This is a genomic window from Bacteriovorax sp. PP10 (genome assembly GCF_035013165.1).
In the GTDB taxonomy this organism is placed as follows: domain Bacteria; phylum Bdellovibrionota; class Bacteriovoracia; order Bacteriovoracales; family Bacteriovoracaceae; genus Bacteriovorax; species Bacteriovorax antarcticus.
On sequence record NZ_JAYGJQ010000002.1, the window covers coordinates 402,966 to 518,308 of the forward strand.

The following is a 115,343-nucleotide window of genomic DNA, read 5'->3' on the forward strand; positions in this document are numbered from 1 at the left end:
GTCAGTATGTTGACCAGATCCAATTCCGATTGTTGGAATCTTTAGAGCTTTGGTAATTTCTTTTGATAAGTTTTCTTCAACAAATTCTAAGACGATTGAAAAGCATCCTGCAGCTTCAAGGGCCAGAGCTTCCTTCATCAATTTATTTTTTGAAGCTTCATCTTTTCCGTGAGTGTAGTATCCACCTTGCTCATGAACTGATTGTGGAGTTAATCCAATGTGACCCATAACCGGAATTCCGATTTGAGTTAGTCTTTCAATAAGCTTGCATTCGTGTGGATAAGCACCTTCAAGCTTTAAAGCTTCAACACCTGATTGTTGGAAAAGTTTAATTCCGTTTTCTAATCCTGATTCAACTGTCGCGTATGTTCCAAATGGAAGATCAGCAATGACGAATTTATCAGGGGCACCTTTTTTTACGGCCTTTGAAAAGATTGTCATCATTTCAAGACTCACTTTTATCGTGTGATCCATTCCTAAAACAACGTTACCAACACTATCACCGATAAGAACTAAATCCAGTTCAGTCTCGTTATATAATTGTGCCATTTGGAAATCGTAGCAAGTTAACATCTGAAGAGTTCTTCCAGCTGTTTCTTTTTTGAAGGCGCGAATTTTTCTTGTATCTAATTTCATATTGGTCTCACTAATTAATTAAATCTGCTTTTAATCTTTTGAAAACTTCAGACAGTTCTTCTTTACTCCATTCAAGGGAGATTTGTTTTCTTAAGGCATCAGCATCCATTTCAACTTCTTTATAAAAAGTTTTATCGTTGATATCTTTCATTAAAGTTTCTAGAGAAGCATCGAACTCTTTTCCTAAAAGCAGGTCGCGACCTTTGATGGCCCCGATTAAAGCGTTAGGAGAAATCAGGTTAAAAAAAGCTTCAGGGCCTAAAGTCACAATGGCCTGAGAGATGGATTTCAATTCAAGAAAGCATTCCATGAAGGCCACTTCCTGAGAGATTCCATTTTTTCTTAACATATTAAAAGATTTCAAAGCAACGTAGGGAAGGATTGAACATAAAAAAGACTGCTCAGAAAAAAGGTCAGCTTTGGTTTCTTCATCAAAATGGCTTTTGTATAAAGCAGTGAAGCCAGCGTTCTTTGAGATCGCTCTCAATTCTTTTTCAGCTTTTTCAGTTGGAGCATAATAAGCAGCTCCGATTTTTCCATGAATTTCGTATTGGTATCGTACTTCACTGGCGATTGCTTTTGGAGCAAGTAGTGAGTGAACAAGTCCCGGATAAGTTTTTGTCAGATCGAATTTAGATAAACTAAATCCGTGAGCATAAACTAAATGCGCGCCAGGTTTAATGAATGAAATATTTTTTTCTAAGAAAGTTGAATGCTGATCGTCTGGGATAAGCATGACAAGAGTGTCAGATTGTTTCAAGGCATCAGTCTCTAAATCGATAACAGTAAAGCCCATCTTGTCTGCAAGTGCGCGTGATTTGCTTTCTTTTTTTAAAGCAATTTTAATGTCTTGCTTTGAGTCTTTAAGATTTAGTGCCCAGGCCTTTGCCTGAGAGCCAAAACCGATAATTGTTAGGGGAGAATTCACTGACTCCATTAACTATTCCTTTGTCATTTCTTTGCTGTTAAAGCTACACTCTTAGAAAGAAAGAGGCTAGCATTTCATTGAAAATAATATCGCTTGATTCCACTGACATTTACCAGTCAAATTCGTTGAACAAAGGTGTGCAAACTTTTACATCATTGATGTCAGATAAAGCGCAATTTGTTTTTTTGAAAGAGCACCTTGAGCGCTTGCTCAAAGGGGCCGATTATCTGTTTCCTAAGTCAAAATGGTTAGATAAGACTCTGGAAATCACTGAGTTCTTAAAGCAGGAATTTGTCCCGTCACATTATTTTCGATTGGCGATAACTGAAGAAACTCTTTTATTCTCTAAAAAACCGCATGCGCCAAAAGAACCCTTTGTTGCTCTGGGAAATGCCCAATCGCCAAAAGTTACTTCGATTATCCCAAGCTTTATCAAGTCTCCCAATTATCTTTTGGCGGAACTTGAATTGATTGAGGCAAAAAAACGTAAGTGCGATGATGTGATTTTCTTTGATCAATTAGGGAATGCCACAGAGGCCAGCACGTCAAATATCTTTGCAGTGGTTGATCATAAAACAATCCTTACTCCCAAACTTTCTTCGATGGTGCTTGATGGAGTGACCAGAAGAAAATTGATCGAATATTTAAAAGCAGCTCAGTTTACTTTAATTGAGTCGGATATTTCAAAAAGTGAACTTGAAAGCTCTCAGGAAATTTGGTTAACTAATGCAATACAAGGCATTCGTTTAGTCGATCGTTATGAGAAGCTGAACATGTTTAAGGAAAAAACTATTTACCAATCGGTATGTTTGGAGTTCGGCCGATACGGGGAGAAATTTTAATTATGAATAAAAAATTAACAGTTAAGTGTCCTCAGTGTGCTACGGAATTTAGTTATTACGAATCAGAGTTCAGACCATTTTGTACTGAGCGCTGTCAGCAGATTGATCTTGGTCATTGGTTTCAGGAATCGTACACAGTTCCGGATAAGGGGCATAATCCTCAGGAAGAAGTAGAAAACGAAAGTAAACAAACGGAAATGGATGACGAAGAACATAATGAAAGCGACTACCACTAAAAAAGTTAAAGTTAAAAACGAAGAGGCCTTGAAGCTATCAATCGATTTAGCTGTTAAAGCGGCACGCTTTCTTTTGATCAAACAAAAAAAGATTTCGAGTTTAAAGATCACTACCAAAAAAGCGCAGGGGATGGTGAGCAACGCTGACGTTGAGTCGGAAGCGATGATCGTGGCCGGAATCAAGAAAATGTATCCTGACCATTTCATTTTAGCAGAAGAAACTGCCTACAAAGAATACATGGGCCAGATGGACCGCTATAAATTTTTAAGAGAAAAAGAATGGGTCTGGATCATCGATCCACTGGATGGAACGAATAATTTTTTAAATGGACTTGATTACTACGGAGTCTGTATTTCTCTGGTTCATTTCGGAGAGCCCGTAGTTGGAGTTGTTCTAAGGCCAACTAACGGTGAGTGTTTTTGTGCGACTAAAGGTAAGGGAACTAAATTGATCAAGTTCTCAAACGACTTTAAGAAGAAATCAAAACCTGTGAGTCTAAAAAAATCTGTTAATAAAAAACTCCTTGCTGATTCATTACTTGTGACTGGTTTTGCCACTGAAAAAGGCCCTGTCTTTGATGAAGAGTTTGATCTTTTTAAGCATATGATGGGCAAGAGTCGCGGGATCCGCCGAATGGGAAGTGCCGCTCTTGATTTATGTTATGTGGCCAGCGGAGTCTTCGACTGCTTCTGGGAAAGAGGGCTTGCTGCATGGGACGTTTCAGCTGCGGGATTAATCTGTCAGGAAGCAGGAGTGATAGTATCTGATTATGAAGGTCAGAAATTCCACCCTTTCCAAGCGACAATCGTCGCTGCAAGAACGCCTTTGCATAAGGAAATCTTGTCTTTATTCAGGAGTAGATTATAATTTCGTAATAGATAAGTATGCATACAATCCTAGGAAGGGACCGTGACTGAAACAATACGTTTGATTCTAACAAAATTCACTGATGAAACCATCACTGTGTTTAGTTTGTTATTACTGGTAACTATGGTGGGAATCATCATTTACTGGTTTTATAACCGTAAAAAATTTCACCAACTCTCGCATGAAATTCCAGCTAGTGTCGTAAAAAACTATCTTGATTCAATCATTCAAAATTCAAATTCATTAAAGTCATCACTATTTCGTGGCGGTGGTTTAGATATCGGTAATGGTGTCCCATCAGTTGTTCCAGTAGGAGATCTTCCAAGTTCATCAAGTATTCATATTGGATCAGGAAGCGAAGAAATCAGTCAGAAGAATGCTGAAGTCGCAGCACTTCACCAAAAATTATCTGATCGCCAAAGACAAATTCAAGATTTAGAAAAAACAATTCAGGATCTTTCAGCAGGTAAAGGGCTGGGAGCTGAATCTGAAATGCTTAAAAAAGATTTATCTCAAGCTCAACAAAGAGTACGTGATCTTGAAGCTCAATTAGCAGAAGCAATGACTCGTTCTGGTGGCGATCCTAATATCCAAAAAGAACTTGCCTCAATTACTAGTGAGCGAAATGAAATTCGTGAACGTTTAAAAGAATACGCAATTATCGAAGAAGATCTTGCTAACTTAAAACGCCTTCAACAAGAAAATGATCAATTAAAAGCGGAACTCGCTAATCTTAAAAAAGGTGCACCTCCAGTTGTAGCGGCGGCGGCACCAGTAGCTCCACCTCCAGTTGAAGAAGAGGAAGACTTAGAAGCAATGATGGCCCAGGCAATTGCTGATAGTAAGCCAGCGGCCCCAGCTCCAGCAGCTAAAGCTCCACAAGTTTTAGATGTCGCAGGTGATGATGCTCCAGCTGAAGAAGTTGAACAAAAATCTGCAGAAGAACTTCTGTCTGAATTTGAAAAGATGTTAGGTTAAAAATTAGGAGATCTATAATGAAACACGCAACTCGTTTTCTACTTCTCTTAGCTTTTACAATTTCTGCTCATGCTCAGGCGGCCATCAACAACTCTGAAGTGAAGTCGGCACTACTTAATAAGTATATGGTCAACTACACAGATAAAGCTCAGATCGCGATGCTTAAAACTGAAACTCTTAAGCAGGGCGGACAATCGGTTGAAGCGCTTATCGAAGTTATGAAGAATGGAAAATACCCTGATAAAAACCGTTGGATGGCGACATTCCTTCTAGGTCAGATTATGGGGGAGAAATCAGCACCATTCCTTTCAAAGTTCCTTCATCACCCTCACTGGGTTATGAGAATGGCGAGTCTTAAGACGATGCTGGCCTTGAAACAAAAAAATTACGGACATCAGTATGCGACTCTATTAAAAGATGATTCGTTTATTGTCCGCTCTCAAGCACTAGATAACATCAGAACATTAAAGACAGCTGAAGCCGCTCCACAAGTCTGGGCAATGCTTTACGATAAAAAGAATTACTACCAGCCGACAATGAATGGAAAACCGCTAAAGGCAAAACGTTCAAACATTATTAAGAACGTGATCCTGACAATTGGTGACCTGAAGTTTGAAAAGGCGAGACTACCGTTAATTAAAATGATCCAAAAAGACCGCTACAACGATATCTTCGCTGAAATGGATACGAGCTTATCAAAGATTACTGGTTTAACTTCTCCAAAAGGTGAGCAAGGTAAAAAGAGAATCTTCTGGCAACGTATGGCACTGAATACAACGATTCAGTAATTTAAACTTCAGACTATAAAGATTTAAAATAGAAATAAAAAAAGCCCCACTTGAAGTGGGGCTTTTTTATTTAGAAATTCTTTTCTGCTTCTTTTGTTTTCTTGTCTTCGATTTCCTGAAGTCTTGCCTCAATCGTCAGGGCCCGCTCTAAGCGGTAGAGGATAGATTTTTCCAAGATACCGTCAGTCTTGATCACTTTCCAGCCTTGCAGGAAGTCCTGCTCAACTCTTTGGCGTTTAAACACAGTCACTTTACTAACTTCTTTAGTGCCGCGGTAACCTTTTACAACGTTGATGATGAGTTTAAATTCCGCTGATTTTACAGAGTCATTAGACCCAAAAGAGTCCGCGAAGTTTAGCTCCAGAGTGTTATCAATCCAGCGAGTTTTAATAACTCCAGCGTCCTGGTTGTAAACTTCTCTTGGGTATTTGTTAGTGATCTTCATCACTTCTTGCCAGACTTTATTGTAGTCGGCACGATAGACTTGAGTTGGGATTTCCAGGTCTTCAGTAATGAACTTAAAATTTTCATATGAAGAGCAGCCGTACAGAGTGAAGGCGCAGAAGCCCACTACACTGATCTGTGCCATGATCTTTGGAAATCTTTGCATTAAACTAACCGTAAAATTTTTTATCATCTTGGTTTATTGTAACCTCGAATAAAAAGAAGACCAAATACCATAAAAGGGAAACTATGACCCACTCAAAGACCATGGCAGATGTACTGAAACTTGAAGCTGAATCTCTGATTAGATCAGCGGAACTTTTAGAAAAACACCACAACAAAGATGTGGAAAAGCTTACGGTGCTTTTTGACCAATTAAGAGCAACTGGTTCAACACTGATCTTTTGTGGAGTAGGAAAGTCCGGCATTATCGCTCAGAAGTGTGCAGCGACTTTTACTTCTCTTGGTTTGCCCTCTTTTTTCCTTCACCCAACTGAAGCACTTCACGGAGATTTAGGGAGAGTCGGGAAAAACGACGCCATCGTTTTATTGAGTAAGTCAGGAACGACTGAAGAAATTTTAAAGTTAATGCCTTTTTTACAAACTCCAAAATCTCACCGCATAGCTTTAGTGGGGAACACTAAATCTCCTGTGTCTGAATTTTGCGATATCGTTTTTGACTGTTCGGTTGAAAGAGAAGCTTGCATCAACAATCAAGCTCCAACAAACAGTTCAACTCTGGCGATGGCAATGGCAGACGCCATGGCCGTATTATTTGAAAAATACATCGGCCTATCAAAAGAAGGATTTGCCGTTAACCACCCAGGTGGCATTTTAGGTAAGTCACTTCGTATGAAAGTGCGCGACTTAACAATCTTTGCAGAAAACTGCCCGATCTTAACTTCAACACAAAATCTTCAGGACGCCATCTTAGCTATGACGAAATTCCCGGTTGGTGGATGTGCTGTGGTTGATAAAGGTGAGTTTAAAGGAATTTTAGTGGAAGGTGATATAAGACGCACTTTCACGAGAGAGAATCAGGGATTACAAACATCAGTAGATGCAATAATGAATAGAACGCCAACAAGTGTACACCCAGACCAACTTGCTTTTGAAGCACTGGAGTTAATGGAGTCAAAGACGAGATCATTCCAACTGCTTCCAGTTGTGGAAGGGACAAAGTTTTTAGGCTTTATCCGTCTTCATGATCTCTTGAAAGAAGGCTTTTCTCTTAAAGGCTAATTCGATCAGCAGAAGTACTAAAGCAATCGATAAGAAGCTCCAGATACCAAAAATTTGAAAGAGAGTTTTAGTTCTCGGAGCAATTTCTAAATCCACATCTAAATAAGTCTTTTCACCAACTGATAATCTTTTTGATTCGCTTCCATCAGGGAAAATTACCGTTGTGATTCCTGTGTTAGTTGATCTGATTAAAGGAAGATTGAATTCAAGAGCTCGCCACTTACTTAAAAATAAATGCTGGTGAGGCTCAGCTGTATCGCCATACCATGAGTCGTTTGTAAGATTGATCATGAACTGAGCTTCTTCTTTCTGGTTATTAAGCATATCTGCTACAAAACTAGGGAAGAGGACTTCATAACAAATGACTGATACAAACTTTAAATTCGAATCAGTTTTAAATCCAGTATATGTATCACCTTCCGCAAAATAAGAAATATTCGTAATGATGCCGCTTAGAAATTTATTGAACGGTCCAAAAGGAAGTCCTTCTCCAAACGGAATCAGATGCATCTTATGGTAAACGTCCTTCATGTAGTTTTGGTTGGAAAAGTGAAAAGCAGAGTTGAAGTCACTTTGATAACTCTGATCATTAGTTGCGGCCACAGTCGCATCATATCCACCCATAAATAATTCAGCACCCGTTTTTGTAATGATGTCGCGGATGACTGGTGGAAGAAGCAATTTATGATCGGCCTTAAAAGTTTCACTGAAAAATAAATTAGGGAAAGCTGTTTCCGGCCAGATGATAAGATCGCGCTTTGTCACAATTCCATCAGTACTTAAAAAGTAATAACTATCTAAAACCGATTTAATCGAATTGACTTCACCACGTTCAGAATCAATCTTTAAAAAGTTTCCGATGTTGGGTTGAACCAATCTGATTTTTAATGGAGTCAGGTTCTCAGCAGACTTTGTCGGGTATAAAAATGGCAAATGCAAAAAAAGCACAACTGCAATGAAGCCATAATACAGTTTTGGTTTTTGCTTGGTCATTTTATGCTGAACTAATGTCAATGCGATGAAGGCCGTTAAGAAAGAATAAAAAGGAGCACCTGCCCATGGAGCAAACACTAATTTAATTGTTGGTGCCAGTGAAAGAAAAGGATGACCTAGGTGTGCCGGGAATTGTTGAGGGACAAATCTTTCAAGCAACACATAACCCACGGCCAGAAAAACTGGATGTTTGATATATTTCTTTAAAACAACATAGCAGTAAACTTGCGGGATAATGACGAAAGAAAATAGCAAACCTAGTAACTGGTTTACGGGAAAAAAGAGTCCGCCGAACTCCTGAAGAGTGTGGGGGATCCAGTAAAAACCAAAAAGGTAAAATCCCAGTGAGTACATTAAACTCAAACCGAATTGTTTTTTTAAACTTGTTTCCTGATCAAGGGCCCAGTTAAAGAGAGCGAACCCAATTATGGGAGCAAGAAAAACAGACGCTCCAAAAAATGTAGGAAACCCTAAAGCATAGAGCATTCCGGCCAATAAGCAGACAGTAGGACTAAGGTATTTGCGATTAAAATTCATAAAGAGAGTTTAGTTTCAATCAAGTTAATTGCCAACGAGAGACTATCACTTTAGAATTTTATTATGATTGATACTTTTGAAATGTTCGACCTGGAGGTTGATAGCAATGCAGTTTCGCGTCCAGCGATTCCGCAAAGTGCATATAAACCTATCAAGCGTTGTCCAAACTGCCAGTCGGTTTATCTGACTGACACCAACTGCGAGGCCTGTGGCCGCTCGCTTTTGTATCATCCAATCGGTGAGCCATTCAGCGCTAAGAGTTTATATGGATTCAAAGAGCGCTATTATGCCAGCTTTCCCGTCATCACGAGATACTTCCCATTCTTTGAAAATAAAGTCGGGCCTGAGGCCAAGGCCTACAGCAGGCAACTTCTAAAACGCTTTGATGATTTACTCGAAGCTTTTGGAACACCTGGTGCGATTACGAATGAGAAACGCAGGTTTTTTTATGTAGAAATGTTAGAGCTCATGGATGAGCTTTTGCGATACGGAATAGGCCCAGTCATGCTTCAACAGAAGGTTGAAGGACGCATCATGGAAACAGGGCCTCTTTTATCACAGAAAATTCTCGAGTATTTAACTGAAACTCAAAAAGAAAATAAACTCACAAAACCGTGGTCGGAATTATTTTTGAATCATCGTTTTATGGGGATAAGAATAGAGTATTGGCTGAAGACTTTAGTGATCACGACCACAGTTGTTACTCTGGCCGTGACTTATTATGAATTAATTAGTTCGCAAGTCGGTAAATGATTTTTCCTTCTTCTTTCTTCGTCGCTAGCTGACGGTTTGGCATTTCTGATTCACCAGCATATTGAGAAGCTAGTGCTAAAGCAGAAGCTGCATCTAAGCGCCCACCAGTTGCACATTTTCCTTCCATCGTAATTTCTTTCTTAGCAGAAGCTTTAATGATCTCTTTAATTTTCTCAGTTGATAAACCTGGGAATTGAGACTTAATAAGTGCTGCAACACCAGTAACGAAAGCAGTTGCCTGGCTCGTTCCAGTTAAGTATCCAGCACGACCATTTTGAAGACTTGATTTAATACGGTATCCAGGAGCAAAGATATCAACGCTAGCTCGTCCGTAGTTTGATGAACTTAAAATCTTAAGGTCTTCATCGTGGGCCGTTACAGTGATGATGTTTTTTAATCCATAGCTCGCAGGGAAATAAGCTTTTTTCTTATCATCGATATTTGATTCTTCGTTACCAGCCGCTGCTACAACAAGAATCCCTTTTCTTTCTGCTTCTTTTAAAATTCTTAACTCTTCTACAGCGGCTTCAGGTCCACCACCAGAGTAGTTAATTACGTCAACGTTGTTGTCTACTGCATATCTTAGAGCTTCAACCGTTGAGTTCAAGTTATCAATTCCCGATGCTGTCGGGTTGTAATATTTAAGTGCAAGGATTTTTACTTCAGGATAAATACTCTTAATGATCCCTGAAACGTGAGTTCCGTGACCGTGTTGATCAAGTGGTGCACCTCTGCCTTTTTTGTCTTTAGAGAAGTCGACACCAAAGTTCGTTTCATCAACGCGACCTTGCTCAACAAAGATATTCTTTTCCAGGAAAGGATGAACTGGGTCAATACCAGTATCTACTACTGCTACGACGATATCTCTTTTCTTTTTATAATGTTTCCAAGCTTCCAATAAATTAATTGAAGATGGATTTTCCGGGTTGATACCCCAGCTAACATAATTAGATGTTAAATCTTTCGGATCAAAATACGATTTCTCTTCTACCTTTTGAGTTTGAACAACTCGTGGAAGAGTTCCTTGAATGTTGGACTGAGCAAAAGATGCAAAAGAAATTGTCGCGAGTACATTAAGTACAACGAGTCTTCTAATCATCATCTTCATGGTGTTCGTCTTCATAATCATCCCTTAATTTGATCCAGCAGAAATACTATCTGCTTAATTGGTTCTCCCCATACAATTGCACGCTTCGGGCCAAGGTCTTCTTTAAGCGTTCCGATGGGTTAAGGTCGGTTCTGTAAAAACAATTGATAAAACTTTAGTGGGGTGTAAAAAGTTTAAACACATTTTGAAAACTTTCCACCTAAATCAAATCTAGCCCAATCGGGCACTAGGATGAGAAGCAGTGAAAAAATGACACTAAATAAATGGCCTCGGGCTTGCTTTATAGAATGTACCAGGCCCATTATGGGCACCCCTCAAGGATTAGAGGTTTATATGAAGAATGGACTACTTAGATTTTACTTATTGTTTATGGTGATGTCTCTGGCACTGTTTTCGTGTGAAAATCACGAGATAACAAACCACTGGGGAACAACCGACACTAATATCCCTACAAGCATTCAAAGAAGGCCAGAAGGGCGCCATCCTGTAGAGCCAAATGATGCTCCAGCAGAGTCACAAAAGAGCTCAAAGAAGCCAAGAAGACAATATAATGCGAGATCTAGCAACTGGTGTTGATTCCCCCCTCAACATCAGTCGCTTGATGAAATAGCAAAAAAAAGGCTTCCATTACGGAAGCCTTTTTTTATATCTAAAATTTGTTGTGAGAGATTGAGTCTAGATTGCTTTAATGAATTTTTGGTTTTCTCTTTCTTGTTCTTCAGCATGAGTAATACATAGAGTAGTCCACGGCTGGTTTTCCAGGCGTTTCTCACCGATAGATTCATCACACTCATCACAGTGCCCGTAGTTGCCTTGTTCGCATCTATAAAGCGCTTCATCGATGGCCTTAAGCTTTACTAGCTCACGTTGGCGCATGTTGAATGTTACTTGTTGATTGATAACTGAAGTTGCTAGGTCCGCTTCGTCTGAGAGATCGTCAGATGAAACAGTAAGATCTTCAGTACTGCGTAGAATTCCGCCGTTCATGATCTTTACCTTCGCCTGAAGAAGTAGTGCTTTAAATTTTTCCATTTTAGCCTTATCCATACATTCCTCTTTAAAAAACTAATAACCCTGAAATCGTTCCAGTCGTAGGACCAGAAGAACTTTATCCAACTAGTGTACATTGGTTTACGAATTTGACACAAGGGAAAAAACTACCATTACCTATCATCTGAGGGGAGGCGGAGGTGCCAGAATGACTGAATAATGGACAAGTTTAGGGGGCCTTTTCGTCAAAAAAGTTTACAAGTTTTTTGAGTGCCCTTATGATGGGGGAAAAAGAAAATAGGGGATACATATGTTCGCTGAAGAATATTTAGCAGTCGTTCGCGAGTGCAGAGATGAAGAAAAACAATTTCAATTTTTAAAAGAAGACAAGCCAGGCGTTGCTATCGAATTAGCAAAATCAAAAAATGTGGCCCCGCGTATTTTAGATATTCTTACTCGTCACGTTTCAATTACTGTTCGTCATGAAGTGGCAAAGAATCGAATCACTCCACTTGAAACATTGAAAAGATTGTCAGAAGACAAAGACATGTTGGTAAGAGATTACGCACGTCGCACTCTTCATGCGACTTACCCAGACCTTTAATTATTTTTTAATTACTGCTGGCACATCATTATTGTTTTCTTCAGTTTTGTTGCGCCAGCTTTTTCCTTCGCGGTTTTTCGCCGTCTTTTGCCACTTCACAACCGCTTCTTGGTGTTGACCATAGTTTTCAGAGAAAAAGTGACGACCTTCGTTTTGGCTGACAAAGTATAAATACTTGTGCGTGGCCGGATTTAAAACAGCATTGATCGAAGCAATCCCCGGATTCGCGATTGGCCCGATTGGAAGAGCTTTTACAGTATAAGTATTGTAGTCCGATGGAGTCAGAAGATCTTTTCTGCTGATGTTTCCATCATAGGTTTCATACATTCCATAAATTGTTGTCGGATCTGATTGCAGTCTCATTTTAATTTTCAAACGGTTTAAGAAGACACCCGCAATAATAGGTCTCTCACTTTTATCTCCAGTTTCTTTTTCTACCATTGAAGCGAGTGTAACGATTTCTTCAAGGCTCATCTTTGACTTAGAGATATCGATGACCATCATCTTCTTTCTAAATTCTCTCACCATTGTCTTGATGACTTGATCAGCGGGAAGATTGGGAGCGAAGTCATATGTTTCAGGGTAAAGGTATCCTTCAACTGATAATCCTTTAATGCCCAAGCTTTTAACGAACTCACGGTCTTTACAAAGAGTAATGAAGTCTTCGTAGGAAGTGATCTGGCGCTCTTCCAGCATTTTTCCAATTTCATACATGTTTTTACCTTCGGGTACCGTGAAGTACAACGCCAGGCTCTTCTCATTAATAAAAGTGTTGTAAACATCCATTAAATTAGAATGAGTCTTGATCTGATATTGTCCCGATTTAAATTTTGTCATCACACCATTCCACTGAGAAAGGCGGTGAAAAAGTCTTGGAGAAGAAATAAGTTTTTCTTTTGCCAGACGAGAATTGATTGAAGCAAAACTCTCACTCGGTTTGATGTAGAAGAAAACATCAGGGCCTTGGTAGCGCCAGACATAAGCAGAGTAATAAACCTTAATAGCTACTAATAAAATAGCCAATAGAGGAGCACCAACAAGAAACAGGATGTGATTTTTTTTCATAATATCTATAGGTTAATAGACGTGTTTAGTCCTTACAATCACGGCCATAAATTCCCATTAATACCAGAGACTTTTAATCGGAAATCTAGGCGCGGATGAAGTCTTCAAGAATAATGGTAGCAGAGACGCAATCGATTTTAGTAGGGTCAATTTTGAAATTAAATTCGGGAGAGTTTAACATGCGCTCTTCTGCAGCTTTTGTTGTCAGGGTTTCATCCTGCTCAAAAAACTCCTGATCTTTAAGAGCACTTTTTAATTGTTGACCAAAAGCGCGGACGTTCACTGTGTTAGTGCTTTCTTTGCCATCAAGAAAATAGGGAATTCCAATAACGACGACTTCAATGTCTTCATTAGAGATCAGGTTCATGAGAGATTTGATGGATTCTGCATGGGATTTATAAATGATTTTCTCAGCGGCAAAAGGAAAAGGATCGCGTCCCGGGCAAAACATGGCCGTTCCGATCACTTTCGTTCCAAAATCGATAGATAAAATTCTTTTACCAAGAAATTGCTGGAAGCGTGGATAGTTTGAGAAATCATTCATTAGACGAGTATATATCTGAGAATTCAAATTCACAATTATCGAAGAGTTGATTACAATAAATGCTACTTATTAAAGTTAGAAAAGGTTTTATAATGAATCGTATCAAGACTGTCGGGACTGTATTTGGTTTCGCCTTAATCGTCCTAGTTACTGTCCAGTATGGATTGATCTCCAGCAACCTTAATTATACAAAAACGATGCAGGAAGTTCATAGGAACTCACAAAAAGTGAACCAGCTTTATGTGGTTTTTGGACTTTTACTTGATATTGAAACCAGTTCACGCGGGTTTCTTTTAACAGGAGAAGACATCTTTCTTAATGTACAGAGTGAAGCTCAAAGGAAGCTGCCTCGTGAGTTGGAGCGACTGGATAATTACTTATTACCAGAAGAGTACAATCAGCTTACAGAACTTATTAGTAAGCGTATTGCTTATGCAGACTCTTTAAACCTTAAAAGAATGAACAAACAGGTAATTACCTTTTACGATATCACAGTTGGTAATGGGATGATGGACAACATCAGAATGGAAGTGGCGAGGCTCACTGCCCGTGGTGAAAATTCGATTAATGAACAAAATGGTCTCGTGAAAAGTTCATCACGAGGTATGATGGCCTTAATGATGGCCGGAGCATTGTTCTCATTGGTCGTGGTTGTTGGAAGTGCGTACTTTGTTTACAACGAATTAAAAGAAAGATTAAAAGCACAAAAAGAATTAAACGTGGCCCTGGCAACCAGTGAAGCTGTTACTGAAAATGTTGGTCAAGGTGTTGTGGTCGGAGATGTTAACGGAAAAGTTATTTTCGCTAACCAGATTGCATTAGCTGTTCGTAAAATGACTATTGATGAGATGAAAAGCAAATCACTGGAAGAGCTTTTTGAATCAGCTGAAATTGACCCGACTTATTTAAAGCAATTACTTCGCACTGATAAAACGGTTGTTGAAACAATCGTGACGACTTCAACAGGTACTAAGCGCACAGTTAAGGTTAACTTTTCTCCCCTTATTGTTAATGGTGTCCTTGGAGGAGTTGTTGTCGCTTACGTCGATATTACAGCAGAGGCCGAAAGTATTTCCGAACTGAAAACTGGAAAAGAAGTCGCACTAAGTGCAACTAAAGCAAAATCAGATTTCCTGGCCAAAATGAGTCACGAAATCAGAACTCCACTTAATGCCATTTTGGGTGTTGGTGAGATCATGGCCCTTACAAAATTGAGTGATGAACAGAAAAAATGTATGGAAATTTATCAACGTTCATCATTAACACTGATTAACCTGGTTAACGATATTTTAGATCTTTCTAAAATTGAGGCCGGAAAAATTGAGCTTAATAATATTCCTTTTTCGTTAAAAAACCTGGTTGATACATGTACATCAATTATGGACTTCAGGGCCTCACAAAAGGGTCTGCTTTTTAAATCAAGATTGATGTCAAATTACGATCACATGATTGGAGATGAAGGAAGAATCAGACAGATCGTGATCAACCTTTTAGGAAACGCCATCAAGTTCACTGAGCAAGGAAGTATCATTTTATCTGTGACATGTATCGACCGTGGGACTTCACAAAAAGAGCTTTTAATCAGTGTTAAAGATACAGGTCGTGGGATTGCCCAAGAAAATCAAAATAAACTTTTTTCTAACTACTCTCAGGAAAATAATAAAATTGCTTCTGAATTTGGCGGAACAGGTCTGGGGCTTTCTCTTTCAAAAGAGCTTGCCAATTTAATGGGTGGAGACATCATTGTAAAATCGGAACTAGGTAAGGGAAGTGAATTCATCCTTAACTGTTTCGTCGACAGTGCAATGGGAGAGTTTGAAAACGAGGCCACTCCAAAAGGTTCAGTGAATAAAAATTTAAAAATCCTTCTGGTAGACGACAATCCGGAAAACCGCTTTATCGTAAAGAAATTCCTGGATGAGAGTGAAGTCATCGTTTCCGAGGCCAATGATGGTGTTGAGGCCGTAGAAGCTTATACAAAAAATAAATACGACATTATCTTTATGGACATCAACATGCCTAATAAAGATGGAATTGAAGCGACCAAAGATATTCGTGCAATGGAGAAAGAAAAAAATCTTCCTCATACGATTATCATCGCATTAAGTGCGAATGCTCTTTCAAAAGAATATGACCGCGCGATGGAAGTCGGTTGTGATGACTACTTAACAAAACCAATTGCCCGCGGAAGATTGCTGGCAGCCGTTGAAAAGTGGCAAGGTGTAGAAGTCCGCAGAGACGATACTGTTGATGAGGCCATCAAAGCAGCGATTCCTGGTTATTTGGAAAACAGAAGAAAAGATATTGAGAAACTAAAAAATGCTTTCGATATTAAAGAGCTTAAAGCGATTGGAAAAATCGCTCACAATATCGCTGGAACGGCCGAAAGTTACGGCCAAAATGAATTAGGACGAGTGGCCTTTTTATTAGACCAGGCCGTTGCAGAACTTAACTGGCAGGATATAGAAAAACATATTGTCGAAATGGAAAAATTAGCAAAAGGATGAAAGTAGCTGTTTTTTAAGGCCTGTATGTAGACTCTACAGGCTAAAAAAACTGTCATTTAAGTCAATTATCTTGACAGGTTTTCCGCCTTGGATAATATTAGATTTATAAGACATAAGCGCCTGCCTAAATAAAACAATCACCGACATTTACTAAGAGGTTTCTACAAATTCGGTTTTCTATTTCAATTCATTTAATAATCAAAATATTTATATTCAATTTTCACCGCAAACAGGAGTTACTTTCAAATGCATCTTAACGATCTCAGAGAAAAAGACATTGCCGAACTTACAACCATGGCAGAAGAAATTCAAATCGAGAACCCAAGTAACTTAAAGAAGCACGAACTTATTTTCGCTATTCTAAAAGCTACAGCTAAAGACGATAAAGCAATCTTTGGTAACGGTGTTCTAGAAATTCTACCAGACGGATTCGGATTCTTAAGATCGCCACTTTATAACTACCTTCCTGGTGCCGATGATATTTACGTATCTCCATCACAAATTAGAAAATTCGGTCTTCGTAAAGGGGATTCAGTTGAAGGCGAAATCAGACCACCAAAAGAAGGTGAGAGATACTTCGCACTAGTTAAAGTAAATGAGATCAACTCTCAGTCACCAGAAAAACATAAAAAGACAGTTCTCTTCGATAACTTAACTCCGTTATACCCAGAGAAAAAAATCAACCTTGAATACCACCCAACTAACTACTCAACTCGTCTAATCGACTTGTTCGTACCACAAGGGTTTGGTCAACGTTGCCTTATCGTCGCTCCACCAAAAGCTGGTAAGACTGTTCTTCTTCAAGATATCGCAAATGCAATCACAACTAATCACCCTGAAGCAGTTCTGATCGTTCTTCTAATCGATGAACGCCCGGAAGAAGTTACAGATATGAGAAGAAACGTTAACGCTGAAGTTGTCTCTTCAACTTTCGATGAACCTGCTACTCGCCACGTACAAGTTGCTGAGATGGTAATCGAAAAAGCAAAACGTTTAACTGAAGCTGGAAAAGATGTAATCATCCTTCTAGACTCAATCACTCGTCTTGCTCGTGCTTACAACACAGTTGTTCCACCATCAGGAAAAATCCTTTCGGGTGGGGTTGATTCAAACGCTCTACATAAACCAAAAAGATTCTTCGGATCTGCACGTAATATTGAAGGTGGGGGATCTCTTACGATCATCGCTACTGCTCTTATCGATACAGGTTCAAGAATGGATGAAGTTATCTTTGAAGAATTCAAAGGTACAGGTAACTCGGAAATCCAACTTGATAGAAAACTTCTTGAAAAGAGAATTTTCCCGGCACTTGATATCAACAAGTCTTCAACTCGTAAGGAAGATCTTCTTATGGCGCCAGCTGATCTACAAAGATCATACTTGCTTCGTAAAGTTCTTCACTCTATGGCGCCAATCGACGCTATGGAATTTATCCTAAGCCGTGTAACAAAAACTAAAACAAACTCGGACTTCCTGGATTCAATGAACTCTTAAGAGTAAAAATATGAAAAAAGCATTAATGAAAAGACTTATTCTTCTGGTATCTAAACAATACGCTTCGATCGGCGGCCAGGCCGTGATCGAAGGTGTAATGATGAGATCACCTAACGCTTTCGTTGTAGCGGTAAGAAAGCCTGATGGCTCAATCCGTTTACGTCGCGACCAGTGGTACGGACTTTCAAACAAACTTTCATTTCTTAAGAAACCATTCTTAAGAGGTGTATTGATTCTGATTGAAACAATGGCCAACGGGATTGTTTCGCTGAACTATTCAGCAAACATCGCAATGGATGAAGAAAACAAAAAAGAAGCTTTGAAAAAAGGACAATCGGAAGCAGAATACGAAAAAACAAAGAAATCAAAAGAGAAGGTAAGTCTTGAGACTTTTCTTTCGATCGGTGTTTCTTTTCTTTTCGGTATTGGTCTCTTCGTTTTCGTTCCCCATGCACTAACTGCTGTGATTGAAAAATACAGTGGGGCCGCTTGGGATCTTCAAAGCTGGCAGTTCCACGCAGTCGATGGAACGATTAAAGCTTGTATCTTCTTAACGTACATTTATCTGATCAGCTTCATTCCTGATATTAGGAAAGTTTTCCAGTATCACGGAGCTGAACATAAATCGATTTCGACATTTGAAGCTGGTGAAGCTCTAACTGTTGAAAACGCTAGAAAGTTCCCAACTTTCCACCCTCGTTGTGGAACGACTTTCATTTTCTTCCTGATGTTCGTATCGATCATCCTTTTTGCCATTATCTTCGCGCTTATCCCGGTTGGAACTAATTCTCCGGTGATCTTAAAGCACTTGTACGCAATTCTTTTCAAAGTTGTTTTAACTTTCCCAATTGCTGGTATCTCTTATGAGCTAATTAAGTTCTTAGGAAAAAATCCAGATTCAACTTTTGGAAAAGTTCTAAGTTACCCGGGAAAGATGCTGCAAAAGCTTACGACAAAAGAGCCGGATGATACCCAACTTGAAATCGCTCTGGCATCGATCAAAGCTGTTCTTTTCCTTGAAGAAAAGTACAACCTGAAAGACGCTAACAGCAAAAAAATCACGGTTGATGAAATCGATCTTCGTGATTTAAACGAAATTGAAAACAGTAATTTTAATCTTAAAGACTTTTTAGAAGGCTAATATCCATGTCAATGTTCGATAAATTAGAAGCAGTTGTCGCTCGTTATGAGCAGCTTACAGAAAAGCTAGCAGACCCATCGATCTACGATCGTCAGAAAGAATTCAAACAAATCTCTTCTGAGCGCTCAAATATTGAAGACGTTGTTATCGGCTATAGAGAATACAAAAAAATTAAAGACGACCTTGAAGGTTCAAAAGAAATGCTTCGTAATGAAAAAGACGAAGACCTTCGTGAAATGGCAAAAATGGAAGCTGCTGAACTTGAAGCACTTCTTCCACCATTGGAAGAAAGACTTAAACTTCTTCTTCTTCCAAAAGATCCACTAGATGATAGAAATGTTATCATGGAATTACGTGCTGGTGCCGGTGGAGATGAAGCTTCGATTTTCGTTGCCGACATGTTCCGTATGTACCAAAACTATTTCCGTCACCTGGGCTACAAGATTGAACTTGATTCAATGTCTGAGTCTGACCAGGGGATTAAAGAAATTATCTACACTGTTACAGGTGATAAAGTTTACTCAAAACTAAAATGGGAAGCTGGTGTTCACAGAGTTCAACGTGTTCCTAAAACGGAAACGATGGGACGAGTGCACACATCAACAATCACAATTGCGGTTATGCCGGAAGTTGATGAAGTTGAATTCGAACTTAATCCCAATGAACTTCGTATCGACGTTTATAGATCTGGTGGATCAGGTGGTCAGTCGGTTAACACGACCGATTCAGCTGTTCGTATTACCCACTTACCAACTGGTATGTCGGTAGCTAACCAGGATCAAAAGTCACAGTTAAAGAACAAAGAAAAGGCCATGAAGATTCTTCGTTCAAGAATTTACGACAATATGGTTAAAGCGCAGAAAGATGAAATCGATTCTGAAAGACGCGGCCAGATTGGAGACGGGGATCGTTCAGAAAAAATCAGAACGTATAACTATCCACAAAACAGAATCAGTGACCACAGAATCGGACTTACTGTTCACAACCTTGATGGTGTAATGAACGGTGACCTTGGTGGAATTACTGATGCATTGATTGCTCATCACCAGGCAGAACTAATGAAAGGCCAGGAAGACTAATCAACACTAGTAAGGGTAACTGTCGTGAGCATTCTGAGTCTTGATCAACACTTAAAAGGCTTTTATGAAGCAGAGAAAAAATCTCTGCTGGCATTTTACCCAGGTCTTACGATTCATCGTTTAAGACAGGATATTAAACTTCACGCGTTTTTAAATGGCGTGGATTCAGAAGAGCTTTTTGAATTTCCTTACCTTCCTCATAGAACACATCCTCTCACAATCTTTTTTGAGAAACTAAAAGTCGGCACACCGCTGGAGTACATCACAGGTTATGCTTATTTTTACCGCTCACTTTTTAAAGTGACGTCGGATGTTTTAATTCCAAGAAGTGAAACAGAAATTCTGGTGGAGCTCGCTTCACAGGAAATCAAACGCAGTTATAAAAACAAGCAGTGTAGAGTGGCCGATATTGGGACCGGATCCGGTGCGATCGGGATTTCTCTTCTTATGGAAGAAACCGCTCAACTTGATATGGTCATGACTGACATTAGTGAGGCGGCCCTAAAGCTTGCTCAGGAAAACTTCTTCAGTCACAAATTCGCCATTTCCAGCATCCATAAAACGACATTTATTAAAAGTGACCGCTTAAAAGATGTTCCGGGTGAGTTCAACCTAATCCTGACAAACCCTCCTTATATTAAAAAGTCTGCCGATATGGCGGGCGTTCACTCTCAGGTCGCAGCTTTCGAGCCGCATCTTGCCCTTTTCCTTGATGACGACATTTATGACCAGTGGTTTAACGAGTTCTTTACAAGTATTCACGAAAAACTTGTAACTGGCGGCGTGTCTCTGGTAGAAAGCCATGAAAACCACCTTGAGGCCCAGGCAGAAATGGCCCGTAAGATTGGTTTTTCTGAAGTCGTTTTAGTTCGCGATTACACTAATAGAAATAGATTTTTAAAGTTAAAAAAATAAAAGGAAGTCATTATGGACAAGTTAATTATCACAGGGCCTTCAAAGTTATCTGGAAGTGTGAAAATCGCTCGCGCGAAAAATGCTTACCTTCCGATTCTCGCTGCAGTTTTATTATCTGATAAACCAGTGCACTTAAAAAATATTCCTGATCTTCAAGACATCAAGACAATGATTAAACTTCTTTCAAACCTTGGTGTAACAATCAAGAAAGAAGGAAACATCACAACTTTTGATGCTTCAACATTAAACTCTCACGAAGCGACTTACGAAATTGTAAAAACAATGCGTGCTTCAATCTTCGTTCTAGGGCCTCTTCTTGCTCGTAGAAAAGCTGCAAAAGTTTCTCTTCCTGGAGGATGTGCAATTGGAACTCGTCCTATCGATCTTCACTTAACAAATCTTGCAAAACTTGGATGTGAAATTGAAGTTCACTCTGGTTACGTAGACGCGAAAGTTGATAAAATGAAAGCGGGTCACGTGACTCTTGCTTTCCCTTCAGTTGGTGCAACTGAAAACCTAATGATGGCCGCAGTTTTTTCTGATGGTGTAACAACGATTGAAAACTCAGCTCTAGAGCCAGAGATTGACGATCTAGCTCACTTCTTAAATGCAATGGGAGCTAACGTTACAGGAATCGGAAGCAGAACAATTGTCGTTACTGGTGTAAAAGAATTAAAAGAAGCAACATACGAAGCTATCGGTGACCGTATTGAAGCTGCTACATACTTAATGGCCGCTCTAGCAACAGGATCAGATATCGAAATCACGGGAGTTAATCCTCGTCACTTAGATTTCGTTATCGAAACTCTTCAAGGAATGGGAGCAAAAATCACAACTGGTGAAGGCTCAATTAAAGTTTTTAAATCGGAATTGAAAGGATGCTTAATTGATACAGCTCCATTCCCAGGTTTCCCGACAGATGCTCAAGCTCAAATGATCGCCCTTTGTACGCAAGTAAAAGGCGCTTCAGTAATTACAGAACATATTTTCGAAAACCGCTTCATGCACGTTCCGGAACTTGTTCGTCTTGGAGCTGACATTACTCTAAAAGGTAAATCAGCATTCATCCAAGGTGGAGAAAAACTAACAGCTGCACCAATTATGTGTACTGACCTTAGAGCTTCTGCTGCACTAATTATCGCAGCTCTTGCAACTGAAGGTGAGACTGAAATTCAACGTGTTTATCACCTTGACCGTGGATACGAAAATCTTGTAGCTAAATTCTCTGAGCTAGGCGCGAATATTAAGCGTGTTGCTGGGAGCGCGACTTAGTTATGAGTGCTGATTGTTTATTCTGTAAAATCGTTGAAGGGAAAATTCCCGCATCGAAAACTTTTGAAAACGATAACGTGATTGGTTTTGTGGATATCCATCCACAAGCTAAGATTCACTTGTTGTTTGTTCATAAAACTCATACGGCAGATATTAACGAACTATCTGGAGATCCTAAGAGTTTAGGTGAAATTTTCCAGGCCATCACTGAGTACACAAAAGCTCAGGGATTGGATAAAAACGGTTTTAGAGTCGTAACAAACCTTGGTAAACACGCCGGACAAACCGTTTTTCACACGCATTTTCACGTCTTATCGGGTGAGCACCTAGGGCGCTTCGGTAGCTAATTTCATTTTTGAAAAATGCCCGTCTGACCCGTCAGTTTTTTTCCACTAAAATACCTAACTAAGTTAAATCTCCTGTGTCCACAAACACACAGGAGATTTTTATGCGTACCTCTTTAATTATCCTTTCTTTAGCATTACTTGTTTCATGCGGAAAAAAATCAAATAATATTAGTAACTCAGCTGATAAGGAAGCTTTCGAGCAAAAGAACTTTTTAACAATTCCTCACGAAGAAAATAAATCTCTTATTCGTGGAAAGATTTTAAACTCACTTGTTGAGCAGACTTTTCCGGCCTTAGTAAATACCCCAGAAAATGAAATACAAAAGAATGATGAATTAAATAATTTTGAAATATCTGATAGAGATTTAAAAAATTATCAGGAAAAAGAAAAAGTTTACTCTAAGGTCATTGTGTCTTTTTCAGATAGAGAAGAAATTTATTTTGTGCCTGAGCGTGTCCTGGTAGCAGATCTAATCAGTGACCTGGAACTTTCCCCAGAGGTGGCACGTGTATTAAAAATGCTTCCGGTTAATAATGAGAAAACCTATAAAGGGGGAGTGATTTATATTGTTAGTGTGAACCACGAAGACCTGATGAAAAATGATCAGAAATTTTATAAGACTCAGACGAGTGCAATGAAAGGAATTAATGGGCAGTCACTTTTGATTGATAGTCATAAGTCCGTTTTTTTATCTGTTGATTATGATTTTTATTTGCAAAAAGTTGCACCTCAAACTTTTGGTGGAAAAATGATTCGTTGTACACCTGATTTGAGAGAATCAGGGATGTGTGGATTGCAATGTGCCTATAAAAGAAATATGCCTTCTGGTGAATTTGAAAAAGTGACTGAGAAGACCTTAGGGAATTTAGGATTTGTAGTGAAGTATGCTAATAAGACAGCTTCAACAAGTGATTTAGTTATTATGAATCAAACTGATAGTCACTTTGATGTGAAAATTGAATCGCAGGAAGTAGTAGGTGATGATTACGCTCTTGAGATTGTTCAACTGGCATCCAGTACTTATTCAAGAAGTGCTTCTGGGTATGATTATACAGGTGCTTGCTCTGGTTCTGAGAGAAATGTTTATGGAGATGTAGCACTTCAAAGTAAGGTGAATTTTTCGGTAACGATGACTATTTTGGGAAGAGGAACAGAGTTGAAGAGAGTTAGGTTATAAGATTGGACAAAAAAAATGCAGCTATTAAAGCTGCATTTTTTTATTATTTAATGAAAGTTTAAAATTATCCGTTCAGGCCTTCGAATAGAGAAGTCAAAATAGCTTTCTGTAATCTAGTTAACTGATAAATATTCGTCATAATAAGCACCGGCGATTTTTTAATCGTCGCACAGATCACCAACTGGCCTTTTTCTTTATTGTAATCAGTGATGTTAAATACTCCACCGAATTCTTTTTCGTAGCTTTTTAAAACAGCTTCATCCATTTCATCAACGTTTCTCATTTCCGGGAAACGCTCACCAACAATTTTAACTTTCACAAGTTTGTTTTTTTCGTTTTCAGTTTTAGCTTTGATCATGTCGTTGTAGATCAGCTTTAAATTTGTTGCACCTAGGTTTGTTTTTAAAATAAACCATAGCTCTTCGAAAAATCCTGAACGATCATTTGGAAATAATCCAAGCAGGTGATTTCTCACTTTGAACATTTCTTCGATTAGTGAAATATTGTTTTGAAGAATCCAGTTCTCGCGCATTTTATCAAACACGACTTTACCTTCATCATAGCTAAGCTTTTCAAATTTTTCCGGAGTTAATCCAAATTCTGAATTTGAACGAATAGGGTAGAACTTTAGTTCGCTCTCAAGGCCCGACAGGAAGTCATCGTTTTTCAGGTCTTCAGAGAAGATAAATCCTTGAAGAGGAAGTGACTTCGCTTCGTTGATATCGATGATTTTTGAACTAGGAGTTTCGTTGTGCTTAAAAGTGCGAACGATGCCTTGTTGTAAATTTTTAGTGAAAAGGAGATTAAAATCCATTTTTATACCTATGAAACCATTAGAATTGCAGTATTTTACTAAGGAAATCGAAAGCTTGGCTAGGAAAAATGTGCGAAATTGCTCCTCTTTTAAAGGTCGTATAGACTTGAATATATGAATAAATTGCTGCTATCGCTGGCCTTGGTTATTATGTCGTGGAGGGCCACGGCACAAGATGAGCGTTATTTCAGGCAACTCTTCTCTGGAGAGATAAATAAGGGCAAAGCGGAGGCAGATGAAAAGAAGTACTCTTACTTCGTTCATACGCCTTATTACGCCCTGGATTTGAACCGCGACGGTGTTCCTGAGCAAATTGTCTTCGTGAAAAAAGACAACGAAGACTGGATTGAAATCTTAAATTCCGAGAAAAAGAAAATCTTTGGTTACCTGTTTGAGAACAAGGGCTACGATTCTGAGTTATTCAGAGTTGAGTTGAAGACATTGAGTCCAACTTCTTCAATTCTGCTGCTTTATTATTATGAAGGAATCAGCAAGTATATTAACTTTCAGGGGACTTCGAGAGTGTACGCTATCACGATCGACAATAATGACTTAAGTACGATGAAAGCTTTTAAAGGGCCTAGCTTTTTCGATGAACAAAAAACGTTCAAAGGTCATTATCACAAACGCAATTATGAAGTTATTCTAGAAGACCTGAATCGCGATGGGGTCAAAGAACTCATTGTGAAACACAGAAATACCAGCACAGTTTTCATGTACAAAGGCCATGGTCTTTGGCAGACGTTTAATCAAAATTAATTAAGAAGCTTTTGGAAAATCCATATCATCATCGTCGTCTGACGATTTTTGATAATCTGTTTTATATGGATCGAATTGGTGAGTTTTCGGGAAGTATCCCACGGCCTTATCTTCAGCAGATTTCTTGCTGAACTTTTTAGAAACCATAATCCATAAACCAAATGGAAGTGCGATTAAGAAAATGATCGGACCTAAGTATGAAGTCGCAGAGCTTGCACCTGCTTTAGAAACAATGTTTGCGGGAGTACGAGATTTTTCTGTCGCTGGTAATCTTTCTGCTGCTGGAGCAAAGTTAAACCCAGCATCTTTTGTTATTTCAACTTTGTTTGCAGTTTCAATATCTACTTCAACAATTGGCTCAACTGAAGGGCCACGTTGAACGTTTTGAGGGTTACTGTGAACAACGCCAGATAGAGTGACGAATGCAACAGTGAAGATGAATGCGCAAATCTTTTTATCCATAACGACTCCAGAGAAAAAGTTCTCTATAAGGCTTATCGTTATGGATTGGTAAAAAAATTAATTAGTCAGGTATTGTTTTTTAAGACTACTTTTCCAGTGCTTCAAGTTCTTGATAAAGTGTATGGATACGCCCTTCAAGAGTAGATTGTGCCTCTGTTAAGATCTTCACTTCAGCGTTTTTTGGATCGGCAAGCTTGGTATAATCAAGACCCGCGATCTTTTCCTGAATGATTTTTAACTTCGTCTCTGTTGCTTCAATATCAGCGTAAGCAGCATCAATCTTCTGCTTATTTTTATTGTTAACAGGTTTTGCAGCAACAACTGGTTTTGCAACTGGAGCAGCAACCGGTGCGGCCACAGGAGCAGGAGGAGTTTCTTTTTCTTTATATTCGCGCTCTAGTTCAAGAGCATCCAGATAAGGAGAAACTTGCTCGTATCCACCTTCGAAGTTTTGAAGTTGTTGATCAGCTAGTAACCAGATCTTTGTCGTAACAGTGCTTAGGAAAGCTCTATCATGGGAAATTAAAATAACGGCACCAGGGAACTCAGCAAGTTTTTCTTCTAAGATTTGAATCGTTTCCAGATCCAGATCGTTGGTAGGCTCATCGAAGATTAAAATATCGCCAGCTTTAGTTAAGTTATAAGCAAGTTGAAGTCTGCTCTTTTCTCCACCTGAAAACGTCTTTAATGGACGGTGAATATCATCACGGCCAAAAAGGAAACTTTCAAAGTATGAGTGAACGTGTTTCTTCGATCCATCTGGAAGAGGAACGAAGTCGTTACCATCTCCAAGAAGTTGGTAAGGAGTCATCTCAATATTTAATTCATCACGCTTTTGTGAGAAGTATTGAATTTGAAGAGCGTCTGCAGTCTTCATCATTCCAGAAGTTGGAACAACGTCGCCTTTAATAAGTTTTAATAGAGTTGTTTTACCAACACCGTTAGCACCTAGAAGACCGATCTTATTTCCTTTGTGGATTTCCCCTGTGATTTTATCAAAGAGAACTTTTCCATCAGCAGAGTATTGGAAAACTAAATCAGCAAAAGACACAAGAACCTTTGTCTGACGACCTGACTTTTGTAAGCTTAGGTCCAGAGTTTTCTTAGCCTCACTTCTGATTTGAGTGACTTTATCTTTTAGTTCGTTGAAATCTTCAACGCGCTTTTTACTTCTTGTTCTACGGGCCTTTACCCCTTGTCTCATCCAAGCTTGTTCACGATCAAGATTGTTTTTCAATTTGGTAAGGAGACTCTGCTTAGCGTGTTCTGATTGCTCAAGATACACAAGGTAGTCAGTGTATGAACCATCGAAGTTTTCAATGCGGCCTTGAGAGATCGCAAGAATTCTCTTCGTTAATTTTGAAAGTAGGTATCTATCATGGGTAATAAGCATGAAAGCTTTATTAGTTGAGTTCAACTCATCTTCGAAAAGTTTAATCGTTTCGATGTCCAAATGGTTGGTAGGCTCATCCCATAAAATAAGATTGGCGTTGCTTGCAAGTCCTAAGCTCAGAAGAATCTTCTTTTGCTCTCCACCTGAGAGTTCGCTGATCGTTTTATCAAGATCATCATGATTAAAATATTTTAAATACGATTCGTAATCTTGAAGAAGATCCCATCCGTGAAGACGTTCGAATTCATCAAGCGAGTTTTCGTAATGATCTTTTAATTCAGGGTGAAAAATAAAGAAGTAATCTCTGATCGTAACGTTTTCGTTTCCTTCAACAGGAAGTTCCTGAGGAATGTAGAACATCGTAAAGCGTTTACTGTCGTCTCCATCGCCGCGAGCTTTGTTAAACTCGAATGGAGGAGTACAATGATCGGGAACTACATCACCAGCTAGAATTTTAAAGAGAGTTGATTTCCCTTTTCCATTCAAACCTAGAAGCCCAATTCTATCTCCAGTGGAAATAGATAACTGTGCGTTTTTGAAAATAGTTTTAGTCCCAAACGTGAGATTAATGTTTTTGATACTGCATAATAAGGCCATGGACGGAGTATAGAGGTTTATACACACAACGGCAATTAATTCCCCGTATCCATAGGAGATTCCGCTAACATGTTACTATTTAATTAGGATTCCTGACAAGGGCGCCTCCTGCGAGGAGAATTATGAATGTCCCGGCCATAGCTAAAAGCACTTTTGAGCTTCTAAGGAATCAGCCAGAGTTTCTGAAAATCACAGAGACGATGATTACACATCTAAACAAAATAAAAAGTAGTTTAGAGCGTGCCCGTTTTGTTCACAACGTAGTTGATGAATACAATCAAAAAATATTTTCTCATCCCATCGTTAAAGAATTAATGCCATGTAAAGCAGGGTGTACTGGTTGTTGCCATACTCAAGTGAGTGTCACTGAGGATGAAGCCGAACTTCTCGCTCATAACATCAGCAATGGTGTGGAAATCAATTACAAATTATTAGAGCATCAATCTCTTGCAGGGAATGATACCGATGCATTTTTTGCGATCCCTTATAAAGAAAGACGCTGCGTTTTTCTCGATGATCAGGGTGCATGTAAAGTGTATAAGGATCGTCCGTCAGTTTGCAGAACAAATGCAGTTCTTGGCGACGCCGCTCAATGTGATACAAGTACAAATTCCGGAGACGGTGCCCTACGTTTAGTTAAGACTCAAGAAGCGGATATGGCCATTGTTGGGGCCTTTGCTCTGGCAAAAGAAAGCGGGACTTTACCGATGATGCTTTCTAAGGTGTTAAAAGCTAAGCACGCTAAAGAAAATGCGAGTATTTTGAAGAGTGTTTTTGGCCGAATTGCAGGCAAAAAACCGATTTCCAAAGATCACGAGATATAGTAAAAATTCCCAATGAATTGCCTATTGTGCCACACCGATTCAAATCCTTTTGAACTCGATACTTTTTTGTGTCCTGAGTGCAATCTTGTATTTAAGAATCCAGAAAACTTTTTTTCTCATGAACAAGATGTTCATCGATACACAACTCATAACAATGACAGCAATGATCAGGGTTATGTTGAGTTTTTAAGAAAGATCATTCCACCACTAAAACCATTTCTTCCGAAGAAATTCGATGCTCTTGATTTTGGATGTGGACCGGGACCGACATTATGCCTGCTGCTTGAAGAAGAAGGCGGTAATGTAGAAAATTATGATCCAATCTTTTTTCCTGACGGACATTTATTAATACCAGAATCGTACGATGTTGTGACGGCCACTGAAGTAGTTGAGCATTTCAAAAATCCCAGACAAGACTGGGAGACTCTAGTGAGTCTGGTAAAAGACAATGGCATTCTTGCTATCATGACTTTATTTTATTCACCGGAAATTGATTTCAAGAAATGGTGGTATAAAAACGATGCAACTCATATCGTTTTTTATCAGGCCAGCACGTTTGAATTCCTGATGAAGGAATTCAACTTAGAACTTTTATATACAGATAATAAATCAATCATCATTTTTAAAAAGGCAGAAGTTTAATGCTTACTATGTACGCTATCCCAAATTGTGACACTGTTAAAAAGGCCCGTGCCTTTTTGGACAAAAAGAAAATTGCTTATGAATTCGTCGATTTCAAGAAAACGCCACCGACAAAAGAATTAGTTAATAAGTGGATTGATTTTTTGGGTGAACTTCCTGTGAATAAAAAAGGAACAACATTTAGAAAGTTAAAAGATGAGTATGAAACTCTTTCCCCTTCAAAACAAATTGATTTCATGATTGCAAACTCATCAATGATTAAAAGACCTATTCTGGAAAACAAGAATAAGACGATTGCGGTTGGATTTGATGAAGAAGTTTATGCAGGATTAAAACTTGGATAAGGCAACTTACTTAAAGATGAAAGAAGAGAGAGCTCAAGCGATTGAGGCGACTAAACACGCCCGCGAGAGTTTTTGTTATGAATGTCATCGTTTGCAGAAAAACTGTTTATGCAGTTTTATTAAACCTTTTGATACAAAGTTCAAGTTCATTATTCTGATGCACCCAATGGAAGCAAAGAAAGAAAAAATGGGAACGGGTAGAATCTCACTCGCGATGCTCAAGAATTCTGGAATGATCATGGGAGTAGATTTCACTGAAGACAAGGAAGTAAATGACCTGATCAACGATCCCAATAACTATTGTATGACGATGTACCCTGGTGAGAAGTCGATCAATGTTTCTGAACATGATGTGACTCCCATTCAGAATTTATTTAATGATAAGAAAAATGTCATAGTGTTTCTAATTGATGGCACTTGGCCTTGTGCTAAGAAAATGATGAGACTTTCTAAGAACATTCGCGCACTTCCTAGAGTGTCTTTTACGGCCACTCACACTTCAATTTTTGAAATTAAGGAACAGCCTGCAGAGTATTGTTTATCAACACTCGAGTCGATTCACTTCTTTATCCAAGAGTGTAATAGAAGAGGAATTGAGCAAACGTTTAAGCAAGAAGATCAAATGATTATTGTTTTTCAGGAGATGATCAAGTTTCAAATGGAATGCGCACTCAATCCAAGTCTCTCATCTTATAAAAGAGGCAGTAAGCTGGGATATTCTAAGAAGGAAGACCGTAAGAAAGCGAAGAAGTGGTTAAATAAAACTCGTAGTGTGATACTTCCGGGGTAAAAATTTCTTCATATCCATGTTCTTAATATTTTTTGAACCCATGTTACTATCAAAAAATATGCGCACACTAAAGTTATATTTACTTATATTTTGTTTATCGCTCTGGTCTTGTAAGTCCAGCGTTGATGTTAAGATGCCATTGACTACCTCTGGTAAAGTTTCCGTATCTAATATTCAAATTATTGATCATCAAATTATTATCACTGGAGTGAACTTAAACTCAGTTGTAAATTTTCAAGTGAAAGATGGATCAACATTAACTTCAACTCAGATTGAATCAAAAACAAATACAAAACTTGTAGCGAACACTTTAAGCAATATAACTTTTGCTGCCGGAAAATTGTTAGACTTTGTTTTGTCAGACGCCAGTGCTGCTTCAACATTCGTTGTGAACTTTTCATTATGTGATGCCGTCTTTAACGGAAGAGGTTTTGATTGCTCAATAACAGCGCAGGAAGGAGATGTCCTGACTTTTAATAGTTCAAATCATAAGTGGGAACCTCGTGCGCTTAATTTAAGTGGCCTTCAGTATAGAGGAACGTGGGATGCAACTGACGTTGCCGGATTTCCATCGGGTGCTGTTGGTGGTGACTATTACATTGTTAATGTAGAAACTACTGGTGGTGGGACTCATTATAATATTGGAGACTGGATTGTTTACAGTACGGCGCTTGGAACATTCGAGCACGTAAGAAATTCAGTTTCAAAACAAGAAGGGGATTACAGTCTCACTCAATTATCAGACGTTGATTTATCAAGCCCAGCTCCGACAAATGGAATGGTTTTAAAATACAATAGCGCAACTTCAACATGGATACCAGGAACTGTCACAGCTGGTGGTAGTGGAACAGTCACAACTGTATCAGTTACACCGCCATTAATTGTTGCGACAGCAACGACTACGCCGGCACTTTCGATTTCTCAAGCAAGCACTTCGACTAATGGATATTTATCTTCTGCTGATTGGAATACTTTTAATACCAAAGAAGCTGCGCTACCTACTGGTGGAACAGCTGCACAATATTTACGTGGAGATAAAACTCTCGCAACATTAAATACATCTGTCGTTCCTGAAAGTGGAGCACTGTATTTTACAGAGGCGCGTGCACGTGCCACTTTGATTACTGGATTTGATAATACTCTTGTGGGTGCGATTGCTGCTGGTGATTCTATTGTGCAGGCATTTGGAAAAACCCAAAACCAGATCAACACTCTTTCTGGTGGTGGATCAAATTATTTAGTAAAAAATTCTACTGATACGCTTTCTGGTGCCGTGACATTAACTGGTACGGTCGATGCGACAAGCTTAGGTGATATTAAAGTTAATGGAACTCCGTTTGGATTAACATCTGCTGTAAGTCAGTCGTATGTGAATACAGCGGTGGCCACAAAACTTGATAAGACAGCAGGTGGAACAGTTGCCGGTTCTGTAAGTCTTGATACTGATTTAAAAATGAAAGGATCGACAAGTGCAAACTATATAACAGTAAGAGCACATGCAACGAGCGGAGCATATAATTTTGTATTGCCATCATCTGGTGGAACAAATGGATATGTTTTATCAACTGATGGTGCAGGAAATACATCGTGGATTGCAGCGGGTGGAGGCGGTGGTGCCGTATCGAGTGTTAACACTCAAACAGGTGCAGTTGTTTTAACAACTGATAATATCGCACAAGGCTCGACTAATTTATATTACACCAATGCCAATGCACTAGGGACGACGATTACTGCTCCGACATTAACGAACTCGACAATCGCAACGTCAGATACAATTCAAGTTGCGTTTGGAAAACTTCAAGCACAACTTAATAATGTGGTTTCACAAACACTTACTGGACTTGCGGCAGGATCAAATACTGTAATTGCAGCAGGGGATACACTACTAGTGGCCCTGGCAAATCTTCAGGCGCAAATTACAAATCAAGGAACAAGTAAGGCCGATAAAACTAACGGTGCACAGGCGATTACGGCCTCAAGCTTAACGGCAACAACTGTTACAGCGACAAACTTAAGCGTTGCGAATCCACCACTTGTTGGAGCAGATGCTGCTAACAAAACATATGTAGATAATTCGGTGACCGCTCTTGGTGTGTGGAATAAAGGAGCAAGTAGTTCACTGAACTACACTGCAGGATCTGTCGGCGTTGGTACGAGTACTCCTGGACAACAATTAAGTGTCGCAGATACCTTCTCAATTACGAATGCATCAGGAACGCAGTATTTATTGATGGGGAATCAAAACTCTACCGGAGCAAACCATCCTGCGATTATTCGTTCTTCTAATGGAACAGTTGAAATGGGATCTGGTACTTCATGGACTGGAACAGGTGGAACTTTTACTTCTAAATTTTACATGAAAGACAATGGTGATGTTGGACTTGGTTATACTCCGTGGAATGATTTTGGAGTTTATCGTGCGAACTCAGAAGCAGTGGCAGACATCATTAGTGATAACACGAGCACAAACACTGCAAGATATCCTGCTATCAGAGTTTTAAATTATGCTGGATCACCTTCAACTGGTAATGCTGGTAATCCTTCTTTTTCTTTGATTAACATGCGAGGTAACACTTCTGTAAGTGCTCCGCTTAGATCAGGAGAAACAATTGGTGCTTTCAGCTTTAATGGTAGTGCAGATACAGCTGGAAATTATAATGAAGGGGCCGCGATCTGGGCAAATGCTACAGAATTATTTTCATCTACAGCTGCTGGAACTAATCTAACTTTCTACACTGCCGGTAATGGTACTAAAATCGCAGTGCAAAGAATGATCGTTGATCAGAATGGAAATGTTGGTATCGGGTCAACGACAACTCCTGCTGCAAAACTTGATGTTGCCGGTGAAGTTAAATTCGGTAATACATCTTCAACTTGTAATGCAGCTAATGAAGGACAACAACGTTATAACTCAGGAACGAAAGTGATGGAGTTTTGTAATGCTACTGCGTGGACTGCATTTGGATCAGGTGGCGGTGGTGGATCGGGTGGACTGACTGGATGCCCAGCTAGTTATACATTAGTCGCTGCCAGCAACACTCATGGAACAAATTCATTTTGTATCAATACGACAATAAAAGCAGATGCTGTTTTACCTACACAAATGTCGGCATGTATGACTGAAGGTGCAGAGCTTTGTAAAAACCGTCAGCTTAGTGCTGCTATGGACTCTCTACCGGCCGCCACTCTTGCTGAGTGGACTAACGTATGGACAGGGGACATTGTCTTTGGAGCTGTTCACAATATAGTAGATGTTTCTACGGCCGCGATGATGGTTTATGAAGCAAAATCTGGCTGGAGACAAATCGGACAAAAAGGCCCTCCAATGATCTATGGAAACTTCACTCCTAACATCCCAGCGAGTAGCCCTTTTGGAGGATTCTGCTGTAAGCAGTAAGCCAACAAATATAGGCATTCTACAACCCCTCCCAAAGTCTTCTACCTGACTGAAATCCTAGAGTTTAGGTCAATATTACCTTCCATCTTTTAAGATCTTAACGGGTTATACTGTAAAATAGATTTATATAACCTTTATGGTGGGTACTGTTATGTTGAAACATCTTTATAAGACATTGTTGATATCAGTTATTTCAGGATCGTTGTTATCTTTTAGTCCGGCAATTGCTTTAGCTGGTGAAGCGCCGACACAGACAACGACGGATAATAATGGGGTTATCACTGCGAAGACAAGTCATAAGTTTGATGAAGTAAGTGATACCGACATGATCGCTTCTGTTGCGATGATCGCTGCTGGAATTATCACTGGAAGAATGATTATTTATTATAGACCTTTAACTATGGACGTTATCGTTGCAGCGGCCGCTGGAGCAGCTTATATTGCAGGTGAACTTTTAACGACTATTAAGTTCAATGGCACAATAAAAGCGATGACTGTTGAAGTTGAAAAGAAAAACAATGGTGAAGTAAACGAAGAACAAGTTAAGCGTTTAAAGGATTTAAAAGCTTCTTATGAAGAGGCTAAAAAAACGATAGGTATTAAAAAAATACTTCAGCTTGGTGCTGCTACTGGTTTCGCAGTTGCTGGAGGAATGGCCGCTTACATGCATATGTCAGAGGATGCTACAGTTGCAGCTTGTAAAGGTGCTATTGAAGCAGCAGATCTAAAACTTAGTAACTGTGTTGCAGCTGGAGCTAGTGGAGCAGCAGCATCTGAAGCTACTTCATGTGGTAAATGTTTGACAGATTTGAAAGCTTATAATGTGGAGTATTTGAAATATATTAATCAACGTGCTGTTCCGATGTTTAGTTTTTTTGCTGATGAAAAAATTGCTAGTAATGAAACATTTTTACAGGCACCTATTTGTGCAGTTGATCCTGGAGTTGCGAGTAAAGAAGTTGGATTATCTATTAAGGAAACATGTACTGAAGGTTCAGTTAATATAATGATTGCAAATCAAACGAATGCTAAAGCACCAGGAGATAGACTACGTGGTGTGAATAGTGATTTTTTCAAAAAATTCATGAAACAACCTGTTTATGCTTTTGATAAGAATCATAAATTAGAAGAAAATAAAAAAACATTACTTGATAAAGTTTTAGGATTTCTACTCCCTAAAGCAGAAGCGGGAACGCTTCAATTGCTAGGATACGGAGCTGCTACATTAGCTGCCATTACGCTTGTTTCTGGTACTACAATGACTGCACTTGATACTCAAATGTTTGTGCCTTTAAATAGAGCAGTTGCCTGGGGATTATTAGCAGGTGTTTCTTTAATGTCAGCGAAGTCATCAGATAACGTTATAAAGAAATTAGATGCTAACATTGCAAAGATCGATGCAATCCTGGCCGACTTAAATAAACTGGCAAAGGGAGTGAAGGCCCAAAATATTAGTCAACAAGGTATCAATCTTTCGACAATCAATCCTAGTGCCGTGGCGCCAATATCTTTTTCAACTGATTCGACACAGAGAACTGATTGTATGGCCAATAATAGTTCAACTAACTGTGAAGTGTTGGCGAACAAGCTGACTTCAATGCCAGGTTTTGCTAATTTGCCAGATTCGTTTAAAGACATTGCATCTCAATCTGTAGCTCTAGGTGATAGCTTGAATGGTGCAAATTCAATTAGCGGTTCAACACTTTCAAATGCAGAGGCATTAGGTGCTAAACAAAATGCAGTCGCAAAGCTTTTAAGAAACCAATTGGATGCAATGAATAAGAGACTCGGTTCAAAAAATTCATATGAAAAAAAGCAGGAAAAATTTCAAAAAGGCTTGGCCGCAAAAATTAAAAAAGACTTAGCAAGTAAAGGTATGACAGCAACAACTTTTATGGCAAGTATCGGATCAACTCCAATTGATTCTTCTCTCGCTAAAAAAGATATTACTCCAGCAACTGGAAACAAATTATCAGTGAAGAGCAGTCCAATTAATATTCAAGACGGAGCTGGAAGCGATAGAGATGCTTCATCTTTAAAATTAGATTTCAAAGAACAAACACCTGGTGACGGCCTATCAATGGGAGAAGTTGCTTCTTCTGGTGGGGCCGCAAAAGAATACGATATCAAATCACAGGAAATCAACGGTGAATTTGGTCCATCATTATTTGAATTAATTTCTGGAAGATATATTAAATCAGGTTACCCAAAACTTCTTGAAGAAGAGCCGTCTAAGAACTAGGTTTTTTAACAAGATCGAGGCACGTATGTTGAAGCTACTTTATAAAACACTTCTCGTTTCCGTATTGTCGGGTTCCTTATTGTTGCTGGACTTCAGCTACAAGGGCGCGATGATTAACTCTGCGATGGCAGAATCAGTTAAGACGGAAAAAATTAACGACTCAGATTTAATGGGAACTCTTACCATGACGGTTGTTGGGGTTTTAGCGCAACGTATGTACACATACAAACCAACAGTCGATATTATGCTGGCAGCAGCTGGTGGAGCGATTTTTCTTGCAGGTGAAGTTTTAGCTTTCGTAGGACTTAAAGATGTTCTTAAAGGAATGGAAGAGCAGATCACCCGCGACAAAGCTGGAAATGTTAATAAAGAACAAATTGAATCAATCGAAAGATTGAAAAAAACTTACGAAGAAGCGAAGAAGACTGCCAATCAAAAAAAGATGTTACAGATGGCAGCAGCAGCAGCCTTCGCAGCAGCAGCAGTTGCAGCTTATACAATGGCCGCAGGTGACCTAGCTGCGCTTTCGACATGTACAGCGGGAATAGGTACAGGGTTAGGATTATCAAAAGCCGTAGCAGCAATCTGTCAGGGGTATGCTTCAAATCCTGCTTCGGCAGCAAAGGCTCCTCCATGTTATGCAGAGCTGGCAGCATGTACTGCCTCAATTACGACTTATCAACAATCAGTAATGAGTTATGAGATGGGTCGCCAGTCAATTGGACCATCAATTCCATTATTGACAAAAGCTGTTGCTACAGAGGCAACGCTTGGTGTGCAATTAAATACAATACCTGTTGTATGTTTAACTGATTCAAAGATAATGGCCGTTCCGGTTAAGGCATGTAATCTTTTAGTTCCTAACAATGTAAAAGGTGAATCGTCCGGGCGTTTGCTCGTTGAAGCCAATGCAGCAGTTACATATAAGGCGCTTCCAGCAATCTATAAAAGAATGTTTGCTAATGAAACAGAGTTTATTGAACTTGCAAAAAAAGGTCAGTCGAATTCGCCACAAAAATCGTCAGATGGAATGTTAAGCAAGATTACAGATTTTATTTTTCCTCAGGCCAACGCTGCACTATTTAGTGCAATGGGGATTGCTTCAAGTTTAGCCATTTCATTTATCCTTGCAACTTCGGCGACAATTGGACCAGCTATCGATATGTATATGTTAATTCCACAACATCGTGCCATCGTTTGGGGAATTCTTTCTGCATTAACTTTTGCTGCTACAACATCAACTAATAATGTTATTGCACAGATTGATTCGAACATTAAAAAAATTGATGAGATTTTAAAAGCAATGTACTCAATGGCAGACGGTGCAACAGGAACTCAGATCGCAGCAACAACGGCATCACCACAAATCCAATCATCTCTTAAACCAGCAATTAATGGAGCAGCTAATGCTGTTAATTATGAAGCGGTAGATTTATCAAAAGCAGTGAATGGAACACTACCATGTGGGACAGGAGAAGAAGGTCAGAAGTGTAAGCCATTCGAAGATACAGTAAAAGATCTTCCAAGCTATGAAGGTTTAAATGCTGAATCACAACTTCAGTTATCAAGCATTATGAAAACTGCCGATGGACTAAGTGGAACTTCTACTATTTCAGCAGGAGCATTAAACAATGCTTCGAAATTAGCAGGTCAGTCTAATGCGCTAAAATCAGCAATGGACAAAGCAAGAGCTGCTACAGCGGCCGCTTTGAAAAAATCTGGAAGTGGATTCAATATCGATGCTGAATCAAAAAAATTATCTGATCAAATGGAAAAAGCAGTTAACGATAATCTTAAAAAGAGCGGTACGACTGCAAATGGAATGGCCGCCAACTTACAAGGTGGAAGAGGCTTTTCTGGATTAGCAGCTGCGAATACAAGTGCGAGTGATGCTGCTGCTAAAAAAGCAGAAGCTGATGCCTTAGCTGCAGCTCTTGCTAGAGCAAAAGGTGGAGCAGGTGCAAATGCTATCAATATAAACTCTGGGTCATCAGAAAAAATGGATCTTGGATTAACAGGTGTTGATAATGGATCAACAGGTAAAATGACTGCAGAAGAATTAGCTGCGTACAATGAATCAGCAAAAAAAGCTGCCGGTAATATAGACGACTACGATATTAAAAATGACATCTCAAAAGATACCGGAGCAAATCTCTTTGAATTGATCTCGAATCGCTACCAACAATCGGGTTATCCACGATTGTTTAAGCTCAAAGAGGCCCAACCCGACCCCGTTCAGGCCGTTAAGAAATAAACTATAAACCCCTCAATAGAGGGGTTTTTTTTTGATTAATTGACTCTTTTTTACACCAACTATTGTCATGGTTACGATTGTATACTAAGCTTACATAAAGAACTGAGTCTACAATAAGAGGTTATTATGAAATTAGATACTTATAGTCAAGCTACGGCCGAAATTAATGAAAATGAAGCGCTAAAAGACGCTGGTGAGCAGACTCCAAAGGAGTTTTTCGCTAAGAAATGTGATGGATCAAAGAAGGAAGATACTAAGCACGGAGTTTGCCCTCTTAGAGAGCTTTTAAGCCGCCTTGGAGACAAGTGGAGTGTTCTTCTAATCCTAACGTTAGCAAGAATGCCAAAAGAGCGCGCACGCTTTTCTGAGCTTAAGAGAAGCCTTCCGGATATCTCACAAAGAATGCTTACAGCAACTTTAAGAAACCTTGAAAGAGACGGATTAATCTCTCGCGAGATGTTTGCTGAAGTTCCTCCAAGAGTTGAGTATCAATTAACTGAATTAGGAGTTAGTATTTTAAATCCAATGCGCGATATCGTTAATTGGATCGAAGGTAACTGGACAACAATCATCACTTCACGTGAAGTGTTTGATCAAAAACATCCTAAAGAAGTGGAAAGCGAGCTGCAGTAGTGATTGATAAGAAAAAGATAGTTGAAACGTTAATTGAAAAATTAAATACTGAATTAATAGAAGTCGAAAGTGCCGCCAAGTCTACCAAAGACTTGGCCACTGCCGACGACTTAAAATCTGAAGGCAAATACGACACCCGCGCAATCGAAGCATCGTATCTGGCAAGCGCTCAAAATAAACGAGTCGAAGAAATCAAATTAGACATTCAAATGTTAGAAGATCTGGCCATCTCTATTGAGCCGGCAACGAAAATGCAATTAGGATCTCTGGGACTCATTCGTTGTAATGGTCATGAGAGATTTTATTTTCTATCGACGACATCAGGCGGATCAATGCTGATGATTGATGACAAACCTATTCTGGTTATTTCTGTGTTTTCTCCAATAGGAGATGCAGCTTTAGGACATGGGCCTGGAGATAGCTTTGAAGTGGAAACACCGAAAGAAATTCGCCAGTATGATGTTGTCGAAGTTCACTAATTAAAAATAATCCAGAATCCTTTTGCAAGCGCACTTTTTGGGCACTTTTCCGAAAGGACTTTTTATTCTTTTATTCCAATTTTCATTTTCCTACAAATCTCGTTTAAAAGCCTCTTGAGGCTTGCTTTTTAAGTCTGTGAATACAAGCTGATCCTTAAGTTAATTTTAATTTTCAAATTCACCATCATAAGAAAAAAATTATTTTCGATAAGCTTTTATACTTAATAAATTCTAAAAACCTACGAGGACTTTTGCGATGAAGAACTTTAGCTTAAAGGCAAAGCTGCTTTCTCTTTCACTTTTTTTAATTACGATTTCTATCGTGATTGGTGGAGTTTCATATTGGAGTGTGGGCAGTGTCATTAAAGAATACTCTGTTATCTCTGATATAAGCTATCCGAATACATCGGCCATGTTGCAAATGTTTTCTAATTACAGGTCATCGAGAATTGAAGCGAGTCAGCTGATCTCTCCAAATGTTCCTGCTGATGTTAAAAAGAATGTTTATGAATTAATGGAAAAAAATCTGGAGCTAGACAAAACTCTTGATAAAAAATACCTTGAACAGGATTACTTGCCAGGGGAAGAAGCACTTTATTTAGAGTTTAGAAAAACAATTGATGAGGCCAATAAAGATTTTAAGCAAATCATGCAGATGTATAAAGAAAATAAAACAGATGCAGCTTCACTTGCGACGATGGTTTCTATCGTTAATGGTAAATTGGGAACTGATGGAGTTCAGGCAAGAATCACGGCAGAAAAATTAAGAGAGTTTCATGAAAATCAGGCCTTAAAGTCAGAAGATGAAGCGAAGGATGCAGGAGCTAGCGCTACAAAGTTAACTGTTATGCTCATTCTGATATTCGGCGTGATTGGTTTTGTCACAGCATTCACTTTCTCAAATATGTTAACAGCAACTCTAAAAGCTATCAGTGACGCTCTTGATGATTCAAGCACACAGGTTTCATCAGCTGCAGGACAAATTGCAGCTTCATCACAAGAACTTTCTCAGGCCGTAACTGAGCAAGCTTCATCTTTAGAAGAAACATCTTCATCAGTTGAAGAGATGAGTTCAATGGTTAACGTGAATACTGAAAACGCCAAAAAGGCTTCAGAGAATTCAGGACTTTCAAAACGTCAGGCAGAAAGAGGGCGTACAGTTGTTGAAGAGATGGTTCAATCAATGTCTCTTATCAATGATAGTAACAACAATATTATGAATCAGATCAACAAATCTAACGAACAGATGGGTGAGATCGTAAAAGTGATTCAGGAAATTGAAACAAAAACAAAAGTTATTAATGATATCGTTTTCCAAACTAAACTTCTATCGTTCAACGCTTCAGTAGAAGCAGCTAGAGCTGGTGAACAAGGTAAAGGATTCGCTGTCGTTGCTGAAGAAGTAGGGAACCTTGCTCAGATGAGTGGGAACGCTGCTAAAGAAATTTCAGAAATGCTTGCTTCAAGTGTTCACAAAGTAGAGGCCATCGTTCATGAAACAAGAAGTAGTGTTGATGGATTAATTGCTGATGGTAAAGAAAAGGTTCGCAATGGAACAAAAGTTGCTGAAGAGTGCGGGGAAGTGTTAGCTGAAATTGTAGCAAACGTTTCTAATGTTGCGACAATGGCCAATGAAATTTCTGTAGCAAGTGATGAGCAATCTAAAGGGATTCAGGAAATCACAAAAGCGATGGGGCAGCTGGATCAAGTGACTCAGACCAATGCTCAAACATCAGAGCAAGCTGCACACTCTGCTGAGCAATTATCAGTTCAGGCCGTCTCTCTTAAAGATCAAGTTGTAACTTTGGTTGCAGTGATCAATGGAAATGGTAAAAATATTCCAGTCGTTACAAAAGTTAAAACGAAAACTGAAACGCATACGAATACAAAAACACCTCCCAAAGCGAGTAATGTGCTTCCTATGAAAAAGGCACCAGCTCCAAAACCTGCAGCGAAAGTTGTAAGTCATGCACCAGTTGCCACTCCTAAAAAAGCAGCAGCGGGCATTAATGGCGGTAAAGCAGTAGGAAATCTTCCAAGCTATGATCACCCTGGATTCGAAGACGTTTAATTTATAAAGAATTAACCTCCGCTGTCATGGACGCATTTTTGCATTCATAACTGCGGAGGCCTTATGAAAAATTTTACTAAAGTCGATTTTCCCGTTTCAAAAATTCGCCGCTACTTAGAACCTGGCCCCATCGTCTTAGTCAGTTCCAAATATAAAAACGAAACAAACATTATGACTATGGGCTGGCATACAGTATTGGAGTTTTCTCCTTCGTTAATCGGTTGCATGATTACGAGCGCTAATCACAGTTTTGAATTGATTAAAAAGAGCAAAGAGTGTGTGATCAACATACCGACTGTTGATTTGATTAACGAAGTTGTCGGTATTGGTAATACTCACGGCAGGGAAGATCACAATAAGTTTGAAGAATTTAATCTCACACCCGTTAAGGCAAAAATAGTTCAAGCTCCTCTTATCAAAGAGTGTTACGCGAATTTTGAGTGCAAGCTGGTTGATGGAAAAATGCTTGGAAAGTATAATTTCTTTATCTTTGAAGTCGTCAAAGCACATGTTGCAATTACTCCTAAATATCCTAAGACGATTCACTATACGGGGGATGGAATTTTTATGATTTCGGGTAAACATATGAACATGAAGAAAAAATTTAAAGCGCAAAATTTATGAGAACAATCACTATTATGAGTGGGGAACCTGGTTTTTATAAAAACCAATTTACTTCGTGTACAAAAGTAGCCCACTAAGTCATTGATAAATTAGAAAAATCTAATAATAGGTAAAATTAAGTATATCTTTTGGATAAAATTGAGTTAGATTGGTCTCGTAAACAATAATATTTCGTTTTTTATTCGATCTTTCATCAAAATCTAATAGTAAATCAAAACATTAATTCGTACACAATTTTAGCCACAACTATGTGGCCGTATTTATATTTGGAGTTTTTTTTATGTCACAAAAAATCTATGTTGGTAACCTTGGTTATTCAGTTACTAGCGAAACATTATCAGATAAGTTTGCACAGTTTGGAACAGTACAATCAGCAAAAGTAATCATCGACCGCGATACTAATCGCTCAAAAGGATTCGCTTTCGTTGAAATGTCTTCAAGCTCAGAAGCAGCTGACGCAATTTCTGGTCTTAACGGAACAGAATTCGAAGGTCGCAATATGAACGTATCGGAAGCCAAAGAAATGGCACCGAAGCCTAGAACAAACAGCCGCTGGTAGTTTAATCCATAGAGCCCATCAACAACATGATGGGCTTTTTTTTTACCTTTTTCCCTAAGAATTAATGCTAGATAAAACCAAGTTCGATGCCCAGTCTCTTTCTTTCGTTCTTCCTGAACACATGCGCGAGCGTGAACACTCAAAAATGATAGACCGCCAGTTAGGATTTAAAATCTTAAAGATTGAGCAAAAACTCATCAAACAATATAAACCATTTTATATGGCCGCTGATTATGATGGTGAGAAAAAATCTTTTGATGATGGAGCAGAGGCGTGGATTGGATTACATCCTCAAATTCTTTTAACTCCTTATTCTGAAATTTATAAAATTCTAACGAGTATTACTCGCTACAAAATTAAATCGATTACAGACTTTGGATGTGCTTACGGCAGAATCGGAATTGTGGCCTCAGTGCTTTTTCCAGAATGTAAGTTCATAGGTTATGAAATTGTTTCTGAACGTGCCAAAGAGGCCGAAAGAGTTCTTGATACACTTGATAGCAGCTCACATGAAATTCACACCATCAATATTTTAGATGATGATTTTATTTTACCCAAGACAGATGTTTATTTTATTTATGACTTTGGACATGTCGAACATATTAAAAAAATTCTCGATAAGCTCATTGTTATGATGAACGGACATAATTTCATTCTGGTCGCCAGAGGTGATGAAGTCAGGTCCATCATTCAAATGTACTACCCATCATTCTACGTCCGTCACAAACCGCTACATAAGCGTGGCTGGAGTATTTTCTTTAATCACCCAGAGATGCTGGATTAGATTTCGGGGAACCGTCATTCCATAAAATTTCAAAATCTTCCTGGTATCTTTGGATGGCATCTTTATCTGCAATGTAGATTTGATTTTCTGTGTTGTTGTTTGCTGCACTCATTGAGTAATTGAATGAGCCTGTCTGCAACATCATTCCATCAACGATGCTGAATTTGTCGTGCATGGTACCACCTGAAGCCTTGCCGATTTTAACAGGAATGTGAGCAGCAATCAGTTCCTTCGTTTTAGATTTAGAACCTCCAGCTTGAGCTTTATCGACCACCACCCTCACGACTACACCGCGCTCTTTAGCAGCTATAATGGCATTCGTAATGTCTGAATGAGTAATAGAAAAGATCGCGATATCTAATGTTTTTTCTGCGATATTTAAAACGCTAATTAATTTTTGAGCACAATCTTCTCTAGGGGAGAAGCATGTATCCATATTTTTAACTGAAACTTGGGCCGCTTCTGCGTAAGCATGCGTGCATAGAAATAAAATGATAAGGAGAAATGCTTTCAGAAAGGCCTCCATGATTGGTTAGGTGGGCAATCTAAAAATGGTAGCATTTGTTTTTTTATAAAGTAGTGTCTAAACTACTTACATTTGTATGACGGGTGAAGACTTACGAGGCATTACTGAATTCTGTGGGAAGAGGGATGTTACGACTTTCTAAAGTTTCTATCATTGCATGCGCAAGTGTGAATGCTTGCTGATCACTTATGAGAGGGCGTTTGTTCTTAATTTCTTGAACTAGTTTTTCAATGATAAGAATGTGGCCTACAAGACTTTTAGCATTCTGGATCGTCATCTCAACCTCGCTTATATCTTAGTTTGAGTATTCAAACTATATGTTATATATTCAAACACACTGTCGGCTTAATTCAAAATTCTTTTAAGCTGATTTTTCTCACATTAGATAAGTTATTAAAAGTTAAGGAGTTTTAATGGTTTTAGGTTTCTTTATTATCTTCTTTTGCATGGCCTTTGTTTTACCTACCGTCAGGGTTTATAGGGCAAATGGGGTAGTTCCCATTACTTTTAAAAACAGTGAGAGCGCCCATGATTTGATAGGCAGCTACATGAAGCTTTTGTTTGTTTTGATTTTTATCAGCGCGCTCTCATATGAGTTTTTTAAATTCACGGAGTTTTTTAATCATGAGCATACGACTTTAGCAGGATGGATTCTTATGATCCTCTCATTAATTTTTATGTGTGCTGCTCAAGTGCAAATGAAGGATTCGTGGAGGATTGGGATTGATGATAAACAAGTCACAGAATTGCGCACTCACGGAATTTTTTCTTTTACGAGAAATCCTATTTTTGCAGCAACGATTGTTGCGCTGTCTGGAAATTTTCTCGTGTATTCGACTGCACTTAATTTAATGATTCTTGTTTTAGGAATTGTCTTAGTTACAATTCAAATCAGACTGGAAGAAGAACATCTTTATAAAATTCATAAAGAGAAGTACGCCGACTATAAAAACAAAGTGCAGCGGAGACTCTTTTTTTAATTAAGTCAGGATAATGGGTTTGTGCTTAGTAATGATCATTGTGTGCTCGTACTGAGCGGCCACATTTCCTTTCTCACCTGAGAGTGTCCATCCATCTGCACCTTCTTCAACTTCAGTTGTGTGAGTTGATAGAAAGGGTTCAATCGTGATGACTTGTCCTTCTTTAAGGATGCGGCGGTCGTTGCGGTCATAGTAGGGAGCAATGAATTTTGGTTCTTCATGAAGAGCGCGTCCTACTCCATGGCTTCCAAGGTTTTCAATAATTTTTAAATTATGTTTTCTCGCTACTTTTTCAATCGCTTTTCCAATAAGATTTAAAGGAGCTCCGGCCGTAGCAGCAGCAATCGCTGCATTTAAGGCTTCTCTTGTGGCCTTCATGACTTTCTTTTGAATATCAGTCGATTTCCCCAGTACAAAAGATCCACCAGTGTCGGCGAAGTATCCATCTAGTTCAGCAGAGACATCAATATTGATCAGGTCACCATCTTTAATCACGTAATCACCAGGGATGCCGTGAGCGATGTCTTCGTTGATTGAAATGCAAGTAGTGCCAGGAAAGTTGTAAGTGTATTTAGGAGCAGACTGAGCATTGAATTTTTCAAGGTGAGCTCGTCCAATTTCATCCAACTCAAGAGTAGTCATTCCTGCTTTTGCTTCTTTCATCATAAGCTTTAATGTATCAGCTACGATTTTACCGATGATCTTAAGCGCGACGATGTCTTGTTGAGTTTCAATTGTCATATGTACTTCCTTATAACTCTTAATATAGCTGGTAATTTAAGTAAAAAATAGAGCCCCTACATTTGTGTGTTTTTTCTAACTTTCACAGGAACTCAATCAACAAATTTTATATGAATATCAGGTAGTTATTATTCCTTTCGAAATGAAAAATAAAGAAAGTGATATTTTTTATTTATAAACAAGGCACTTTTGTCTTAGGCCTGTTTTTTCAACTCTATGAAATCTAACATTAGAATTTAAGTTTTATGTATAGGCCCTTGGGCCATCAATTTGATTTTTATGTGCACGATAAGTTTTCTAAGAATGAATCGCAGTATCAAATTTTATAGCAAGGAACATGTATGAAAAATTTCAGTATTAAAGCAAAGCTTCTGATGCTTTCAGCTTTTTTAGTCAGTGTCTCGATTGTTTTAGGGGCCGTTTCTTATTGGAGTATGAATAAAGTTATTAAAGATTTTTCGGTTGTGACTGATACAAGTTACCCGAATACATCTTTGATGCTTGAAATGTACTCGAACTACAGATCAGCACGACTTCAGGTTATGATTCTGAACTCTAATGCTGGCCTTGAAGGGAAAGAAGCTGCAATTAAATCTTTTAAAGGTAGTTTAACAAGTGATGCCGAATTTCAAAAGAAGTATATGGAAGTAGAGTTTCTGCCGGGTGAAGATGTCATATATTCTAAATTTCGTGCAGGTCTTGATAAAGGTTTTAACTTATTTCAACAAGCAATGACTCTACTAGAGTCAGGGAAGAAAGATCCTGAAACACAGGCTAAAATCGATGATCTGATTAACAATAAAATTGTAGAACTTGCTCATGAAACGAGAACAAGTAGTACAGCTTTAAAAGAATTTCACATGGGGCAAGCAAAACATGCAGCCGAAAGTGCAAAAGAGAGTGGTGCTAATGCTACAAAGATTATCGTAACTTTAATTATTGTTATGGGATCAATTGGTTTTGCAGCAGCTTTCTTCTTTTCAAATTCTCTAGTGGGAACTCTTAAGCAAATCAGTGACGCTCTTGATGAATCGAGCGCACAGGTATCTTCAGCGGCAGGACAAATTGCTTCTTCTTCTGAGGAGCTTTCTCAAGCAGCAACAGAGCAGGCTTCATCTTTAGAAGAGACATCTTCATCAGTTGAAGAAATGAGCTCAATGGTCAACATCAATACAGAAAACGCGAAAAAAGCATCAGAGAATTCTGAAATATCAAAAAGACAAGCAGAGAGAGGACGTACAGTTGTTACAGAAATGGTTCATTCAATGTCTCAGATCAACGAAAGTAATAACAATATTATGACTCAGATTAATCATTCAAATGATCAAATGGGTGAAATCGTGAAAGTTATTCAGGAAATTGAAACAAAAACAAAAGTTATTAACGATATCGTTTTCCAGACTAAACTTTTATCTTTCAACGCTTCAGTAGAAGCAGCGAGAGCTGGTGAGCAAGGTAAGGGATTCGCGGTTGTTGCTGAAGAAGTAGGAAATCTTGCTCAGATGAGTGGGAACGCTGCTAAAGAAATTTCTGAAATGCTAGCTTCAAGTGTTCATAAGGTAGAATCGATTGTTCAGGAAACGAAAAGCAAAGTAGATGTACTGATTGCAGACGGAAAAGAAAAAGTTGCAGCAGGGACAAAAGTTGCTGAAGAATGTGGTGAAGTTCTGGCCGAAATCGTAATCAACGTTACAAGTGTAGCAACGATGGCAAGTGAAATTTCAAATGCAAGTTTCGAGCAGTCAAAAGGTATTCAGGAAATTACAAAGGCCATGGGGCAACTGGATCAGGTAACTCAAACCAATGCAGCGACATCTGAAGAAGCAGCAAGTGCAGCCGAGGAATTATCATCTCAGGCATCTTCATTGAAGACTCAGGTTCTATTATTAGTTGCAACGATTAACGGAACGGCTGCACCGACGGATGATTCTGTTGTGAGATCGACTCCGACAAAACCAACAATGAATAAATCTACGCCAACAGCTAAAGTGATGCCTTTTAAAGCACCGGCCAAAAAATCAGCACCAGCAGCAAAAGTAGCTCATGCAAGACATGAAGCTGCTCCAGCTAAAAAAGCGGCAGGTGGATCTCTTCCAAGTTACGATCATCCAGGTTTTGAAGAGGTATAATTTTTGAGTGAATTAGCGATCCAATTTTCAAAAGACGAAAGAGTTATTAAAGACGAGGACTTTGCCTATTTCCAGGCCCTCGTCTTTAAGCTTGCGGGAATTACTTTAAGTGATAAGAAGCGCGATTTGCTGCTTACGCGCTTAACTTCTCATCTCAAAAATAGCGACCTCGGTTCTTATTCTGATTACAGAAATTATCTGCAAAGTCTTCCTGAAGATCATGGAGAGTGGCAGAATTTTATTAATCTAATGACGACTAATAAAACAGATTTTTTTAGAGAGATCAGACATTTTCAATATATTGAAGAAGTCCTGATCCCGAAGTGGATTCAATCTAAAAAAAGTGAAATAAACGTCTGGTCTGCTGCCTGCTCAACAGGCGAAGAGCCTTATACGCTGGCCATGTTTTTAGAAGCTAAGCTTCCGGTAGGAATGACTTATAAAATTTTTGCGTCTGATATTGATACCAATGTTTTAGCGAAAGCTAAAAATGGTGTTTATTCCATGATCAAAGAATCTGAAATTCCTGAAGAGTATAGAAAAAAATCTATCGAGTATGGAAGAGGCGAGATTGCGGACTGGTTTAGAATAAAATCATCTCTAAAGAGCAAAATTACTTTTTCGGCCTTTAATCTGGTTGAAGACTCGAAGTCAGATGGAAAATTCGATCTGATCCTTTGTCGAAACGTGATGATTTATTTTTCTCGTGCCGTGGTGGAAAAAGTTGCGATCAATCTTTCACAGTCCTGTTTGGATGACGGAATTCTTTTTATCGGACATTCAGAATCACTACAGGGAACAAAAACACCGTGGAAAGTGACGACTGCTTCAGTTTATTCTAAAAACAGGCGATAGTAGTCACCATGAGTGACGAATCAAAATTAAGCTTGAATATCGGACAAATTATTGTGGTCAAAGACCCTGCGGTTATTTCAACTGTTTTAGGTTCATGCGTTTCCATTTGTCTTTTTTCACCCGGAAAACATTTTGCAGGAATGATTCATTACGCTCTTCCATACCAATTCGATCACAACCTGGATGACGATCCTCTAAGATATGGGGACCAGGCCATACCAATACTCATCAATGAAGTTAAAAAGCTCACAATGGGGCCATCATCGTCTTTAAAAGCGAAAATTATTGGTGGGGCCAACTGTCTGGTGAGAGCTTCTGGTGGTGGATTCAATAATATTGGTGAACAGAATATCCAAATGGCCCGTGATATCTTGAGTGCCCACCATATTGAAGTGGTTGGTGAGCACGTCGGTGGAGAAGTCGGGCGCAAGGTTTTTTTCTATACGGCCGACGGTCGGGTTCAGGTTGCAAGTCTTAAGCAGTCAGCCTAGTTTCATAAAAACTGACAAGAGCTATGCTCTCGCCAGTTGGTCTTAATGCTTTAATAAAAAATGTGAATTTCAAGATATCAAAGTTTTTGATCTCTTCAGGATTAAGCAGTTCATTGTATTTTGCTTTCATCGCATCTGTTAGACCACTTTTCTTTGAGAATTCTGCGAGTGCTCCCATAACCTTGGTTTGTGCTTCGGTTTTGGCAAGCTCTCTCGTTGCACGGTCAGCAGAGATCATCTTTGCGTTGTACTCAAACATAATTTTTTTCAATGCTTCAGTATAAGCTGTTTGAGCATCGGCAATCTGAGTTGCTAGTCCTGGTTTACCAAGAGTTTCAACGTGTTTGCTCCAGTCGCGGAATGGAAAAGAGAAATTTCTATAAAGTTCTAATTCTGTTTGCTCGAATTGCCCGTATGGAGGAAAAAGAGCACTTAACATATTTTGAACATCATTAGGTTTAATCTTACTAAAGTTTTTCTCAGTATCAAATTGTGCCAGCGTGCTGAATGACTTGAATGATTCTTTTCCTTTCATCAGGAAATAAGTTTCACGAATAATTCTGTCTTCAATGCACTTAACGTTTTGGTGACAATCGCGCACTTCACTTGCCAGACGACTTTTTTTGTAAGCAACGTCGGGTCTGAATGAAAGTCCACCAATAAACTTATGTGAAACAACCAGATAAGACATTTGTTTTAGTTGATCTTCACTATAGGCCTTGCCTTCTACAATACCGTCAATTAGCTTTTCAAGCTTGTCGTGTTTTAATTTATTCATTGGCCCAAGCCAAGGATGGTTAAAACTTTTTACGGCCTGAACTTTTGGATCTTTTAAAAATCTTTCATAACCTGTTTCGAGTTTTGATAGAGTATCAAAGTCGTTCATGAAGTTATAATAACCAAGAAGTTCTGATTTTAGTTCTTCTCTTGCTGCCTTGTTCTCTTTTAAGAATGCTTTATCCAGCGGATTGGAAACCGTCAGCTGCATTGAACCTACGCCAAGATTTTTATTAATAATTTTGATTTTAGAAATAATTTCTTCAGCTGTATTTGAAGGATCGAGAACAATCTCAAAGTGTCCTGCATCGTAAACAAAAGAGTCTGGAAGAGCTGCATTTAATTCTTTATCATCTGTAATCTTGATGAGTTTTCCTTTTGCTCTATAAGCAAAAAGCTGATCCTCTGGAGCTGCATCTTCAGATGCATCGATAAGATCATCCATTTTTTTCAGACGGGCCGCTGGAGTCATCGCCAGCCATGCCTCTTTAGAGTCATTGTAAAATGGAGGAGCAGGCATATAGTTTTTCAGGAGAACTTCCGTTTCATCGTGAAGATACTCTGATTCAAAACCATATTGAATTTGATAACCTTCTTTACCTTCAAAACCTTTAGGGTAACGAAGAGGATTTTTGGCCATGGCCTCAGTGATTTTTTTAGCAGTTACCTGATTGTGAAGTAAATCGGCAGCAGTGTTTGGTTTTTCAGCACCAAAAAAATATCTAACAGAGTCCCAGCATTCTTTAGCACCGGCAGGAAATCTATCTGCCATAAACGGCTGATAAAAACTCACGTCTTCACGGTAAGGCACAGGAGTATAGCGATCCGGCCCTGTCGCACATGAACTCGCTAAAAGAACTGTCAGTAAAAGAGCGCTTTGGGTTTTATTGTTCTTCATAGTATTTCATAATCCCGATTGGAGAAATATTTTCGTTAATGTTACCGTTATCTAAAGATTCTTTGATTGATTTAGCAGCGCCATCGTATGAAAGCGTAATACCAAAATATTTTTCCATGACATGTCCTGCTGAACTTGAGCATGAATAACTTTGAGTAAAATATTCTTTTCCTTTTTTGATAACAGGAACTTTGATTCCTTTTTCAGAATCTAGAAAGAAATTTCCGTTTTCTTCAACGATTTTACCAGTGATGTTATTTTCATTTCCATACTTTGGTGACTCAGACTGAAACTTCAGAGTCTTTCCAAAAGTTCCATCGACTTCATGAATTTTTAGTAGTGGCGAGTAAGCATCAAAGGGCGGAACGTTGTTAGAAGCTGACACTTTATAAAACATCTCAATTTCTTGTGCCATCGCTTCAATTTTATCTTTTCCAATGTGGAAGATGTAACCCATCGAACCTGACATTTCAGGGTTCGAACTATTTTTCATTCGAGGAGAAAAATTGTTAATAGAAGTTGATTGAATAAAATTGAAAGAATGAAGCTTCTTTCCAATTCTTAAAGTGATGTGCCCAAAAGGCTCAACTGGTTCAAATATAATTTCTGCCGTCTGTTCCAGATATTCGTCATAGTCTGGATACTTGTTCATGACATTTATATTGGCCTGGTATTCAGTATATTTTTTTCCATTAGGAAATTGTTTTACCTGAGGATTAAGTTGAGTTAACTCAGGAAGAGGTTTGAGAACAACAGCATCTACGCCATTGGCCTTTGGATTAAAAAAGTTTCTAACACCTGATACACATCGATCTACCCAATCCGCAGGCTCGCGTTCGGAAGCAGATGGATAAGTGGACATCATCTGACGTTCTTCAGGAGTGATATCTCTTGAAGACCATGCGACTTGAGTGGGTTGGTGTGAGCAACTTGCAAGAATGGAAATTAAAAACAGCGAAGTGATTAAAATTCGCTTATTTTTTTTGATTGGCATCTTCAAAACTCCTACAGAAAATATTTAACACCTGAACTTATCGGTCAGGTATGGAAAAACATTAGCGTGATCATTTAACTAATCAATTTTATAGGGAATTCAGTATGGCGGACTTATGATTCATGACCGTACTCATAAAGACAACCTTACTTACAAGGCCTATGATAACCAAAGATAAAGGACGTATTGTAAGGCAGATATTTATGGAGTTTACCGGTGAATTAAGTCATTCCACTGAAAAACAAGTCGAAGTTTGCGATCGTTTTTTAACTAGTCCGGAAAGGTTGAAGGCCTTACAAGATACCGGGCTGATGGATAGTCCAACTGAAATTGCTTTTGATCGTCTTGCCAATCTTGCTGCACGAATTTTAAAAGTTCCTCTCACAATCGTTTCTTTCGTTAGTGATAAAAAACAATTTTTTAAAGCAGGACATGGCCTGCCGGCACCATATGATGTCATCCGTGAAGTTCCGATAGATGGATCCATTTGTCGTTATACACTTCAAGGTGAACCTATCATTTCTAACGATGCATCCACTGATCCACTTTTAAAATTTCACCCGGCCACAAAACCGTGGGGGATTGGAGCTTTTATAGCTCTTCCAATCATGACAGACGATGGGCATTCTATTGGTGCATTTTGTGCTGTGGATTCTAAGGCCAGAGTCTGGAGTGAAGATGACATTGAAGTTATGCGTGAGCTGACAGCTTCCATTATGACTGAAATTAATTTACGTTCACAGATTGAAAAATTAAAAAGTGAAAGAGTGATGCGCGAAACTTTCGTGGCCGCTTTAACTCATGATTTACGTACGCCACTTGCGGCCTCAAAATTGGGTGCACAGCTTTTGATCCGATCAAATCCTGAGTCTGGCCAGGTGAAAAAAACAGCAGAGCGTATTACTGAAAATATTGATCGTGCTGATTATATGATTCAAGACTTACTTGATGTCAGCCAGCTTAACATTGGTGAAAAAATTCCATTGGATATCGTTGAATGTAACTTGATTAAGCTTATTAATAGATCACTTGAAGACTTTAAGGCCCTTTATGCGGACCGTTTTGATTTGATTGCCGAGGAAGATATTTGTGGGCATTGGGATGAATCGGCCATTCGCCGTATTGTAGATAATTTAGCATCTAATGCGATTAAGTATGGATCAAAAGATTCTCCTATTAAAATCATTGTGAAAAAATTAGAAAACAATGTTCAGATACATATTCACAATGAAGGAACTCCAATCAACGAGGCAGATCAGTCTCATATCTTTGAGCCATTTCATCGTTCAGTCTCAGCTGCTCAAGGGAATCAAAAAGGCTGGGGGCTAGGTCTAGCTTTAGTTAGAGGTTTAGTTGAAGGGCATGGTGGGAAAATCAGTCTTGAGAGTTCACTTGAAAAAGGGACAACTTTTATTATTACAATTCCAGTTGATTCAAGAAATATTAGCAAATAAAGACCCGGTTTATGGCCGGGCCATTGTTAGATTATTCAACTTCTCTGTCTAGAGTAATATCAAAACGAACATCCCTGTCGCCTCTAAAGTCAAAATATGAAAGGTAGTACTGAACTTGATTATCATTGATATATTTTAGGTATTCATCCTGAACCATCTCTGATGTCTCAATGTTATAAATTTTAAAACTAATTAAATCTTTTGAAACAATGATCTTGTTGATAAAAAGTTCACCATCCATTTCAAACTTATATTCATACAAACCGTAGTTCATTCTCACAAGACCGATAATATTGTAGCTCATGCCTTGTTCTGTGTAGCAGTGTCCGTCTGCTTTAATTGAAGCCGAATTTGAAAGGACCTCAATCCAGCAGCCAGTCGATTCGTCTGCCATTTTGTTATGGTAACTTCCCATCTCAAAAGAAAAAGCGGGAAGAGAGAATATTAAAACTGTTATTAATGTAATTAATTTTATCATTGAGAACTCCTTGAGTGAATGACATCAATTAGCTCAATTTTTTTGAAAGAAGTAAATCAGCTTAATCAAACATTCTCATTCTTTTTAAGGCCTCATTGGCAAGATGCTTTGTAAGTTCTTCTGCCGGTAATTCCACAGCTAAGTGGGCTGCTTGCCCTGACCACATCGACATGAAATCGCCAGAACCCATCGGTTCAGTTTTTGCTTTTAATGGTGAGAGTGGACCTCCTGCAAGCGGAAATTCAGGAGCAAGGATATTCATCGGGCCTAGTTCTTTAGTGAGACGATTTTCAATGGCCCTGGCAGGTCTGCCGGTAAAAATATTTGTTAAAGTAGTTTGATTATCTTTCACACTCTTCAATGCTTTTCTATGAACAGGGGAGATGAGGGATTCAGGACAAAATAAATAAGCAGTCCCGATTTGCACGGCAGAAGCTCCAAGGGCGAAGCTTGCTACAATTCCGCGTGCATCAGCAATACCACCACTGGCGATAACTGGAATAGATACTGCGTCGGCAATTTGTGGAACAAGCGCCATCGTTCCCACTTGAGTATTGATATCGAGAGATTGAAAAATGCCTCGATGTCCACCAGCTTCAAACCCTTGAGCGATAATGGCATCACAACCATTCTCAGTAAGGAAGCGTGCTTCATCCACTGTAGTCGCAGAAGATATAATCTTAATGTGAGCAGCTTTTAATTTGGTGACAAGTTCTTTTGCAGGAAGACCAAAATGAAAACTTACAACTTCAGGTTTTAATTCAAGTACCAGCTCGCAGGATTTTTCATCAAATGGATTTCGACTTGAGGGAGTGTATCCATTTTTACTATCTAGACCAAATTCATGGTAATAGGCTTCAAGTTTTTTTAACCAATTTTCCTCGCGTATAGAATCAGGTGCAGGATTTTTATGACAGAAGAAATTCAGGTTAAGTGGTTTATTTGTTTCTGCGCGAAACTTTTGAACTTCATTTCTTATTTGATCGGCAGTATACAGTGCACAAGGAATAGAGCCTAAACCTCCGGCCTTTGCAACAGCAATTGCCATGACGGAATTGTTAGCACCGGCCATGGGTGCCTGAAGAATTGGCAAATCAATATTGAATAATTTTAGAATTCTCGTGTCAGACCAAGTTTTCATAAACGCCTCGATTAAAGATCAATCCAATAACGCTTCTTATGATCTTCTGTAATATTTTCCAGAACGCCACCATTCTTCTCAATGGTTTTCGCTGATGCAATATTACTCTCATCACAAGTGACAAGGATACGGTCAAGTTGAGGAAAATGTAATTTTATATAGAGAATAGATTCACTTAGGATTTGAGTCGCATATCCTTTGCGTCTTTCTGAAGGAACAACGCCGTAACCAACATGCCCGCCGATAATCATCAAGGCTTCACTGAGAGTGTGGCGGATTGAAACCCGGCCAACAATTTTACCGTGAGAGTTAAAAGCAAAAAGTATTGTGCTTGGAACGTGCTCACTCGGGATGAGTTTCCCTTTGGAAAAGAGTGGAAGGACTTCAACATACTTTTCAAAAGAATTATGAGCAATGGATTCGAAGTAGTGAGCAAATATGAAATGACTTTCCCACAGCTCGTTTGAGGCAGCACTAAAAGCGGCCTTATCACTGAGTCTTAATTCTCTTAGAGTGATCGTATTCATGCAGAAGATTTTAATTGGGAAATGAATTATATGTCGAGTAGGAAGTAGAAAAAAAACTGCTCAGGAACAGGCCCTGAGCAGATGAAACTAAAAAATCATTGTCCTTCGTGGTGAACTTGCCATTTGTTATAACGAAGTAAAAGAAGCAGACCTGGAATCGAAATCAGGATAGAGATAATGAAGTACATTTCCCATCCAACACTTTTCATAATATATCCAGACGGTGTTGCCACTAAAGTTCTAGTAATGGCCATAAAGCTTGTTAGTAAGGCAAACTGAGTTGCCGTGTATCGTTTATCACAGATGTTCATCATGAAAGCAGTGAAAGCTGAAGTTGCTAAACCACTACAAATATTTTCAATACAAACTGCGGCCATCATTACAGGATAGTTTTTTCCAACGTGAGCTAGGATGTAAAATGAGAATCCTGAAAGTGCCTGGACAATACCAAAGACCCAAAGAGATTTTTTAATTCCCCATTTATATAGAAGGGCACCACCTAAAAGTGTTCCTCCAATTGTCGCAAACATCCCGACACCTTTTAATACATAACCGATATCTGATTTAGAAAATCCCAAATCCATCATGAATGGAGTTGTTAGTGCCATAGCAAAAGCAACGTCGAGTTTGTAAATTAAAATGAAGATTAACATTTCAACAGCACCAACGCGGCTGAAGAATTCAGTGAATGGTTTGTAAACAGCATCCATTAAAGTTTTTGGAGGAAGCTCTTTTGCAAGAGGCTCTGGCCCAAAGATACTTGCCAGAACACCAACGGCCATACATCCGGCCATTATTAAATAAACCATCGACCATGACATGTGGTCAGACATGATTAAAGCTAGTGCACTTGAAACCATCATGGCGATTCTGTACCCCATGATGTTAATGCTTGCTCCGGCACCTAATTCATTTTCATCAAGCACTTCAATTCTATATGCATCAATTGCAATATCCTGGCTGGCACTAAAAAAGGCCACGCAGACAGCAAAGAAGGCAACGTATTGTGGAGTTAAAGTTGGATCGCTAAATCCAAGGGCCGCGATTGTAATAATTAATCCAATTTGAGTCAGGATCATCCAGCCACGACGACGTCCCATAAGAGGTGGAACGTAGCGATCCATTAACGGGGCCCAGATAAATTTTAATGTGTAGGGGATACCAACCAAAGAAAAAAGACCGATAGTACCGATGTCGATGTTTTCGGTTTTCATCCAGGCCTGAAGAGTTCCGCCGGTTAAACCTAATGGTAAACCTGAAGCAAATCCCAGCATAAGAACGACGAGCATCTTCCAGCTGGCAAAGACTTTGAAAATTGATTTCATAAAATATCCCTTAGAATAGTGAGTACTCTAATTGTGACATTTTATTGGTAAATACCAAATGGTTTTTTTATTACCAGTGCAGAGTACTCTGGTATTAAACGGGATCAGGTCTTTTTCTTTTACTGTAAGCAAAAGCAATCTGTTCAATAAGATCTTTTTTCGTCCACGGTCTGACAAGATATCCATCAGCACCATCATTTGTTGCTTCCAGGATATTATCAATGTCACTGTCCGCAGAAACCATTAAGAAGGGAAGGTAATTTAATTGCGATTTAGATCTAATCGCTTTTAGTAAGTCTGTTCCGATACCATCAACTAATTTTGAATCACAAAGAACGAAGCCAGGAGCTTCTTTTTTAAATTGTTCGAAAGCTTCAGCAAGAGAAGTCGCAACAGTGATCTTTCCTTTAAATCCGATTTCACCTAAATCAGAAATCATTCGTTCTTGATAAGACTTAGTGTTATCAAGAATCAAAAGGTGAAGATTCTCAGGAATCGAAACTTCTTCGAGCAATAGGATATTATGCATTGGTACCTACAATGAGCGCTTTTAAAATTATTTAATGTTTAAATGGTATTAGGTTTTGAGAATAATAAAAGAGGAAAATACGGATACCTAATTATCCATATACTTAGGAAAAGCATCTTTATTTCTTGTGGCCCAATTTTGGGCCAGTGGCATTGAGATAATCACGTGTTGCATTTTATTTAAATAACAACAATGACTTATGAATGAGCCAATTTTCTTTTGTTAATTGCCATGTTTCAGCTTGAGTGAGTACGGGGTCTACAAATAAGCAAGGGCGAATTTCTATCATCGTCGCGCCGGCCTTTTCTTTGACCCTGCGAGATTTAGTATTCCCCAAGGCATTTGAAAAAATAAGCTCATCAAAACCCAGTTCATTAAAAGCATACTCAGTGATAGGTTCAACTGCTTCAGTCATATAACCTTTGCCCCAGAACTCTTCACCAAGCCAAAAACCTCTATGCTCTGGAGTACCTTGTCTCCAAAGGTCGACAGCACCAATAAGTTCATTGGGATTATCTTTTAAGTGAATTCCCCATACCCAACGATCATTGCCTTGCTTAGGGAGAATGACGTTGTTAAAAAACCATTCCACACCATCTGCAGGATAAGGCCATGGTACTGAGGCCGACAGCTGAGATATAACAGCATAATTAACAAAATATTTTTTGTAAGAAGGAAGATCTGAGACTTGAATTTCTTTTAAAATAAGTCTCTCTGTTTGAAACGATGGTATTTTTTCAGTCATAGGATTATTCGTCTGTGCAGTCTTTTACAGAAGCTTGATCTGTTGTGAAAGCTTTCAGGTTACATGACAATTGATCAACGTCGCCTTCGGTCTTATCCCATCCAGGTATTTTTCCTAGTTTTTTATTAGAGGCAGCAGGATGCCCGCTTACTTTACAGTCTTTGAAAGTACTCAAATCAGCACAAGTGAGAGTTAAAATAATTTCACCTTCTGCATTTGTTGTCTGATCGAATCTTGAATTTTTATGAGTTAGTTTTAAATCAAATTTTGCATTGATTTCTTCTGGTTTAACAAACTTTCCAATAAATGCAGAAGTGAAGGGAAGATCACTTCTATGAAACTGACGGATGACTTGAACTTTATCAGGACCTTTGATTTCAATTTCTACGGTGTCAGTGTCCACATCTTCGCAACCATAGTGGATGTGCCCACAAAATAATGTAACTGGAGGTTTTGAGATTGTTGGTTTCGGGGGAGTTTTTGCAGAAGACTTAGAACAAGATGCTATTAATATAAACATAGATAAGAAAAGAAGAGCTTTCATGTTTTCCTTGCAGGTACGTAATAATTAATACCTACATTTTTAGATCATTTCATTGAAGTATGTAAAGAGTGGAGCGTTATTGGAGGCTTTTATATAGCCATAACGTCTTGTAAGTTTCAGAGACAATCAGGCATACAGTGATCAAGTAAGAATAAGAAAGTCCCAGGAAGTTGATTGGTTCAAAAAGATAGGTAAATAACCATCCAAAAGTCCCTTTGCCTATCAAGAATACAATGAGGATTTGAATGAATGAGAGAATCCATGTAAATTTTTTTTCTTTTATTATTCCATAAATTTGTCCTGCGACCAGAGTTAAGAGAAGGACAAGAATGGCATTGGGGATATTGAATTTTTCGTCGACAAAAATAAGATTATAAATAAGAACGAAAAGATTCTTCAGCACGAAAAGTACAAGCGAGCTAAGGATTAGTAACTTAATTTCATGTCTATATTTAGTCATTTTAATACCTCGATGAAAATATTATCGAGTGAAATTAAGAATGTATACCAAGAAATGTTTAGTGTCTTTGTTGGTTCTTATTCAATAAGACATTTCATTGGAAAGCAGGCAATGACCACTCCACTTATCTTAGCACTACAAATTTCCTCTTAAAATCAATACTTGAAGACCCTTCTCTAAGGGGGGATTGTCTATTTTATGGACGGCCCTTACTTAATTACAATTTCAAAAGAATTGTCCAGCTTCTGTAATAAACTTGTTTGAATAATCCAGAGAGAACTATGAAAAAACTATTATTTCTAGCTTTAATTGCAAGTACAAATCTACACGCAGAAGAGTTCTTCTCTGTTGCACCAATCAAATTTCAACTTGAAGGCGCAAAGGTTGAAGAAAGATTAGAACAAACTTTAAAGTATCCGGAAGGACTATTGGGAAGATTTAAATCAGAAGGCGCTAAGATGTCTGATAAAAAAGTTTCTCAAAATTCGATGTCTTTTAAGGCCACGAAGACAGTTATGTTTATTTCTAAAACAGTTTTCGTCAATGGAGTACTGGATGTTACTGAAGATAATAAGAGCTGTGACAAAAATCAAACAGGTTATAAGTTAATCCTCAATCTGGATGGCTCTGACCAATTAGTGACAGACAACGTAGACCGTTTAGAAGCAATTATTTGTACACAGACTTTAAATAGCAAAAAGATAGCTGGTACGGTGAAAGGGAAAATTTATAAAGGAAGTGATTACTCTCATCTAGTTGGGCCGATTGCCAAAGGAATTATTGAAGATCAGTTAAATCCTTTATTAAAGGCACTTACTGAAGAAGTCCAATCAGGAAAGACGAATTAATATGAAGATGATTATTTCAACATTTGTATTTTCATTAACACTTTCAGTTTATGCAGGTGAGTGTGACAAGTTTAAAATTAGCAAAGCTGACTTAAGTAATCCTCTTGCTGTCGAGAAAATGCCTGAAATTATTTTGACACATTATCAGCAACCAGAAGCTACTGAGAGTGACTTTGTTGCAGATATTTCATTATTAAGAAAAGCACAAAGTACTCCTAAAAAAATATGGTGGAGCTTAACAGATTCTTCTAATGAAAAGGTTAATAGCTTTGTTAAAGATATGGAGAGTGGAAAAGGGTGTGCTGAAGAACTATTTACTAAAACTTACGATGCAAATGATAAATCGCTTCCTGTCGCATCAGTGGTGAGGAAAGTAAGAAGCCGCGACCTTGATCAAATTGCAAAAAGTAACATAAGTGAAGAAAAGAAAAGTACATTAACTGAAAAACTTAAATTACAGAAAATCTATCTTGAAGGTCACGAGAATCCGATTAAGGCAAAGGAATTTGCTTACATGATCGATCAGATTATTGTTGATGGTTTTCAAGAAGGAATTACTCCTAAGTACGGAAAGGTCCATGAGTGGAGCGCAGAGTTTAAGTCGTCAAAATCCAAAACATATTCATTGATGGGGAAGTTTTCAAAACTTCTTATTGCTCTTGCTCGTGGAGAGACATCACAGTACATGCTTTCAGGATCAGAAGAGCAGTTAGAAGCATGGATTCTGGATCAGGAAATTAACTCACTTTATCCACATGATTTAATCAAGGCCAGCTACCGTATTAACGATGGTGATATGTACCTGACGCTTCTAACGATTGAAAACGTTCTTAATCGTTATTGGAGAGTTCATAATAGACAAGACCTTCCTGTGACAATCAGACTTAGGCCTATCATTAATAGTTTTGGACAAGATGGTGATAACTTTGGTTCTTGGTACCACATGTTTGGAATCATGCTTTATGGTTACGTCGAAGGTCCATTAAGTGCAAGAACTGTTGGTGGAGTAGAGAGTTTAGGAAGTCATATCCTAGGAAAATTTGAAGACGAAAAACAAGAAGACTTCGTAAACTCACAAGGTGCTATTATCGGAGCAAGAGTTGCCCGTTCAATCAGAGCAAGTGGTTATGAGGAAATTAGACGTGATAAATCGCGCTTGAACCCTAATTACTACCTTAACTTGAATGAAGATTTTTCAAAGAGAATTCAAGAGTTATAATTAGCTCTTACACATATTCGCAATACAATCAGGTTTGGTACCTAATTATTTTTCTTTAAGCGTATATGTTCGATACTGCGGATACCAAAAATTACTCTCAATTCTATCCATTAAATCCTGATCACTTATTTTCTCAGCAGCACCAGAGGCCTGAGCAGCACGACTTACTTTGAAAGCAATCGCTCGAGACACTTTTTCAATATCTTTTAAGTCTGGAAGCAGGCCACCAGTATGTGCTTGTGCCAAAGGAGAAAGATCAGCTAGTGCTTCACTTGCTGCCATCAACATTAGGTCTGTCACTTTACGAGCACGTACAGCAAGAACGCCTAATCCGATACCAGGAAAGATATATGAATTGTTACATTGAGCAATTGGATAAACTTTTCCATTAAAATGCACAGGCATGAAAGGACTTCCAGTTGCAACGACTGCAGCTCCATTAGTCCAGTTAATCAAGTCGATAGGGTGTGCTTCAACTCTCGAAGTTGGATTAGATAGAGGCATGATGATTGGACGAGCACAATGTGAATGCATTGTACGAACGATCTCTTCAGTGAATAATCCAGGTTGTGCCGAAACACCAATTAAAACTGTTGGGTGCACATTTTGAACAGTTTTGAGTAATGAAATCTCTTCATCACTTTGTGCCCATGCTGCAAGACCAGATTTTTTCTGAGCAAGGTTAGCTTGAAAATCTAAAATGTTTGGCATGTTGTCTGTTAAAAGACCGAAGCGATCGACCATGAAAACTCTAGAGCGTGCTTCAGCTTCTGTTAAACCTTCTAGCTTCATTCTTTCGATGATCTGCTCAGCAATTCCACAACCAGCAGCTCCCGCACCTAAGAAGACAATCTTCTGGTCGCGTAGTTGTTCACCAACTGCTCGACTGGCAGCAATTAAAGTACCTAAGGTTACAGTTGCAGTTCCTTGAATATCATCGTTGAAACAACAGATCTGATCACGGTAGCGATTAAGTACAGGTGAGGCATTTCGTTGAGAGAAGTCTTCAAATTGCAGAAGAACATCCGGCCAGCGAAGTTTTACTGCTTGAACAAACGAATCGATAAATTGTTCATACTCAGGTCCTGTGATACGTGGGTGTTTCCATCCCATATATAACGGGTCATTTAAAAGTCTTTCATTGTTTGTTCCAACATCTAAAACGATTGGCAATGTATAAGCTGGACTGACTCCACCACAAACTGTGTATAAAGAAAGTTTTCCAATTGAAATACCAATTCCGCCGATACCTTGATCTCCAAGACCTAAGATGCGTTCTCCGTCTGTCACCACAATAACTTTAACTTTTTTCTTCGTTACATCAGCAAGCATTTCATCAATGCGACCGCGATCAGGGTAAGAAATAAAAAGGCCGCGAGCTGCTCTGTAAATTTCAGAGAAACGTTCACAGGCTTCGCCCACAACTGGAGTGTAAATAATAGGAAGCATCTCTGTTAAGTGAGAGCGTAGTAAATAGTAAAAAAGAGTTTCGTTTGTATCTTGTAAATCTCTTAGAAAAATATGCTTATCAATATCAGAACTGTGTTGAGCGTATTGAGCATAAGTGCGCTTTGCCTGCTCTTCAATAGTTTCCACTGTATGTGATAAGAGTCCATAAAGTTTTAAGTCATGTCTCTCTTCTTCTGAAAAAGCATTTCCCTTATTCAGTAAAGACATTGCAAGAAGTGAAGTTCCAAAATAAGAGATTGGAACAGGTCGTGTATTATTTGATTTCATAGTAAATACCTTTTATTCATATTATACTGACAGGATTATTATAGTCCTTTGGTATTATGTGACAACGGCATTTGACTATTTTTAAAGCTAACTTATTGCAGCAGTAGAATCTTAATGTTTATTCTTTACATGTTTGCTTAATAGCACACCCGTCATAAGAGTCGTGACGACGGCCATTATAACAAGCATTGTAAATAATCGAGGAGAGATGATTCCTAAATCTAATCCAACATTTAAAACAATAAGTTCAACCAGTCCTCTGGTATTCATTAATATTCCCAACGTGAGTGACTCTGACCAGGAATACTTAAGGGCCTTCGCCGAAATAAGTGTTCCACCTAGTTTCCCAATTGTTGCGACGGCTATAATGAGTAAACAAAGAAGCCAGTCTTGAGGTGTATTTAATAAACCGATCTGCGTCTTCATGCCTGTATAAGCAAAAAAAGCTGGAAGCATAAGAACGCGAATAACATCTTGCCATTTATGATTGAATTCGTGAGCAACGATGCTGTCATGAGGAATGATAAGACCTAAGAGAAAGGCACCAAAGATGGCATGAATACCTAAAACTTCAGTTGCCAGCGCAGATAATAAAATAGCAATAAGAAAGACCGCACCTTTGTTGTTGGTAAACGATTTTTGATTTTTAAAACTACCAATCCACTTTGTCAGTATAGGCCTCATAATAAAAAGCATAAACAGAATGAACAGGGCACACAGTCCATAAGTCATCAGGAAGTTTTGCCCTTGGCCTTGAGCACGGCTTGCGACAAATGCTAAAAGGCACCACGCCGTTACATCATCAATTGCAGCACACGATAGTGCTAATGAACCGATGGCCGTTTTTGTCATATTTTTATCAGCTAAAATTCTGGCAAGAACGGGGAATGCCGTGATCGACATTGATACGCCCATGAAGAGAGCAAAGTTTGTAAATCCAACTCCTGCTGGGGCCACATCTTGAAAGATAAATAAAGCGAGAATACTTCCTAGAACGAAAGGAAGCAGGATACTTGCATGAGATATAATAAAAGTTTGATGCGCACTTTTTTTAAGTTCTTTTAAATCTAATTCCAGGCCCATGAGAAACATATAAAGAATAATACCAATCTGGGCAATGATATTTAAGACTGGCATCGTTGAGGAAGGAATCAAAAGAGCACTAACTCCGGGAAGAAATTTTCCAAGCAAAGAAGGTCCGATGATAATACCGCCAATCACTTCACCCATAACAGGAGGCTGATCAAGTTTTTCCAGAAGAATTCCACAAATTCTTGCCACTGCAATTATAAAGGCCAGAGCAACCAGCACATCTCTTAGAAGACTTGCATGAGTAAGAGAAGCGCTACTAGAGGCCGCTATTATATTTCCAAACTGCATGCTTCCGTAATAGTTAATACCTAAGAACGCAGCGATACCTAACGTGATTGATAGAACGTAAAAGAGAGTGAGTTTCATAAATTATTTCGACCTAAAATTGATACGAGTTGGGATAGTGCCCTTACACAATCGGCCCCATGGTTTACTCCATGATCGAAGCCAATGTTGATAGTCAGAAAAGTTTTATTTTCTTTTTTGTAAGAGTTAGCGGAGCAAAGCACAAGCGCTGTCATACCATAAGCAGTGGCAAGGATGTCATCATTAGATTTGTTAACTGAAAACAACGAACTCACGGAAATACCACCGCCGTGTTTTTTCAGGTAAAATCCGGGGAAATTTGAAAAAACAAAAAAGATGAGACGCAGTTTGAGTTTGTTTAAGTAGTAGTTGCCTGGACCGTGGATGAGTTTATTGACAGGTAGATCTTCCAGCGTTTTTGATTTTTCTTTTTTTAGTTCACTACTAATTGTCTCCAAGGATTTCTGATAGGCATCCTGGATGGCCACTGATGAGACAATCTTGATTTGATTGTGGTTAATTTCAATTGGAACATTGACTGCATTGTAGTTTGGTTCAACGATTTTTTTTCCAAAAATAGTTTTGAAAAAAGCGCGATTATATTCAGGGTTTTCTTTGATTAAAATTGAGCTGGCCTTAATTAGTAAAGAAGTAAGAGATAATTTCTTATTTTCTGCTTCGTACTTCTCAACTAAATGAGTGATATCAACTTTGACTCTAAAGGGAAGATGAAAGCCATCTTTGATTTTATCAAGCTGTATTGATAAAAACCATTCATCGAGACTTAGGGACCTTACTGTACCTTCTTTGGATGTCATATTTTTTCCTTGAAGTTCTCACCCCATGGAGAAAGGTGTACTGAGTTTATTCGGTTGATAAGGTCTAAAACAGAGCGATCACCTTCAGAGGGATTAGTGACATTGTATCTCATATGAGGAAACGCCTTCACGTCATCATCTTTTAGGGCAATTTGAAGTATTAAAGCAAAAAGAATCTTTAACTGCTTTTTTACAAAACCAATAAGTCCTTTTTCCTTTTTTAAAACTAAAAAGATATCTACATCGCTTACTCCATTATGATGCGGTGTCGCCGCCCATAGAATAGAGGTTGTAGGGAGTTTAAAACCCTTATTTCTAAAATAGAGATCGTTGCCATAGGTAAGAGAAGTAATAGAGCCACCTGAAAAGAGGGCCTGGTACTTAAAAATACCGCCAGTGATATAATGGGCAATCTTTTGAAGAATACTATTTTGTGGAAGATTTCCTTTAAGGCCCCAAATAAAATTTTGGTTATTGTCAGACACACTTACATCGTATTGAAAATTTATATCTAGATTATGCACACTCTTAAAGTGTTGAAGATCAATCCCGCCCGCCATTAAAATATGGTGGTGAACAAAAAGTTTTGTTTTAAATAAGTGTATGCCTTCTACTTCCTGATTTTCTAATCCAGGAGGGGAAGGAACAGTAAAAGGCGCTGTAGAATCAGGAAAAATCCAGATATACCCGTATTTTTCTTCAACCGGATACTTTTGTAGTTTTTTATTTTTTAATTTAGAACAGTGTCCTTCTTCATCAAATTTCCACTGGTGAAGGTAGCACTGTAATTGATTATTGATAACTTTTCCGTTACCTAAATCAGTCCCCATATGCGGACAAAAAGCATCCAAAGCACTAAGGCTGCCATCAGTTTTTCTGAAGACCGCGACTCTTTGATTAAAAACGCTAAATGATCTAACAGTATTTTTTTTAAGTTTACTACTGGGACATAATGGCAGCCATCCACAAGTGAGCAGATCAGAGCGATTAAACACTTTCTCCTTCGAAATAGGTTGAGTGTGAATATTCTCATGATAAGTATGAAGATCCTTATCAACTCTTTTAATTTCTTTATTTGATAGCATAGCTTTTATTATAATAGAAAACCGCTTATCTACTAGAATTCATTCATTATTTTTGAGAGATGAAAAGCATCAGGTATTGATGAGATTTTTCTGCAATCTTGCAATTATCCCGATTTAATTTATCTTTAATAGATGGAGTTGTATGACAGATTTTAGAGTTCCCAATCAAAATACTCAGCCAATTGTTTCTTTCCCCGTTTTTAATAATTGGGATGTTATAGCGACAGGTTGGTATTTTGTTGCAAAGTCTTCTGACATTAAAAAAGAAGAAGTGAAAGGATTTCAAATCTGTGGGCAGGAGATCGTCATTTTTAGAGATCTTGAAAATCAGCTTTATGGAATGGATGCTTATTGTCCACATATGGGGACTCATCTTGGTGTGGGGAAAGTTGTTGGCAAAAATATCCAATGTTTCTTTCATCATTGGAAGTTTAACGGAAACGGGGAATGTGTTGATATTCCTTGCAGTACACAGAACAAAGAAAAAATTCAGGCAAAAGCTAAAAATCAATCTTATAAAGTCATAGAGCAGTTCGGTGCTATTTGGGTGTTTCCTTCATCTGTACCAGAATTTGAACTGGCCTCGTTTGCTGAATTTCCTAGTGATGATGTCGTTTTTAAGTTTGGTAAACCATATGAAAGGTCATGCCACCATCATATAACAATGATTAATGGGATTGATCCTCAACATTTAAAAACTGTTCATGCAATAGACCTTGAGATGAATGTGCAGATCGCTGAGAAATCCAGCGGTGATATGATCGACATCACTCTTACTGGAAAAATTGGGAAAGAGACTTTAAAAGACAGAATGGCACGAAGGATTTTAGGTGAGAGTTACTCTTACTCAATGAGATACGATTCGGCCAATAATGGATTCCTGACATTGATGAAGAATGTTCGTCTGTTTGGAACAGGGCCACAGTTACCAAGTCTTCATATGATTTTTGCTTATCGACCAATAGGAAAGGGAAAAACATTAGTTCAACCTATTTATGTAGATAAAAAAAGAAAAGGTCTCACAGGAGCGATTACCAATAAAATTTTAATATTCATGACTAAAAGAGCATTCTTCGCACTTCAGGGAGAAGACGGAATGATTTATGAAAACATGAGATTTTATCCGGCAAATCTTTTAGAAATCGATCGTCCAATTAGTATGTTTATTCAATATGTAAATAAACTGAAGCCTAGTAGTTGGAGTGGAGCATGGAGATAGTATGGAACTCGCGAGCATGACTTTGGTTAATCAGGTTAAGAAAAACAAGCTGGTCGCGTTGGTTATCAACCCGAAGGCGATAGAGTCTGGTGAACTGACTAGGATGTATCATTTATTTTGTCAGTATTATGAAGGTCATCCTTTCGAGACTTTTAAAAAAGATCTTTATGAAAAAGAAGATGTCATTCTACTTAAAGACTCCCGTTCTAAAGAGATACAGGGTTTTTCAACAATCCTAAAAGTTAAAATTACGAAAGATAATAAAGATTATTATGGGATTTATAGTGGTGACACTGTTGTGGCCAATGAATACTGGGGATCTCCCGCATTAGGTATTATGTTTCTAAAATACCTTTGGATGCAAAAGATAAAAAATCCTTTCCGTCCTCTTTATTGGTTCCTTATTTCTAAGGGGTATAAAACCTACTTATTAATGGCCAATAATTTTGTGGTTCACTACCCACGTTATGAGGAAAATACAAAGAGTCATCATCAAGAACTCATGAATTCTTTTTATTCGAAAAAATTTAAAGAGAGCTATCACGGCAAAGAAAATCTTGTTATCCCATCTGGCGATACATGCCATCTAAAGTCAGATGTCGCTGATATTCATTGTGAACTTCTTGGACTTCCAAGAGTTAAGTTTTTTCAAGAAAAGAATCCTAAATGGCAGGAAGGGGTAGAGTTATGCTGTATCGCCGAGATGTCTATCGTTATGCCAGCAAAATACATGTTAAAAAAAATGATCAAAGGTTTGTTTAAATGAGTAGAACTATCGTTATTACAGGAGCGACTTCAGGTTTTGGAGTGGCCATAGTGAGAGAATTTCTTTCTCATGGGGAAACTGTTATCGCAACAGGAAGAAATCTTTCATCTAGAAAAGATATATTTAACGATGAAAGAAACAAATATAAGGATCTTTTAATTGAGTTCGATTTAGATGTGACTGTGGAGTCAGAGTGTCATGCTTTTAAAAAGATGCTTGAAGCTTCCGGACACTCCATTGATATCTTAATCAATAATGCAGGGTATGGGCTCTTTGGTGCTCTTGGGAATTTATCCTTAGATCAAATCCGCCATCAGTTCGAAGTTAATTTTTTTGGAATGGTCAGAGTTACACAAACTCTTCTTCCTCTTGTGATTAAATCGAAAGGGAAAATATTTAATTTCTCTTCTGTGTTTGGTTTTTCAGGTTTTCCACTTTCAAGCGCTTATTGTGCAAGTAAATTTGCGGTAGAAGGTTTTTCAGAATCACTAGATTATGAATTAAGACCTCATGGTGTTCAGGTTTGTTTGATTGAGCCTGGAGGTTACCGCACGAAGTTTGGTTCAAGCTCGGTATGGGGTAATCAAAAAGAAGAAACTTATGATCTTCAAACTCAGAATTATCAATCTTTAAGAAATAAGATAATGAGCAGAAAAAATTATCAAGACCCAGCTGACCTGGCCTTAGGAGTCTGGCGATTATCTAAGAAATCATCTCTGCCTCTAAGGGTGCCATTTGGAAAAGATGCAAATGCCACTGCCTTTATAAGAAAGTTAATGCCGGCAGGAGTTCTTCATCGAATGTCACATATGATGTTTAACAAAATATTTTTAAAGAAAATTAATCAATGAAAATTAACAAAGACCAATTGTTTCTTAAAAATATTTCAGAGAATGAATCTAAGATCGAACGCTTGGTTAAGGTATCATTTGCTGCCAATGGTTTTACTCCCGTTGAAAAAACTATTACCGATGGTCTTTATTGGGGCGAAAACTTCTTTTTTTTGAATAAAAGCTCTTTGTGGAAAAGTTTAAAAGAAGAACAGAAATTTAGAATCCTTTCAAGAATGAATGAGCATCTTTTGCGAGAAGCTTATTACATAGAAAACGCAGGTATGCTTTATGCTGCCAAGATGAATATAATAGCGGAGTCTCAAGAGGAAAGGTCATTCTTTTCAATCATGGGATTTGAAGAAGCAGAGCACTTACAAAGCTTAACTCCTTTTTTAAATGCTAATATCACAGCATCTGATGTTCCAAGTTTCTCAAGTCATATTGGAAAGATCATCACTGAAGGTGATAGGCCTTCAAATCTTTTTCTAATCCAGATCCTGTTAGAGGGATGGGGGCTTAGTTATTATCAGACTCTTGCCGAGCAGAGTGCTGATAAGGGGATGCGCGAAGTCTTTTTGAGAATTATCAAAGATGAGACGAGGCATCACTCAGCTGGAGTTCTTTTACTGGAAAAAAAACAGACAGAACAAAACACTTTTTTACTGGATGCTTTTCACGAACTTTTAAACATGGTGAGAATCGGGCCTTGGACTCTTATCCAGGAAATTAAAAAAGAAGTGGGGGATTTATCTGAAAAACATACAAAAATCCTCATTAGTGAAATCAATGCGGTCTCTGATACCAATCAAAAGCTTGCCCGTTTAAAATTGCTAACAGAAAAATCACTGGGCGATGAACTTCTCAATAAATTTCAAAAGAATGGTATCTGGCTATCTTATTCAGAAGAGGACATGCTTAAGGCCCACTCGTAGAGTGCTTTTTTAACTTCAGGTCTCTTAACTATCGTAAAATCTTTTTGATCACCTTCGCGAATCCCCAAGTTTAATTGAATATTCTTAATTTCTTTTTTCAATCCATTTACATACAACAGTCTTGAGGGCCTTAATTGATTGAGGTCTCTTGCTAGTTTGTAATGGTGGATGCTTTGAAGTTTATTTTCAATTGCGACTGCATCGAGTTTGGAGTTTGAATTCTGAGACTCAGCTATAATGGTATAGTGAAAGTTTTTGTCGTCTTTGTTGGCAATGATGACAAAATCCAGGAAGTCGTGAGTAAACAATTCTCTTAAAATATTTCCTGATAACTTTTCTCCAACCATGTCTGAGCTGTCGCCTTTTCTTCCAAGAAACTCAAGCATTGGAGTTTTTTGGTAATGGCCGGTGCAAACCACCTTATCGCCAATCTCGTAACGAGTTTCCATATTGGGAAAACGAGGGAGAATTTCATATTCTTCGCCTTCTTTTAACTGATGCAAAAGAAGTCTGTCATGAGATTGGTTCATAAACTCAAAATAAGTATGATTGAGTAGTGGGAGCATGCCTTGAGATTTAATCCAAGGAATCGTCATGGGGCCTTCTGTGGCCATGAGACCTTTACCCTGAAACCAAACCTCAGGAAAGATCTTTTTTAGCTCTTCTGCGGAGCTTTGTGATTCACCGGAACTCCAAGCACTGATCATTTGCAGATGAGGCCAGTGGTCGTTAAAAGACCCGCTAAAACCTAATTCTTTTTTATGAGTTTCAATATAATCCAGAAGATTAAGAAAATAAGTTGGACTCCAGATTGAGATAATCTCGAGGTCACGTCGTGCCAGAAGTTGCTTTGCTACTTGATGATAAAACTCTTCTCCCGAAGTCACCCTTTGCATAGCAGGGTCTACGGCCAGGAATTTTTTTAGCAGAGGACGCATCAGGGGAGAGACGTATTCTGTATCGTTGTCGAGACCGCCATGATCATTGATTCTTGGCGAGAGACTCATATAAACCACGCCTGAATCGAGTTTAATAGGAGCATTGTTTAAAATATCACAGGCCCAAATTTGAAACATATCTGAAAATGAGTTCTTCAGCGACTTGGTGTAAGTGATTTTCTTCTTAGCACCGCTACTTCCAGAGGTGTACTCATGTCCCACAACTTTTTCCAGATGGGTTTTATCTGCTTTCCATTTGTTTAAAAGATAGGCCTGGGCCTTTTGTGGGTCCTTTAAAGACTCTTCAAAAAATCGAATTTTTTGAGAACTCATCACATTGAGGAATTGGCGTGCTAAAGGAAGAATCAGACTCACTGGTATTCTCCACGCCACCACAATCTAGTTTTAGGTTTTATTTTTGAGCGGGGTTCTATGACAGTCCCTGGGCCGAATTGAGAGTCAGCTCCAATGAATGAGCGCTCTCCAATGATGATTTTTTTAGTAATCAGATGAGCTCTTCCATCAATATCAGCGACCATGTGAGAACTCATCGCTGTAAGATGACCAATAACCACGCCGTCTCCAATTTCGACTAGACCTCTATCGAGAATTTCTACTCTCGGAGTCCAGAAAACCTTTTTACCAATTTTTGATCCCCATGCTCTAAGCCAGACAGAGTACAGTCCTGGGACGATATGAAGGATTTGTTCGAATTGGGGAACAATGATGAATAAATATTGAAGTTGATGATTGCCCCACCATGCGGAGTATTCTTTTGACTGTAAGTTTTTAGATTCTTCTTTTAAGGGATAAAAGAAATTATGAATCTGATTGAGAAGAAGTGGCAACAGGTAAAGCCATGCCAGCGAAGCAATAATAAAAATTGGATGTGTTGCAGCAGTTAGGTAAAGAAAATAAGAGAATCCTAAAAAATGCACTAAAGGAAATAATGAAATAAGTCGGCCGAGTATAGTCATTATTTAAGTCTCCAGGGAAAAAAGCACTGATTCCAAAAAGAAAATCTTTGCATATCTTCTCCCAATATTTCACATTTCTTATCTGTAGAGTAAAAAGTCCCATGCCATTTATCCCATAGGATAAAGTTAGCACCAAAATTTTTATCGTAAATGGTGCTAGAGTGATGCCACTCATGATGATGAGGAAGAACCATAAATTTCTCCAGAACCTTTTCTAATTTCCCAGGAAGACGAAAACCTGAGTGTCTCCATAGGTCCAGAGCATTTCCAATGGCAATCGCCAGTAGAAATCCTTTGGCATCGTTTAAGAGAAAAATAAAAAAAGCATGGATCCATAAATAAATGATGAAAAATGAAGACCAGAAACTGTTTCTTGAAGTGACCCATAAATCTAGCTTTTGAGCGGAGTGATGAACTCTGTGTAACGGCCAAAGCGTGGATGTATGCATCAGTCGGTGATTCCAGTAGTAAAGATAGTCTATGATCACAAATTGGATTAAAAAAGAAACAAGAGGATTGATCGAGATAATCCCTCTGAGTTCAGGCGTGAATTTCTGAAGGACAGCAAACAAAAGATAAGTTTGAATTAAGGGAAATAAAAAACCTTGTTGAAGTAATCCCAGGATATCAATAAACCATTCGGATTTATTTCTTATAAGTGCTCTTTCTTTATATTTTTTGACAGTCCAGATGGTCAGCATCCAGAAAACTGCAAAAACAAGAATGAGTTCAAAACTTATATCCAAAATTTAATCCTAGATGTGCGATCAGGTAAAAGCCCTGGATCTCTTCCTTCCTGGATTTCTTTTTGGATAGACTCAATATAGGTATGAATAATATCGCATGGAGAGTAACTGAAATTGGTTCCGTACTTTTCGATCCCTTTCATTTGATCTCTTAAAATGACAATGTCCTGATCGATAATCGCCTGGCCATGCTTTCTAATGATAGGTCGACTGAAATAATTCCAGATTCCATAATTATAAGTAAGATCTGTGTAAACAAGTGTCTTGTTATCTTTTAAAGGGATTGATTGGGAAGTGATGATGAAATGCTTCTCTCCGCCAAACCAATAATTAACTGTAGTCACATTGGGCATGAAGAATTCATCGGTATGACCGATGTCAGAGCCTTTAGGATTCAAGAACCAGGAGAATAATCCGAAGTTTTTCTTTTCTCCGAGATAGGTGACTTTTACATGGCCTTTTTGTCTAGTGACTTCTGCCTCAAGCTGCTCATTACCTGGATCTCTAAAAATTTTAGGATGCACGAACGTCGTGTGGGGAATATCAACAAAGTTCTCAGCACAGTTGGTAACATTATTTTCAAAAGTGTTTTGTAAACGAATAGTCGTGTATCCCTTCTTTTTATATGAAGGCATAACGAAGGGCTTCGTTTCAATTTCTGGTTTGGAATTCAATCTAACGTAGATATAGTCGTCTTGCTCAATTACATCATAAGTTTTTGCACATTTCTTTTTAGTAATCATCTCAGGCCCTTCAGAAGGGATTTGAACGACTTCTCCTGATCCGTCGTAAACCCATCCATGATAGCCGCATTGAAGATGCCCGTTGTGGACTCTGCCTTTTGAAAGCTGAACTGTGCGGTGAAGACAGCGGTCTTCTAAAACGCAAGCTTTGCCATTTTTATCACGAAACAAGACCAGCCAATCATTAAAAAGCTCACAGGCCTTAAGTTGATCTTTCTTAAGCTCGTGAGATTCAGCAAGAATGTACCAGAAATCTTTTTCTGAAATCATATTTTTTCTTTTTCTATTTTTATATTGGCCGTTAATTTTACCTGACATGCTAAACGAAGAGTTTTATCGCCAGGATAGAGACCTTCTAGAAACTCCTCTTCATCAGGTGTTCTTTGGTGAAGTGGGTGAGGAGACTCTTCATGAACTCTTATCAGGCATGTACCACAGATGCCAGTTCTGCATCCAAAGAGGATAGGAGAGTTTTGAATAGTGAGCGTTTGTGAGAGTTCAGCATTCTCATTAAGTTCAATGGGAGAATAGGCCTTATCTGTGAATTCAATCTTATATTTCATGCGGCCTTTGATCTAAATTTTTTGAAAGCATCACGATTAGTTTTCAAATGCTTTTCCAGTTTATTTTCTGACATGATTAACATGTCTCTATTGGTCTTATTAATGTACTTAAAATCCGCCAGGTAATGCTTGTATGAATCAATAGACTCCTGATGAGTTTGATGTGATTGAATCATTCCTTCAGATTCTTCACAGAAACTCTTTCTTAACGCTTCCAGTGCTTCAAGATGAGACATATTAAAGATCTTTGATCTTAAAACTTTATAGATTAATGGATAAAGAGCAGGGTCGTACCAAAAGATTCCATTGATGGCCGTAGAGAAATTGTAATGGTCTCTTTGGCATCCTTCCAATGACATGTTCGCAACCATTTTTTCAAATTTACTGGCCGCAGGAAGAGAATTGATAACTTCATGAGAAATTACACTTGATGTATTGAAGTGAAAACTTTCATCCATGAAATGGTAATAACTTACTTTCGATGGAATCGGTGAGTTCTCTTTATTAGCGTGTTCTGTGTAATAACGAGACAGTTGATGCTGAACCATTTTTCCATTCAGTGTTCTAAGCCCTCTAACAGTAAAGTACTGGCAACCAATGAATGCACTATTTGAAGAAAGCACTGAATAAGTTCTAAGCTGCCATGTTCTGAACCATTCCTGCATTTTAGACAGGTCAGAGTAGAGCATTGTCTTAACAAAAGGAGTTCTCATTGGATAAGTAAAAATTCTTTCTCCAAAAACTTCTTCTTCATATTTTTCGGAAATAACCTTAAAGGCATTGATATGGGTTCTTTCCTGAGCTGACTCTAGATCAAGGGTGTCACATACGATTTTGAAATCTTCAAGTCCGTACATAGCAGCAGCTGCAGTCTGGTTAAAGAAAATTGTAGCTATCTCTGCCGAAATAATTTGTGCGTAGTAAGCAATCCAGTAAAGTTGATTCAATTTTACTTTTTGTGCAGGTGTTGAATGATCCCATAACCATGTTCCATACATCAGACTGAATTTTTCAGGATTCCACATCTCATCTTTGCATTCAGCAAGGTTAAATAGTTTCGCCGATAGATCCATATTTTCTGTCTGATCCAGTTCTTTACTCTTCTTTAGTGACATCTCCATTCTTTTAAGAGTTTTAACATCTTCGAGTAAAGTTGAATTATGAGTTTGGGATAAGTTTTTATTCATACATTTGTTCCTAATTTGGAAAACATTTCATCATTGGCCTTCGATTCGATTTCGCCATTTTTATATTTTTGCCATTTCGCATTTACGTAAGAAATTTCTTCCCAGTACCTTCCAGAGATAAAAAGGAAGGCCATTTTAGAGCTGAACTGAACAACCTGAAGACTAGAAGTCGCTTCTTTGGCGTCAACGGTGCCGTCAGAGAAAAAATAGTGACCAGCCGTACCGATAATCCCTGATGCAAAAAATCCAAGGATAAACCAAGGATTCACAGCAACTGCAAGAATAGGTGAGAGCCAGAAGAAAATAAAACTGATGAAATGAACAGCAACATTTTTTCTGTTTTGATGGCGTAATACAAATAAATCCCAATCTACTAATGTATTAGGAAAATCTTTTGATGTTCGCATGATTAAGTGTTGCTCCAGCTTCCTGCTTCAGCTTGTCCTTCATAATGTTCGATAAAATGAATAATGCTTTTATCTGCTTTTAGAGGTGTCTTAAAGTTAAACTTGATTCGGGAGAAGATGATTGTATCTCCCTTAGCGAAATAGTTTCCAACAAGTTTAGTAAGAAAGAGAATAATTGGATTTAATAACCATCCATATTTTCTTTTTTCAGTAACTAGTATCGTCTGTCCTTCTGTCACACCATCCGCAGTCGGTCTTAGGGCGAAGATAATATAGAAATGTAAAAAATCAGGTCCCACCATAACACTTCCGACATGGCCCCACCAGTAAGTCATCTCGTAAGTCAGAGCATTCTTATAGAATTTTGATGCCCATTTTAAAAAGATATTTTTGTGAGGGAGAGGAGTCGTGTTAGATAGCTGAATACATCTTGGTGTTAACACCGTCGGCTTCATATCGAGATCGACAACTAAGTTATGAACAGATTTAAAGTGCTGAGCATCGATAGCGTTAATCATGACGACATTCGGATGACAGTTTTTAATGAACCTGCTTCCAAGAGAGTAGTCGAGTTCTTTGCCAACCAGTTCGGGAATAACAGGAACTTCTTCAATCTTATCCGGATCACCGGCCCAAACCCAAATCAGTCCATACTTCTCACGTTGAGGGTATGTTTTTAGTTGCTGAATATTTTTTATTTCTTTTTGTGCAGGAATTTCAATACAGTCACCTGTATCGTTAAATTTCCAGTAATGAAAAGGGCATCGGATATCATTGCCTTCAACGAAACCATCACAAAGATGAGCACCCATATGAGGACAGTGCGCATCCATGATTCTGATAGTGTTATCAGCGCCTCGATAAACCACAAAATCTTTGTCTGCAAGCTTCGCTGGTTTTGCTGTGCCTGTTTTAACTTCAGAGGACTTTATTAGCCAATACCAACCTTCCGGAAGGAATTTAGCATTGCCAAAATTCTGTAGTGTTTCTTGATATGACATTAAATTCTCCAATTAAATTATATTGCCCTTTCCGCATTTATGTCTAATCATTTTGTATGGTGAAAAATACGCCTACCGAGGCAAAAGTCGGTGAAAAATCAAATTATTTGCTTGGTTTGTTTCAGGGGATATTACGTTACTGTTATGTTTATCCAAAGACTGTAATCTTGATTTTTCTGGGCCTATTCATTCTGGCCGTGAGTGGGTTACGTCATATTCATCTAGAACTTGATATTTATGATGTAAAGAACGAGAGTTTCGCCTCAAGTTCAAATTGGTTCAAATTAAGAAACGAATTCAAAGATCCTAATTCCCTGTATTTTGTATGGAAGCCTTCTCGCGTTCTGGACTCTCAAATACACTGTCAGTGGCAGAGGGAAATTCAGAATGTTAGGAATAAAGAAGAGAGTATTACTAGGGCATTCCAGGTCTACAGTCTTCGCTCTCCAATAGACGACAGTGGAGATCTTTTATATAAAAAGCTATTGGAAGATCCATGTGCCGAAAATCTTCAGTCTGCTTCATTAAATTCTGTTCAAAAATCCTATCTCGGGCCGGTTCTTTTAGACCCAAACCACACGACGTTTTTGACGGAAGTGAGTTTCGAAAGTGCAAATAATGATGGCGTTGTTCCCATTAATGAAATCGAAAGAATCTCAAATGATCTTTTGCTAAAAAATAAAACGATAGATCCTAAAGGCGACGTTCAATTACTAGGACCACTTAGTTACCGAATCGAGTTCAAAAAAATTCTGACTAAAGACCTCTACATCAATGTTGGATTATTGATTTTCATTGCCATTTTTTTTCGACTTTTTCTTGGTACGTGGGTGAGTGGTGTTGTCTATGTTGCTATCACTTGCACCACAATCTTTTATACATTGGGACTGATGGGTATTATGGGATACCCGGTAGATATCCTAACCAATAACCTTATTTTAATGACAGCAATCGCAGGTACTGCTGATTTCTTATTTTTGTCATTTGAGTTTTTTAAATATGATCCTAAAAAAAGTTATCACAACATAATTACCCCTGCCTTTTTTACAACTTTTACAACAATGGTGGGATTCATTTCGCTATACTCGTCAGATTTAGAAATGATCAGACGATTTGGTGTGGCCGCAGCTACTGGTGCATTTTTCGAGTGGGCACTCCTTTTTAATCTGGTTCCTGCAATTATGGGAGTTTTAAAAATTGAGAAGAGCTGGGTTAATCGTGAGAAAGCTTTTGATATTGAACATTTTAAAAAATTCTTAAAATACACTCCATCGAAGAAGGTTATTTATTCATTTTTATTTGTTTCAGTAATGGCCTTCGTTGCATGGCCATTCTTAAACTATTCGGATTCTCCCAAAAACAATTTCCCGCAATCTCATCCATTAAGAGTGGCGATTGAAGATTTTCAAAAGAAATTCAATTGGGAAGGTAATATCTCTCTCTTGTTTAAAAAAGACGTTTCTGAAAATGAAATGAAAGATATTAATGAGAAAGTAAAGAAGCATAAACTAGTACTTTTTATTGAGAATAAAAAAGATCTTTTGGATTCGTGGACAAATAATTTTGAGTCTAAGTTGAGAAAGGATTTAATCATCCGCGACTTTGAAGGCACACCCCTTAACAATCGTTTTGAATCACCTGAATTTAAAAGATCAGTAGTTTATCTTAAAAATATCAATACAAAAGAGCTGGAAGAATTCCAAGATTTTACGAAGAAAATTTGTGGTGATAAATGTATACCAACTGGCCAAGTTCTGGTTTATCTCGAGCTGAATAAGAGAGTGAGCCATACGATGCTGGAGAGTTTTGTCACAAGTATTTTCCTGGTACTCATCATTTTGTTTACGTTAATGCATACATTAAAAATTAAAGGTGCAAGTTTTAAAGATGTGGCCATCGCAAGTTTAGTGGCCCCATTGTTTATGGTCACAGTGATTGCCGTCCTTCAAGTTCCGGTAAATGTTGTGACATCAATCTTCTTTGCTGCTCTAGTGGGGCTGACAGGCGATAATGCCATTCAATACCTGTTTGCCTCTAATGGTGGAACGCTGGAGAAAGGACTGGCCCTAAGAGGGGATGCAAGCCTTGTGTTCTCATTGCTTTTAATTTTTGGGAGTTTATTTTTTATCGGGCAAACACTTATACCGCTTAAGTGGCTTGGTGTTCTATTCTCTTTAGGATTTCTGGTGACGTTTATAGGTGATTACTGGATTTTAAAAGGTCTCAACGAAAAATAAGAATGGTGCTCTTTCAAGCACCATTCTATTGATTGATTATCTTACAAAAAGTGTTGGCAAATTCATAACTAAAGAAGTCCCACGGCTGTATCTCATGATTCTTCTGGCCTCTGCCATATAGTCACTTGATTGTCCTGCAGCACTTGGTACAAAAGTTTTCCAAGCATCGTTGTTCCATCCAATCGATCTACCTTTGTCGTAGTTTCTTACTTTTAGAAGGTCACCGTTTTTAGCTTTGATTGTTTTTTCGTTTGCACCTTGTTCGAACTTATTTGCCATCAGAACGCCTAGGTTTTGTGGAGGATTATTGTAGAAAGCAGGAAGATTAACTGTCACTGACTTTCCAGAAACCGGGTCTCTCACTTCTGCTTCGCCTTTAACTACAGCAACCATATTGCTGATTCCTTTTCCTAACTGCGCTTGTGACTCAGAAGAAAAGTGAATTGGGTTTAATGCCATTGCCGGGTTTGCATCTTTATCCTGAAGAAGCTCGTATGCTTTTTTAGCATGAAGTACATAATTTTTAAGAGCAGTGTAGGCCTGCTTCATCATGTTTGTTCCGTAAGGATTGTTTGGCATGTCTCTTAGTGATAAGAATTTTTTCTTAGTGAATTCCGTCATTACACCAACTCTTTCTTCATCAGTTAACCCCAGGTCTTCTTTTTCTTTTCCTAAGATTGAGATTGAGTCTTGACCAACATGAGCTCCCATTTTCTTTGCAACATCAAGAGCAAGGTCCTGGTTGTACGCACAGAAAACTAAAATCCCGTGAAGAGATCTGTAGTAAGCAGAAGCAGCTAAGTGCATTTCAGCGGCACCGTGCCCAGAGTAGCGTTGAATATCATCTCTGAATGCCCCTGTTCCAAATAACATTTTGTTATCCCAAACAAAGATTTTCGAAGAGTCTTTAGCAATAAGAGCTTCAATGCGAGTTGTGCTTTCATATAGCTTTTTTGCCATTTCATTACCTAAGAAGCTTTGAAATTCTGCAATTGATTTAAATTGAGATGCATTCGACATATCAGCAGAAGGCTCTGTGAAGTATCTAAATGTTGCTTTCGCCTGATCTGTAGGAAGGGCCATGTCGATAGTACCAGCAACACTTCTTAAGATTTGAATCGCTGATACGTGCGTAGCTTTATTTCCTAAGAACGAATTACCTTTTTCAAAAAGAGGGCGAAGTCTCCACACAATTCCACGAAGTGGAAGAGCAACGTGAGCTTGAGTAAGAAAGTATTTAGTGTCATCAGAATAAGAATCAAAGTTTGCGTATGATTTTTTTAGAAGCCCTTCTAATTGGTCAGGGTCTTGAACCTTAAGCCACTCAGCTCTTAATTTTTTAAAATCTGCACTTAGATCTGATTCAGAAAAAGTTTGCAAGCTTGCAATCTTTCTTTTTGAAGCAGGAGTCGCTGGAGCTTTATCAGCTGTTGCCCAGTTGTCTTGAATCGATAGAACAGAATAATCAAATTGCGGTTGAGCTACAGTTTTCGGTGCTGCAGTGACAACTGAAGTTGAAAGCGATAGTACAACGAGAGCACTTAAAGTTTGTTTTAAAATCAAGGTTTCCTCCATTTAATGAAACACTAAAAAAGTATAGCATTGAAGGATGCTTTTGATAGAGGGAAAAATGTTTAGTTGGGCTTTCTCAGAGGGGGGAAGGGCTGTGTTTTTAATCACTTGCCCGATTGTTGTGAAGCTAATTACCAGACTAAAAGCTGACCTGGGCCAACTCCCTAAAAATATTATTAGAGCAATATGGATTTGATGTTGTTGAGGTTTTCTTAGAAGCTATTCTCAAATTCTCTATGATCGTTTTAAGCAAAGATGGGATTTTGGGGAAAGACACAGAGGTCATGCTGACAACGAAAGGTTTGGTGAGTTTGAAATACGATTAAGAGATAACGTTTCGCCATTAGGCCTGACGGAAAAATTGATAAGAATTGATACGAATGATTTTAAATCCGTTGATTATGATTTTGTAAAAAATAGTTTAGTGCAGTTAATTTAATCTTTTTTGGAGGTAGTGAAGTTGTACTTCAGGAGTCCGTCCTTCAAGTGTTTTCATTAAACTATAATTCAATTTTTTATATAAGTTTAAGGCCTTTTCATTATCACTATCTACACCTAGTGTAAGTGTCTTCACACCTCGTGCGATGGCCTCCAGTTCTAATAGTTGCATAAGCTTTAATCCATAACCCTGACGATGGTGAGTTTTAGAAACTTGTAAGGCGTGAATATGAGCAATCTCTTTCCCGTTTGCAAGTTCAGGTCTATTGTCTGCATTTTTTAAAATAAGCTGAACCATCGCAACAGGTTCAATGTCTTCTAATAAATATAAGATTCTATTATCAGCTAACTCTTTAAGTTCATTTTTTATATAATCTCTAATCTTTATAATGTTTTCTGCATTAGCACCAAATGTGGCAACGATGCTCATGACTTTATGGATGTCATTTGGATTTATAGAAGATGTAATTTTTAACTGAGGATTCATTGAATAAAGGTTAACTTGGATATGTGGAAAAAGCACGATCAATTGGGAAATTTTGAGCCATCATCATGCAATAGCACCTTCTCATAGGAGATCACATGCAAGAAATAAATTATCAAGATAAGGTTAGCTACTTTAAAACAAACATTGTTCCTGAATCATACAAATCAGTTTTGGTTTTTATTAAAAATGGCAAAGAGTGGTTGATGGTAAAAAACAAATTTAGAAACTGGGAATTACCAGGCGGACATAAAGAGGGCAGTGAAACACTTTATGAAACAGCTCAAAGAGAAGCTTTTGAAGAAGCTGGAGTTGATATTAAAAATATAGTTTACGTTGGTTATTATCGTCTTGCAGATGGGCATACAACATCAATCGTTACGGCCGAAGTTGAAAAATTTCATGAGATCCCTTCGGACTTTGAAACTGAAGAAAGAAAGTTTGTGTCGGAGTTTCCAGCAAAGCTATCTTTTAATGATGCTGTTTATCCGTGGTTGGTGAGGAATTTTTGAGATTAGTCATTTGAGCTCTTGGTGTTGAGCGCTAAGAGCTCAAATGGCTAAAGAATTACTGACTAAAATACCGAAGTGAATATGCATCGAATGTTGGCGTTCCTTTAGTGAATTTGCAAATATAAAGAAAAAACCTTATGTATCTCCATGTATATAGATAAATATAACTATTTAAAAATATGGTTATATTATTATTGTTTTTTTATTTATGTGTAGTTTTGTAAAAGGTTGGTTGATATTAGCCGATAATATCTTATGCATTTCTTTAAGAAATTTTTAGCCCTATTCATGGTCATCATTTCAATGTCTGGTTGCTTACCAAGCAAAGTCACATTATCTAGTAATTTACAAAACCGACTTAATATTGAAAATAAATCTCGCGATCCATATGTACCTACCAGAGACTTGAGTGCCTATCGAATCAATGGAGAGTGTAATAACTTTAAAACGGTTCAATTACAAATTCCTAATCTTGAGTTTACTGCCGTATGTGCTTTTGGAAAATTTAGTTATGTAACAGATTTATCTTCTGTTAATGAAGGTGAATTCGAAATTTCTGTCACAGGAACTAATTCTGATGGAAAAACGCAGACACAAGTTTCTAAAAAATTAATAAAGGATACAGTTGCACCTGTAGGCACTTTGTCTGTAGATGGACTTGGATTAAGTCCTAGCAAAAGTACATTAGCTAGAACAATTTCAGTCAGCGGTAATAATGAATTTTACAGTTATAAGTATAAGCTTACTTCCTTATCTTCATGTCAGGGAGTTACTTTTGAGCAGCTAACAGAGTATGGGATAGACCAAAAATCGAATGTCGTATTCTTAGAAAATGCTTCGAATAGAATCTGTCTTATTGGAAGTGATAAGGCCGGTAATTGGCAGACAATAGCTTCAGAGAGTTCTGCCATTAGAATTGACACTCGTTCACCTGCAGCTGTTTTGAATTTAGTTCATACATCCTACTATAACTCTTTAACACAGACTCCGGTTTTCAGTTGGAACGATGCAAATGATAATGACGGTGGAAGTGGTATTAGTCATTATGAAGTGGCCTTAGGATCGATTGCTGGAGGGAGCGATTTATTACCCTGGGCTAATGTTGGTAATGTTAAAACGATTCAGTTATCTTCTGATTTAACAGCGTACTCAAACTTAATGGTATATCCATCTATAAGATCAGTAGATAAAGTTGGGCTCGTTTCTGAAAAGTTTTCGAGTAGTGGATGGTATGTGGGAACTCCAGCTGTCGATTTGTCGATGGTTCAGCCCAATCCTTCAAGCGTTATAAAACTTTCAAATAAAAATAGCTTTACCGTTAATGGAAATTGTTCAGAAGTGGGACGCAATGTTGTTATTTCCATTACAGGCATGGCCCCAGCGAGTGTGGTGTGTACTGCCTCTCAAACTTATTCCAAAATATTTAATCTTGGTTCTGTAAGCGATGGTGCTGTTACCATTGGAGTGTTTCACGACAATGCGATGAGTGTCTCTCGCTCTTTATCTTTGACTATTCAAAAAGATACAGTCGTTCCAACTGTTTCGTTTATAAGTCCAGCTGATAAAACTTTTTACACAGGATCTAATAGAGCAGCTTTTACGATTTCGGGAAGCTGTAGCGAATCAGGAAAAGTAGTCAATATTGATTCTAATTTTGGCTATTCAGCACAACCTGTATGTAGTGCTGCTCATACATGGTCAATCACATTGGATCTGTCACAAGAAAATGCCAGCTCCTTAATTTTTAGCGCAAATCACAGTGATGCTGTGGGAAATTCAGGTATTGAGGCCAATAGAACATTTATAAACGCGAGTACACAAAAGTTAAATACACAGGCCTTGGCGGCCACAGGACTTTCAAATATCTATGAGATTGGAGTTGCTTCTGGAAGTGGGAAAATTCTCATGAGAGGAACTTATTATGACAATGGTGTTACGGCCATTATGTCCGCTAATAGCGATGGGACCGAGTTGACGGCAATCACTCCTATGAGAGCAGGAAATATTCAGCCTTTTAATACAGGAAACCCAGATACATTTGTCTATAGTCCTTCTAAAAATGAAGTCTATTTTCGAAACTATCAACCTGGAAAAACCTCACAGATTTTTTTGAGTTCAGCAAAAATTGATGGATCTGATTTTAAAGATATTCAAGGAACAACAGCTAATAAAAATATTAATTACACGGAAGGGCAGATTAGTCATGATGGAGAGAAAATAGTCTTTCTATCAGACAGAGATTTTGATGAGCGCTTTGAGCTTTACATCTCTAATGTAGATGGAAGTAACGTCATTAAGCTTAATGGAGCGCTGGGGACAGGGCAAAATGTGGCAAGTAATTTCCTTTATATTTCTGAAATAGGAAAGATTGTTTATATAGCAGATCAAGATACATTAAATATTAATGAAATTTATGTTGTGAATGCTGATGGGACCGGGCGAGTAAAACTAAACCCATCTTTTGACAATTATGTGCCAGGGCAATCAAGAGGAGTGACAAGCTATAAAGTCAATTCACTAAAAAACCGCGTCGTGTTTTATGGTGATTTTATTGATGATGCAAGAACTGAATTGTATACGTATGATCTGGTGAATGGTGGAAGCTCTGTGAGAATTCACAATCCACTGATCAACTCAACGCAATTTGAAGTGGCCAGCAATTACTTCATCTCACCTGATGGTCTACAAGTTGCTTACAACACTGACAGTGATAATAGAGCGGGCTCAGGTAATAGCATCCAGCATTTATGGGTCGCTAAGATTGATGGCTCTAGCAGAGTTCGCATCACTCCGGCGATGGCCGCGAACCGAGACATTGCACCGGTATTTGGATTTTCAGCAGACAGCACAAAGGTTGTCTTCTCTACTGATAATGGAGCAGCTGATAACATTTATAACATCTACGTGGCCGATGCAGATAAAGCATTTGATCATGCCGGTGGAAATGGTTACACACGTGTATCAGAGGTCACTCACGACCTCATTGGAACTGACCAGGCCCAAGGGCTGCATCCATTTAGTGTAACGACCTACCGCTACCTGGATTTTACTCCAGATGGTCAATATGTAATCGCTTCAGTTAATGATACTGCAGGAGCAAATCCCTTAACAGTTTCAACATCTCTGTGGCGCTACAAACTTGATGGAACAGAAAAGTTATGTCTGACTTGTTCAAAACAAATTCTAAATGGTCAGGCACGTTACTTCGAAGTCTCACCAGATTCAAGTAAGATTGTCCTTTTTGGTGATGTTGACGTTGATGAAGTTTTTGAAGTGTTTACTGTACATATCGATGGCTCAAATTTTAAAAAAATCAGTGAACCCATTTTATTCAATGAAGGTGACGTCAATGTAACGGGTGGTAATCGCTCCAGATTCATTGACTGGAATTTAGAGCGAATTTATTATTTAGCTGATCGTACACTCGATGGCATTCAGGAAGCATGGGGTGTTAATTTCGATGGAACTCAATCAGTAAGAATTTCCGGATCAAATAGTTTAGTTAACTTTGCTGATAGTGCGACTTCATTGACATGGACTAATGATGGAGAAAGAGTTGTTTATTTAGAAAATCCTGTCTATTCAGAACAATTCAGACTTTATTCAAATAATAAACTCGGAACTGATGAAAAAGCATTGATCATTCCAACTAGTGTGGATGGAAATGTTAAGAGTTATATACTTACTCCAAATTCTCAGCACGTGGTTGTCAGATTTATACCAGGATCAGGGCAGCCAACTGAGCTGCGCTCGGTTCCTATAAATGGATCGGCCGCTAGTATTAAGATCACTCCAAATTTCATTAATCCTAATGTTGAAATTACAACATACTATGTTTCACCCGATTCTAATTGGGTGGTGTTCACTGCGGATGCGGAGTTTGATAATGCCATTGAACTTTTTGCAGTGAGAGTGAATGGTACTGATCTACATAAACTCAGTGCTGATGTGACAAACCCGGCCAATCAAGATGTATCAACAGCAATAAAATTTAGTCCTGATTCTCAAAAAGTTGCTTTCCAGCAAGATTATATCATTACAGATGATGTGAATGACATGTTCGTAGTAGATCTCGCAACAGGTGCTAATAGAGTTTGTGTGAGTAATTTTGGAACTTATGCCCTTGGCGGAGTATCGACTGCCGCTCCTGAATTTTCGTATGATTCAAGTAAGATTATATTTATGGGGCCACTAGATACGTATGCAAAAACTGAGCTTTATTCATCCAATGTAGATGGCACAAACCCAGTTAAGCTTAGTCGAGCATATGCACTTACAACTCAAGCAGTGAGTGGTTTTGTAGTGTCAGCTAATAGTAATAAAGTGGTTTACCGTTCAGATGACGAGACAGATGGATTAAATACGATTACAGCTGTTAATAATGATGGATCTAATAGAGTCACATTAACTCCTTCAATAATACCTGATGCGACATTTGATACTGGTGTTAAGATTCTGCCTTCTGGAAAAGTCGTATTCAGAGTGGATCATAACAAAATTGATAAATTTGAATTGTTCTCAGTTAATTTTGATGGAACGAATTTTACTAAATTGAATACGTTATTAGATGACCAAAGTGATGTCATGTCATTTAAGTTAAATCGCGATGAAGATAAAGTTATCTACCTTTCTGATCAAACCATAGTTGGTCAGTATGACTTATTCGCTGTTAATCCAGATGGAACTTCTAATTCTGCTCTAAGTAATGTTCCAGCACCTTCGAACGTCAGGGATTATGTAGTCAATAACACCCATGTCGTTTATAGATCTGATGAATTTATGCCTGGAACTTATGATTTATATTTTGTGGATTTCAGTGGGAATGGTAAAAAGAAAATCACTCCAAATCACACCGCGGGATCAATGGGGGCCGGAAATTTTGTTTTATCACCTGTAAGTGGTGCGACTTATTTTTCATCTGATTTATACGGATTTATGGGGTTTGATCTTTTTAGATTTGCTCCATAAAATTTGGATCAAGTTCTATCTTATAAATGCCACGAGCAGCTAAAACAGGCCCAGGAGGATTTATTGGTCTCACGTCCATAAGTTCCCATGAATAATATCCTGGCTCCCAACGAGAGGCCATTGCCGCTGGAATGTCTGACTCTAAATACTCTCTAGTCAGTTTAATTTTAACAATAGCGACTGCAACGCCTTCCGGGTCAACGTCGCCATCTTCTCTTAAGAATTTTTTATTTTCTACAATAACCAAATCCCCATGAAAGTCTAAGGGTGGTAACCACGAACGTACTTCAATCGTTTTTTTCCCTTGAGCGATATTTGTTCCACCAGGGAAGACGATTGATAATGCGTTTAATTCCATTTTGTCTCCAATTATTTTTTAGGAACTGCTACGCAAGAATAGCCATTGTAAGCAATACCTCCGCATTCAACTTTATCCAATTCAGGATTATAGGCACAAGAGTGTCCCGCAGTTTGCAATCCAAAACATTCTACCTTCTTTAAATTAGGATTGTATGCACAAGAGTGAGTAATTGTTGCTAATCCATTACATTCAACTTTTTTTAAGTTGGGATTGTAGACACAAGAATAACCAGTATTGGCCAGACCATGACACTGAACTTTTTTGATAGAGATATTATAAACGCAAGAGTACCCATTCATGACATTACCTTTGCAATCTACTTTCTCAGAGCTCTGATTATAGACACAAGAGTATTTTGCAGTAGGAAGTCCAGAGCATTCAGCTTTCTTAATGTCGGGTCTATAAGCACATGAATAACCCAGATGAGCAAGACCGCTACATTTTAATTCTGTTTTGATGGGTGTATCTAATTCGTTACAAATTTTTGTAATATCGTTATTTAAAATATCAATTTTTGAGGGAGTCGTTTTACTTATTTCGCACATGCTGGATGCGAATGCAGATTGAAAAAAGAAAAGATGAAGAACAACTACAAGTGAGAATAAACTTTTTAACATATAGACCTCTTATTAATTTCGGAGAGGTCGTAGAGGTTCTTTAGGATTCTAAAATAAAATTACTCTTATCTTGAAACTGAAGTTTTGATATTGCGGGAGTTTCGAACTAGAAATTCTCCCACCACCATCCATCATTTGCCAAATCTTCCCTGACTGCATTAAAACTGGAAGCACTGTATGCTTTTTGTGATGCAATGTTGTCATTTTCAATAAAAGCACGTCCTCTTCTATTGGCCATAAATGATTTAATTATTTTTTTTGCAAAACCCATATTTCTAAATTCTGGAAGAATATAAATAGCTCCCATTCTCCAAACTTCATCCTTATCTTGCCTAGGAGTTGCGAAACCAATTAATTTATTTTCATTGTATATCGGGAGGCGTTTTCTAGTTTCATCATGTGGATAAACAAAACCTGCGAGTAATGGATCAGCATCGGCCTTAAGTAAAACCTCTAGCATTTGTTCTTTTTCGAAATTGCCAAACATGTAGTTTTTTTCACTCATAGATCATCATTCCAGTTAACAGGAGTAGATGTTTTACTTATCCAGTCAGTTCTTAAAATTGCATATCTCACGGTATCCTTTAATTCACCAATTGCATTCGGCCATGATTGTCTATAGTGGCCTTCCTTTACGTAGCCACATTTCGTAAAAACTTTTCTCATTGGGAAATTATCAACTCTAGTTGTTCCTTCAATACGATTAAGCGAAGACCAGTTTTGAAAAAGATAATGAGTTAACCAATTAACAGCTGTCTCACCAACTTTTTGTCCTCGGTATTCATTTAAAATACGTAAATCAAAAAGAGGTGAGCCATCCTCAAGATCATCCATTTCAAAAAGTCTGATCAGCCCGATAGATAAATTTTGTTCATTACGTATCCAGAAAGTTTGATTTTCCTCTCCGGTGAAACTTCCTTCTTCAATCAGTTTCATTACTTTTTCTGGAGTTGTTTTTGAATTAACGTGAAAATCCCATTCTTGACTTGAAAGCCAATTGGAAAGTAATTCCTTGTCACTTGATGGATCAAATAGTTTGTATGAAAGTTTCATGAAAATACTAAATCATAAGAGATTGAATATTGTCTATTGAGCGTAGTTTGTTATTTTAAAAAAGTTCGAGACACACAGACGGGTGGTCTTAGAAGCAATTGGAAATAAAAGGATTTTTAAAATGGCGCGCCCGCTTGGGGGAGTTTCGAACTTCTTGCTCTATATAGTTAATTTTACTTTCTAATTATATTGACTTCAAATAACCTTAAGAGTCAAAATAGATGAAGTCTATTAATTGAGAGAGATATGAAATTTATAGTGATTTTTATAACCTCTTTTTTATTTTTTTCTAAAATAGCACTGGCTTCACCATTACCTTGTACAATTTGGCAAACCCAAGTTGAAGCTCATCCAGTTAAACCTTATAAAAATAAAGATGGTACTCTCGTTATAAAAAAAGGCGAGACGGATGAACATTGCAGGTTAAAATATCCGAAAACTGAAAAATGGCAAACGCAATTCTTTGATGGTGCAATTCATGGATGGCCCATACCAGAAGAAAAATTTAAAAGTTGGAGTCAATCAGAAAAAGAATTAGTTTTAAAGTTTTTAAGTCAGCAACCACAAGCCTTAAGGGCTCTTAATGATATAACTTTATTAAGAGGATCTAAATCAAAATTTAAAAATAATCCAGGGACTTCTGTAAAAGCATTGAATGCAATAGCTCTTTACGACAAATTCTTTTCATCTGAAGAAAAATCAAGAATTCTTAGTCATGAATTGTCTCATCTTTATCTGCATAATCTCAACCCAGAAAAGCTTGCGAACTTAGTTTCTGAATTAGGTTGGAGACAAGAAGGTAAAGAAAATTCTCTGGTGCGTTTACCGAGTTATCCTTTATTAAGGCCAGATTCTGCTCAAAGTATTACAGAAGACATCGCAAATCATCTGGAAGACTTTCTCCATGATCAAGAAAGCCTGCGTAAGAAATTCCCAGATAGATATAAATTGATTAAAGAAATTGTCCCGGTCGATTTTAGGTTGGAGAGTCCATGAAAATAGTATTATGTTTTTTATTTTTATTCTTTACTGGATGCAGTTCCTATAAAGCTGAAGCAAAGATTGATAATATTACGATGTTGCAGACTATATGGAATTCAAAATCTCTTTCTTTAGCCTTAGATAAAATCCAAGGATTACACAAGGTCGGTGAGGGCGATGATTATGAAACTTTTGGAACTGATAAAAAAGTTGGCATTTTTTCATTAGCAATTAATGTCTCCAAGAAAGATAAAAAAATTATTTCAATCAGAACACCACTTGATAAGGGAAATGATATTCCTTCTAATATTATAAAGACGAAATTAGCGACTGATGATTGGAAAACGTACGAGCATCCTATAAACGGTATTGATGCCATAAAACTAGACGTTACTGAGTACAGTGAAAAATTAGAAGTTGGTTTTGCGTACGATAAGCTTGATAAAGAAAAGAAGACAAGAATGATATATTGGGGAGGGAATTTTAAAAGAATTCAGACTATTCTTTAACTGGCGCACTCGCTTGGGGAAGTTTCGAACTTCCTTGCCTTACTTCCAAGAATCTTGAGGAATCCAACAAGGCGCCGTGATAACTAGATAGCGTATAGGATCTGGGCCATTATTTATAAATTGATGCTTCTCCAAAGGTGATGCATAAATCAATGTCCCAGGCACAATCAAATGTTCTTGATCACCAACAATCGCACTGCCATTACCTGAAATAAAATAATATGACTCTTCACGTTCTTTGTGAAAATGTGGATCAGAGGATAGTCCTGGCGCAATTTCTACAATTGCGATCGTGTGATTTTTGGTAGAGCCGTGCTGTTCATGTCTGCCAATTGCAACCTGAAATTTTTCACCAGATGGTGAGTCTTTTAAAGTACAAGTGTTAGCATTTAGAATTTTCATATTAATGTAATTTACTCTTACTTATTAGGCTGCGCATTCATAAAGTTTGCAGCTGAAAATAATTCGCTGCAGAGAGAACCAAGTTTTTTTCCAGTTTCAACTGAAAAATATAGTTTTTGATCCAGCTCTTTCTCGATGATTGGATTAATTAGTTTTGCAAAACTGCTGATCCATGGATTGTTATACAATTGAGAATTCCATTTTAAACGTTCTGGGAAAAACTTTTTTAGAAATAATATCTGTCCGATTGTTACGGCCATTGGTTCTTCAAGTATTCTTCCACCATATAGGTCAAGTGACTTATTATTTACGCTTGGGCATGCATCTAAAAAAATCTTTGAAATTTCTTCTTTTTGTTTTTGAGGCTGACGTGCAGAGAGAGTATGGATAATTTCATGAAAAATAATATCTTCATCTTTTGAATTTATATGTTTAATTGGATTCTGCTGAAATATTAAAAAATTATTTGTCGGAGAAGAAGAGTCACTTTCCATTGGAGGAAACCATGTATAAAGAACTTCATATTTCATGTTTTCTGAAACTTGATAATAATTAGCAATTTGAGAAAAGAAGTTATTGTATTTTTTATTCTGAAGTTTTTTATTAAGCTCTTGAACTTTTTTCTTAAATGGCGTTGATTCATCAAGAAGGACTTGATACTTCGTCTTATAATGTTCATAAAAGGATTGTAGAAAAATAAAATCGTCATCGCTTACAAGTTTTTTTACTTTTGCTAGAGCTTCCTGCAAATTGTTAGAACTATAAAATAATGGTGCTAGTAAATCTTCTGTGATTCCCGATTTCTTTGCAAATAAACCATCTGCATATGGCCCGATGTCATCTTTAGCGACTCCTAAGCCCTTATAGTAACGTTTTCGGATATCATCATATTTTTTAAATAAAATTTGATCTTCAGCAATTAATCCAAATTTCTTTGTCCAATATTCTTGAACTTCACCGCCTTTATCCTGACAGAAGGTTCTATTCCACCAACCTGAGAGACAATCCATAATAAGGAACGTATTGGCGGCTTCACTATATCTAGCAGATATTGAAATCGAACTTGCATTGCTAATAGTGGGTAATAACAATAGAGAAAATAGTAAGACTACTGGTAGTTTTATAAAGTTATTTTTCATTGAGAAAGATTAACAAAGGATTGCTTTAAAAGATTGTCATGGTGTGTTTGAGAAAAGTTCGAGAATTAAAATGGCGCACCCGCTTGGGGGAGTTTCGAACCTCTTGCCATTATTGATGCTAACTAACTGATAATTTATTAATCTGTTGAATGGTTATACTTAAATACTCTTCAGCTTCATTCTCACTAAAATGTAATTTGGCCACTGAGCAAAGCTCAATATTGCGAATCATTTGATAAATATCCATTCTTTTAAGTTCAGACGTTGAGAACTCTGTTTTCTTGTAACCTTTTAAGAAAGCATCTCTACTGTTGGCCAAGTCTTCTTCGTGAGATCTCCATCTGCAAAAATCGTATAATGGGTCTCCTGCGAATGCCCATTCAAAATCAAGAACGGCAGTTACTTTAAGGTTATGATGTAGAAGATTGCCTAAGTGATAATCAACATGAACTAGATTAGATGAAGTCACTAGAGAAAGTTCTAGAAAATGAGTTTCAAATATTTTCCATATATTTGCTTCAACACTTTCATCTATAATCTTAAGATTCATTGCCTCATTAAGATGAAAAGAAAGTTTTGCTTTGAGGTAATCAGGCCATGTTTTGGTTCTAGGCAGTGGTCCCGACGATGAAAGTTCTCCAAAAAAATCAAATAAATGTTGATTTAATTTAAAAAGATTTTTACCAGCTTCTTCAGAAACTTTTATTCTTTGATCAATACTTAAATTTTTCCAATCACTTTCTATGTTTGTTCCAGGAAGCATTTCAGTGATTAATACATCAAAGCCGATATGCTCTTTTGAGTCATCAAGATAAACAATTTGGGGAACAGGTATGTCGCTTTTTTTTAGCAAATTAAAAACAAAAAACTCACGTTGATATTTTGGAAGCTGTGGGTCTCTCGCATTAAAGCGAAAGACAAACGATTGATTCACAAAAAAACATGGATTCACCCACCCTTCAGTGTCCATTTTAATGTTTTTAACTTCTCCAAGATTGTACTTGTTCATTAAAGGAGCAATTGATTGCTCACAGAGTTTTTTTATTTCGAGATGATTATGAGTGCGCATAAATGAGGTTATATTTTTAAAACAAGGACGTGAAAAGTGAATAAATTAAAAGTTCGAGACACACAGACGGGTGGTCTTGGAAGTATTCGTAATGAAAGGATTTTTAAAATGGCGCACCCGTCAGGATTCGAACCTGAGACCTACCGATTAGAAATCGGTTGCTCTATCCAGCTGAGCTACGGGTGCATGCGTATGGAAGTGAAGAGAAAAATAATGGTTTTAAGGCATAAAGTCAAGTAGAAGATGATGTTTTACACGGTCTAAGTACCTAAAATTTTAAATAAATCTTCCACATTCAAAGATTCTTCCTTAGACTAGTGTAATGAAGACAAAAAGCTTTTACTCATTTCCCGAAGTTGTAGCGCATATTAAGACGGCACGGCCGACTTTGTTTCATTCTTCGCAAACATCGACAGTTATTCCTTTCGAAAAACTCGATGGAGCGCTTGGAAGCGAGACTGTATTGGGAAATCTTTCAACGATTAAAGGAAATCTGGAAATGCTCTCAAATGGAAATTTGAAAGTGACGGGTTTTGTAACGTGGAAAGAGGCAAAAGAGTTTTGCTTACAACACGGAAGAGAAATCATGACGTCTCCAACGGAAGAGCTCGCAGGAGTTCTGGCCGGTATCGCGACAAGCTGTACAGGGGAGAGATCGTTTGGTTTTAAAAATCTTCGTTCGCAAATTGTTGAGCTGACTTTTGTTGATTATGAAGGGAAAGATGTCACTCTTTACGCTGATAGAAAATTAGAGTGTGGGATTGATCTCTCAACTTACCAAGCAGACTTCGCTCATTACAAACTTTATAAAAATGCTCCCTACCCAAGACTAGAATTCGAAACTGATCTTATGACTGGGACAGAAGGACAGTTGGGTGTAATTGAGAGTGCAGTTCTAAGAACGATAGAGCACTTTCCAGAGACTTTTATTTTTATGTTACTTCCTCGTTGGGAAGAAGACTTTAAACCTCACTTAGAGGTGTTTAAGGCCGTTCAAAACTTTAGAACACAGGTTCGTGCTTGCGAATTCATTGATTCGAATTCACTTTCATATCTTCCGACGGAAAAAAATCCTGGAAAGAATCAAGACGTCATTTTTTTAGAAATTAGAAAAGATGAATTCGAAGATATCTATGAAAACTTACTTAGCCATTTAACTTTAATCAACGAAGATCAGATTTTCGAAATGGATGCCACTAAGTGCCGCGACCTGAGAGTAAGTGTTCCCCGTGCTATTTTTGAGAGAAATAGTCAGATGGGAGTGACGAAAAAAGGAACGGATGTACAGGTGAGTCCTGAGAGATTCGAAGACCTTTTAAACCATTACAGAGAGATGGGGAAGGTTGGAGTAGCCTATAATTTATTTGGCCACTTCGGTGATGCGCATTTGCACTTTAACTTTATGCCGACTCCTGATAAGAATGACTTCTGTAACGCTCAACTGGAATCCCTTTACTCTAAAGTTTTAGAGTGGAAAGGCTCTCCATTTGCTGAGCATGGAATCGGACTTTTAAAGAGAAAATTTATTGCACCATTTTACAACGACCATCAAAAAAGTGTCTTCAGAGCACTTAAAAATAAATACGATCCTAAGGGACAATTTTTTCCTGAGGGATTTATGACATGTTAAGAAAGGCACGCGTCTTTAAATCCGGTAAAAGAGAATTCGAATGCAAAATCTTCGAGACAAATGAAATGGTCATGGCCACGGCATTGGGGAATCTTCTTAAGGGAGATGAAAACTCAATTGTTGTCGGCGACTATGTCATGATCGATGAACACAATACGATTATGGAAGTGCTGAAGCGTACCAATGAAATGTTTCGTCTGATTGTTCGTGAACAAAAGAAAAAAGTAACAGCATCAAACTGTGACCTGATGGTTATCGTGAGTTCTGTTTCTCGTCCGGAATATAAAAGAGGAATCGTTGATCGATTCCTGGTTCGTGCTCATCAATGGGGGATTCGTCCTCTGATGGTTTTTAACAAGATGGATGAATACGATTCAGCCACTCTTGATATCAAGTTTGAATTTGATCGCATGAATAACTTAGGCATTGAGTGCTTTGAAGTTTCAGCGGCGAAACAAGATTATAAAAATCAATTTTTGGAATTAGGTTTAGAAGACCTGAAGCAAAGACTACAAGGAAAGACGTCGATCTTTTTAGGCCAGTCGGGTGTGGGGAAAAGTAAACTTATCAGTGCGGCTTCAGAGGGGAAAATCAATCTTCTTTCTCGTGATGTTGGTAAAGTGGGTAAGGGAAAGCACACGACAACCTGGAGTGAGATTGTTGACTGCGATACTATGTCTTTAATGGATTCTCCCGGGATCAGATCCTTTGGGGTAGAGGATTTATTAGAGGAAGACCTAATAACGTACTTTCCAGATATCGAAGAAGGTGCGGTTCAATGTAAGTTCTCGAATTGTGCACACACGGAAGATTCACCAGGGTGTTTTTTCTATTCTAAACTTGACCAAAACGCTTACGAAACAACACTTATCATGTCGAGATTAGAATCCTATCTTCGAATGAGAGAAGAAATTTCCGAGACACCAAGTTATCTAAAAAAATAGTAAAAGAATTCTGATTCCCTCCGATGAGTTACGTAAGTCTAACTCGGAGAGCGATTATGTCTGAATTTAAAGTACTAGATTTCAACAAGAAAAAAGCAGATACAATTGAACAAAAGCGCAGAGCTTTTAATCGTATTGTTTTCCAAAATTTTTTGGGAGCGTATTCGGTTATTGATGATAATGGATCAATTTATCCTGTAACGATGGTAGATATCGCAGGGGATGGTTGTTCATTTCAGGTTCCTTGGAATCCAACACGAGATAAAAAATTAGCGTCTGGTTTTGAAGTGAACATGAGAATGTATTTCACAGATAAATCATATATTCCTGTGATCATGAATGTACGCCACGGTAAAGAAGTCCTGGGTTCTGACGGGATTACTTACATGCAATATGGGTGTGAATTCGATAAGACCGTAGCGACATTTGAAGCTATGCAAAGCTTTATTGATTTCATTTACAGATTTGCAGAGCATTCAGCTATCGATAAAGGTGACACTAAGGTCTATTTCAGATAATAGCAGCGCGCTATTTATCCATTTTAATATTCATATTCTCACTTCATATGTTAGATTTGTACTCCTAGTTTTGGGGGTACAAATCTATGAAAATGGCCATCGTTGGCTCTGGTCCACTAGCAATCTTAGCAGCTCATCACTTCGATCAAATCGGGGCTGAGGTTTCGTTATTCCAAAGATCTCCTTTGGGCGGAAACTTGCGTACACTTATGGACACCCACCCAGAATTTAAAATTACATTTGAAAATAAAGAAACCACACTCAAAGAATTTTTTGAGAAGGTGATGGTTCCTGCTGTGTCTGATTTAGAACAATATAATCTGACAAAACATGGTGACGTTCTTCGCGTACATAAAAGATTTCTATCGAAAGGGGAAGTGGTCCCAGGTAGAACCAGACTTTATGATTTGTTCCGCGTGGTTTTTTCGAGAAATCCACAAGAGACGATTGTAAAACAAATGGAAGAGAGCCCTGAGCTCTTTGCTCACCTTGGTGAAGAAGTGATTCAATCGCTTCATAAACCAGTGGAGAGTTTTGATGATTTCGATATTGTTATCGAAGCCCGTGGTTTTGGAAAAACTCCAAATCCAATGGGAGCAGGTAATAGTCTTGCTTTAAATGAGAACAATCTAAAAGACAGCTCACTGCTGTTTTATGAAAAAGATATTTTCACAAAACTAAATTTAGAAAATAAAAAAACGGTGATCTTAGTTGGTAACGGGCCTACGTGTATGCTGGCACTGTTAAAGTTTAATGACTGGCTTTTAACAAATCCAGGCCATGAACTTCACTGGGTGACTAATGAGAAAGCTGATACATCTTCTGGTGTAAAGTGGCTCGATCAGCAAGTCACAGCATTTCGCAAAGAAATTGAAGATCGTTTTGATAAAGCGAAACTGACATATGAAACAAAGATTCGTGAGTGGCGCGATCTGGAAGATTACGTAAAAGTAAAAGTTCCAAAACCGATTGAACCAACACCATTACTGGTTGTTCATGAAGGTTATGACGTAACGTCAGTCGATAGATTATTAGACCGCGAAGGTGTCTTCACAACGATTGAGAGTCCTGACTTCAGAGAGTTTGCGACGAAGCCATCAGACATGATGACACTCGCTGCAGACGCACTTTGTATTGCTCGTGGAGTAAGTGCAGAGTCTCTTGCTGGAAACAGCATGCTGGACACTGAACCTGGTTTCTACGTGCTTAATTCACTATCGATCGATACAGCTTTAGAAGACATTAAAAAAATAGAACAAGATATTTTAAACTACTTTAAGAAAGCATAGGTCTTATGAAAAATATTTTTATGCCATTGATGATTTCAGGATTAGTGCTTTTAGGATCATGTTCTTCTAATTTAAAACCTAGAGACGTGGCCCAGTACTATGCTTCAACAGGTGTTGAAAAATATTTTCTTTCTGATCTTCCAGATTGGGCAAACTATAGTGTGTCTGCTGGATGTTTTAGAACGAGCGGAATCAGGTATTTTGATATCGACGCTTTAATGAAGAGTTATTCATTACAATACAGTGAAGCCGTTCAGATTCAGGCAACCTTCAATGAAGAGTACCTGGTTTTAAAAAAGCAGCCAGGAGTGACGATCGGACTTAAAGAAGAGGAAGCCGTCTTCTTCAGAGCAAGTGAGAGAGTTAATAGTAAGATTAATTTCTTTGAAGCACCGACATTTAAACAGGTTCACTTAATCTGGTTAGATGAAGCACTAAAAGGAAAGAAGCAGGAAAATAAGCTACGAGCATTTTTACAGTCTTCAGTTCACGACAACGGATTTCCTGTTCTGATTTCAGCATGCTTAACGAAGAGTGAGATCGAAGCAAAATTTCCTAACGTTGCCTTGAAAGCAATCAGTGCGGAAATGTTTTCTGTCTACGATACAAATGGAGTGAAACAACCAAGCATCCATACCGAGCTTGATAGTTTTTTCAAACCAGATCAAAAGATCATTTTTTATTCACAAGAACCTAAAAAATCCCTGGATAACATCAAGGGCAATTATAAAGTGTCTAACTACTAATAGGAGAACAATATGTTTGGAATGGGCGTAAAGAAAAGTGACTACAAAGAAAACCTTGACCGTGTAACGGCAGTTTTCACAACTAACATGGGAGAGTTCGAAGCTGAACTTTTCGCAAAAGAAGCACCAGAGACAGTTTGGAACTTCATCAACCTTGCAGAAGGAAGACAAGAAACTCCAGCTAAAACTGGGCCATACTACGATGGATTAGTTTTCCACCGTGTAATTGATAACTTCATGATCCAAGGTGGATGCCCAGAAGGTTCAGGAAGAGGCGGACCAGGATATAAATTCCAAGATGAAACTCAACCAGGTCTTCGTCATACGGCTCCTGGAATTCTTTCTATGGCAAACGCAGGACCGGGAACAAACGGATCTCAATTTTTCATTACGCTAGTGCCAACTCCACATTTAGATGGAAGACACACTGTATTTGGAAAAATTACATCTGGAATGGATGTTGTTTCTAAAATTGGAAAAACTCCAGTTGGTGCAGGCGACCGTCCAGTGAAAGAAGTAAAAATTGAGAAAGTTACGATCAAGAGATAATTTCTTTATCTAATTTTTATTTGACACTAATTATTACAGTGTCCAAGATAGTTGCTGATCTTAACTTAATCTCGACGAGGGGAATTATGAAAGCACTAACTATCTTGGCCACTGTTGCTCTAACAAGCACATCTGCCTTTGCTCTAGACACTGTTATGGCCGCTAAAGGGCGTTTCGATTACATCCACACTAAAACTGAAAATAAGCCAGGTGGAGAAACTTCTTCTGGTGTATTAACGACTTCATACTTGAAGTTAATCATTGACTCAAAAGTCAACGAATCAACAACAGCTAAGTTAACTCTAGATTTCAAACCAAATCCAACAACAGATAACGGAACTTCTGGTCTCGTTGATGAGGCATACTTAACAAAGAGATTTGAAGCTCTGTCAGTGATCGTTGGAAAGCAGGCCGTAATGACTGGTGGACGTGAGAACGATTACTCAGGTCGTGATGTATATATGTTCTCTCGTTTTGCTGATTCAATCACAAAGAACTTAGTTGGTGCTTCTGCTGGTTATTCAATGTTTGGACAAAATGCTTACATTCAATACCTACAACAAACTGACGCTAACCAAACTCCATTAACAGATAAAAAAGTTATTGGTGCTGCTTACTACGGTGAGTGGATGAATAAAATGATTATGCCGATCGTGTCTTACCATAAACTTGGGACAGACCGTCCTGGTGCATATAACACGCAAATGGTAGGAAGCTTACGTGTAAACGTTGATAAGTTTTTTGTTGAAGCAGACTATCTTGTTCTTAAACAAGAAAAGTTAACGGCAGCAGGGGACGCGAAACTTAATACTATCGTAGCTCACGCTCGTTATCTTTTTGACCAAGGATTCCAACCATTCGTTAAGTACATTAATGAAGATGGGAAAAAAGGATACGGCGGGATTGTTGCTGGATCAACTGATTCTGAAAGATCTGCATTTGAAGTTGGTCTAGAGTACTACCCAACGAAAGATGAAGACATGAGATACCATGTTGTTTATGACAACTCGACTTCTAAGAAAACAAGCCCAGGGCCAACTCAAAAAGTTGAAGAACAAAAGATTTTCGCTGGTATCGCGTTTAACTACAATCTACTTAAGTAATTAATTTAGATAAAAAAAAGGGGAGCTGAAAAGCCCCCCTTTTTTTATCTAGTCAAATTCAACTTTATCAACCATCAACTGTATCGACTCATTCCCATTAAAGCGATTTAGCCCCAACGTAAAATAAACCGACAGGTCTTCATGTTTCAAATTCTGAGTAGAGTAAATCTCTGCCGGAGAACTTGCTTCATGTTTTCCAATATAATTAAAACTAATCCCTTTCAGTTTTACTTTCTCTTTTGAAAGACTCCATCTCACGTGCACATCTTTCATCAAATCAAATGATTCAAGCTTCACACCTTTGATACGGAACTTTGGTTTTTCATTCCCCATTCCAAATGGTTCTAATAAATCTAAATCGCGCATTAACTGAGGATTAATTTCAGTCGCATCGATATCCAGGTCATAAAAATCCATTCTTGTACGAGTGATCGCCGGAATGTCTTTTAAACGTGCATTCATGTTATCAATAAAAGCGCGAAGGTTTTCTTTCGGCATTGATAATCCAGCTGCGGCCTTATGGCCTCCAAACTTCAAAAACAATGCTTCTTCAGCTTTTAGTAAACTGAAAATATCCAGGTTGCCGGCACTTCTGCAAGACGCTTTGATAATCCCGTCATGTTCTGAATCGGTAAACACAATTGCTGGCACTTTAAATGTCTCAACTAACTTAGAGGCCACGATACCAATAACACCTTCATGCCAGTGTGGTTGATAAACGATGGTTATAAGATGTTCACCATCAAAGTATTTTAATTCTTGTTTTACCTGGTCGCGAGCTTCAGTGAAAACTTCACTCTGAATGAATTTTCTTTCTGTATTACAGCTCACCAGAAGATCGTAGTACTCGCGTGCCTTTTCAGCATTGTCGCAGATTAAAAGTGCAAGGGAAGCTTCTGGATGCTCCAGACGTCCTTTTGAGTTAATCAAAGGTCCAATATGAAAGGCCAGTTTTTCAGAAGGAATTGTTTTTGCTTTTAACTCTTCACTTGTAAAGAAAGCGCGAAGCCCAGGGTACTCTGTATCTTTTAAAAGTTTTAAACCATGGCGAACCAGTTTTAAATTGAGTGGACTTAAGTGAGCAAGGTCACAAATTGTTCCAATCGCCACAAATTGAAGAAGAGAGTAGATCGAAGGAATCTTTTGACCTTTTTTAATCAGGTCATTTCTGATTTGCATCGCAAGAGCAAACCCTACAGTCACTCCGGCCATCGTTTTAAGCTGATCGTAATCAGGGTTATCTATTTCATCACGTCTGTTTGGATTGATGACTGCAAAGGCATTAGGCATCGTCTCGCGGGCATCTTTATGGTGATCAGTGATGATCAGGTCCAGACCTTTTTCGAGAGCGTAGTCTGCTGCTTCGTTATTGCTGATACCGCAGTCGACAGTGATTAAAATTTTAAGTTTGTTTTCAACGGCCTCATCAATACTTGAAAGATGAAGTCCGTACCCTTCAATAAAGCGCGAAGGCTGAACCGTACTTACGTTCACTCCAAGCATTTTAAAAAAGTGGAAGAGTAGAGCACACGAAGTTGTTCCATCCACATCATAGTCGCCATAGATCCCGATTTTCTCTTCGCGATCAATCGCTTCGATAATACGGGCCGAGGCCTTCTCCAGATCTTTGAGCGAACTCATGTCTGGAATGGTTTTTAAATCCCAAGATAGAAAATCTTCAATCATCTTGTGAGTGAAGCCTTTTTTATCAAAAAGTCTTTGAATGATAGGATGGAGTTGTTGCATATCTATTCATAGCATTAATGCTACGAAAAGTGATCAATTACCAGAGAACTGTAAGACCTTTTATGACATCTTCGTCGTGCATTTCATGACCGAAGGCGAAAAGTTTCTCATAATCTGCTTGAGATTTAGAATGTACCTTTGAGAAGTAGTTGACAGGGAGAAATGACTTCTTGCAGCCATTGCATTTTTGCGGCTCTTGGTGAGACTCGTTCATATGTCCACATACATGGCATTTCTTGATAATAAGTTTGTCGTTCTTAATCTGACCTTTTAATTCTACTTTCATGATGATTCCTATTTCACGAAGAGTTGCGTCCCTACAAATTTACTTGAACATTCCTTAGCTCAAGCTGGCTGTAAAAGCTCTTCGCCTCTTTCGATCAAAATACTTAGGGAATAATGGAAGTTTTTTCCGCTTTTTCACTGGAGTGAAATGGTCAGATAAAAAAAGATAAGGCCCGCAAATACCGTGACGATATTTGCGGGCCAACAAAAGGGGTGTGAGAAAATTTTATTGGAACGATACTCGTTGCATATCCATAACATTATTATTTGTAATGAAGTCAGTTGAAGGATTCACCGGGTTTTGCATTTGAATTGCTGGTTGGATATTCATCATGTCACCCATGTTGAAGCTATAAGGTGCTTCATATTGAGCAGAAGGAGCTCGTTGTTGCATATACGGATTCGCTTCTGGTTGAACTTGCGATAAATTTTGTCCTAGTTGCGCAAATCTCGGTCCAAACTCTGATGTTGGTTGGATTTGAAATGCTGAGGCATCAAATTGGTCTACTCCAAAAGAGTATGGATTGTATGGTGATTGATTGTGTTGCATTTGAGGTGCTTGCATCTGGTTCATCATTGTGAACATCTGTTGCATTAACATCATTTGTTGTTGTTGTTGAGTAATCATGAGTGAAGTCATTTGTGAAATCAAAGACGCGAAGTCTTGTTTTTCAGTAAATCTTGGGACTTCTGATTTATCAACTGCAGCTTCTTCTTTTTTAGGTTTTTTAAGATCAGCAATCTCTAGCATGATCGCTTCTTTATCTGCCATCAATTTTTTGATTTCATCTTCAAGTGCAGATTGTTGTTTATCTTTTAAGCAAGAAACTTGCGCTTCTTCTTTTTTAGCTTCAACTTTATGAGTTAGTTCTCTCATTTCATAGAGAGATTTTTTAGGAGGTGTAATTCCTTCTGCTCTCATTTCCTCAAGTTTTTTTCCTTCAGGTTTTGTGTCTTCCTTGCTTGCCGGGAATCTATTCACGTTATGATCTTCTTGCCATAAAACTTTTGGTGCAAAGGCACTTAATGTTAATAGAGCAGAAAAAGATACAACGACAGCAGTTTGCTTTTTCATATAATCCCCTTGGATTGGAAGCTTTGATATACAGGTATCATTGCAGCTAACGTGCCATAGGGTAGAGGTCTGAATTGATTGGATATGAGAGGGGCTTAGCTGTCTAAACTTTTAACATATAAAAAATTCCTGTTAAAAATTTAGACAGTTCTTATTTCGAAAGAGGAGTTGTAACCTCTAAGAGTTCTATAGGAGCAAGGGAAGTGTCAGTATAAAGAACCACTTTAGTCGTGAGAGCAGGCCTATAAAGCGTGCTTGAGAAGGCTTCATGAACATTAGGTGCCAGGAGGATATTTTCCGGCATGCTTATCGTTCCATCCTGATGCCCGCTGAAATCCAGAGTACTGGAATTCCCCATGGCGTAGATGTACTGATATTGAGAATCATAAATAGGGAAGAATTGAGGAGCTAAAACTCCTTCAGAAAGAACAATGTTAAATCCAAGAAAACTGTGAACTTCAATATAGTGTCCATTGGCCTCTGTGATGGCAAGATTGATATCCAGGTCTATATCCGATTCAGTAAGAGCAGGTTTAACTGCCAAACTTACCACATTTAGATTATCAACCTGAGCGTCGCTTGGGATCGCCATGTCGCCATCGATTTTTGCATAGTATAGGTAACCATCAACATATCTATCAACCATGTCAAAACTAAGTTTTCCAAAACCAGCGATACCCCAGTCATTACCCCAACTGTTTTTAAAATAAAAAACTTTCTCATCAAGGTTGTAACCAGTAAGGATAACTGAATGGGCCCCGCAAGAAGCAGGAAGCTGCAGACACGCTTGTCTCATTTCTTCAGTGTAAGTCACGCTACCATCATCACTCCAGCCGCTGTAATTCACAGGCAATGAAATAGAGAGTGGACGCTCGTTAGTCGCTAGGTACTTAATAATTTCATTTGTATTTTTTCTGATAAACCCAGTTTTGATTGAGTCTCCAGGAATAACTTTATTTAAAGCTGCTTTGGGAGGAGTATGAACAAAGCAGTGCATAGGTGTATCTTCATTATCTTGAATCCCTTCGCATGGATTTCCTTTTTCAAACCAATTGGGGCGATAGCTGAAATCCTTTTCTAAAAGAATTCCGCCTCTTTTTGCCGCCTGAAGATTGACACTTATATGAGAAGCTTCAACATCGTCGTAGTGCCCTTGATATTTTGTCGAGTAAATTGAGTATTCTTCAGAAAGATTAACGTCGATCCCTTTATCAATTTTAATGGCCGCTTCTAATAAGGCCGTCGCTGCAAAAAATGTACATGTTCCACGGTGACCTTGATTTTTAACAGACGTCATCTTCTGTGAGAAGTCTACCATTCTGGGGAAATCACCAAGAGCTTCTTCATTGTAAGAAGAAAGGGTCGTCATATCGTTGAAAGCGCCCAGAACAATTTTGTTTTTTGCTGAGCTAGCAACAGGCGCAGCTTGCTTTTGTCCACATGACTGTAGAGTAAAAACCATGGCAATGATTAAAAATGAGAAAGTTTTCATAAACCCTATTATGCCAAGATTTAGGAGAAACTATGAATGGATTGAAAGTTTTACAAGTAGGTGAGGAAGGGCCGTCTAAAGTTTAGTCAAAGGGCCGCGGACTTAAAATGAATAAGTCCGCAGTTTTTTTAATTATTGAACAGGAGTATAAACTCGTTTTAAAACTTTAAATGTAGAATCGTCCGTATGAACGTAAATCGTTGTTCTAAGGAACTTATCGTAATCAGGATTCCCTAAAAGAGCATCAATTGAAGGAAGGCTAAACATTTCTGCTGTCAGGGCCAATCCCGCAGTTTCTGTTGAATTGATGGCAATTTGGTTTTCTTCTTTAGGAACAGTTACAGTAGAGACTCTTACGTAATCCTCTCCAGTTGCTTCTTTCTCATCAACGCTCAGGCGAACCAGTTCGGTGTTACCATCACTTGGTAATTCAGCAACGTAGTTCTTTGATTTTTTAACCAGGTAGCTGCTGATATAAAGCATCTTTCCGCTAGTCTCATCAACTTCACTATCGATAGCGATGCTGATTGATTTATCTTCATTCGCGTATGTTTCAACGTCAAACTTTTGAAGTTTTATTTCAGGACTCTTTCCTTCAGGTAGTTTCACTTCACTAGGCACTTCAGCGTAGTAAAGAACTTCATTAACGTAGACATCCACTACATCAAATGGAATTGTTCCATAACCATTTTTCCCCCAATCTTTCCCCCAGCTATTCTTAAACATGAAAACTCTTTTTTCCATGTCGTAACCAGTAAGGATAATAGAGTGACCACCACAATCAGATGGAGTTGTGAGGCATTCATTTCTATACTCTTCATTAAAGTCAGTCTCACCAGTGTTCGGCCATGCATTGAAGTTAACGTTGACTGACATAATCAGCGGACGTTTTTTTTCAGCTAAAAATCTGATAATGGCATTTGTATCTTTAGGGATAGAAGTAACAGTGATTCCTCTGGCGTCTATTAAGCGCGACATTGCCTTTTTGTTAGGTTTGTTATGAGTGAAACAAGTCTTAGGTGCGGATCTGTCTGAAGCTTTATAATCACCGCAAGGACGTCCTTTCTCAAACCATGAGGCCTGGTATGACCAATCTTCTTCAAGTAATAACCCTTGAGTTCTCATTCCTCTTACGTTGTCTTCTACGATTGAGCCTTCCATTTGTTGGTAAGGTCCCGATTTTTTCGCAGCATAGTTTAAGTATTCTTCTGAAAGGTTAACTTCTTTCCCTAAGTCTTTTTTGATCGCGCCTTCAACCAACCCGATAACGCTAAAGAAGGTACATGTCCCGCGGTCAGCTTGATTTTTAGCAGGAGTCATATCTGCGCTTAGATCTACCAGTTTGGGAAGATCAGTCAGTTGTGATTCATCCAGAGTGCTGTAAGAAAACATGTCACTGTATGCACCCAACACAATCTTATTTTTGTATTCATTAGCTGCAACAGGAGCTTTCCCCTGACTACAAGAAGCAAGGATAGATGTGAATGCAATGGCGGCAATAAACATTTTATTCATAGGTATTCCGTCTTAAGGTATTAACAGAATAATTATCGCGCAAATTTAGAGGCTTAGGGGAGAGTGTGAAAGAATTACATAGAGGGTGCTAGGATTTTAGACAATATTGCGGTCTTAATTTCATAAGACCGCAATATATGAATCGTTATTTAACAGGCGTATAAATACGTTTTAGCACTTTATAAGATGAATCATCCGTATAGACATAAATTGTTGTTCTCGTCACAGTATCATAATCCTGAGAACCCATAAGTTTAGCAATTGAAGGAACTGTTAACATTGCAGAAGGAAAGTGTAGAAGAGCAGCGATTTCCAGTTCGTTTTGTTCGGCCGGGATGGAATACAAAAGGCTTCTTGGCATTACATCGCCTGCGATTTTTTGTTCTACTTCATCAATAATTTGAATCGTAATAGTATTTCCATCAGTTGGTAATTCAGTGGCGTATTGACTGGATTTTTTAACAAGGTAACTGCTGATATAAATCATGTGCCCACTTGTTTCACTAACTTTTCCATCAGCATAAATATTGATTGATTGATCTTCATTTAAAGTTGTCTTGGCCGAAAAATTCATTAGAGCCAAGTTATCCACATTAGCATCAGCAGGAATTTTTAATGGGTTTTTTACTTCTGCATAATAAAGATTATCGTTAACATATCTATCAACAACCTCGAATGGAATAGTCCCATAACCATTTTTTCCCCATTCCTTTCCCCAGCTATTTTTGAAAAAGAAAACTTTCTTGGCCATGTCGTAACCAGTAACCAGGATAGAGTGACCACCACAGTCTGAAGGATTGCTTAAACACTCTTGTCTTAATTCTTCGTTATAAGTGGTTTCACCTGAATTAGGCCATCCATTAAAGTTAACTGTCACAGACATAATAAGAGGACGCTTTTCTTCGGCCAGGAATTTGATCATTTTGCTGGTATCTTTTGAGAGAGAAGAAAACTCGATACCGTCAGCATTAATAATGTTTGCTGCTGCTTTTTTATTTGGTTTATCATGAGAATAACAATATGCCGGTGCTTTTGAATCAGTACTTTTATATTTCTCACACGGTAAAGCTTTTCCAAACCATGAAGATTGGTAGGCCCAGTCTCTCTCCAGGATCAATCCATCTTTTGAGATCGTGCGGAGGTTAAATCCAACATTCGATCCTTCTTCACTTGGATAGTAACCTGCTTTTTTGGTCGCATAGTTCAGGAACTCTTCAGAGAAATTAACATCCTGACCTAAATCTTTTTTTACTGCTCCTTCAACCATCGCTAGTGTTGAAAAGAATGTACATGTTCCACGGGCATCCTGATTTTTAACTGAACTCATATCAGAACTCAGGTCTACAGTTGCTGGAAGATCTTTAAGGAGTGCTTCATCAAGCGTCGAGTAAGTTGCCATATCAACATAGTTACCCAAAACTATTTTATCTTTATAACCACTGTTATTGACTGGTGCTTTGCCTTGACTACATGACGTCAGAATCGAAGAGGCCGCGAAGATGATAACGAAAAGCTTTTTCATATAGAGTCCTATATATTTTGTTGAGCGTGCGTTATATCAGTTTATTATTGGATTTCTAGATTTTATTGAATGGATTTTAAGAAAGTGTTGTAAATAAAAAGCGGCCTTAAATATAAGGCCGCGATTTATAAGATCTAAATATTAAAAACAAAAAATTATTTTACGTTATCGATAGCTTTAATCGTTTGGTTCATCGATTGCTCTAACTGTCTAGCAAGTGCCATCTCTTGTTGAAAACGGATCTGTTCCATTTTCTTTTCAACCATAATACGGTTTCTTTCTTCAAGTCTTTGTCTTAGAAGTCTTAAACGATCTGAAGACGTAAGTTGCTTAGGAGCTGGAGCTGGTCTTGGTGCTCTTCTTACTTGTTGAACTGGTGCCGGAGCTGCTACTGGTTCTTCAACTTTATATTTCCCTTCGATGTTTAGCGTAGGTGATTGGATCGCTTCATCAGCAAGAGTTAACTCATCATTTACATTAATTTCTGTGTCTGCTTTTACATTGAAAGCAAGTAATACGCTTAATAACATTAAGTACTTCATAGGATTCCCCTCTGTGTTTTATAAGCGTGTTGTATGCCCCTTAAGGATTTCTGTAAATGGGTTGTGTAAAAATGATAGTAGTGCCAAGAAGTCAGGATCATAGTGACACCAGTATCATTTAAATTTTCGCTAACAACTTGAAATAATATTTTTTTATTCTGGCATTCACCTTGCTTTAGTTGGTCCGTGCTCAACAAGGGCCGTGTAGTTCTGGGGGGAATTATGAAAAAAATAATGATGTTAGTTGGAATTCTTATGCTTGCTTCTTCTTGTGTAGAGATAAACGGAGGTTTGCAAGTTCGTGAAGCATTCACTGTAAAGAAGAAATCAGGATTTTTAAATCGTAAGACAAAAGAGATCACTGTGAGTCCAAGGTCATATAAGGCCAGCTTAAAAATGGCGAGCGATAAGAACTTCACACTAAAGCTTGATGGTGGAGATTTAGATAATGTCAGCATTCCACTTAAAGCAGAGAAAGATTTAGATGTTCCTTATAATGGAAGATTTAATATCTCTCACGAAAAAATAGATCAGCCGTTTGATATCAGCGGGACGATTGCTACATCATGGGAAAACTCTGGTTACAACGAAGCTCTAGAGTCTTGTTCATGGACTTCTACAGAAAAGAGATGTGACAAGGTTTGTGAACCAGCGACTGGGCGTTGTGAAGTTCAGTGTCGTGATGTAACGACGACATTTAATGGGAAGAAGAGAGTTGAATACCATTACTCGTATACAAGAAGAGATTTGAATCTTGAGATTATGAGAGCGAACTCTACTGGGATCGTGGCTACTTTCGTGGGTTCAGATACTGAATCGACTAGAGTCGTAGATCGTGAAAGTGCTTGTTGGTGACAGGCAAAAAATGCAGCCGCAGCTGCATTTTTACTCGGCCTGAAGATAAGAAAAACTAGGCCACTTTAAATGAGTTGCCTGTCAGTTAGAGATTCGTTTGTTACATAACCTTTAACAGGGCCCACTTAGTGGGCCTTATTTTTTGCCTATAAATCGGAGTTTCTATGAAAAAGATGTCGCTATTATTTGGAATATTGATGCTTCTGTCTTCATGTAAAGAAATCGAAGGGGAGCTGAAAGTTGAGCAAGCTTTCAATGTGAACAAAAAATACGGACTTCTTAATCGCAAAACTCGCGAAGTAAAAATCGGGCAAGAGACATATAAAGCAGAATTAGAATTTTCCAGCAAAAAGAAATTGAACTTAAATCTTGAAGGTGGATCCCTTGGTAAACTTTCAATCTTAATTAAAGCAGAGGATGATTTTGAAATCCCTTCATATGATGGAGAGTTCAGTATCCCTCATAATGAAATCAATCAGCCTTTCGATATTAGAGGTGAAGTAGAGTCGAGTGCCACGCAATCAGATGTCCAACACTCAACGAAGTCATGCACGTGGGAAGTTGTAGAGCGCCATTGTGATGAGTTTGGATGTAGAGACGTAAAGGTTACTATTCAAGGGCAACAAGAATACGATTACCAGACAACGTATTCAACGAAGAAGGTTCGACTGAAAATATTAAAAGTAGGGACAGATGAAGTGCTGGCGAATTTTTCAGGAAGTACGTCTGATCAGGAAACAAGAAGAGATAACACAAGTCCATGTAGATAAAAAAAGGCCCGCTTAGAGCGGGCCTTTTTTATTTTAGCCTAATGATTTTTTTAAGTTTTCATCTAGAGCATCTAAGAATTGCTCAGTCGTTAGGTATTTGTCTGCAGTAACTTTGTCACCGTAGATACAAACAGCTAAGTCCTTAGTCATTTTTCCAGATTCAACTGTAGACACACAAACTTTCTCTAGAGTTTCAGAGAAGTGAGCTAGTTCAGTGTTTCCATCAAGTTTAGCTCTATGGCCTAATCCTCTCGTCCAAGCAAAGATTGAAGCGATTGGGTTAGTTGACGTTGGCTTACCTTGTTGGTGCATTCTGTAGTGACGAGTAACAGTTCCGTGAGCGGCCTCTGCTTCCATCGTCTTTCCATCTGGAGTGATTAGAACAGAAGTCATAAGTCCAAGAGAACCGAAACCTTGAGCAACTGTATCTGACTGAACGTCTCCGTCGTAGTTTTTACATGCCCAAACGAAATCCCCATTCCACTTAAGAGCTGATGCAACCATATCGTCGATCAGTCTGTGTTCGTATGTGATTCCTAGAGACTCGAATTTTTTCTTGTAATCAGCTTGGTAGATTTCTTCGAAGATATCTTTGAAGCGACCATCGTACTTTTTAAGAATTGTATTTTTAGAAGAGAAGTATAGAGGCCATTTTTTTGTCATCGCCATGTTGAAACATGAGTGAGCAAATCCTTTGATAGATTCGTCAGTGTTGTACATTGCAAGAGCAACTCCATCACCTTTGAAGTTATAAACTTCTTTATGAATCTTTGTTCCGTCTTCACCTTCGAAAGTCATCGTTAACTTTCCTGGTCCTTTTGTCACGAAGTCAGTTGCGCGGTACTGGTCACCGAAAGCGTGACGACCGATCATGATTGGCTTAGTCCAGTTAGGAACAAGACGTGGAACGTTGTTGCAAATGATTGGCTCTCTGAAAACAGTTCCATCAAGAATGTTTCTGATTGTACCGTTTGGAGACTTCCACATTTCTTTTAGTTTGAATTCTTTTACGCGTTCTTCATCAGGAGTGATTGTCGCGCACTTGATACCAACGTTGTACTTCTTGATTGCTTCAGCAGCATCAACAGTTACTTGATCGTTAGTTTCATCTCTGTGTTCCATTCCTAAGTCGAAATACTTAATTTCAACGTCTAGGTACGGTAGGATTAGTTTGTCTTTGATGAATTTCCAGATGATTCTCGTCATCTCATCGCCATCAAGTTCGACAACCGGATTGGCCACTTTAATTTTTTTCATGCGCATATTCCTTATGGTGATTTTGTTGCTAAAATTTGAACTGATTCTAGCTAAGGAATAGGGGGGAAGTCGATATGCAGTGCCGTGGGTTAGGCCGCATTTACCTTTAAAATTTGAAGATATTTGTGAGCACGATCCAGAATAGGATTGAAATTGGCCGTTTGAACCACATATTCATTTGCGCCACTGAGAACCATCTCACGAATATCTGCCTCATCACTGTTTTTCGAGATAAACAAAATTGGTAATTCCGATTTTGACTTAGCAAGTCTTACCAGGCCGATCATCTCCTGCGCAGACATGTCGTGCATATCTTCGTTGATGATAATCATATTGAGCTGCTCTTTCATATGCTCAAGCAAGTGAAGCATATGAAAGCCACCTGTCACAAATTCTACTTCGAAGTTATCGACTCTGAGTTTACTCGCAAGATTATTCCTGAAAGTAACAGCTTCAGTAGCGATGATGATCCTAAATGCATCGGTCTTGATAGTTCCCATTTATTTTTTTCCGTACTTTTTAACAGCTCTCGTAACTAATTCTTCTGCTGTGGCCATCGCTTTTTTTGCTTCAGCTGCTGATTGGGTTTCACCTTTAAACTTTGGTGTCAGTACTGCGCTCTTAATATACTCTTCAGCAATTTTACCTTCTGGAGTTAAGCGTACTTTATCCCAGTGAAGTGAATCACCACCATAAAGAGTTTTCGCAAAGAATTTTGTCACTCCACCCATGTCGTTGATCTGCTTTTGAATACTCACCTTAATGGCCTGTTCACCAAAAGAAGGAGCGTTAATTAAAAGTTTAACGACCGTGTCTTTAATACCATTCATATTAGACTTGAATGGATCAGCGGACATATTCGCGCCATCGATTAAAGCAGGTTTTAGAAGTTTTTCCATAACCATATCTTTAACTTTTGATCCTTCAGGAGAGTTAAAAATCTCTTCGAAGTTTTCCTTCTTTAAAAGAATATTCCTCAAATCTTTCGGAACATCTTTTTCGGGAACATCAACCAATGCGTCTTGAACAGTTCCTCTTACAATCGCTTTAAGGAATTGATCCAGTCCACCACTTTGATATAGGAAATCAAGTAGCTCTTGTTTCGCTTTTTTAGATTTGGCCACATCACTTAAATCAACTGAAAGTTTTTTAATAACTCCATCAAGAGTTTGCTTTGCATTCTCAGGGTTGTACTCAATGTAATGAGCAATTAAATTCGCCAGAGGTTTAACATTTGAATCAATGTTGCTCTGTAACTCTGGAGTGTACGGAGAAGTAGGAAGTAGGGCACTTAAGCATGGAAGGAAATTTGAAAACTCCTGCTTAATCATAACTGTTGCAGCGTCTTTTTGATCAGAGCTCATCCAGCTATTGATATTACTTCTTACTAAGTTCATCCCACGATTTGTTAACCCATCAGTACAAACTGAAAGCTTTTGAGTCAGACCATCGCTCATCTTTACAGACTTAAGATCATCAAGACACTCGTAGTATTTGTCTAATGAAGCATCGATGTCTTTTTTCTGAGCATTGAATTCGTCAGTCCCTAAAGTTTGCTTCAATAGATAATTTAATTTTAATGTTCCAAGCGCTCTGGCAAAATCAAGAGCGAAGTCTTTTGTACAGTCGTCAAGTTTCGTGGCAAGAGCGTCGCCTTCAAGTTTAGAATCTGTACAGGCCATGAATTTATCTTCAACCGGTTTTAATTCTGCCGGAGTTTTATCAGCGTTCATTTGAACTTTTGTTTCTACACGACCATAGTTTACAACAATCGTCTGAGTGGCCGCTTTTTTAAGATTATCAATACATCCACTTTGTTTCGAACCACTCGACATACACTTCTTGAAATCTCCAAGAAGTTTTGTTCTGATGGAATCACGTTTTTCTTTCAGGTCAATTCCTGGACGATCTTTCAGGTATTCGTTAAGTGAAGTATCAATCTGATCTTGACCTACGATTAATGACATTGAAGCGGAAACTTTATCCGAACACGTGTAAAGGTTCTTAGTGTAGTCACCAATTGAGAACTCTTTTCCATCTTTTGTTCCAAGGCACTCGCCAAGAGATTTTTTAAACTGCACTTCAACCGATTTTTTATCATCGTCGCGGCCGTCGTACATACTCCCGACACTCTTATTGAATTGAATCTCTCCAAAGAAGAAAGCAATCTTCTTAACAGATCCTTTAATACAAGAGTTAACCTGATCCATCACCACGCCATTAGGCTTCTGGTCGATACATTCTTTGTTTGTTTTATTCAAATCATCAAGAAAACTTTTTACCTGAGCTTCTGTTACGCCCAGAGCTTTAAGTCCACCGGCCGATTGAAGATAGGCATTCACTTCTTTAGTAAAAGAAGCTTCTGCGATTTGTTTTGCTGCTTTAATTGTTAAAGCGTTACTACATTGTTCAAGTTTGTCATCAGTAGGGGCGTCTCCAATACATTTTGAAAACTCTTCCTGAACCAGGTCTTTCACTAGAGCATCGGTTGCTTCTTTTGAAAGCCCGTCACCGGCCGTCGATCTGATTTGAAAGTCAGCAACTTTCATCGCCACATTTCTTGTCAGTTTTCCTGTACAGCCATCAAGCTTGGCATTTAATTCATTAGATTCTGAAATATTTTTTGGAAGCTCTTTATCAATACATTGAGCAAGAGAGCTTACTGAAGATTTATTCAGTTCACTTTTTCCTGGCATATCTGCCGGTATGGCCTGGTCTAATTTGAGGGTTGCTACTTTCCCTGAAAAGTTAACAATCGATTTTCTTAAACACGCTTCACGTGCATCTGCTGATTGTTTATTATCCCAACATTGATCAAGGATCTTAACACCTTCGTTACCAACCTTTGTCGCTTGCGCGGGATCAGTTTTAAGTGATGTTGTGGCCGTCTTTTTAAATGTCTGAGAAACAACTTTGTATGTCACTTCGTTAGTGATGGCATTTTCACAAGGGGAGATGTCCAGCATCCCATCTTTTTTAGCGCCTTTCTTTTTTTGTGTTTCAGCACATGTCTTAAACTGTGCACTTTTTTCTGTTGCCAGTTTTTTTACTTCAGCAGTCGTGAAGGCACCAGCAATCGCTGGCGTGTTGGTAATTTTATCAAGAACTAATTGAGACCCGGCGTTTTGAACCAGGTTATCAATACACCCCATAAACTGGTCAGTGTATGAAACTTTTGAATTAACATCCGTTCCAACTTTCTGAGCGCACGAATCAAAGGCCGGCCATACCGCTTTTTTAATTTCGTTAGACTTAGCTGTTGATGAAGACTTTTCTTGAATGGTTTTTGTTAATGAAACATCTGTGACTTTTAAAACACCGGTTCTCATTGAAGAGAGAGCACAGTTCTTTACATCACCGGCCGTGGCCTTTGTGGTTGTGATACAAGACTTATAAAGATTGGCCTGTTCAATATTAAAAGGTGTTCTTTCTTTTTCTGGAAGATTGGCACTCAAGCTTGCGCGCGAGAGTTCGTAAACGAGTCCTACACCAGTACTAGGAACTAAGCTTGCTGTAAGAGCATCAATACAATGGCTGGCATCATATTGTGAGTTGGTAGACTTGGCCACGCAGGCATTAAAAGGGGCCACCAGTTTCTGGATCCACATACTTCTGCGAGCAGGGTCGGTGACACCTTCTTTCGCAAGAATTTTATCGGCGAGTTTTCCAATAAGATTGTTACCTAAGTAACCATAAAAATGAATCAGGTTGGCATCAGTTATGACAGCTAGGTTCGTTTGAATCCCTTGCTGAACGGTTCCTTTTAAAAAGTTATTGAGTTCGTCCTCTGAAGAAAAATACCCCTGAAGATCAGCTTTATAAGGAAGAATTTTTTCTATAACTTTCTTTTCAATATCAATATTGAAGGTACTGGCCGCACCGGCCATGATTTTTGATTTTACGGTCTGCATAGAAGAGGATGGTCTGTCATATGAAACAGGTGTCACCAACTCAATAGAGTCTAATTCTGCTGCTGAAATTTGAAATGACAACAGAGTCAGCACATTTGTCAGCATTATAGTTGGTAATCTTTTCATAAATTATTCCTAAACATTCTTCCTTGTGGTTTAACGGCATTCTTCGGCCATTTCTTTACAGATTTGGTCGGGAAATTGCCGCTTTTCCCAAAAATCAGATAGATAACTATTTTGGGTTAAGTGGCGAGTAAATAAATTTCGAATGTTACTAAAACGGGCAAATCGCTGGGCCCCTAGGCCAGCAAAAATCAATGAGGGTATGTATGAAGAACACGTTCTTAAAATTATCTGTATTATCTATGCTTTTCGCTCTTGCTAGCTGCGGTGGTGGCGGTGGAGGAGGCGGAGGTGGTGAAGTTTCTACTTATGGAAAGTATTCATCATCAACAATCTTAGCTTCTGATTTCGTATCAGCGCTTAACACTGTAGACGGAACTTATTCTAGTTCAGTTCAACTTTACACGAATGAAACACTAAGATCTAAGACAGCAGGACAAGATGACTGGTTTGTTATCTACGATGCAAAATTCTCTGAGTACAAAGCTGTAAGTTTACAATACGTTCGTACAATCGTTTATTACGATTACTACTCAAACAACAAAGCTGTTGCTGGTGAGTTCAGAAAAATCGAAAGCAATGATGTTGCTTCTGGAAACTTAAACGGTGACTACTACGGAAATAACTATGAAGTAGTTGATAGACTATCTTCTGGATACTACGAAGGACGTCGTTCAGGTTACCTGTATGAAGACGAAGCAGGATCAACTGACGTTTCTCTTCTTGCTAAAGAGCAAGATCAAAAAGCATTCTTCGCTAAAGCAGCTAAAGTTTCTTTCGTTTACAACGTAAGCCTAGAGACATCTATGTCAATGGTTACTCTTGGATCGAAAATCGAAAAAATGCTTTCAAAAGCTAACGGTGATTTAACTAAAGAAGACCAGGCAGCACTAATGGGAGATATGAAAACTCTTACAGGTGTTTCTCTTGAAGAAATCCAAAAAGCAGCTGAAGACTCATC

At 38.3% G+C, this 115,343-nt stretch carries 111 protein-coding genes, 1 tRNA gene and 1 pseudogene (2 of these 113 cut by a window edge); 57 read left to right on the plus strand and 56 right to left on the minus strand.

Annotated features, from left to right (window positions below; genetic code table 11):
* Both panB and SHI21_RS11925 read right to left on the minus strand, forming a co-directional pair.
* Positions 1 to 636 carry the 5' portion of a 3-methyl-2-oxobutanoate hydroxymethyltransferase gene (gene panB / locus SHI21_RS11920; RefSeq protein WP_323576813.1) on the minus strand. 123 nt of this gene lie to the left of the window's left edge, so 636 of the gene's 759 nt are visible here — the first part of the coding sequence; the start codon lies at positions 634 to 636; its stop codon lies off the left edge, out of view.
* Positions 637 to 646: 10 nt separating this feature from the next.
* Entirely contained in the window at positions 647 to 1,573 is a 927-nt protein-coding gene (locus tag SHI21_RS11925; protein WP_323576814.1) for an NAD(P)-binding domain-containing protein, read from the minus strand.
* Positions 1,574 to 1,641: 68 nt separating this feature from the next.
* Here SHI21_RS11925 and SHI21_RS11930 point away from each other — a divergent pair, with 68 nt between their 5' ends.
* The 5 genes from SHI21_RS11930 to SHI21_RS11950 are packed head-to-tail and all read left to right on the plus strand — an operon-like array spanning position 1,642 to position 5,276.
* Complete coding sequence (locus SHI21_RS11930; protein WP_323576815.1) at positions 1,642 to 2,406, plus strand: aminotransferase class IV; 765 nt, start codon at positions 1,642 to 1,644, stop codon at positions 2,404 to 2,406.
* 2 nt (positions 2,407 to 2,408) lie between these two features.
* Entirely contained in the window at positions 2,409 to 2,642 is a 234-nt protein-coding gene (locus SHI21_RS11935; RefSeq protein ID WP_323576816.1) for a DNA gyrase inhibitor YacG, read from the plus strand.
* Complete coding sequence (locus SHI21_RS11940; RefSeq protein ID WP_323576817.1) at positions 2,623 to 3,510, plus strand: inositol monophosphatase family protein; 888 nt, start codon at positions 2,623 to 2,625, stop codon at positions 3,508 to 3,510. Before SHI21_RS11935 ends, SHI21_RS11940 begins: the two co-directional genes overlap by 20 nt.
* A 42-nt stretch (positions 3,511 to 3,552) precedes the next feature.
* Positions 3,553 to 4,488, plus strand: a complete 936-nt coding sequence (locus tag SHI21_RS11945; RefSeq protein ID WP_323576818.1) for a hypothetical protein — start codon at positions 3,553 to 3,555, stop codon at positions 4,486 to 4,488.
* Positions 4,489 to 4,505: 17 nt separating this feature from the next.
* The gene (locus SHI21_RS11950) at positions 4,506 to 5,276 is read left to right on the plus strand and encodes a HEAT repeat domain-containing protein (protein ID WP_323576819.1); all 771 of its coding nucleotides are present in this window, start codon (positions 4,506 to 4,508) and stop codon (positions 5,274 to 5,276) included.
* A gap of 70 nt (positions 5,277 to 5,346) precedes the next feature.
* Here SHI21_RS11950 and SHI21_RS11955 read toward each other — a convergent pair whose 3' ends face one another.
* Positions 5,347 to 5,913, minus strand: a complete 567-nt coding sequence (locus SHI21_RS11955) for a hypothetical protein (protein WP_323576820.1) — start codon at positions 5,911 to 5,913, stop codon at positions 5,347 to 5,349.
* A gap of 56 nt (positions 5,914 to 5,969) precedes the next feature.
* On the opposite strand from SHI21_RS11955, the gene SHI21_RS11960 reads away from it, so the two are divergent.
* Positions 5,970 to 6,962 (plus strand): KpsF/GutQ family sugar-phosphate isomerase, encoded by a 993-nt coding sequence (locus SHI21_RS11960; RefSeq protein WP_323576821.1) that lies wholly within the window; start codon positions 5,970 to 5,972, stop codon positions 6,960 to 6,962.
* On the opposite strand, the gene lnt is transcribed toward SHI21_RS11960, so the two are convergent.
* Positions 6,906 to 8,492, minus strand: a complete 1,587-nt coding sequence (gene lnt / locus SHI21_RS11965) for an apolipoprotein N-acyltransferase (protein WP_323576822.1) — start codon at positions 8,490 to 8,492, stop codon at positions 6,906 to 6,908. The genes SHI21_RS11960 and lnt overlap by 57 nt on opposite strands.
* Positions 8,493 to 8,555: 63 nt before the next feature.
* Between lnt and SHI21_RS11970 the strand changes: the two genes are divergently transcribed.
* Positions 8,556 to 9,245, plus strand: coding sequence for a hypothetical protein (locus SHI21_RS11970; protein WP_323576823.1), 690 nt, complete (start codon positions 8,556 to 8,558; stop codon positions 9,243 to 9,245).
* On the opposite strand, the gene SHI21_RS11975 is transcribed toward SHI21_RS11970, so the two are convergent.
* On the minus strand, positions 9,223 to 10,368 hold the full coding sequence (locus tag SHI21_RS11975) for a S8 family serine peptidase (RefSeq protein WP_323576824.1): 1,146 nt from the start codon (positions 10,366 to 10,368) through the stop codon (positions 9,223 to 9,225). The two genes, SHI21_RS11970 and SHI21_RS11975, sit on opposite strands and share 23 nt — an antisense overlap.
* A gap of 318 nt (positions 10,369 to 10,686) precedes the next feature.
* On the opposite strand from SHI21_RS11975, the gene SHI21_RS11980 reads away from it, so the two are divergent.
* A complete protein-coding gene (locus tag SHI21_RS11980; RefSeq protein WP_323576825.1) occupies positions 10,687 to 10,929 on the plus strand; it encodes a hypothetical protein in 243 nt (80 codons plus the stop codon).
* A gap of 99 nt (positions 10,930 to 11,028) precedes the next feature.
* On the opposite strand, the gene SHI21_RS11985 is transcribed toward SHI21_RS11980, so the two are convergent.
* Positions 11,029 to 11,400: a TraR/DksA family transcriptional regulator gene (locus SHI21_RS11985; RefSeq protein WP_323576826.1), complete on the minus strand. Its 372-nt coding sequence runs from the start codon at positions 11,398 to 11,400 to the stop codon at positions 11,029 to 11,031.
* 253 nt (positions 11,401 to 11,653) lie between these two features.
* On the opposite strand from SHI21_RS11985, the gene SHI21_RS11990 reads away from it, so the two are divergent.
* Entirely contained in the window at positions 11,654 to 11,947 is a 294-nt protein-coding gene (locus SHI21_RS11990; protein WP_323576827.1) for a hypothetical protein, read from the plus strand.
* Here the strand turns inward: SHI21_RS11990 and mltG are convergent, their stop codons facing one another.
* Together mltG and ruvX are read right to left on the minus strand one after the other, a co-directional pair.
* Positions 11,948 to 13,012: an endolytic transglycosylase MltG gene (mltG, locus tag SHI21_RS11995; RefSeq protein WP_323576828.1), complete on the minus strand. Its 1,065-nt coding sequence runs from the start codon at positions 13,010 to 13,012 to the stop codon at positions 11,948 to 11,950.
* Between the two features lie 85 nt (positions 13,013 to 13,097).
* Positions 13,098 to 13,556, minus strand: coding sequence for a Holliday junction resolvase RuvX (gene ruvX, locus SHI21_RS12000; RefSeq protein WP_323576829.1), 459 nt, complete (start codon positions 13,554 to 13,556; stop codon positions 13,098 to 13,100).
* A 92-nt stretch (positions 13,557 to 13,648) separates the two neighbouring features.
* Here ruvX and SHI21_RS12005 point away from each other — a divergent pair, with 92 nt between their 5' ends.
* The 8 genes from SHI21_RS12005 to SHI21_RS12040 all read left to right on the plus strand — a co-directional run bounded on the left by SHI21_RS12005 (position 13,649) and on the right by SHI21_RS12040 (position 23,489).
* The gene (locus SHI21_RS12005; protein ID WP_323576830.1) at positions 13,649 to 16,063 is read left to right on the plus strand and encodes a response regulator; all 2,415 of its coding nucleotides are present in this window, start codon (positions 13,649 to 13,651) and stop codon (positions 16,061 to 16,063) included.
* Between the two features lie 246 nt (positions 16,064 to 16,309).
* On the plus strand, positions 16,310 to 17,557 hold the full coding sequence (rho, locus tag SHI21_RS12010) for a transcription termination factor Rho (protein ID WP_323576831.1): 1,248 nt from the start codon (positions 16,310 to 16,312) through the stop codon (positions 17,555 to 17,557).
* 10 nt (positions 17,558 to 17,567) lie between these two features.
* Positions 17,568 to 18,698 (plus strand): DUF1385 domain-containing protein, encoded by a 1,131-nt coding sequence (locus SHI21_RS12015; protein WP_323576832.1) that lies wholly within the window; start codon positions 17,568 to 17,570, stop codon positions 18,696 to 18,698.
* Between the two features lie 11 nt (positions 18,699 to 18,709).
* Entirely contained in the window at positions 18,710 to 19,777 is a 1,068-nt protein-coding gene (gene prfA, locus SHI21_RS12020) for a peptide chain release factor 1 (protein WP_410198823.1), read from the plus strand.
* A 24-nt stretch (positions 19,778 to 19,801) separates the two neighbouring features.
* On the plus strand, positions 19,802 to 20,692 hold the full coding sequence (locus tag SHI21_RS12025; RefSeq protein ID WP_323576834.1) for a N5-glutamine methyltransferase family protein: 891 nt from the start codon (positions 19,802 to 19,804) through the stop codon (positions 20,690 to 20,692).
* Positions 20,693 to 20,704: 12 nt separating this feature from the next.
* Positions 20,705 to 21,964, plus strand: coding sequence for a UDP-N-acetylglucosamine 1-carboxyvinyltransferase (murA, locus tag SHI21_RS12030; protein WP_323576835.1), 1,260 nt, complete (start codon positions 20,705 to 20,707; stop codon positions 21,962 to 21,964).
* Positions 21,965 to 21,966: 2 nt separating this feature from the next.
* Entirely contained in the window at positions 21,967 to 22,311 is a 345-nt protein-coding gene (locus SHI21_RS12035; protein ID WP_323576836.1) for a histidine triad nucleotide-binding protein, read from the plus strand.
* Positions 22,312 to 22,412: 101 nt separating this feature from the next.
* Positions 22,413 to 23,489, plus strand: coding sequence for a hypothetical protein (locus SHI21_RS12040; RefSeq protein ID WP_323576837.1), 1,077 nt, complete (start codon positions 22,413 to 22,415; stop codon positions 23,487 to 23,489).
* A 64-nt stretch (positions 23,490 to 23,553) separates the two neighbouring features.
* Here SHI21_RS12040 and SHI21_RS12045 read toward each other — a convergent pair whose 3' ends face one another.
* Positions 23,554 to 24,303 carry a hypothetical protein gene (locus SHI21_RS12045; RefSeq protein ID WP_323576838.1) on the minus strand — a complete coding sequence of 250 codons (750 nt, stop codon included), beginning with the start codon at positions 24,301 to 24,303 and terminating at the stop codon, positions 23,554 to 23,556.
* A 114-nt stretch (positions 24,304 to 24,417) separates the two neighbouring features.
* Between SHI21_RS12045 and SHI21_RS12050 the strand changes: the two genes are divergently transcribed.
* Positions 24,418 to 25,062, plus strand: coding sequence for a hypothetical protein (locus SHI21_RS12050; RefSeq protein WP_323576839.1), 645 nt, complete (start codon positions 24,418 to 24,420; stop codon positions 25,060 to 25,062).
* Here the strand turns inward: SHI21_RS12050 and SHI21_RS12055 are convergent, their stop codons facing one another.
* Both SHI21_RS12055 and SHI21_RS12060 read right to left on the minus strand, forming a co-directional pair.
* Positions 25,063 to 25,524 carry a hypothetical protein gene (locus SHI21_RS12055; protein ID WP_323576840.1) on the minus strand — a complete coding sequence of 154 codons (462 nt, stop codon included), beginning with the start codon at positions 25,522 to 25,524 and terminating at the stop codon, positions 25,063 to 25,065.
* A gap of 85 nt (positions 25,525 to 25,609) precedes the next feature.
* Complete coding sequence (locus tag SHI21_RS12060; protein ID WP_323576841.1) at positions 25,610 to 27,514, minus strand: ABC-F family ATP-binding cassette domain-containing protein; 1,905 nt, start codon at positions 27,512 to 27,514, stop codon at positions 25,610 to 25,612.
* 122 nt (positions 27,515 to 27,636) lie between these two features.
* Here SHI21_RS12060 and SHI21_RS12065 point away from each other — a divergent pair, with 122 nt between their 5' ends.
* The 13 genes from SHI21_RS12065 (at position 27,637) to SHI21_RS12125 (ending at position 43,157) form a co-directional block, all read left to right on the plus strand.
* On the plus strand, positions 27,637 to 28,338 hold the full coding sequence (locus SHI21_RS12065) for a YkgJ family cysteine cluster protein (protein WP_323576842.1): 702 nt from the start codon (positions 27,637 to 27,639) through the stop codon (positions 28,336 to 28,338).
* A 12-nt stretch (positions 28,339 to 28,350) separates the two neighbouring features.
* Positions 28,351 to 28,980, plus strand: a complete 630-nt coding sequence (locus SHI21_RS12070; RefSeq protein WP_323576843.1) for a class I SAM-dependent methyltransferase — start codon at positions 28,351 to 28,353, stop codon at positions 28,978 to 28,980.
* The gene (locus SHI21_RS12075; protein WP_323576844.1) at positions 28,980 to 29,324 is read left to right on the plus strand and encodes an arsenate reductase family protein; all 345 of its coding nucleotides are present in this window, start codon (positions 28,980 to 28,982) and stop codon (positions 29,322 to 29,324) included. The genes SHI21_RS12070 and SHI21_RS12075 overlap by 1 nt, the downstream gene beginning before the upstream one ends.
* Complete coding sequence (locus tag SHI21_RS12080; RefSeq protein WP_323576845.1) at positions 29,317 to 30,114, plus strand: tRNA-uridine aminocarboxypropyltransferase; 798 nt, start codon at positions 29,317 to 29,319, stop codon at positions 30,112 to 30,114. The genes SHI21_RS12075 and SHI21_RS12080 overlap by 8 nt, the downstream gene beginning before the upstream one ends.
* A gap of 133 nt (positions 30,115 to 30,247) precedes the next feature.
* Positions 30,248 to 33,511 carry a beta strand repeat-containing protein gene (locus tag SHI21_RS12085; RefSeq protein WP_323576846.1) on the plus strand — a complete coding sequence of 1,088 codons (3,264 nt, stop codon included), beginning with the start codon at positions 30,248 to 30,250 and terminating at the stop codon, positions 33,509 to 33,511.
* A 151-nt stretch (positions 33,512 to 33,662) separates the two neighbouring features.
* Complete coding sequence (locus SHI21_RS12090; protein ID WP_323576847.1) at positions 33,663 to 35,753, plus strand: hypothetical protein; 2,091 nt, start codon at positions 33,663 to 33,665, stop codon at positions 35,751 to 35,753.
* Positions 35,754 to 35,778: 25 nt separating this feature from the next.
* Positions 35,779 to 38,007, plus strand: coding sequence for a hypothetical protein (locus SHI21_RS12095; protein ID WP_323576848.1), 2,229 nt, complete (start codon positions 35,779 to 35,781; stop codon positions 38,005 to 38,007).
* Between the two features lie 126 nt (positions 38,008 to 38,133).
* Entirely contained in the window at positions 38,134 to 38,640 is a 507-nt protein-coding gene (locus SHI21_RS12100) for a winged helix-turn-helix transcriptional regulator (RefSeq protein ID WP_323576849.1), read from the plus strand.
* Positions 38,640 to 39,119, plus strand: a complete 480-nt coding sequence (locus SHI21_RS12105) for a GreA/GreB family elongation factor (RefSeq protein ID WP_323576850.1) — start codon at positions 38,640 to 38,642, stop codon at positions 39,117 to 39,119. Before SHI21_RS12100 ends, SHI21_RS12105 begins: the two co-directional genes overlap by 1 nt.
* 256 nt (positions 39,120 to 39,375) lie before the next feature.
* Complete coding sequence (locus tag SHI21_RS12110; RefSeq protein ID WP_323576851.1) at positions 39,376 to 41,190, plus strand: methyl-accepting chemotaxis protein; 1,815 nt, start codon at positions 39,376 to 39,378, stop codon at positions 41,188 to 41,190.
* A 63-nt stretch (positions 41,191 to 41,253) separates the two neighbouring features.
* Complete coding sequence (locus tag SHI21_RS12115) at positions 41,254 to 41,814, plus strand: flavin reductase family protein (RefSeq protein WP_323576852.1); 561 nt, start codon at positions 41,254 to 41,256, stop codon at positions 41,812 to 41,814.
* Between the two features lie 280 nt (positions 41,815 to 42,094).
* Positions 42,095 to 42,373 carry an RNA recognition motif domain-containing protein gene (locus tag SHI21_RS12120; protein ID WP_323576853.1) on the plus strand — a complete coding sequence of 93 codons (279 nt, stop codon included), beginning with the start codon at positions 42,095 to 42,097 and terminating at the stop codon, positions 42,371 to 42,373.
* A gap of 64 nt (positions 42,374 to 42,437) precedes the next feature.
* A complete protein-coding gene (locus tag SHI21_RS12125; protein ID WP_323576854.1) occupies positions 42,438 to 43,157 on the plus strand; it encodes a hypothetical protein in 720 nt (239 codons plus the stop codon).
* Here SHI21_RS12125 and SHI21_RS12130 read toward each other — a convergent pair.
* On the minus strand, positions 43,132 to 43,683 hold the full coding sequence (locus tag SHI21_RS12130) for a phospholipase D-like domain-containing protein (RefSeq protein WP_323576855.1): 552 nt from the start codon (positions 43,681 to 43,683) through the stop codon (positions 43,132 to 43,134). The two genes, SHI21_RS12125 and SHI21_RS12130, sit on opposite strands and share 26 nt — an antisense overlap.
* 91 nt (positions 43,684 to 43,774) lie before the next feature.
* Positions 43,775 to 43,960, minus strand: coding sequence for a hypothetical protein (locus SHI21_RS12135; protein WP_323576856.1), 186 nt, complete (start codon positions 43,958 to 43,960; stop codon positions 43,775 to 43,777).
* A 136-nt stretch (positions 43,961 to 44,096) separates the two neighbouring features.
* On the opposite strand from SHI21_RS12135, the gene SHI21_RS12140 reads away from it, so the two are divergent.
* Positions 44,097 to 44,663: a methyltransferase family protein gene (locus SHI21_RS12140; protein WP_323576857.1), complete on the plus strand. Its 567-nt coding sequence runs from the start codon at positions 44,097 to 44,099 to the stop codon at positions 44,661 to 44,663.
* On the opposite strand, the gene map is transcribed toward SHI21_RS12140, so the two are convergent.
* A complete protein-coding gene (map, locus tag SHI21_RS12145; RefSeq protein WP_323576858.1) occupies positions 44,664 to 45,404 on the minus strand; it encodes a type I methionyl aminopeptidase in 741 nt (246 codons plus the stop codon).
* A gap of 353 nt (positions 45,405 to 45,757) precedes the next feature.
* Here map and SHI21_RS12150 point away from each other — a divergent pair.
* The 3 genes and pseudogenes from SHI21_RS12150 to SHI21_RS12160 form a co-directional block, all read left to right on the plus strand.
* Positions 45,758 to 47,140, plus strand: a pseudogene (locus SHI21_RS12150) (HAMP domain-containing methyl-accepting chemotaxis protein); the annotation flags it as partial.
* A 396-nt stretch (positions 47,141 to 47,536) separates the two neighbouring features.
* Entirely contained in the window at positions 47,537 to 48,388 is an 852-nt protein-coding gene (locus SHI21_RS12155; RefSeq protein ID WP_323576860.1) for a CheR family methyltransferase, read from the plus strand.
* Positions 48,389 to 48,396: 8 nt separating this feature from the next.
* Entirely contained in the window at positions 48,397 to 48,879 is a 483-nt protein-coding gene (locus SHI21_RS12160; RefSeq protein WP_323576861.1) for a chemotaxis protein CheD, read from the plus strand.
* Here SHI21_RS12160 and SHI21_RS12165 read toward each other — a convergent pair.
* Entirely contained in the window at positions 48,863 to 50,554 is a 1,692-nt protein-coding gene (locus SHI21_RS12165) for a hypothetical protein (protein WP_323576862.1), read from the minus strand. The genes SHI21_RS12160 and SHI21_RS12165 overlap by 17 nt on opposite strands.
* Positions 50,541 to 51,548: a hypothetical protein gene (locus SHI21_RS12170; protein WP_323576863.1), complete on the minus strand. Its 1,008-nt coding sequence runs from the start codon at positions 51,546 to 51,548 to the stop codon at positions 50,541 to 50,543. The genes SHI21_RS12165 and SHI21_RS12170 overlap by 14 nt, the downstream gene beginning before the upstream one ends.
* 203 nt (positions 51,549 to 51,751) lie before the next feature.
* Between SHI21_RS12170 and SHI21_RS12175 the strand changes: the two genes are divergently transcribed.
* The gene (locus SHI21_RS12175; RefSeq protein WP_323576864.1) at positions 51,752 to 53,002 is read left to right on the plus strand and encodes a GAF domain-containing sensor histidine kinase; all 1,251 of its coding nucleotides are present in this window, start codon (positions 51,752 to 51,754) and stop codon (positions 53,000 to 53,002) included.
* A gap of 31 nt (positions 53,003 to 53,033) precedes the next feature.
* On the opposite strand, the gene SHI21_RS12180 is transcribed toward SHI21_RS12175, so the two are convergent.
* The 8 genes from SHI21_RS12180 to SHI21_RS12215 form a co-directional block, all read right to left on the minus strand.
* Positions 53,034 to 53,480: a hypothetical protein gene (locus SHI21_RS12180; RefSeq protein WP_323576865.1), complete on the minus strand. Its 447-nt coding sequence runs from the start codon at positions 53,478 to 53,480 to the stop codon at positions 53,034 to 53,036.
* A 61-nt stretch (positions 53,481 to 53,541) separates the two neighbouring features.
* Complete coding sequence (locus SHI21_RS12185) at positions 53,542 to 54,621, minus strand: NAD(P)H-dependent flavin oxidoreductase (RefSeq protein WP_323576866.1); 1,080 nt, start codon at positions 54,619 to 54,621, stop codon at positions 53,542 to 53,544.
* A gap of 11 nt (positions 54,622 to 54,632) precedes the next feature.
* Positions 54,633 to 55,148 (minus strand): GNAT family N-acetyltransferase, encoded by a 516-nt coding sequence (locus tag SHI21_RS12190; protein WP_323576867.1) that lies wholly within the window; start codon positions 55,146 to 55,148, stop codon positions 54,633 to 54,635.
* Between the two features lie 95 nt (positions 55,149 to 55,243).
* Entirely contained in the window at positions 55,244 to 56,473 is a 1,230-nt protein-coding gene (locus SHI21_RS12195) for an AmpG family muropeptide MFS transporter (protein WP_323576868.1), read from the minus strand.
* Positions 56,474 to 56,567: 94 nt separating this feature from the next.
* On the minus strand, positions 56,568 to 57,002 hold the full coding sequence (locus SHI21_RS12200; protein ID WP_323576869.1) for a response regulator: 435 nt from the start codon (positions 57,000 to 57,002) through the stop codon (positions 56,568 to 56,570).
* A 175-nt stretch (positions 57,003 to 57,177) separates the two neighbouring features.
* On the minus strand, positions 57,178 to 57,747 hold the full coding sequence (locus tag SHI21_RS12205) for a GNAT family N-acetyltransferase (protein WP_323576870.1): 570 nt from the start codon (positions 57,745 to 57,747) through the stop codon (positions 57,178 to 57,180).
* Between the two features lie 4 nt (positions 57,748 to 57,751).
* Positions 57,752 to 58,291, minus strand: a complete 540-nt coding sequence (locus SHI21_RS12210; protein WP_323576871.1) for a hypothetical protein — start codon at positions 58,289 to 58,291, stop codon at positions 57,752 to 57,754.
* Positions 58,292 to 58,367: 76 nt separating this feature from the next.
* A complete protein-coding gene (locus tag SHI21_RS12215) occupies positions 58,368 to 58,751 on the minus strand; it encodes a hypothetical protein (RefSeq protein WP_323576872.1) in 384 nt (127 codons plus the stop codon).
* A 281-nt stretch (positions 58,752 to 59,032) separates the two neighbouring features.
* On the opposite strand from SHI21_RS12215, the gene SHI21_RS12220 reads away from it, so the two are divergent.
* Together SHI21_RS12220 and SHI21_RS12225 are read left to right on the plus strand one after the other, a co-directional pair.
* Positions 59,033 to 59,599, plus strand: a complete 567-nt coding sequence (locus SHI21_RS12220) for a hypothetical protein (protein ID WP_323576873.1) — start codon at positions 59,033 to 59,035, stop codon at positions 59,597 to 59,599.
* Between the two features lies 1 nt (position 59,600).
* Entirely contained in the window at positions 59,601 to 60,818 is a 1,218-nt protein-coding gene (locus SHI21_RS12225; RefSeq protein WP_323576874.1) for a hypothetical protein, read from the plus strand.
* Positions 60,819 to 60,863: 45 nt separating this feature from the next.
* On the opposite strand, the gene SHI21_RS12230 is transcribed toward SHI21_RS12225, so the two are convergent.
* The 4 genes from SHI21_RS12230 to SHI21_RS12245 all read right to left on the minus strand — a co-directional run bounded on the left by SHI21_RS12230 (position 60,864) and on the right by SHI21_RS12245 (position 65,856).
* Positions 60,864 to 62,555 (minus strand): NAD-dependent malic enzyme, encoded by a 1,692-nt coding sequence (locus SHI21_RS12230; protein ID WP_323576875.1) that lies wholly within the window; start codon positions 62,553 to 62,555, stop codon positions 60,864 to 60,866.
* A 111-nt stretch (positions 62,556 to 62,666) separates the two neighbouring features.
* Positions 62,667 to 64,013 carry a cation:proton antiporter domain-containing protein gene (locus SHI21_RS12235; protein ID WP_323576876.1) on the minus strand — a complete coding sequence of 449 codons (1,347 nt, stop codon included), beginning with the start codon at positions 64,011 to 64,013 and terminating at the stop codon, positions 62,667 to 62,669.
* On the minus strand, positions 64,010 to 64,771 hold the full coding sequence (locus tag SHI21_RS12240) for a hypothetical protein (RefSeq protein WP_323576877.1): 762 nt from the start codon (positions 64,769 to 64,771) through the stop codon (positions 64,010 to 64,012). The genes SHI21_RS12235 and SHI21_RS12240 overlap by 4 nt, the downstream gene beginning before the upstream one ends.
* Positions 64,768 to 65,856, minus strand: a complete 1,089-nt coding sequence (locus tag SHI21_RS12245; RefSeq protein WP_323576878.1) for a Rieske 2Fe-2S domain-containing protein — start codon at positions 65,854 to 65,856, stop codon at positions 64,768 to 64,770. Before SHI21_RS12245 ends, SHI21_RS12240 begins: the two co-directional genes overlap by 4 nt.
* 142 nt (positions 65,857 to 65,998) lie before the next feature.
* Here SHI21_RS12245 and SHI21_RS12250 point away from each other — a divergent pair, with 142 nt between their 5' ends.
* The 4 genes from SHI21_RS12250 to SHI21_RS12265 are packed head-to-tail and all read left to right on the plus strand — an operon-like array spanning position 65,999 to position 69,606.
* Positions 65,999 to 67,075, plus strand: a complete 1,077-nt coding sequence (locus SHI21_RS12250) for an aromatic ring-hydroxylating dioxygenase subunit alpha (RefSeq protein WP_323576879.1) — start codon at positions 65,999 to 66,001, stop codon at positions 67,073 to 67,075.
* Position 67,076: 1 nt separating this feature from the next.
* The gene (locus tag SHI21_RS12255; protein WP_323576880.1) at positions 67,077 to 67,841 is read left to right on the plus strand and encodes a hypothetical protein; all 765 of its coding nucleotides are present in this window, start codon (positions 67,077 to 67,079) and stop codon (positions 67,839 to 67,841) included.
* A complete protein-coding gene (locus SHI21_RS12260; protein WP_323576881.1) occupies positions 67,838 to 68,692 on the plus strand; it encodes an SDR family oxidoreductase in 855 nt (284 codons plus the stop codon). Before SHI21_RS12255 ends, SHI21_RS12260 begins: the two co-directional genes overlap by 4 nt.
* Positions 68,689 to 69,606 carry a ferritin-like domain-containing protein gene (locus SHI21_RS12265; RefSeq protein ID WP_323576882.1) on the plus strand — a complete coding sequence of 306 codons (918 nt, stop codon included), beginning with the start codon at positions 68,689 to 68,691 and terminating at the stop codon, positions 69,604 to 69,606. The genes SHI21_RS12260 and SHI21_RS12265 overlap by 4 nt, the downstream gene beginning before the upstream one ends.
* On the opposite strand, the gene SHI21_RS12270 is transcribed toward SHI21_RS12265, so the two are convergent.
* From SHI21_RS12270 to SHI21_RS12305, 8 genes are read right to left on the minus strand one after another with little or no spacing between them, the layout of a single operon-like run.
* The gene (locus SHI21_RS12270; protein WP_323576883.1) at positions 69,570 to 70,919 is read right to left on the minus strand and encodes a GH3 family domain-containing protein; all 1,350 of its coding nucleotides are present in this window, start codon (positions 70,917 to 70,919) and stop codon (positions 69,570 to 69,572) included. The two genes, SHI21_RS12265 and SHI21_RS12270, sit on opposite strands and share 37 nt — an antisense overlap.
* Positions 70,916 to 71,521 carry an acyltransferase gene (locus SHI21_RS12275; protein WP_323576884.1) on the minus strand — a complete coding sequence of 202 codons (606 nt, stop codon included), beginning with the start codon at positions 71,519 to 71,521 and terminating at the stop codon, positions 70,916 to 70,918. Before SHI21_RS12275 ends, SHI21_RS12270 begins: the two co-directional genes overlap by 4 nt.
* Complete coding sequence (locus tag SHI21_RS12280; RefSeq protein ID WP_323576885.1) at positions 71,521 to 72,267, minus strand: sterol desaturase family protein; 747 nt, start codon at positions 72,265 to 72,267, stop codon at positions 71,521 to 71,523. The genes SHI21_RS12275 and SHI21_RS12280 overlap by 1 nt, the downstream gene beginning before the upstream one ends.
* Positions 72,258 to 73,280, minus strand: coding sequence for an aromatic ring-hydroxylating dioxygenase subunit alpha (locus SHI21_RS12285; RefSeq protein ID WP_323576886.1), 1,023 nt, complete (start codon positions 73,278 to 73,280; stop codon positions 72,258 to 72,260). The genes SHI21_RS12280 and SHI21_RS12285 overlap by 10 nt, the downstream gene beginning before the upstream one ends.
* A complete protein-coding gene (locus SHI21_RS12290) occupies positions 73,277 to 73,573 on the minus strand; it encodes a 2Fe-2S iron-sulfur cluster binding domain-containing protein (protein ID WP_323576887.1) in 297 nt (98 codons plus the stop codon). The genes SHI21_RS12285 and SHI21_RS12290 overlap by 4 nt, the downstream gene beginning before the upstream one ends.
* Entirely contained in the window at positions 73,570 to 74,760 is a 1,191-nt protein-coding gene (locus SHI21_RS12295; RefSeq protein WP_323576888.1) for a P-aminobenzoate N-oxygenase AurF, read from the minus strand. The genes SHI21_RS12290 and SHI21_RS12295 overlap by 4 nt, the downstream gene beginning before the upstream one ends.
* On the minus strand, positions 74,757 to 75,167 hold the full coding sequence (locus SHI21_RS12300) for a DUF962 domain-containing protein (RefSeq protein ID WP_323576889.1): 411 nt from the start codon (positions 75,165 to 75,167) through the stop codon (positions 74,757 to 74,759). The genes SHI21_RS12295 and SHI21_RS12300 overlap by 4 nt, the downstream gene beginning before the upstream one ends.
* A gap of 2 nt (positions 75,168 to 75,169) precedes the next feature.
* Positions 75,170 to 76,168, minus strand: a complete 999-nt coding sequence (locus SHI21_RS12305) for an aromatic ring-hydroxylating dioxygenase subunit alpha (RefSeq protein ID WP_323576890.1) — start codon at positions 76,166 to 76,168, stop codon at positions 75,170 to 75,172.
* A 56-nt stretch (positions 76,169 to 76,224) separates the two neighbouring features.
* Here SHI21_RS12305 and SHI21_RS12310 point away from each other — a divergent pair, with 56 nt between their 5' ends.
* A complete protein-coding gene (locus SHI21_RS12310) occupies positions 76,225 to 78,405 on the plus strand; it encodes an RND transporter family protein (protein WP_323576891.1) in 2,181 nt (726 codons plus the stop codon).
* A 36-nt stretch (positions 78,406 to 78,441) separates the two neighbouring features.
* Here the strand turns inward: SHI21_RS12310 and SHI21_RS12315 are convergent, their stop codons facing one another.
* Both SHI21_RS12315 and SHI21_RS12320 read right to left on the minus strand, forming a co-directional pair.
* Positions 78,442 to 79,968 (minus strand): hypothetical protein, encoded by a 1,527-nt coding sequence (locus SHI21_RS12315; RefSeq protein ID WP_323576892.1) that lies wholly within the window; start codon positions 79,966 to 79,968, stop codon positions 78,442 to 78,444.
* Positions 79,969 to 80,407: 439 nt separating this feature from the next.
* Positions 80,408 to 80,902 carry a GNAT family N-acetyltransferase gene (locus SHI21_RS12320; protein WP_323576893.1) on the minus strand — a complete coding sequence of 165 codons (495 nt, stop codon included), beginning with the start codon at positions 80,900 to 80,902 and terminating at the stop codon, positions 80,408 to 80,410.
* Positions 80,903 to 80,997: 95 nt separating this feature from the next.
* On the opposite strand from SHI21_RS12320, the gene SHI21_RS12325 reads away from it, so the two are divergent.
* Positions 80,998 to 81,411 carry an NUDIX domain-containing protein gene (locus SHI21_RS12325; protein ID WP_323576894.1) on the plus strand — a complete coding sequence of 138 codons (414 nt, stop codon included), beginning with the start codon at positions 80,998 to 81,000 and terminating at the stop codon, positions 81,409 to 81,411.
* Positions 81,412 to 81,666: 255 nt separating this feature from the next.
* Complete coding sequence (locus tag SHI21_RS12330) at positions 81,667 to 86,379, plus strand: hypothetical protein (protein ID WP_323576895.1); 4,713 nt, start codon at positions 81,667 to 81,669, stop codon at positions 86,377 to 86,379.
* On the opposite strand, the gene SHI21_RS12335 is transcribed toward SHI21_RS12330, so the two are convergent.
* The 4 genes from SHI21_RS12335 to SHI21_RS12350 all read right to left on the minus strand — a co-directional run bounded on the left by SHI21_RS12335 (position 86,363) and on the right by SHI21_RS12350 (position 88,410).
* On the minus strand, positions 86,363 to 86,737 hold the full coding sequence (locus SHI21_RS12335) for an ASCH domain-containing protein (RefSeq protein WP_323576896.1): 375 nt from the start codon (positions 86,735 to 86,737) through the stop codon (positions 86,363 to 86,365). The two genes, SHI21_RS12330 and SHI21_RS12335, sit on opposite strands and share 17 nt — an antisense overlap.
* Positions 86,738 to 86,748: 11 nt before the next feature.
* Positions 86,749 to 87,357 carry a hypothetical protein gene (locus SHI21_RS12340; RefSeq protein ID WP_323576897.1) on the minus strand — a complete coding sequence of 203 codons (609 nt, stop codon included), beginning with the start codon at positions 87,355 to 87,357 and terminating at the stop codon, positions 86,749 to 86,751.
* Positions 87,358 to 87,463: 106 nt separating this feature from the next.
* Complete coding sequence (locus SHI21_RS12345) at positions 87,464 to 87,862, minus strand: GNAT family N-acetyltransferase (protein WP_323576898.1); 399 nt, start codon at positions 87,860 to 87,862, stop codon at positions 87,464 to 87,466.
* On the minus strand, positions 87,859 to 88,410 hold the full coding sequence (locus SHI21_RS12350) for a GNAT family N-acetyltransferase (RefSeq protein WP_323576899.1): 552 nt from the start codon (positions 88,408 to 88,410) through the stop codon (positions 87,859 to 87,861). Before SHI21_RS12350 ends, SHI21_RS12345 begins: the two co-directional genes overlap by 4 nt.
* Positions 88,411 to 88,656: 246 nt before the next feature.
* Here SHI21_RS12350 and SHI21_RS12355 point away from each other — a divergent pair, with 246 nt between their 5' ends.
* Positions 88,657 to 89,406, plus strand: coding sequence for a hypothetical protein (locus SHI21_RS12355; protein ID WP_323576900.1), 750 nt, complete (start codon positions 88,657 to 88,659; stop codon positions 89,404 to 89,406).
* Positions 89,403 to 89,900: a hypothetical protein gene (locus tag SHI21_RS12360; protein WP_323576901.1), complete on the plus strand. Its 498-nt coding sequence runs from the start codon at positions 89,403 to 89,405 to the stop codon at positions 89,898 to 89,900. Before SHI21_RS12355 ends, SHI21_RS12360 begins: the two co-directional genes overlap by 4 nt.
* Positions 89,901 to 89,939: 39 nt before the next feature.
* Here the strand turns inward: SHI21_RS12360 and SHI21_RS12365 are convergent, their stop codons facing one another.
* The 4 genes from SHI21_RS12365 to SHI21_RS12380 form a co-directional block, all read right to left on the minus strand.
* The gene (locus SHI21_RS12365) at positions 89,940 to 90,302 is read right to left on the minus strand and encodes a cupin domain-containing protein (RefSeq protein ID WP_323576902.1); all 363 of its coding nucleotides are present in this window, start codon (positions 90,300 to 90,302) and stop codon (positions 89,940 to 89,942) included.
* A gap of 17 nt (positions 90,303 to 90,319) precedes the next feature.
* Positions 90,320 to 91,441: a hypothetical protein gene (locus SHI21_RS12370; RefSeq protein WP_323576903.1), complete on the minus strand. Its 1,122-nt coding sequence runs from the start codon at positions 91,439 to 91,441 to the stop codon at positions 90,320 to 90,322.
* Between the two features lie 118 nt (positions 91,442 to 91,559).
* Positions 91,560 to 92,510, minus strand: coding sequence for a phosphotransferase family protein (locus tag SHI21_RS12375; RefSeq protein ID WP_323576904.1), 951 nt, complete (start codon positions 92,508 to 92,510; stop codon positions 91,560 to 91,562).
* A gap of 109 nt (positions 92,511 to 92,619) precedes the next feature.
* Positions 92,620 to 92,696, minus strand: a tRNA-Arg gene (locus SHI21_RS12380).
* Between the two features lie 136 nt (positions 92,697 to 92,832).
* Here SHI21_RS12380 and SHI21_RS12385 point away from each other — a divergent pair.
* From SHI21_RS12385 to SHI21_RS12415, 7 genes are all read left to right on the plus strand, one after another.
* Positions 92,833 to 94,140, plus strand: coding sequence for an FAD-binding oxidoreductase (locus SHI21_RS12385; protein ID WP_323576905.1), 1,308 nt, complete (start codon positions 92,833 to 92,835; stop codon positions 94,138 to 94,140).
* Positions 94,134 to 95,084 carry a ribosome small subunit-dependent GTPase A gene (gene rsgA / locus SHI21_RS12390; protein ID WP_323576906.1) on the plus strand — a complete coding sequence of 317 codons (951 nt, stop codon included), beginning with the start codon at positions 94,134 to 94,136 and terminating at the stop codon, positions 95,082 to 95,084. The genes SHI21_RS12385 and rsgA overlap by 7 nt, the downstream gene beginning before the upstream one ends.
* A 56-nt stretch (positions 95,085 to 95,140) precedes the next feature.
* On the plus strand, positions 95,141 to 95,602 hold the full coding sequence (locus SHI21_RS12395; RefSeq protein ID WP_323576907.1) for a PilZ domain-containing protein: 462 nt from the start codon (positions 95,141 to 95,143) through the stop codon (positions 95,600 to 95,602).
* An 86-nt stretch (positions 95,603 to 95,688) separates the two neighbouring features.
* Positions 95,689 to 96,891 (plus strand): FAD/NAD(P)-binding oxidoreductase, encoded by a 1,203-nt coding sequence (locus SHI21_RS12400; protein ID WP_323576908.1) that lies wholly within the window; start codon positions 95,689 to 95,691, stop codon positions 96,889 to 96,891.
* 5 nt (positions 96,892 to 96,896) lie between these two features.
* On the plus strand, positions 96,897 to 97,637 hold the full coding sequence (locus SHI21_RS12405; protein WP_323576909.1) for a hypothetical protein: 741 nt from the start codon (positions 96,897 to 96,899) through the stop codon (positions 97,635 to 97,637).
* A gap of 12 nt (positions 97,638 to 97,649) precedes the next feature.
* Positions 97,650 to 98,186 (plus strand): peptidylprolyl isomerase, encoded by a 537-nt coding sequence (locus SHI21_RS12410; RefSeq protein ID WP_323576910.1) that lies wholly within the window; start codon positions 97,650 to 97,652, stop codon positions 98,184 to 98,186.
* 86 nt (positions 98,187 to 98,272) lie between these two features.
* Positions 98,273 to 99,289: a hypothetical protein gene (locus SHI21_RS12415; protein ID WP_323576911.1), complete on the plus strand. Its 1,017-nt coding sequence runs from the start codon at positions 98,273 to 98,275 to the stop codon at positions 99,287 to 99,289.
* Positions 99,290 to 99,337: 48 nt separating this feature from the next.
* Here the strand turns inward: SHI21_RS12415 and recJ are convergent, their stop codons facing one another.
* The 7 genes from recJ to SHI21_RS12450 all read right to left on the minus strand — a co-directional run bounded on the left by recJ (position 99,338) and on the right by SHI21_RS12450 (position 107,466).
* Positions 99,338 to 101,035, minus strand: a complete 1,698-nt coding sequence (gene recJ, locus SHI21_RS12420) for a single-stranded-DNA-specific exonuclease RecJ (RefSeq protein WP_323576912.1) — start codon at positions 101,033 to 101,035, stop codon at positions 99,338 to 99,340.
* Positions 101,036 to 101,072: 37 nt separating this feature from the next.
* Complete coding sequence (locus tag SHI21_RS12425; RefSeq protein ID WP_323576913.1) at positions 101,073 to 101,321, minus strand: hypothetical protein; 249 nt, start codon at positions 101,319 to 101,321, stop codon at positions 101,073 to 101,075.
* 225 nt (positions 101,322 to 101,546) lie between these two features.
* On the minus strand, positions 101,547 to 102,395 hold the full coding sequence (locus SHI21_RS12430; RefSeq protein WP_323576914.1) for a hypothetical protein: 849 nt from the start codon (positions 102,393 to 102,395) through the stop codon (positions 101,547 to 101,549).
* 151 nt (positions 102,396 to 102,546) lie between these two features.
* Positions 102,547 to 103,887: a C1 family peptidase gene (locus tag SHI21_RS12435; protein WP_323576915.1), complete on the minus strand. Its 1,341-nt coding sequence runs from the start codon at positions 103,885 to 103,887 to the stop codon at positions 102,547 to 102,549.
* Positions 103,888 to 104,019: 132 nt separating this feature from the next.
* Positions 104,020 to 105,402: a C1 family peptidase gene (locus SHI21_RS12440; protein WP_323576916.1), complete on the minus strand. Its 1,383-nt coding sequence runs from the start codon at positions 105,400 to 105,402 to the stop codon at positions 104,020 to 104,022.
* A gap of 145 nt (positions 105,403 to 105,547) precedes the next feature.
* Entirely contained in the window at positions 105,548 to 106,924 is a 1,377-nt protein-coding gene (locus SHI21_RS12445) for a C1 family peptidase (RefSeq protein WP_323576917.1), read from the minus strand.
* A gap of 155 nt (positions 106,925 to 107,079) precedes the next feature.
* Positions 107,080 to 107,466, minus strand: coding sequence for a hypothetical protein (locus SHI21_RS12450; protein ID WP_323576918.1), 387 nt, complete (start codon positions 107,464 to 107,466; stop codon positions 107,080 to 107,082).
* Between the two features lie 222 nt (positions 107,467 to 107,688).
* Here SHI21_RS12450 and SHI21_RS12455 point away from each other — a divergent pair, with 222 nt between their 5' ends.
* Both SHI21_RS12455 and SHI21_RS12460 read left to right on the plus strand, forming a co-directional pair.
* On the plus strand, positions 107,689 to 108,321 hold the full coding sequence (locus tag SHI21_RS12455) for a hypothetical protein (RefSeq protein WP_323576919.1): 633 nt from the start codon (positions 107,689 to 107,691) through the stop codon (positions 108,319 to 108,321).
* A 164-nt stretch (positions 108,322 to 108,485) separates the two neighbouring features.
* Entirely contained in the window at positions 108,486 to 109,091 is a 606-nt protein-coding gene (locus tag SHI21_RS12460; RefSeq protein WP_323576920.1) for a hypothetical protein, read from the plus strand.
* A 33-nt stretch (positions 109,092 to 109,124) separates the two neighbouring features.
* Here the strand turns inward: SHI21_RS12460 and SHI21_RS12465 are convergent, their stop codons facing one another.
* The 3 genes from SHI21_RS12465 to SHI21_RS12475 all read right to left on the minus strand — a co-directional run bounded on the left by SHI21_RS12465 (position 109,125) and on the right by SHI21_RS12475 (position 114,385).
* A complete protein-coding gene (locus tag SHI21_RS12465; protein ID WP_323576921.1) occupies positions 109,125 to 110,348 on the minus strand; it encodes an isocitrate dehydrogenase (NADP(+)) in 1,224 nt (407 codons plus the stop codon).
* 89 nt (positions 110,349 to 110,437) lie between these two features.
* Positions 110,438 to 110,848 (minus strand): response regulator, encoded by a 411-nt coding sequence (locus SHI21_RS12470; RefSeq protein ID WP_323576922.1) that lies wholly within the window; start codon positions 110,846 to 110,848, stop codon positions 110,438 to 110,440.
* Entirely contained in the window at positions 110,849 to 114,385 is a 3,537-nt protein-coding gene (locus SHI21_RS12475) for a hypothetical protein (protein WP_323576923.1), read from the minus strand. It abuts the gene before it with no gap.
* A 203-nt stretch (positions 114,386 to 114,588) separates the two neighbouring features.
* On the opposite strand from SHI21_RS12475, the gene SHI21_RS12480 reads away from it, so the two are divergent.
* Positions 114,589 to 115,343, plus strand: partial view of a hypothetical protein gene (locus SHI21_RS12480; RefSeq protein WP_323576924.1) — the 5' portion only. It continues 103 nt past the right edge of the window; only the first 755 of its 858 coding nucleotides appear in the window; it begins with the start codon at positions 114,589 to 114,591; the stop codon falls past the right edge of the window.

Excerpts from the sequence above, each read along its gene's own strand:
- SHI21_RS11925 (WP_323576814.1), bottom strand. The coding sequence starts at position 1,573 with ATGGAGTCAGTGAATTCTCCCCTAACAATTATCGGTTTTGGCTCTCAG.
- SHI21_RS11935 (WP_323576816.1), top strand. The coding sequence starts at position 2,409 with ATGAATAAAAAATTAACAGTTAAGTGTCCTCAGTGTGCTACGGAATTT.
- SHI21_RS11940 (WP_323576817.1), top strand. The coding sequence starts at position 2,623 with ATGAAAGCGACTACCACTAAAAAAGTTAAAGTTAAAAACGAAGAGGCC.
- SHI21_RS11950 (WP_323576819.1), top strand. The coding sequence starts at position 4,506 with ATGAAACACGCAACTCGTTTTCTACTTCTCTTAGCTTTTACAATTTCT.
- SHI21_RS11955 (WP_323576820.1), bottom strand. The coding sequence starts at position 5,913 with ATGATAAAAAATTTTACGGTTAGTTTAATGCAAAGATTTCCAAAGATC.
- SHI21_RS11960 (WP_323576821.1), top strand. The coding sequence starts at position 5,970 with ATGACCCACTCAAAGACCATGGCAGATGTACTGAAACTTGAAGCTGAA.
- lnt (WP_323576822.1), bottom strand. The coding sequence starts at position 8,492 with ATGAATTTTAATCGCAAATACCTTAGTCCTACTGTCTGCTTATTGGCC.
- SHI21_RS11970 (WP_323576823.1), top strand. The coding sequence starts at position 8,556 with ATGATTGATACTTTTGAAATGTTCGACCTGGAGGTTGATAGCAATGCA.
- SHI21_RS11975 (WP_323576824.1), bottom strand. The coding sequence starts at position 10,368 with ATGAAGACGAACACCATGAAGATGATGATTAGAAGACTCGTTGTACTT.
- SHI21_RS11980 (WP_323576825.1), top strand. The coding sequence starts at position 10,687 with ATGAAGAATGGACTACTTAGATTTTACTTATTGTTTATGGTGATGTCT.
- SHI21_RS11985 (WP_323576826.1), bottom strand. The coding sequence starts at position 11,400 with ATGGATAAGGCTAAAATGGAAAAATTTAAAGCACTACTTCTTCAGGCG.
- SHI21_RS11990 (WP_323576827.1), top strand. The coding sequence starts at position 11,654 with ATGTTCGCTGAAGAATATTTAGCAGTCGTTCGCGAGTGCAGAGATGAA.
- mltG (WP_323576828.1), bottom strand. The coding sequence starts at position 13,012 with ATGAAAAAAAATCACATCCTGTTTCTTGTTGGTGCTCCTCTATTGGCT.
- ruvX (WP_323576829.1), bottom strand. The coding sequence starts at position 13,556 with ATGAATGATTTCTCAAACTATCCACGCTTCCAGCAATTTCTTGGTAAA.
- SHI21_RS12005 (WP_323576830.1), top strand. The coding sequence starts at position 13,649 with ATGAATCGTATCAAGACTGTCGGGACTGTATTTGGTTTCGCCTTAATC.
- rho (WP_323576831.1), top strand. The coding sequence starts at position 16,310 with ATGCATCTTAACGATCTCAGAGAAAAAGACATTGCCGAACTTACAACC.
- SHI21_RS12015 (WP_323576832.1), top strand. The coding sequence starts at position 17,568 with ATGAAAAAAGCATTAATGAAAAGACTTATTCTTCTGGTATCTAAACAA.
- prfA (WP_410198823.1), top strand. The coding sequence starts at position 18,710 with ATGTTCGATAAATTAGAAGCAGTTGTCGCTCGTTATGAGCAGCTTACA.
- murA (WP_323576835.1), top strand. The coding sequence starts at position 20,705 with ATGGACAAGTTAATTATCACAGGGCCTTCAAAGTTATCTGGAAGTGTG.
- SHI21_RS12035 (WP_323576836.1), top strand. The coding sequence starts at position 21,967 with ATGAGTGCTGATTGTTTATTCTGTAAAATCGTTGAAGGGAAAATTCCC.
- SHI21_RS12040 (WP_323576837.1), top strand. The coding sequence starts at position 22,413 with ATGCGTACCTCTTTAATTATCCTTTCTTTAGCATTACTTGTTTCATGC.
- SHI21_RS12045 (WP_323576838.1), bottom strand. The coding sequence starts at position 24,303 with ATGGATTTTAATCTCCTTTTCACTAAAAATTTACAACAAGGCATCGTT.
- SHI21_RS12050 (WP_323576839.1), top strand. The coding sequence starts at position 24,418 with ATGAATAAATTGCTGCTATCGCTGGCCTTGGTTATTATGTCGTGGAGG.
- SHI21_RS12055 (WP_323576840.1), bottom strand. The coding sequence starts at position 25,524 with ATGGATAAAAAGATTTGCGCATTCATCTTCACTGTTGCATTCGTCACT.
- SHI21_RS12060 (WP_323576841.1), bottom strand. The coding sequence starts at position 27,514 with ATGGCCTTATTATGCAGTATCAAAAACATTAATCTCACGTTTGGGACT.
- SHI21_RS12065 (WP_323576842.1), top strand. The coding sequence starts at position 27,637 with ATGAATGTCCCGGCCATAGCTAAAAGCACTTTTGAGCTTCTAAGGAAT.
- SHI21_RS12070 (WP_323576843.1), top strand. The coding sequence starts at position 28,351 with ATGAATTGCCTATTGTGCCACACCGATTCAAATCCTTTTGAACTCGAT.
- SHI21_RS12075 (WP_323576844.1), top strand. The coding sequence starts at position 28,980 with ATGCTTACTATGTACGCTATCCCAAATTGTGACACTGTTAAAAAGGCC.
- SHI21_RS12085 (WP_323576846.1), top strand. The coding sequence starts at position 30,248 with ATGCCATTGACTACCTCTGGTAAAGTTTCCGTATCTAATATTCAAATT.
- SHI21_RS12090 (WP_323576847.1), top strand. The coding sequence starts at position 33,663 with ATGTTGAAACATCTTTATAAGACATTGTTGATATCAGTTATTTCAGGA.
- SHI21_RS12095 (WP_323576848.1), top strand. The coding sequence starts at position 35,779 with ATGTTGAAGCTACTTTATAAAACACTTCTCGTTTCCGTATTGTCGGGT.
- SHI21_RS12100 (WP_323576849.1), top strand. The coding sequence starts at position 38,134 with ATGAAATTAGATACTTATAGTCAAGCTACGGCCGAAATTAATGAAAAT.
- SHI21_RS12110 (WP_323576851.1), top strand. The coding sequence starts at position 39,376 with ATGAAGAACTTTAGCTTAAAGGCAAAGCTGCTTTCTCTTTCACTTTTT.
- SHI21_RS12115 (WP_323576852.1), top strand. The coding sequence starts at position 41,254 with ATGAAAAATTTTACTAAAGTCGATTTTCCCGTTTCAAAAATTCGCCGC.
- SHI21_RS12120 (WP_323576853.1), top strand. The coding sequence starts at position 42,095 with ATGTCACAAAAAATCTATGTTGGTAACCTTGGTTATTCAGTTACTAGC.
- SHI21_RS12125 (WP_323576854.1), top strand. The coding sequence starts at position 42,438 with ATGCTAGATAAAACCAAGTTCGATGCCCAGTCTCTTTCTTTCGTTCTT.
- SHI21_RS12130 (WP_323576855.1), bottom strand. The coding sequence starts at position 43,683 with ATGGAGGCCTTTCTGAAAGCATTTCTCCTTATCATTTTATTTCTATGC.
- SHI21_RS12135 (WP_323576856.1), bottom strand. The coding sequence starts at position 43,960 with ATGACGATCCAGAATGCTAAAAGTCTTGTAGGCCACATTCTTATCATT.
- SHI21_RS12140 (WP_323576857.1), top strand. The coding sequence starts at position 44,097 with ATGGTTTTAGGTTTCTTTATTATCTTCTTTTGCATGGCCTTTGTTTTA.
- map (WP_323576858.1), bottom strand. The coding sequence starts at position 45,404 with ATGACAATTGAAACTCAACAAGACATCGTCGCGCTTAAGATCATCGGT.
- SHI21_RS12160 (WP_323576861.1), top strand. The coding sequence starts at position 48,397 with ATGAGTGACGAATCAAAATTAAGCTTGAATATCGGACAAATTATTGTG.
- SHI21_RS12165 (WP_323576862.1), bottom strand. The coding sequence starts at position 50,554 with ATGAAGAACAATAAAACCCAAAGCGCTCTTTTACTGACAGTTCTTTTA.
- SHI21_RS12170 (WP_323576863.1), bottom strand. The coding sequence starts at position 51,548 with ATGCCAATCAAAAAAAATAAGCGAATTTTAATCACTTCGCTGTTTTTA.
- SHI21_RS12175 (WP_323576864.1), top strand. The coding sequence starts at position 51,752 with ATGGAGTTTACCGGTGAATTAAGTCATTCCACTGAAAAACAAGTCGAA.
- SHI21_RS12180 (WP_323576865.1), bottom strand. The coding sequence starts at position 53,480 with ATGATAAAATTAATTACATTAATAACAGTTTTAATATTCTCTCTTCCC.
- SHI21_RS12185 (WP_323576866.1), bottom strand. The coding sequence starts at position 54,621 with ATGAAAACTTGGTCTGACACGAGAATTCTAAAATTATTCAATATTGAT.
- SHI21_RS12190 (WP_323576867.1), bottom strand. The coding sequence starts at position 55,148 with ATGAATACGATCACTCTAAGAGAATTAAGACTCAGTGATAAGGCCGCT.
- SHI21_RS12195 (WP_323576868.1), bottom strand. The coding sequence starts at position 56,473 with ATGAAATCAATTTTCAAAGTCTTTGCCAGCTGGAAGATGCTCGTCGTT.
- SHI21_RS12200 (WP_323576869.1), bottom strand. The coding sequence starts at position 57,002 with ATGCATAATATCCTATTGCTCGAAGAAGTTTCGATTCCTGAGAATCTT.
- SHI21_RS12205 (WP_323576870.1), bottom strand. The coding sequence starts at position 57,747 with ATGACTGAAAAAATACCATCGTTTCAAACAGAGAGACTTATTTTAAAA.
- SHI21_RS12210 (WP_323576871.1), bottom strand. The coding sequence starts at position 58,291 with ATGAAAGCTCTTCTTTTCTTATCTATGTTTATATTAATAGCATCTTGT.
- SHI21_RS12215 (WP_323576872.1), bottom strand. The coding sequence starts at position 58,751 with ATGACTAAATATAGACATGAAATTAAGTTACTAATCCTTAGCTCGCTT.
- SHI21_RS12220 (WP_323576873.1), top strand. The coding sequence starts at position 59,033 with ATGAAAAAACTATTATTTCTAGCTTTAATTGCAAGTACAAATCTACAC.
- SHI21_RS12225 (WP_323576874.1), top strand. The coding sequence starts at position 59,601 with ATGAAGATGATTATTTCAACATTTGTATTTTCATTAACACTTTCAGTT.
- SHI21_RS12230 (WP_323576875.1), bottom strand. The coding sequence starts at position 62,555 with ATGAAATCAAATAATACACGACCTGTTCCAATCTCTTATTTTGGAACT.
- SHI21_RS12235 (WP_323576876.1), bottom strand. The coding sequence starts at position 64,013 with ATGAAACTCACTCTCTTTTACGTTCTATCAATCACGTTAGGTATCGCT.
- SHI21_RS12240 (WP_323576877.1), bottom strand. The coding sequence starts at position 64,771 with ATGACATCCAAAGAAGGTACAGTAAGGTCCCTAAGTCTCGATGAATGG.
- SHI21_RS12245 (WP_323576878.1), bottom strand. The coding sequence starts at position 65,856 with ATGCTATCAAATAAAGAAATTAAAAGAGTTGATAAGGATCTTCATACT.
- SHI21_RS12250 (WP_323576879.1), top strand. The coding sequence starts at position 65,999 with ATGACAGATTTTAGAGTTCCCAATCAAAATACTCAGCCAATTGTTTCT.
- SHI21_RS12255 (WP_323576880.1), top strand. The coding sequence starts at position 67,077 with ATGGAACTCGCGAGCATGACTTTGGTTAATCAGGTTAAGAAAAACAAG.
- SHI21_RS12260 (WP_323576881.1), top strand. The coding sequence starts at position 67,838 with ATGAGTAGAACTATCGTTATTACAGGAGCGACTTCAGGTTTTGGAGTG.
- SHI21_RS12265 (WP_323576882.1), top strand. The coding sequence starts at position 68,689 with ATGAAAATTAACAAAGACCAATTGTTTCTTAAAAATATTTCAGAGAAT.
- SHI21_RS12275 (WP_323576884.1), bottom strand. The coding sequence starts at position 71,521 with ATGACTATACTCGGCCGACTTATTTCATTATTTCCTTTAGTGCATTTT.
- SHI21_RS12285 (WP_323576886.1), bottom strand. The coding sequence starts at position 73,280 with ATGATTTCAGAAAAAGATTTCTGGTACATTCTTGCTGAATCTCACGAG.
- SHI21_RS12290 (WP_323576887.1), bottom strand. The coding sequence starts at position 73,573 with ATGAAATATAAGATTGAATTCACAGATAAGGCCTATTCTCCCATTGAA.
- SHI21_RS12295 (WP_323576888.1), bottom strand. The coding sequence starts at position 74,760 with ATGAATAAAAACTTATCCCAAACTCATAATTCAACTTTACTCGAAGAT.
- SHI21_RS12300 (WP_323576889.1), bottom strand. The coding sequence starts at position 75,167 with ATGCGAACATCAAAAGATTTTCCTAATACATTAGTAGATTGGGATTTA.
- SHI21_RS12305 (WP_323576890.1), bottom strand. The coding sequence starts at position 76,168 with ATGTCATATCAAGAAACACTACAGAATTTTGGCAATGCTAAATTCCTT.
- SHI21_RS12310 (WP_323576891.1), top strand. The coding sequence starts at position 76,225 with ATGGTGAAAAATACGCCTACCGAGGCAAAAGTCGGTGAAAAATCAAAT.
- SHI21_RS12320 (WP_323576893.1), bottom strand. The coding sequence starts at position 80,902 with ATGAATCCTCAGTTAAAAATTACATCTTCTATAAATCCAAATGACATC.
- SHI21_RS12325 (WP_323576894.1), top strand. The coding sequence starts at position 80,998 with ATGCAAGAAATAAATTATCAAGATAAGGTTAGCTACTTTAAAACAAAC.
- SHI21_RS12330 (WP_323576895.1), top strand. The coding sequence starts at position 81,667 with ATGCATTTCTTTAAGAAATTTTTAGCCCTATTCATGGTCATCATTTCA.
- SHI21_RS12335 (WP_323576896.1), bottom strand. The coding sequence starts at position 86,737 with ATGGAATTAAACGCATTATCAATCGTCTTCCCTGGTGGAACAAATATC.
- SHI21_RS12340 (WP_323576897.1), bottom strand. The coding sequence starts at position 87,357 with ATGTTAAAAAGTTTATTCTCACTTGTAGTTGTTCTTCATCTTTTCTTT.
- SHI21_RS12345 (WP_323576898.1), bottom strand. The coding sequence starts at position 87,862 with ATGAGTGAAAAAAACTACATGTTTGGCAATTTCGAAAAAGAACAAATG.
- SHI21_RS12350 (WP_323576899.1), bottom strand. The coding sequence starts at position 88,410 with ATGAAACTTTCATACAAACTATTTGATCCATCAAGTGACAAGGAATTA.
- SHI21_RS12355 (WP_323576900.1), top strand. The coding sequence starts at position 88,657 with ATGAAATTTATAGTGATTTTTATAACCTCTTTTTTATTTTTTTCTAAA.
- SHI21_RS12360 (WP_323576901.1), top strand. The coding sequence starts at position 89,403 with ATGAAAATAGTATTATGTTTTTTATTTTTATTCTTTACTGGATGCAGT.
- SHI21_RS12365 (WP_323576902.1), bottom strand. The coding sequence starts at position 90,302 with ATGAAAATTCTAAATGCTAACACTTGTACTTTAAAAGACTCACCATCT.
- SHI21_RS12370 (WP_323576903.1), bottom strand. The coding sequence starts at position 91,441 with ATGAAAAATAACTTTATAAAACTACCAGTAGTCTTACTATTTTCTCTA.
- SHI21_RS12375 (WP_323576904.1), bottom strand. The coding sequence starts at position 92,510 with ATGCGCACTCATAATCATCTCGAAATAAAAAAACTCTGTGAGCAATCA.
- SHI21_RS12385 (WP_323576905.1), top strand. The coding sequence starts at position 92,833 with ATGAAGACAAAAAGCTTTTACTCATTTCCCGAAGTTGTAGCGCATATT.
- rsgA (WP_323576906.1), top strand. The coding sequence starts at position 94,134 with ATGTTAAGAAAGGCACGCGTCTTTAAATCCGGTAAAAGAGAATTCGAA.
- SHI21_RS12395 (WP_323576907.1), top strand. The coding sequence starts at position 95,141 with ATGTCTGAATTTAAAGTACTAGATTTCAACAAGAAAAAAGCAGATACA.
- SHI21_RS12400 (WP_323576908.1), top strand. The coding sequence starts at position 95,689 with ATGAAAATGGCCATCGTTGGCTCTGGTCCACTAGCAATCTTAGCAGCT.
- SHI21_RS12405 (WP_323576909.1), top strand. The coding sequence starts at position 96,897 with ATGAAAAATATTTTTATGCCATTGATGATTTCAGGATTAGTGCTTTTA.
- SHI21_RS12410 (WP_323576910.1), top strand. The coding sequence starts at position 97,650 with ATGTTTGGAATGGGCGTAAAGAAAAGTGACTACAAAGAAAACCTTGAC.
- SHI21_RS12415 (WP_323576911.1), top strand. The coding sequence starts at position 98,273 with ATGAAAGCACTAACTATCTTGGCCACTGTTGCTCTAACAAGCACATCT.
- recJ (WP_323576912.1), bottom strand. The coding sequence starts at position 101,035 with ATGCAACAACTCCATCCTATCATTCAAAGACTTTTTGATAAAAAAGGC.
- SHI21_RS12425 (WP_323576913.1), bottom strand. The coding sequence starts at position 101,321 with ATGAAAGTAGAATTAAAAGGTCAGATTAAGAACGACAAACTTATTATC.
- SHI21_RS12430 (WP_323576914.1), bottom strand. The coding sequence starts at position 102,395 with ATGAAAAAGCAAACTGCTGTCGTTGTATCTTTTTCTGCTCTATTAACA.
- SHI21_RS12435 (WP_323576915.1), bottom strand. The coding sequence starts at position 103,887 with ATGAAAACTTTCTCATTTTTAATCATTGCCATGGTTTTTACTCTACAG.
- SHI21_RS12440 (WP_323576916.1), bottom strand. The coding sequence starts at position 105,402 with ATGAATAAAATGTTTATTGCCGCCATTGCATTCACATCTATCCTTGCT.
- SHI21_RS12445 (WP_323576917.1), bottom strand. The coding sequence starts at position 106,924 with ATGAAAAAGCTTTTCGTTATCATCTTCGCGGCCTCTTCGATTCTGACG.
- SHI21_RS12450 (WP_323576918.1), bottom strand. The coding sequence starts at position 107,466 with ATGAAGTACTTAATGTTATTAAGCGTATTACTTGCTTTCAATGTAAAA.
- SHI21_RS12455 (WP_323576919.1), top strand. The coding sequence starts at position 107,689 with ATGAAAAAAATAATGATGTTAGTTGGAATTCTTATGCTTGCTTCTTCT.
- SHI21_RS12460 (WP_323576920.1), top strand. The coding sequence starts at position 108,486 with ATGAAAAAGATGTCGCTATTATTTGGAATATTGATGCTTCTGTCTTCA.
- SHI21_RS12465 (WP_323576921.1), bottom strand. The coding sequence starts at position 110,348 with ATGAAAAAAATTAAAGTGGCCAATCCGGTTGTCGAACTTGATGGCGAT.
- SHI21_RS12470 (WP_323576922.1), bottom strand. The coding sequence starts at position 110,848 with ATGGGAACTATCAAGACCGATGCATTTAGGATCATCATCGCTACTGAA.
- SHI21_RS12475 (WP_323576923.1), bottom strand. The coding sequence starts at position 114,385 with ATGAAAAGATTACCAACTATAATGCTGACAAATGTGCTGACTCTGTTG.